Source organism: Nocardia sp. CNY236 (genome assembly GCF_000482385.1).
In the GTDB taxonomy this organism is placed as follows: Bacteria; Actinomycetota; Actinomycetes; order Mycobacteriales; family Mycobacteriaceae; genus Nocardia.
In genome coordinates this window covers 1-115,343 of sequence record NZ_AXVD01000002.1, presented here as the reverse complement: position 1 = coordinate 115,343, position 115,343 = coordinate 1, and the positions used below count along the sequence as shown (strand labels likewise).

The window sequence follows — 115,343 nt, the reverse complement described above, 5'->3', positions numbered from 1 at the left end:
GAAGGCATTCCTCTCCTCGGCGATCACCAATGGTCAGCAGGGTCTGGAAGAGGCCGGCTACATCCCGCTTCCGGAGGAGTTCAAGACCAAGCTGAGCACTGCTGTCGACGCCATATCCTGATAGCGATTCCATGACCGTGCACGACGATGTTGCCGCCGCCGGCGGGCCGGATTCGACTGGCCGGCCGGCGGGTGGAGATACTGCGCTCATGCTGAGTAAGCCGAGCACCGAACCGCCGGTCCCCCGCGGTCGGCGTCACAGTCCCCGCGTGGAGGTCGTCTTCCGCTCGCTGGCCACGGCGGCCGGCGCAATCGTCGTTGCCTCTATCGCGCTGATTGCGCTGTTTCTGCTGATCCGGGCCGTGCCGTCGGTGCTGGCGAACGACGCGAACTTCTTCACCAGCGCCGAGTTCGAGACCACGGATGCGGACAATCTTCGGTTCGGTGTCCGGGATCTGTTCATGGTGACGGTGCTGAGCTCGGTATTCGCCTTGGCGCTGGCCGTTCCGGTCGGCATCGGCATCGCGCTGTTCTTGGCGCACTATGCCCCCAGAGCGCTGGCTCGGCCGTTCTCGGTGCTCGTCGATCTCCTCGCGGCCGTGCCGTCGATCGTGTTCGGCTTGTGGGGAGCGTTGGTTCTCGCGCCGCGCCTGGATCCCGTCCAGACCTTCGTCAATGACAATCTGGGGTGGCTGTTCCTGTTTGCGGACGGCAACATTCCGCTGGCCAGTGGCGGAACCATTTTTACCGCGGGGGTCGTGCTCGCGGTCATGATTCTGCCGATCATCACCTCGGTGAGCCGTGAAGTGTTCAATCTCACTCCCCGTGCGCATATCGAAGCCGCGCAAGCGCTCGGTGCGACGAAATGGGAGGTTGTCCGCATGACGGTATTGCCCTACGGCCGTAGCGGCATGATCGCCGGAGCCATGCTCGGGCTCGGACGAGCGCTCGGCGAGACCATCGCGGTGCTGATCGTGCTGAAGACGGCCGCTCAGCCAGGAAGCTGGTCGGTGTTCGACGGGGGCTACACTTTCGCGTCCAAGATTGCCTCGGCAGCAGCCGAGTTCAGTGACCCGCTGCCGACAGGTGCATATATCGCCGCAGGTTTCGTGCTGTTCGCACTGACCTTCGCGGTGAATGCGCTGGCGCGGCTCGCTGCTGGCGGAAGGGTGAACGGGTGATGGCCACCTCGACGTTGGATCGTCCGATCAAAGCTCCGGTCTTCCGGCACGTGAGCTGGGCGCGCCGGGTGCGCAACCACCTTGCGACGGGATTGGTGTGGCTGGCTTTCGGTATCGCGCTGATTCCGCTGGCCTGGGTGCTGATCATGGTCGTCGCCAAGGGACTCGGCGCAGTGGTCCGGGCGGACTGGTGGCAGAAGTCCCTGAAGGGTGTGCTGCCCGAAGAGCTTGCGGGCGGCGTCTACCATGCGATCTACGGAACAATCGTGCAGTCGTTGGTCGCTACGATCATCGCGGTTCCGCTCGGGATCATGGCTGCGGTCTATCTGGTCGAGTATGGGCGTGGACTGTTGGCCAAGACCACGACGTTCATGGTGGATATCCTGGCAGGCGTGCCGTCGATCGTGGCGGCCCTTTTCGTTTTTGCACTGTGGATCGCGACCTTCGGCTTCCCCCAGAGTGCGCTGGCAGTGTCGCTGGCTCTGGTCTTGTTGATGTTGCCGGTAGTCATTCGTAGCACCGAGGAAATGCTCAAACTGGTCCCGGATGAATTGCGGGAAGCGTCCTATGCGCTGGGAATTCCGAAGTGGAAGACGATCGTTCGAATCGTGGTGCCGACCGCGCTGCCCGGAATGATCAGTGGAATTCTGCTCTCCATCGCCAGGGTGATGGGTGAGACCGCTCCGGTACTGGTACTCGTGGGGTACAGCAAGTCGATCAACCTGGATATTTCCGACGGAAATATGGCGTCGTTGCCACTGTTGATCTACCAAGAGCTGGCCAACCCGGAGGCAGCTGGCCGCGAGCGGGTCTGGGGTGCGGCTTTGACCCTCATTTTCATCATCGCGATGCTGTACCTGGCGGCGGCAGTTCTCAACCGGCTGCTCACGCGGAATCGATAGAAGCGGAACGGACTAGCGACAATGGCCAAGCGGATCGACGTCAAAGACCTGAACATCTACTACGGCAAATTCCATGCCGTGTCGGATGTCTCGCTGACGGTGCTGCCACGCAGCGTCACCGCCTTCATCGGGCCCTCCGGGTGCGGCAAGTCCACGGTTTTGCGCTCGCTCAACCGTATGCACGAGGTGGCGCCGAATGCTCGGGTCGAGGGAGCGGTGTTGCTCGACGGTGAGGACATCTACGGCGCCCAGGTCGATCCGGTCGGCGTTCGCCGCACCATCGGCATGGTTTTCCAGCGGCCGAACCCATTCCCTACCAAGTCGATCAAAGACAATGTGGTGGCCGGACTCAAGCTGCAGGGCCTACGCAACAAAAAGCAGCTCGACGAGGTCGCCGAGCGATCGTTGCGTGGTGCCAACCTGTGGAACGAGGTCAAGGACCGTCTCGACAAGCCAGGTGGCGGTCTTTCCGGGGGACAGCAGCAGCGGTTGTGCATCGCGCGAGCCATCGCTGTGTCGCCGGATGTATTGCTGATGGACGAGCCGTGCTCGGCGCTGGACCCGATCTCGACTCTCGCGATCGAAGACCTGATCACCGAGTTGAAGAAGGACTTCACCATCGTCATCGTCACCCACAACATGCAGCAGGCCGCGCGGGTGAGCGACCAGACCGGATTCTTCAATCTGGAGGCCCAGGGCAAGCCGGGCAAGTTGGTCGAGATCGACGACACCGAGAAGATCTTCTCCAACCCGACGCAGAAGGCAACGGAGGACTACATTTCGGGTCGGTTCGGTTGATTCCGGGCCAGGTCGGTTGTGGCTTGGTCGGTTGTGGCCGGGTCTGTCGTGGCTGTGTTTGTCGCGGCTGTGTTTGTCGTGGAGAGGCCTCGGCCTCACCACGTACCTCGACTACTGCACCGCATCCGCATCCGGCGGAAGGGCGCCCGTAACCAGGAAGATGACTCGGCGGCCGATCTCCACCGCGTGGTCGGCGAAACGCTCGTAGTAGCGACCGAGCAGGGTGACATCCACGGCGGCAGCGACCCCATGCTGCCAATTCCGGTCCATCAACAGTGTGAACAGATGGCGGTGCAGGTCGTCCATCGCTTCGTCGTCGACGTTCAGTTGCGCAGCCCGTTCGGGGTCACGAGTTTCGAGCACCTCGCGTGCGGTCGCACCCATACTCACTGCGATCCGGCCCATTTCGGCGAAGTATCCGTTGACCGCTTCGGGGAGCGCATGATTCGGGTGACGCCGACGCGCCACCTTCGCCACGTGCAGGGCGAGTGCACCCATTCGGTTCACATCGCCGACGATCTGGATCGTGCTCACCACTTGCCGTAGATCGCCCGCTACCGGCGATTGCAGAGCCAGTAGAGCAAAGGCTTTCTCCTCGCCGTCGTGAATGAGTTCGGCAATCCGGTCGTACTCACTGATCACCTGCTCGGCGAGCGTGAGGTCCGCTTGCAGGAGTGACTGGGTCGCCCGGTCCATGGCCGAACCGGCGAGGCCGGCCATTTCGCCCAGTTGGTGAGCAAGATCTGCCATTTGCTCGTTGTAGATGACACGCATGACGCTCGACATTAGTTCGCCGCGCTGACCAAGTCACGAACATCGAGTGAATGACCGGTACGAGCGTTGGATCGCACCGATCGACAAACCCGTCGGGTTGGCGTCATCAGTTGCAGACATTGTCAGTTGCAGATGTCTTCTGCGGCGTTCATGTGTTCCAAGTCGGATGGCAGCGTGACCGGTGCGATGCTGACGGACACGTCGGTGATCCGATCGCCCGCTGGGATCGGACTGGTCACGCTACCGCTGAAGTCGGTCCCCAAGACGACTTCGATGATGCCGCCGAGATCGTCGGCCGACTCCAGGTGCGCTCCAGGAATTGCCGTGGCCGCTGTGGCCGCCTCGGCTTCGTATCCGGGTGCGTACCGAATCTTGGTTTCGGTCACCTGCCCTTCGGAGAAATTCCCTGTGCTGTAGATGGTGAAGCCCGCATTGCTCAGGTCGGTCGCGGTCGCGCCCGCCATCCCGTTGACCCCCGATCCATTCGAGACCAGTACGGACACCGTGCTCGGATCGACTGCGACGAATTCTGGCGGATCGGCCGGGTGCGATTCTGTCGGTGTGGCCTTCTTCTCGCCCGGTAGTGGTTGGTCGTCGATGATGGCGCGGAAGATCGCCTTGATATCCGACTCGCGGGGGATTTCGTTTCCATAGGACGTGGTTCCAGCGGTCGGGATGGTCAGAAATGTGACCGCGCCGGCATCCATCTTTTGTAGAGACCGTCCGAGCATCAGCAGGTCGTTGGTGTCGACTTGGTCCACCCACGTGTGTCTGGTGAATTCCTCGATGAATCCGCGGAGTTTGCCGGGGTCGAGTAGCACCTTGCTCGACATCGTGCCGCGAAGCAGCGAGGCGAGGAATCGCTGTTGCCGGTTGATGCGGTCGTAGTCGCTGCGTTCTTCGCCATAGACGTGCCGCGCGCGGACGTAATTCAGTGCAGTTTCGCCGCTGATGTGCTGGCGGCCGGAGTTTTCCAGAATGGTGCCGAGAACGCCGTCCACGATCGGCTTGGCGGAGCAGACGTCGACACCGCCGACCTGGTCGACCATGGCCTCGAATCCGGCGAAGTCGATACTGATGAAGTGGTTGATGCTCAGCCCCGTCATCTTCGATATGACGTTGAACAGGCATTTCGGGCCGCCGAGGGCGTAGACGGCATTGAGCTTGTCGCCAAAGGCCGAGGGAAAGACCTCATCGGTGTATTCGACCTTCTCATTGTCCCAGCCGTTACAGCGCGGCCTGGTGACGTCCAAATCGCGGGGAAACGAAACGACAACCACACGTGACCGGTTCTTGGGGATGTTCACCAACATCACCGTGTCCGCGCGAGAACCTTCGGCATCGATGGTCGACCCCGCGCCGAGTTGCCCGTTGGCCCCCGCCCGGGTATCGGTGCCGACCAGCAGGAAGTTTTCGTCTCCGAGCTGGGCGCTGGAGTCGATCACGTCCTCGGAGTTGTCATCGAGCGCGGAAACCTGGGTGAAACCGCTCGTGGTCGAGTGCAGATAGCTCCAGCCCGTGCCGGTGGCCACCAGAACGAGAACCGAGAGTACGGTCAAGGCTGCCCTGCCGATCACTCGGAGGCGTCGTGAGCTGCGGCTGTGCCTGGTATCAGGACGGGATCGGGATGGCGCCTCGACCGTTTTCGGCTTGCGCGCCCGATCTTCGGTGGTCGGCCAGCTGTGGCGGGTGGAGCGCGGTGATTGTTCGAGCGGAGGGAGAACGTCGGTGACTTCTTCGGCCGCTTGCGGTTCGGCCCGCTGATCGGTGGGTCTGTGGCGTGTCGAGCCCCTGGCCGCCGTGGCTTGCCCACTCGCGTGCGGTGAAGATCCGGCGGGGCGGGCGACCGATCGGTTGGGTGCACGGCCGGAGCGAGTATCTTCGCCGCTGCTGCCGGCTGCTGTCACCGGTGGGTGAGCCGGCTCGTCGGAGCGGGGAGCACGCTGCGGTCGTCGAACAGGGTCCGAGCGGCGTCGTTGGTTCCGAGATGTTCGATCCGAGGGTGGAGGCTGGGCGCGCCGGCCTCGTCCAGGTGCGGCTTCGGGTGCCTGAGATGCGGCGCCACGTGCGCCCCGACGCCCACGTTCGTGGTTGACTTTCTCGACGAGGTCTTGGACTGTGAGTGCTGGAGAATCCTGGTCCGGGCCGGTCTCGGAATACCTGGAGCGTCGAGGCGCCTGTTCGGCGTCTCGTTCGGGGTAATCCGCCGCGGGATAACGCTCCCACGGGGCGCGACCTCCGGGCTGTGGCGCACGCCCGTAGCGATCGTCACCCACCAACGAACCTCGCTTTTCGTCTTGCTTTCCGCCTGATTAGTACTTCACCGGCAGCACTGATTCCGCCATGATAACGATTCCGCCACGGTGAGCCACTCGGGCGCGAAATGGCCAAGGTCATATCGGCGTTTGGCGAGCCGATTTTCTGCGGAATTACTCGATTATCCTCCGCTGTGCATCACATCGGCACCCATCGGCACGGCCGGGTCCTCGGGGTCGTCGAGCCAGCCATGGGGCAGCGCGACCTTGCCCGGTGAGCCCTGGCGGCCGCGTGGCCCCTCGGCGTCCTCGGGGAACGGCGCGGTCGGGTCGAGTTGGGCGACGAGGTCCTCCAACTGTTGGAGGCTGACGACCGTGGCGAATGCGCGGCGTAAATCGGCGCCCACCGGAAATCCCATCAGGTACCACGCCATGTGTTTACGCAGGTCGCGCATGGCTTTGGTTTCGCCGAGATGTCGAGACAACAGTTCGCCGTGCCGATACAGGACTGCGCCGACCCGGCCCAGATCGGGCGCCGCGGGAAGTGGTTCGCCGCGCAGCGCGGCGTGCAGTTCGGCGAACAGCCACGGTCTGCCGAGACAGCCGCGGCCGACGACCACGCCGTCGCAGCCGGTCTCGTCCATCATGCGCAGCGCGTCCGCGGCGCAGAAGATGTCACCGTTACCCAATACCGGAATGGTGGTGACCGTCTGCTTGAGTCGAGCGATCGCACTCCAGTCCGCCCGGCCGGAGTAGCGTTGCGCGGCGGTGCGCGCGTGTAATGCGACTGCCTGTGCACCCTCGGCTTCGGCGATACGTCCGGCATCCAGATAGGTGAGATGATCTTGGTCGATGCCGGTGCGGAACTTCACAGTCACCGGCACGCCCGCTGGTTCGGCAGCACTCACCATTGCGCGCACGATACGGCGAAACAGCGCCCGCTTGTAGGGCAGCGCCGCCCCACCACCCAGCCGCGTGACCTTGGGCACAGGGCACCCGAGGTTCAGGTCGATATGGTCGGCCCAACCCTCGCCCACGATGATTCGCACGGCCTCGCCGAGAGTAGCGGGATCCACTCCGTAGAGTTGCATCGAACGCGGGTGCTCATCGGCGCCGAAGGACATCATGCGCAGCGTCTTCTCGTTGCGTTCCACCACGGCGCGGGCGGTGATCATCTCGCACACGTAGATCGAGGTCGGGCTGCCGAACTCCCGGCACAATGTTCGGAATGCCTGATTTGTGATGCCTGCCATCGGCGCGAGTACCACTGGCGGATCGACCGGATACGGTCCGATCCGCAATATGGTCTTCGCCTCGGTAGTCATCGTCACGGCGAACAGTGTCTCACTTCCGCACGAAACCGCGGGGTGCGGGTTCTTCGCTATGCGAGCCTCGGCGGATCCGAGTCATGGTGCGCCCGCACCAGCGTTGGATCAGCCCACGGTGGTGGCAGCCAGCTCGCGCTTCGCGGCCTCGCGGGCGAGCATCCGGTCACGCTGTTCTTCGAATTTGATCACGTCCTTGGCCAACTTCTCCAGGAAGAGACCGAGCCGATCTCGAACTGCTTCACCTCGCGCGGTGAAGTCGCTTCGGTCGAAGAGGTTCCATTTCTTCAGGACCGGCTGGATCACTTCTTCCAGATGTTGGCGCAGGTCGTAGATGCCGTGCTTGGCCATCAGCACGCCGTTGCGGCGGAAGTTGGGCATGCCGGCCCCGGGCATCTGGAAGTTTTCCAGGATCAGTGTGATTGCCTCGAGTGTTTGGTCGGGAGCCAGATCGAGGGCTGCGCCGCACATGGTGCGGTAGAAGATCATGTGCAGGTTTTCGTCGGCAGCGATGCGCTGCAGCATGCGGTCGGCGACCGGGTCGTCGCACACTTTGCCGGTGTTGCGGTGGCTCACCCGGGTGGCCAGTTCTTGGAAGGTGACATACGCAACGGAATGCAGGAATCCCGCGTCGGCTTCGGCTGGAGAGGCGAAGCCGTTGGTCATATGGGTCATTCTGGCTTGCTCGAGCGCGACCGGGTCGACACCGCGGGTGACGACGAGATAGTCGCGCATAACGGTGCCGTGGCGGTTCTCTTCGGCAGTCCACCGGCCCACCCAGGTGCCCCAGGCGCCGTCTTGCGAGAAGTTCTCGGCGATCTCCCGGTGGTAGGAAGGCAAATTGTCCTCGGTGAGCAGGTTGGTGATCATGGCCGCTTTCGCAACCTCGCTGAGCTGGGATTGCCCTGTTTCCCAATCGACGCCACCGAGAGCCGCGAAGTTACGCCCGTTGTCCCAGGGGACGTAGTCGTGTGGATTCCAGTCCTTTGCCATCGACAGGTGTCGGTTGACGCTTTCTTCGGCAACCGGCTCCAACTCCGTCAGTAGCTCGAGTTGAGTCAGATCCCTTGCCATGTATGAACCCTTCAGTGTTGTGGCGTGCTGGTCGTCCGAACGTGGACCGATACCAATGCGGCAACCTTACGGCACCGTAGGTGTGACGCGAGACGCATCTTCGGACAGCGGCTGCCCTCGCCGGTTGCGTGATCTCACGCGTGCGCTTGCCTGGGCATCCTCACGAGTGTATGGGTTCTCCGCGCGGTGAGAGGGCGATCCGAGAGGATCGAGAGGATTGCCGTTATCGGGTGCGGCACGTGCTGAGGGGCGGCCGGCATACGACGGGCCGTCATCCATCGCTCTACGACCCTGTCGACCAGATCGGTCGGGAGTTGTGCTGCGTGGTGACGGCACTTCTTCCAGCGTGGTGGCTGTGGTTGGGTGCCGGTGGCAACAGCGCCGAGTCGGTCGAGATCTCAGCTCACGACGCGGAGGCTTTCCCTCGCACGAGTAGGCGTGCTGTCGCAGCCTGACCTCCAGAGCATCGGTTCGTGCCTTGTGGCCACTGTCGGCTATGCTTTTCAGCCGAGCCCCTTTAGCTCAGTTGGTAGAGCTGGTGACTTTTAATCACTAGGTCGTAGGTTCGAGTCCTACAGGGGGCACCGTCCGCGGGGGATCGTCGAACAGCCCTGGCCGGGTTGGATACTTCTGGCAAGGATCGGCCCGGTCGCCGCGGCGGGATCGATCGAGAGTGCCGGTGAGGTCGGGCGCATGGGGGCGGTTCGTCGAAGCGGTTCCGACAGGTGGTGGCGCCGTCGACGGTGTGTCGCGTCGTGTTCTGCTGAACGGAGGGTGGCGACTGCTGTGTCGCCTGATTCCCAATGAGTTGTAGTCCCCGATAACGATGTGGGGCATCTTCTCCATCGCCACTGGCTCGTCGCAGGCAGGTAGTGGCTACCAGTCGGAGCGGTCATCGAGCTGCGAGTCCGAGTAACCGCGCACTACCGTGCTGCCGAGTAACACGGCGCTCGAGTAACACGGCGCTGGCTGCAATTGATGCAATCGATACGACCGGTAGCCCTGCATCGCTCGGCTTTGTTCCGTTCGCGTATCCATATATTATCGAAACATGTTGCCTAGCAATGATTTTGGACTGGCCTGGGATGGAGTGCCGAGTCGAGCGAGGCTCGTGGGGCGGTTCGGCATGCGCTACGAGGCGTCGAGCGATGGTTCGGCACGGCTGAGCAAATGATGAGTTGCTGATCGATTCGGTTGGTCGGCGAGTGTGCGTCGAGATCGCAAGTTGTGCGGATGGGTCGTGTTCGTGCACTGATATCGATCCGACTCATCGGTTCGTCGCATGTCGGACCGTGTTTGCAGGTACCGTGACGCCTTGGCTGATCCCGACCGAATCGCGGACTCGGTCGGTGGCGTGGAACGCGGTTTGTCATTGCTGTATCCGGAGGTGCTGTGGCTGTGCGGTCGACCGCGTTCGTCGGTGAAAATCGATGCCGCGGAAGGAGGCACGTTCGAGACCAGAGAGTTGTCCAGTTGCACCAGCGGCACCCAACCGGTTTGTGTGCTAGGCATTTGCTGAAATTCGTCGCGGAGCTCGGGAAGCTACCGGGAATCGGCGAAAAGTACTGATAAATCTATGAATTCGTGCCACGCTCCCGACGGGTGTCGGGCTGTTTGGCGGCGAGTAGGTTTCGGAGGCGTTTCGAGCATGGCACGGCAGCAAGAGCGGGCCCGCCGAACACGGGCGGCAATTATCAGGTCCGCCGCCGTAGAGTTCGGGAAGAGCGGCTATGCCGCTGCATCCCTCAACCGTATATTGGAGGGTTCGCGCGCCACCAAGGGCGCCATGTACTTCCATTTCGACTCGAAGGAAGATCTCGCGCGCGCGGTGCTGGGAACCGCGGTGGAGCGCTACCGCGTGTCGGCCGAGAGGTGGCTGGCCCGAGTGGATCTCAGTCCCCTCGACGTCCTGCACGGGATGGTCGACGAGATAGCGCTTCGACTCGAGCACGACATCATTGCGCAGGCCGAATACCGTTTGATCATCGAGCCGGATTTCTATTGCGATGTACAGATGGGTGGGGGGCGCATCGTCGGTCGCACCACCAAGGTGCTCGCGGACCGTGCGATCGAGTATGGACAGCTGCGGGCCGATGCCGATCCCAACCGGTTCACCCGCACGCTTGCCGCGGCCTTGGCCGGTCAACGGTATATGGCGGACCTGCTCGGCGGCCGGGTCGATCTGCGGTCCCGGTTCGAGGAGTCGCTCGAGGTAGTGATCGAAGCGATGGCCACACTCGAGTGGCTGGAGAAATTCCAGGTTGACGGCTGGTGCGCTCAGGCGCGCGTGGAGGATCTGAGTTTAGGGCTCTGACCAGCCGGTTTGGGATTACTGTCCGGTCTGTCATAAGCTAATACGGCTCCCAACGGACAGCCGTTGAAAGCCAGTCCGGAGAAATCCGGGATGGGCCCCCTTCGTCTAGCGGCCTAGGACGCCGCCCTTTCAAGGCGGTAGCGCGGGTTCGAATCCCGTAGGGGGTACGATCTACGGATCGTTGGTAGCAGAGCATGGCCCTGTGGCGCAGTTGGTTAGCGCGCCGCCCTGTCACGGCGGAGGTCGCGGGTTCGAGTCCCGTCAGGGTCGCAGACAAACGCCGGATATTTCCGGCGTTTCGCATATGACATTCACTTCGGATGTCTGCGGCCAGGTAGCTCAGTTGGTACGAGCGTCCGCCTGAAAAGCGGAAGGTCGCCGGTTCGATCCCGGCCCTGGCCACGAAAAATAGGGCTCTGACTAGGAATTCCTCGTCAGAGCCCTATTTCAACTTCTGACACTGTAGCCAAACATGCTGCCTATCGCAGTCTTTGCGGTCGCACCGCGGCCTCTTGGCTGTGACGCGTGCGCGCGCCCCTGCGAGACGCGACTATCCCCGGACGCCGATGCGGTCGGCGAGGTCGCGCAGCCGGGTTTAGCGGTCGCGGTCGAGCAGCTCTCCGACGACTTGCCGCAGTAATCCCTGATCCCGGGAGCCGGCCAATCCTGGTGGTCGACCCCAAAGTGATGGCATATAGGCGGTGCCATATTGTGCCTAGCGTCACAGTCGACTGATAGGGGGTAGATATCAATGGCTCACCGATTGCTCGCTGCTCTCAAGCTGTAGCGAGTGATCAGTCGGTGAGGCCGGCGGAGTTTGCGAGACTGCGTAGGCTGTCGCTGGCCCGGCGCTGCTGTTGCGCGGCGGTTGTGATTGCGCCTTTGACCACTGGGGCGGAGCGGAAATGTTCGGGCGCGGCGATCCGCGACTCGTACAGGGCGCTGATCGCAGCGTCGGGGTCGCCGTTGAGCAGATGCGCCCGTGCCGCATCGACCCAGAAATACGCTTGCCTCTCGGCGGGCATGTCTTTCGGCAATCGGGTCGAACGTGCTATCTCGATCGCTCGGCCTGCGTCACCCAGATCGACCTCGGCGCACACCTGGTAGAGGCGCACGTTGGTTGGACCGACAGGGCTGCCGTAGACGATCGTGTCGCCGAATCCGCGGGCCAACTGCTCGGCCTCGGCCAGATGCGAGCGTGCCGTGTCCGCATCACCGGTCGCCGCGGCGATGGTGCCGGCACGCATGTGCAGGATCGAATACACCGCCGCGGCAGTAGCGTCGTCATCGATGATCGCCTCGATGTCGCTCATCGCCCGCGACAGCAGGCGCAGCGCCTGATGGGTTGCGCCGACCCGCGCCAGGGTCGCCGCCTTCACATAGTAGGTGGTCGCTAGCAGCAGCGGGTCACCCGAACGAGATGCGGCCCACTCCATTCGCTCGGTAGCAGTCAGCGAAAGGTCCGCGTATCCCAGTTTGTGCGCTACCGTGTTCGCCGCCCGATACGCGTCGGTGAGCAGGGCGTACGCGGGTCGGCCAGACTCGTGGCCGGAAATCAGCAGCCGATCGACCAAGTCCGGCAGAACGCCTGCGATTTTCCGGTACTGCGCGTCGCGTCGCCAACGTGCGACCCGCACCGACAGCACGCGCAGCTGCTCCAGCGGTTCGGGTTCCAGACTCGGGTCCATCAAGTCGGTGGCGGCAAGAGCGCGGCGCAGGATCGGCAGGACATCGAGTAGCTTCTCGGGTTCGTCGTCGCTATACAGTCGAGAAGCGTCCACGCCCAAGGCGTTCGCGACCGCGCCGACCCACACCGTGGACGCTGAGCTGTGGCCCTTCTCGACTTGGGCGAGCATCGACCGCGATACGTTGGCCGCGGCAGCGAGCTGGTGCTGAGTCATGCCGCGCAGCTTGCGGATTCGCGCGATCCGCGCCCCAACGGAATCCTCTTCGCGCATCGCCCCACGCTACCACCAAATTTCGAACAATCATCGAACAATCAGCGCGTTGGCAGAACTTAACGTCGGAATCAGCCCCCGGCGTCGGGTGTGAGCGTCCTCCCCGACGCCGGGTGGTACCCACTAGTCCAACGTCGCAGGGGATTTGGATGACGGATCACGTATCGGTGCTCGTCGTAACAGGCGCGGTCGCCGTACTGCTCATCATCGTGTACGCGCTACCGGCAGTCATCGCCAAGGCAGATCCACCGCAAGAGCCGGTCACCGACCGGATGACGGTCGACATCGCCCATCACGTTATGCGATTCCACGCCCCGTGCAGCGTCAGCGATTGCCCGGACAAGCGTGACGCTTACGGGACGCTCGTCGCTGCCGGTGTGATCGTGCCCGACCAGCGCGTCGAACGGTACGTCCGTTGATCGCCCCGGACGACGAGCCGCAGGGATGGGTGCAGTGGCGTGATGGGTCCTGGTCGCCGGTGTTCGCAGACGGCTGGACCGGTGAGCCAAAAGAACGCGCCGACATAGCAATCGACGAAGGACAAGAATGAACATCACTCATCTCGCCGCCGCGGGCGTCGCTGCCATCGCTATAGCCGCACCCACCGCGCAGGCGCAGCCCGTGATCCCGGTGGCCCACCATGTGACCTGCTTCATTGAAGCGGGAGGGCCATACAAGGCGGCCAACGCGGCCAGCGCGCCGATCGGTTTCGGGTACTCCGTGCACTGCACACCGACCGGGCCGTCACGGCGGCACATCGAGGTGATCTTGTGGCGCCACGACCTGGAACGCGACCAGTACTACCTGCAAGCCATAGCGGGCGACAAAGACCCCACCCAGGCCGAGAAGTCCGAGAATTTCTTCTCGGAGTGCTCCACCGCCGGCCGGCTGTACGGGTATCACACGCAGGCGATCCTGTGGGCCGAGCACGGCAACGACATGGACGTGGAAGACAACAGCGACCAGGTGATCCTAGCGTGCTAGGTTGCACAGACCCGACGAGGAGAAGGTGACGACCGTGGACGCTGGTCTGGCACATCCTGCTGTCGAGATCGCGCGGCAGCGGGTCATCGACTTCGACCCTAGCCTTACCCCAGTAGCCGTTGCCACACGACCGGATGTGGTCGCGGTCCTCCTACAAAGCGACGACAAGCGCTTCACGGTATTCGTGGTCGACCGCGCCGGCGAGTGGATTCCGCCGGACTACATCTGCGGTACCCCACGCCGGGTCCGGCAGCGGGAAGCCGACACCGGACACCGCCCGCTGTACAACGTGTCGCGTTCATGGTTCGGCTGGCCTTCGAGTGACGGTGACCAGGAGGAGGGCTGGTTCTCGGTGACGGGCATGGCGGCATTGGACGCGACCGAGCTCGCGATCACCTCGACACTGGAGTCGACGGTGGCGCCGATCGACGAGGCTGGGCTCGCGTTCGGGATCGTGCGCGCTCGGCGAGACGACCAGCCGGCGGTGGAGATACGTACGCGGGATGGGCGTGCGGTGGCCGTGCGGCCATGATCCCAACTTCGGGAGCCACATGCGGACTGCATATATAGCTGTCAGGCAACTCGTTCTACGAGACCGGCTGACCAACGAGAAGCCTTTTCGGGCAGAAGCGCTCGCAGCGATGTGGGCGGTGTTGAACCGGATCGAAGCGCAACAGTGGCGCCGTGACAACGACTGAGCCGTGCGGGTCGCGGTCTTGCGGCCGTCACGGTCATGGCCGTGCTGTTCTTCGCATCGCCAGTGCACGAGACTACCCTCGCCCTACCGATTTCGACCACCAGGATGCGAGGGCCGGCATCGTGAATGTCTTCTCGGGAGTCTATCTCGCCGCATATACCTTCGGGCTGTTGCGCTTGATGATGCCGTGCATTCAGTGGATGCCGCGCGTGCACGGTCAAATCTGGTTGCGGCGGGGTTGAACCTGCTGGCGGTGGGGTCTGCGGTAGGAACCGGATACAGCATCGGCAAGGCCCTCGTCATACCGATTCTGCTTCCGCAGTGAGGTTCGCTGGCTTGTTGCGGTCGCCATCGCATACCGGAGGTTCCGCTCATACCTGCCCTACTCGGTGACGAGGCCGCCGCCAGCATCTGCTAGCGGCGGCGCATGCCTGCCTTCTCCAGGCGCCTTCGAGCTTGTTGGTCGCTGTTGCCTCGGTCTTGGAGTGGACGGGCTCTGTTGCTTCCCGGCTCTGACAGGGCAGTACGGTGTCGGAGCAGTATGTCGTGACCAAGATCGAGGCCGACGCCCTATGTGCAGGTGGCGGAGCTGAGCACCTTACATCACGGAAGAGGGATCCGTGCGATGCATTACGAGTTGACCGATGAGATCCGTGTCGTCGACGGGCGCACCCTGCGCCGTACACGCGCGGTCATGGACTTGCCCCACCAGCAGGTGCGTGCCGGGGACCTGGGCGGCTGGGTGGAGCACGAGCGCAATCTGACCGGGCACGCGTGGTTGGCCGGAGACGCATGTGTGTACGAGACCGCATGTGTGGACGGGGACGCACGAGTGTACGAGAACGCCCAGGTGTACGGGAACGCATGGGTGAGCGGGCGTGCGTGGGTATCCGGTTCCGCTCGGGTGTTCGGGAACGCCGAGCTGGGTATGCACGCCGAAGTTTCCGAGGACGCGCGGGTGTTCGGACGGGCGTGGGTGAGCGGGGACGCGGGGGTGGGCGAGAGCGCCTGGGTGTACGGGCGCGCAGGGGTGAGCGAGGACGCACTGGTGTCCGGTAATGCACGGGTGTTCGGGCGCGCGGGGGTGGGCCAAGCCGCCGAGGTGTTCGGAGACGCGCTGGTGTTCGGGGACGCGCTGGTGTTCGGGGACGCGCTGGTGTTCGGGGACGCGCTGGTGTTCGGGGACGCGCGGGTGTCCGAGGGCGCGGAGCTGAGGACCCCTGGGGACGTGTTCACGCTCGACCGGATCGGCAACTCATCGGTCACCGCTACGCTCTATCGCACTGCCGATGGCCACCGCCTGCACATGGACGGTTGGACCGGCACCCTGGATGAGCTGGCCGATGAGGCCGACAGGATGCGGCAATGTCCCGCTGAGGACCATGAGATCCAGAGGCGCTGGGCTGAGTACGCGACGCTGGAAACGTTGGGTCGTGCCCGAGTCGCTGGGTGGACGTAGGCGCGTGACAATGTGATCGCACGTGCCGATGCCGCGGACATGTCGACCGGAAATCACATGTGGCGAAACGGATATCGTGGTCCGCCGGTCGATCCATGTTCGATTAGGGCCTGGCAAGGCGGACGAGTCTCGGTTACTTGGAATACCACGGTTGGTGCGCCGCGCCCATTGTTTCGATGTCACCCTCGATTTTCGGTGGGATGCTGGAGCTATGGCTGAGCGCTGGTATTACTGCTTGAGACACAGTCGGGCCGAGCGTGGGCGACAGTGCTGGTTCCGTGACCGCATGGGACCGTATCCGGACCGGGCGACCGCGGAGCGCGCTTTGGAAATTGCTCGGATCCGCACAGAACGTGAGGACGCTCGAGATCGGGCCTGGCGAGACGGAGACTGAGTGCGAAATCACGGCTTCGCCGAAATGCGGCACTCAACGTATCGGGCTGCGTAGCCGGTCGCCTTGCACCGGCTGACGATGGGGTGCGGCCGCTCGGCCCGAGGTCGGGGGCATCGAGTACCGTCTTCCAGAACTCGATGAAAGCTCGGTGGTCCTGGTGTGTGGGCTGCGAGCGATACCAGGATCTGCAGGGAGGGCGACCCTTGAGGGTTACCGTTGTTGTGCCGACCTACAACGAGCGGGAGAATCTACCGGTTGTGGTGGACCGGCTCACCGCGTTGCCGGTGTCCGACCTGCACGTGCTCGTCGTCGACGACAGTTCGCCGGATGGGACGGGCGAGGTCGCCGACAAGTTGGCGGCCGAATCGCCGAACGTGCTCGGCGTGCTGCACCGCACCGAGAAAGACGGGCTCGGCCGCGCCTACGTCGCTGGCATCACACGCGCATTGGACGAGGGCGCGGACGTGATCATCCAGATGGACGCCGACCTGTCGCATCCCGCCGAAGTCATCCCCATCATGCTGGAGACATTGTCGACCACCGACGCCGGCGCGGTTCTCGGCTCGCGCTACGTTCCCGGCGGCTCGACCGCGGCGGACTGGAAGTGGTATCGCAAGGCGTTGTCGGCCTGGGCGAACTTCTACGTCAACCTCGTTCTCCGCTTGGGCGTCAAGGACGCCACCGCGGGCTTCAAGGCATGGCACGCCGATACCCTGCGCGCCATCGACGTGGCGTCCATCCGGAGCAACGGCTACTCCTTTCAGGTCGAGATGAACTACCGGGCGATCAGGAAAGGCTTCGCCATCGCCGAGGTCCCGATTCGCTTCGAGGAACGCACCGAGGGCGCATCCAAGATGAGCTTCACCGTGCAGCTCGAGTCGGCACTGATGCCGTGGAAGTTGCTGTTCGGCCGCTCGGCGTGAACGGCCTGCACACGCTTTTCACCGTGGCCAATCCAGCAGTGTGTCCAGGAACAGTTGTCGCACCTTTGCGACGCGGTCGTCCATGTCGGCTGGGTCCCATCCACTGACGTCGATGGGGTCGAGGATCGCCACGTCCACTGTCCCGCGCCGGGCGACCATGGCGTTACGCCAGCAGATCTCGCCCGCGTTGCGAATCACGACCGGGATCACCGGTACCTCGGCTTGGATCGCGATATGGAATGCGCCCTTCTTGAAGGGTCCGACCTCGGGGGTATAGGACCGTGTTCCTTCTGGGGACACCACGATCGACAGCCCGGCACGCAGGGTGTCGACCACGGGCTGTAATGCCGCCTTGGCGTGCGCGGTGTTCGCGCGATCGATGAACGTCAGCCCGACGAAACGCAACAGCGGCCCGAAGACCGGATTCTTGGTCAGTTCCCGTTTACCGATACCGGTCATGCCCCCGCCGAGTGCTGCGGGAAGGACCACGATGTCGAACTGACTCTGGTGATTGAACAGAAATACCGCGGGTCGAGGTGACATCGCATGCTCGGCTCCGGTGACCCGCACGCGCACCCCTGTCGCGCGTAGTGCATAGCCGGCCGCGTGCACCATCAGTGCGTCGGCCATGTGCTGTCTGTTTCCGGTGAGCGCCTTCGACGCCACGCCGACGAACGCACCGCCGAACAGTCCGACGAACCCCGCCGCGGTGCGGGCGTAGTCACGTGCCCGTGGCGGCCGACGCGGATGAAACGCCAATCGCTTCCACTGCCGCCGATCGGCGACCTCGGCCAGGGCGTCGTCCGGGTTCACCACCACGGGGCGCCCGACAACCGACAGCATGGGTTCGTCGGCGACGGTCCCAGCGTAGGCGTAGCTGTGTTCGAGCTCGATGGCGTGCGCGGCGGCGAAGGATGTCACCGCGTCGCGCTTCCCGTGGCCCCACAGTGTCGTCGCGCTGGGGGATCCGGTGAGTATCCCGTCGTGGGTCGCCATCGGCGTGCAACACACGTGCTCGATGCCCAGGTGCGCAGCTGCGGGCGAGATATGGAACCGGGTGAGCGAGCTGATCAACACCACCGTATGCCCAGCGGCTCGGTGGGACCGGATCAGCCGCCACGCTTCGGGATACAGGTATCCGTATACAGTGCGCTGGAAGATGCGGCGGCTCAGCTCGTCCACCTCGTGCTCGGTGCGCCCGGCCAGTGTGGCCGACAGGAGTTGGAGGATACGGCGATATTCGGCCTCGGTCCTGCTGTTGTGCATGCTTTCGACCAGCACGTCGGCCGGTGTGTGCCGGCGGTGTGGCCGATGCCGTGGGCGTGGTCGGTCGATCAGTGCCCCGCCGAAGTCGAAGATTGCGGCGACGGTGGCGCCTTGTCGACCGGAACGAATGGCCGCGACCATCGTCTGCAGGTCGGTGTATGCGCTGGTCATCGAAGCTCTCGACGTGCGTGCTCGTCGGTACCGCCCGCTCACCATGGCTCCCTGTTGGACGGGTCGAGTGCGGCGGCGCGACCGATATGCATTCCGACCCGACGCAGGCGCTCGGCGAATTTCCTTCTGCGCTGGATCAATTCCGTGCGCAGTTCCGCTGCGTCCTGTGGCACCCTTTCCAGCAGGCGGTAGTTGTCGGCGAGCTCCAGGGCGCCGGTGAACAGCTCGGTCGAAACCGATTCCGGACTGTGCAGCCGCTGCTGCAACATCATCTGTTTGCCGACCGAGACACATTCGGTGATGAAGGCCGCACGGTCGATGGCGTCGACGGGGTCGTGAGCCGCGAGTCGTTCGGCGACCACCAGCTGTGCGTCGATGAACGACCGCAATACCCTATGGGCCATCATGAATCCTGTGGCACTGAGCTTCGCCAGGATATCCGAGCCGAGAGTGTCCCGGCGCGTGCGGCTGTACCAGTCCGGATCCACCAGCAGCATCTCTGCGCCCATCTGGTCGGCGAACTCCCCACGCTCGGGGAAGAAGAACTCGAACTTGAGCAGGTCGCGCAACCTGTATGCCTCGTCCCACCCGGTTCGCAATGCGTCGGCGGCTCCGCTGTCGACCGCTGCGAGGACGGCGAGCTCGAGGATGGCGCGGTTGACGAACCAGTGCACGGCGCTGTTGCGGTAGAACGCGGCTTCGAGGTGCGCGCCGGGAACGATCGAATACACCGGCTCGACCCCACCGCGGTACACAGTGACCACTTTGGCCAGGGCGAGTTGTTCCAGCACGACGGCCAGTCCTTGCTCGTCACGCAGAGCGTCGAGTTTACCGCCCGGCAAATCCCGCTGGTCGATGTAGCCGAGCACCGGCGCGAGTGTGGTGCGCACTTCTCCGAGAGTGAGGGCCCGGCCCTGGATACCCAGCAGAGCCAGCGTGACCAACGCGTTGACCGTGATCGGTGTCACCGCGTTGATGCCGACGGCGACTTCGAAAGCCAGCCGTTGCACCGCCCTGCGCTCCACATCGGAGGTGTTCGGTGTCGCACTGCCGACGGTGTCGGCTTCGCCGGGACCCGGTGGTGTCGGCTCTACCTGGTGTAATGGGATGGTCACTGGCGGGGTGACGAGTGGATCGCCGTGTGCAGACAGCCGGTCACGCACCGACAAAGGATTGCCGAAACGCACATACACCTGCCCGGCCGAGTGCTGTTGACTGCGGACATAGCGGGCAAGCCACGTCAGGCCCTCGGGCTTCTTTTCACCACCCACCTGTTCGGTGGCGATGGCACCGAGTTCGTTGAGTCGTTCGTAGGTGATCGAGACCGGGACCAACATGATGTCGTCGACCCGATTCGACCGGATCGCCGCGGCCAAGTAGTTCAACAACCCGTATCGAGGTGGGCGTAGTTTGCCGGTGCGGGTGCGACCGCCCTCGAAATACCACTCTAGATTGAACCGTTTGGTCAGCAGGTAGACGATGTACTCTTCGACCACTGCTTTGTACACCTCGTCGTCACCGAAGCTGCGCCGGATGAACACCGTCCCGGTCCGCCGCGCGATCGGACCCATGGGCCAGAAGCTCAGGTTGGCCCCGCCGATCACATGGTTGGGTGGAAAGTCGTCGTGGGCCAGCACATCCCCGAGAACGAACGGATCGACATACGAGCGGTGTGACGGCAGGAACACCAGCGGGAACCGGCGGTTGAGGTCGCGTAGGGCGATCAGGCCGGACTCATCCGAGTCCACGTTCCAGGCCGAGGCGTGCACCGGGCGCATCGCTCGGGTGAACAGGTCGGAAACCAGCCTGCTCTGGGCTGCGACGACTTCGTTGAGCGATTTCTCCGCGCGCCGAAACACCTCGTGCGGACTCGCCTCGATCCGGTCGGCTACCAACTCGAGTCTGCGCTGGACATCGGTCGAGTCCAGAATTTCTTCGGTCACCAGGCGTGGCACCTTGTACCGGTCGCCGATAACCGTGCGCTCGGCCCGCTCGAGTGCTACGACGGCGGCGCGCACAACGGCACGGGCGAAGGGTTCTGCGGAACCTTTGCCGAACAGCGCCGATGCTTCGGGATTGTTGGCGCGTAGTTCGCTGAGGCGGGCGGGTGCACCGGTCAGCACTCGATGGCGATCCGGGTACTTGGCGACGACCCTGCGTTGCGCCACTCGGTGGGGCCTGCGTGGGTTGGTCAGCAGCGCCAGGTCGGTGAAGGTGACTCGGCGTACGCCGTCGCGTTCGCGCGGCAGCCACAGCACGCGCACGGGCACCACCAGTGGATCGTCACGTCTGCCGACGAGGCGGGCGGCGACAGCCTCCTGTGTCAAGTCCACTTGAGTGACCGGTGCGTCGACGCCGACTTCGTGGCCGATACCACCGCCGGCCAGCCAGCTGCCGACGAGTTCGCGCTCCACGCGGGTGGCGGCATCGATCAACGCCACCACCGAGTGTGGTTCGGGCTCGGAGCGGGTGGTTGTGGGTGAGTTTCCGCGGTGACCGATCATCGATGTTCTTCCCTCCGCAGACAGGTGCCGTGCACCGCTATTCAATCCCGTCGGGTGGATTCTGCGCAGGTACTCGGCGCGTCGAGTTCTGTTTCGCCCTGCGGGCGCGGCCGTGATTCGCGGCGTAGGCAGAGCCTGGAGGTGATTCAGGTAATGCTAACCTTACTTGGTTGGTTAGGTCAGGGTAACCTTTGGAGGATCGTTGTCGACTACGGAACGCCTACGAGTTGAGTATGTGACCGATCCGGCGGCAGCGATGTCGGTGCTGGCGGGTGCGGATCGATACGGCGAATACGTCATCTACGAGCGCCCGGGGGAATGGGTTTTCGCCGCCGATCCCCTTGGGGGTATCGAACTGGACGCACGGGAACTGCGGGTGACCTGGGATGGCCGTACCACGGCCAGCAGCTGGGCGGGCAATCCGGCGGCGGTGATCGATCGCGCGCTCGGCATGCTTCCTCTCGACGGGCGAAGTGCCTACGGTTGGATCGGATTCGAGTTCTGCGCTTGGGCTTTCGAGGCAACAGGGCATGTGCCGGCACGAACGGCGTTGGCACATCTGATGGTTCCGCGCATCGAGGTGCGAGTCGGTGAATTCGGTGTCCGGGTCTCCGGCGCGACTCCAGAAGAGACCGCCGATCTCCATGATCTGGTCGCGCGGTCGCAGACCGCGCAACTGCCGCAGGCGCATCCGATCGACGTCCGTGCCGACCCGACCGGGTATCGCAGCCGGGTGGCCGAGGCGATCGGCGAAATTCGGGCCGGGCGGTACCAGAAGGTCATCTTGTCCAGAAAGGTCGAACTGCCGTTCGCGGTCGACGTTCCGGCCACCTATCGGCTCGGTCGGGCGCACAACACTCCGGCGCGGTCTTTTCTGCTGCGGCTCGGCGGCCTCGAGGCGGCGGGTTTCAGTCCCGAACTGGTGGCATCCGTGGACGACGAACGCATGGTGACCACCGAGCCATTGGCCGGTACCCGCGCCTTCGGCCGTGGTACGGCAGCCGACCGAGCGGCAAGAGCCGATCTGGTCGCCGACCCGAAAGAGATTGTGGAACACGCGATCTCGGTGCAGACCGCCTTCGCGGAGATTACGTCGGTCGCGGACCCCGGCACGCCCGCGGTGTCCGATTTCATGGCCGTGCGCGAGCGCGGCAGTGTGCAGCACTTGGCGTCCACGGTACGTGGGCGGCTGGCTGCCGATCGATCCAGCTGGGACGTGCTGGAGGCGCTGTTCCCATCGGTCACGGCCTCGGGAATTCCCAAGCGCGCGGGCATCGACTCGGTGTTCCGGCTCGACCACGATTCCCGCGGTCTGTACTCCGGCGCGGTGCTCGTCGCTTCCCCGAGCGGCGCACTGGAGGCGACTCTCGTGCTGCGCGCGGTGTATCAGGACACCACGGGAGCGTGGCTTCGCGCCGGCGCCGGCATCGTTGGTCAGTCCCATCCGGAACGGGAGTTCGAAGAAACCTGCGAGAAGTTGGGCAGCGTCGCGCCGTATGTGGTGAAGGCCTGATACGGCCGACGCGTGCTCCTCGGGTCAGCGCATGGCGCGCAGCGCTTTCTTGTCTATCTTGCCCACGGCGGTTACCGGCAGTTCGTCGCTGCGGCGCAGAATGTCGGGCAGCTTGTATGTGGCCAGGCCGCGGTCGGCGAGGAAGGTTTTGATCTCGGGTAGCGACGGCATCTCGTCGTCCACGACGAGGACGGCACAGACCTTCTCCCCGAGCGCGGGGTCCGGCAATCCCACCACGGCGGCGTGTCGGACCGCGGGGTGAGTGAGCAGATGCTCTTCGAGTTCGTCGCAGGAGATGTTTTCGCCACCCCGGTTGATCACGTCCTTGATCCGACCGGATACCACGAGGTGACCACTGGGTAGGCGGCGGACGAGATCACCGGTGCGGTAGAAGCCGTCCGGAGTGAATGCTCGCGCATTGTGTTCGGGCGCGTCGTAGTAGCCGCGAATCGTGTACGGGCCCCTGGTCAGCAGTTCGCCTTCGGCGCCGGGCACGACGTCGACACCGGAGGAGTCCACCACGCGGATCTCGTCGGCCGGTGACAGTGGCGTGCCCTGACTGCCATGGATCAGCTCGACCGGGTCGTCGAGTCGGGTGTAGTTGAGTAGTCCCTCGGCCATTCCGAACACTTGCTGCAGGGTCGCGCCCAAGGACGGCGTCACTTCTCGTGCGTTGATTTCGGCCAATCGCGCGCCGCCCACCTGCACCAGGCGCAGTGAGCTCGTGTCGGCCTCCTCCCATTCGGTCGCCGCGCACCACAGCTGGGCCAGCGGCGGTACCACTGCGGTACAGGTGACTCGATACCGCTCGATCGCCGCGAATGCGGTTTCCGGACTCGGGTCGCCGAGGAGTACGACCGCGCCGCCGACGGCGATCGTGCCGAGGATGCCCGGGCAGGCCAGCGGAAAATTGTGCGCAGCCGGCAGAGTTGCCAGGTAGACGTCGTTTTCGGTCATCGCACACACTTCGGCACTCGCGGTTGCGTTGTAGGCGTAGTCGTCGTGCGTGCGGGCGATCAGCTTGGGTAGGCCGGTGGTGCCACCGGAGACCAGCATCAGGGCAATGGTGTTCGGATCGACCTCGGGGAGCTCGCCCGCCTCGCGCGGGATCGAGGTCAGGTCGACGAAGGGGCCTGGGTCACCATGTACCAGCACATGTCGCAGGCTGGGCACCGTGGCCTGCACGCTCCTGGCCAGCTCGCGATAGTCGAAATCGTTCACCCGGTCCGCCACGATGTAGCCGACCGCTCGCGAGAGCTGCGCCAGATGCTCGACTTCGGCCCGACGGTGTGCGGGCAGACTCAGCACGGGGACGATCCCGGCGCGCAGCAATCCGAACAGGACGGTGACGAACTCGGGAACGTTCGGTAGCTGGACCACGACTCGGTCACCGGGTGCGATACCGAGCGCGAGGAGTCCACGAGCCGTCCGATCCACTGCGGCATCGAGTTCGGCATAGGTGTGCACCGCGGCGGTATCCGCGGTGTCCAGCAGTGCTGGACGCAGCGGATACCGCCGGGCGCTGCTGCGCAGCAGATCTCCGAGTGGTCGTCCCGTCCAGTACCCCGCGGCGCGATACTTCGCGGCCATGTCCGCGGGAACTGGGACATAACCTGCGGGAAATGGGGCCTGGCCGTCGTTCGGCGTAGTCGATGGGGTAGATGCGGAAGTCACGGTTGCCTCCCAGTAGCTCGAACCGAAGGTCCTTGGATAGGTTAGGCAACCCTATATCTCGATGCCATCTCGATGTCGAACGGCCGCCTGGATGCGGGAATCGCCGGTGCGTCGTCGGTTCGTCGGGTCGTCGGGTCGTCGGGTCGTCGGGTCGTCGCAGCCCACCCGGCGTCGCACCTCGGGCGGGTGTTGAGCTGGGATTTCCAGTTCTGCCATGAGCTGTGCCGGCTGGGTACGGGGACTAGACTCGAGCGCATGAGCAGGTGGGGTAGGTCGGAGATCGGTGACCAAACCGGTCGGACATTCATTGTGACCGGGGGCAATGGCGGGCTGGGAGCGGAAACGGTCCGCGCGCTGGCCACGGCCGGAGCGGATGTGGTGCTCGCGTGTCGCAGTGTGGCCAAGGGTGAGCAGGTGGCCGCGGAACTCGGCGGGCGCGCACGCGTGCGGGAGCTCGACTTGGCGGACCTGGCCTCGGTCCGGGAGTTTGCCGAGGGGGCCGACCGGGCAGATGTGCTGATCAACAACGCGGGTGTGATGGCACTGCCCGAGAGGCGCACCGTCAATGGGTTCGAAATGCAGATCGGCACGAACCATCTCGGCCATTTCGCGCTCACCGGATGGCTGTTGGACAAGATCTCCGAGCGGATCGTCACCGTCTCGAGCTACGCCCACCAGATGGGCGAGATCGACATGGACGACCTCAACTGGGAGCGGCGCAAGTATCAGAGATGGTCGGCCTATGCGCAGGCCAAGTTGGCCAATCTGCTGTTCGCTCGCGAACTGCAACGCAGATTGACCGCAGCGGGTGTGCCGAAGATCTCGGTGGCCGTGCACCCCGGCTACGCGGCCACCGAGTTGCAGTCGCATACGGAGACGATCCAGGACAAGATCCTGGCGGTGAGTAACCGGCTGATGGCCCAAAGTGCAGCCATGGGAGCGCTGCCGACACTGTATGCTGCGACCGCCGACGTCGAGCCGGGCGGCTACTACGGGCCAACCGGGTTCGGCGGCATGCGGGGGGCGCCAGGGCCAGCGAACTCGTCGAAGGCATCCAAGGACGAGCAGCTCGCCGGCGAGCTGTGGGAGCTGTCGGAGAAACTGACCGGCGTCGTCTATTCGTTCAACTCCTAGCTGTTCGTTCGGCCTAGCTGTTCGTTCGGCCTAGGTGTTTTTCGGCCTAGGTGGGCGTAGGTGTTCGTTCCGCACTGTGTGCACTGAGCGGTGCGTGGATCCGATCGCTCTCGTCGACCGTGCTGTCACAGATCTGTGCGCTGTCTCGTCTTGTCGATGAACCCGATCGAGACAGCAAAGGACGGACATCATGGAACGCCGGATGGACCTGCACGCCAACGCCGTCGCAGGGAGCTTCCTCAAGCGACTCAATATGGCAACCAGGGTGATCAAGGACTCCGCATTGCCCGCCGCCACATGGGAACTGGTGAAGATTCGTGCCAGTCAGATCAATGTTTGTGGGTGTTGCTCTTTTATGCCTCTGGTTGACGCCGCGCACGCCGGCGAGACATCCGTGCGGCTCAATATGGTCGCGGCCTGGCACGAGGCGACGGTTTTCACGCCGGCCGAGCGGGCGGCGCTGGCGCTCACCGAGGAAGCCACCCGTATCGGTGACGGCCGGTTCGTCAGCGACGAGGCCTGGCAGCAGGTGCGTGAGCACTACGACGACGACCAGGTCGCGGCGTTGATCGCGGCCATTGCCACGATCAACGCCTGGAACCGGATGTACCTTGTCGCGCGTGAGCCGGCTGGCGCGTACGTGCCTGGTCAGTGGGGTTAGCGGTCACCACCCCACTGGTGACGACCCGATCGAGACAGCAAAGGACGGACATCATGGAACGCCGGATCGACCTGCACGCCAACGCCGTCGCAGCCAGCTTCGTCAAGCGACTCAATATGGCAACCAGGGTGATAGACAACTCCACTCTCCCTGGCGCCACCTTCGAGTTGGTGAAGATTCGTGCCAGTCAGATCAATGGTTGCGGCTATTGCACCGATATGCATACCAAGGACGCCGCGCACGCCGGCGAGACATCCGTGCGGCTCAATATGGTCGCGGCCTGGCACGAGGCGACGGTTTTCACGCCGGCCGAGCGGGCGGCGCTGGCGCTCACCGAGGAAGCCACCCGTATCGGTGACGGCCGGTTCGTCAGCGACGAGGCCTGGCAGCAGGTGCGTGAGCACTACGACGACGACCAGGTCGCGGCGTTGATCGCGGCCATTGCCACGATCAACGCCTGGAACCGGATGAACGTCATCGCGCGTGAGCCGGCTGGCGCGTACGTGCCTGGTCAGTGGGGTTAGCGGTCACCCTCTCAGTGAGGCCTGCGCTGCGCGAGGCATCGGTGATCGGTGCGCCCCGGCGTCTGGTGTGCATCGAATGGTCTCGGGCTGGTACTGTGCCCGACGTGCAGCGCGTGTATTTCTGGTTTAGCAAGCCGGCCCTGGGTGGGCTGGTCTGCGGCCACATGAGCTGACGACTTCCGCCCGAGCCGGATCATGGACCGGCTCGACGGTATCGCTTCCGTGGGTCGGCCCCCAGACAAAGGAAACCCACGAGATGACAACCGCAGCCGAGATCGACGCGCGGCATTCCGATTTGGATGATCGACGCACTCGCACCATCAGCCCGCTCCGCTCGCCGGCCGAGGTGCGCCACGCACATCCGATCACCGATACGCTCGCCGAGACGGTCCGCACCGGACGCCAAGCCACCATCGACGTGTTGAACGGCGCCGACGATCGCCTCATGGTGATCGTCGGCCCGTGCTCCGTGCACGACCCCGCGGCGGCAGGAGAGTACGCGCGCCTGCTGGCGGCCACGGCCACGCAGCTCCACGATCGGTTGCACGTGGTGATGCGGGTCTACTTCGAGAAGCCGCGCACCAGCCTGGGCTGGAAAGGCCTGATCAACGACCCGCATCTGGACGGTTCATTCGATGTCAACACTGGTCTGGGTATTGCCCGGGAATTGCTGGTCGATATCACCGGGCTCGGGCTCCCGGTGGCTTGTGAATTCCTGGATCCGATCACCCCGCAATACATCGCGGATCTGGTGTCCTACGGCGCGATCGGAGCTCGCACCGCGGCAAGTCAGGTGCACCGGCAACTCAGCAGTGCGCTGTCGATGCCGGTCGGCATCAAGAACGGTACCGACGGCGATGTCCAGGTAGCGGTGGACGGCGTGCGGGCCGCGGCGGCGAGTCATGTCTTCCCGGGCATAGACCTGGATGGTCGTTCGGCACTGATCCGCACCACCGGCAACCCGGATTGTCACGTGATTCTGCGGGGCGGCAGTAAAGGCCCGAACTACGATGAGGCCTCGGTGGCCGAGGCGTGTCTACGGCTGGAGAAAGCCTCGTTGCCGCAGCGGATCGTGGTGGACGCCAGCCACGGCAACAGCAACAAGGACCACGCCAAACAGGTCGAGGTGGTCGCCGATATCGGGCGCCGATTGGCCGCGGGCGAGGCCGGTGTGGTGGGCGTGATGTTGGAGAGCTTCCTGGTCGCGGGTCGCCAGGACCTCACTCTCGGCCGCGCGAACGAGTCCACCTACGGGATGTCCATCACCGACGCGTGCCTGGATTGGCAGACCACCGAGCGGCAACTGCATCTCCTGGCCGATGCCGTGCGCGCCCGCCGCGATCGCTGAGTCCCGATAGCTCGGGCGACTCGCATCCGACCCCTCGACCGGATGCGAGTCGCGTGGGCGTTCACTCCTCGGCGGCAGGCCGAGTGAGGCGGTAGCGCAGCTCGGCGAACTGGCCGGACTGCGTGACACCGGCCAAGTGCATGCGGGCAGCCGAGATGCGTCGTGGTAACAACGGAGCGCCGGCGCCGAGGGTCACCGGAGCCACGCTCACATCGACCTCGTCGAGCAACCCCGCGTCGGCGAACTGCCCTGCCAGTTCGCCGCCTCCAACGATCCAGATATTGCGATCACCCGCCGCAGTGGCCATTTCGGCGTGTACCGGCTCGACTGTTCCCGAGACGAAGCGTAGGTTCGCACCAAGCATGGTGGGCAGATCTCGGTGGGTGAACACCCAGCACGGAAGATCGCCGTACATCGTGTGCCATGTCTCGGGTGGTTGGTTGGCCATGACCCACTCATAGGTGGTCGCCCCCATGCACATGGCACCGACCTGCCCGAAGAACTCGGTGAACCCGGCATCCGCTTCTGCGGCGCCCTCCACGTCGAACAGCCAACCGAGCGAATTGTTCGTATCGGCGATGTATCCGTCCAGGGTAGTTGCTGTGTGGTATTGCGTAACCATGCGGGATACCCTGCCAGCAAACCTTGACAGCTTACGACAGTGTTTGCTGGGTCACCTCACCAGCTCGCAAGCGGCGGACGCCCTCGTCGAGGGTGGAGGCGCGCTTACAGAATGCGAAACGAACCAGGTGATCCCACGCGGCGGTATCGTCGGTGAGCACACTGACCGGCACTGCCGCGACACCGAGTCGTTTCGGCAGCTCGCGGCAGAATGCCAGACCGTCGCCGTCGCCGAGTGGGGTGATGTCGGCGCAGACGTAATACCCGCCCGCACTGCGCAGTACCCGAAGCCCAGCTTCGGCCAGTGCCGCCGACAGCCGTATTCGTTTCGCGGACAACGTATCCCGCTGGTCAGCGACCCACTCTGCTTCATGGTCGAGCGCGTGCGCTACCGCAGGTTGGAACGGGCCGCCACCCACGAAGGTCAGAAACTGCTTGGCCGCGAGCACGCCATCGATCAATTCGGCGGGCCCGCACGCCCATCCGATCTTCCACCCAGTGGCACTGAAGGTCTTTCCGGCACTGGACACCACGATCGTGCGCCCACTCATTCCCGGTAGCGTAGCCAGGCTGACGTGCTCGGCCTCGTCGTAGACCAGGCGTTCGTAGACTTCGTCGGTGAGTACCAGGATGTCGCGCTCACAGGCGATGTCGGCGATCGCTTGCAGATCGACCTTTCCCAATACCGCGCCGGTCGGGTTGTGTGGCGAGTTCACGACCAGCATCCGGGTGTTCGGGGTGATCGCCGACCGCAGGCTGTCCACATCGAGTACGAAACCGTCGCCATCAGTGACCATTCTGGCCGTACGCCGTCGCGCGCCGGCCATCGCCACGGCAGCGGCATACGAGTCGTAGTAGGGCTCGATCAGCGCGACCTCCTGGCCGGGCTCGACCAATCCGAGCACGGCGGCCGCGATCGCCTCGGTAGCGCCCACTGTGACCAGCACCTGCGTGTTGGGATCGTAGTGAGTTCCATAGCGGCGGGCGCGATCGGCCGCCACGGCCTCGCGCAGGACCGGCATGCCGCGACCGGGTGGATACTGGTTGAGGCCCTGGGCAATAGCGCGTTGCGCGACGTCGAGCATGCCCGACGGGCCATCGGCGTCCGGAACTCCCTGGCCCAGGTTGATCGCATGATGCCGTACGGCGAGTTCGGTCATCTCACCGAAAATCGTCGAGGCGAACGGGCGCAGGCGGGCGGCGATCTGCGAGTGGGCGGGCATATCCGAAGACTAGCTGTGCGCTACTTCCCAGCGCGCAGTATTGCTATCTAATAGCGAATGCAAACGTTTCACATTCGTTCAGTGCGCTTACCCGCATGGTTGCCCGTTTTCTGGATGTCAGCTAGTCTCGCCGTGTTTTACCTCACACCATCCGCCGTTCGCGGATATCTCGAAAGGGGCGTAAATGGCCTCCTATCTCGACCTCATTGCGAATCCGGCCGCGTCGGAGGTCGCCGGGCATGCATTGGGATTTTTCCGGCACGTAGCCAACGAGATGATCGAAAGTTGGGGGTTGGGCTCCTCGACACCGGACTGGGGCCTCGGCTCCTCGACCGGTAACCCAGGTCTGGGATCGTCCACCGGTAACTGGTAACCCAACCGGTGGTCGCACCCCGCCGGTGGTGGCCGGCGGGGTGCGACGAGGTTTCCAGCTGGTCGCTATTGGTTGCGATGAGCCGAAACCGTGGATTGACCGATCTGCTCATCAGTCGAAATATATTCGGATGACTGGGCGCACCAGTCCATGCCACCATGGCGCCATGGACCGTAAGGTGTTGTCGAACGGGGCGATTTGGCTGTCACCGCCGACAATGAGCGACGTGGACACCATCACCGCGTGCTGCCAGGATGCGTCCATCGGGGAATGGACCACCATCCCTGTTCCGTATATGCGAGACAGTGCCGTCACCTTCATCGAGGGCAAGGTCGACCCCGGGTGGTCGGCACGTACGCCGATCTGGGCGGTGCGGCTGCAGCCCGACGGACCTGTCGTCGGCACGATCGGTTTGGTCGAACTCGACGAGAGTGCAGCCGAGATCGGGTTCTGGTTGGTTCCCGCCGAGCGTTCACAAGGCTTGATGGCCCAAGCGGTGAATCTGGCCTGCGACTTCGGTTTCGATGCCCAGGGGTTGGCTCTGGAGCGTATCGATTGGCGCGCTTTCGTGGGAAATTATGCGTCTGCAGCGGTCGCGCGCCGCACTGGATTTCACTACGAGGGTATCTCCCGCCTCGGCATACTTCAGCGCGGTCGCCGCCGTGACTGTTGGCGGGCCGCTCGATTGCGCACCGACCCACCCGGACCGGCCAGCGGTTGGCCCGCCGAGTTCGAGCGTTCCACCCCCGTCGCGGTGCCGCCCGGCGTCGCCGACCGCATGTCCGGCTTGTAGGGCGGCGGTGGGTGGGTTCTGTGAATGGCGTATCGGCTCAGACCGATCGGGACTCGAGACGGCTGGAGTCGGTGGCCAGCAGGGCGGCGGTGGCACCGAGAAGGGTGCCGGTCACGTAGCGCTGCGTACGCAGCCACAGCGGCCGCTCGGCAAGGAAGCTCGCCAGGCTACCCGCGCCTGCGATGATGAGGACGTTCACGGTGAGGTCCACCGCGATCTGCAACACACCCAGGTACAGACTCTGTAGCCACACCATGCCATGCTCCGGGGTCACGAACTGCGGGATCAGCGCCATGTACATGATCGCGATCTTCGGGTTCAGCAGGTTGGTGACCAGTCCCATCGTGAACAGGCGTCGTCGTGGGTCGGTGGACACGGTGGCAGGCGTGAACACCGAGACACCTCCGGGTCGCACGGCCTGCCAGGCAAGCCATCCCAGGTAGGCCGCACCGGCGAGCTTCACCGCGAGATACAATCCGGGCACCATCGTGAACACTGCGGTGATGCCTACGATTGCCGCCACCAGGTACACCGCGAACCCGGCGGCCACCCCCGCCAGCGACACCAAGCCCGCTCGTCGGCCTTGCGACACGGTGCGTGACACCAGGTACATCATGTTCGGCCCCGGGGTCAGCACCAACCCCATCGCCGCCACAACTACGCCCACCACTGCCGTCATCTCGATCACGCCGACGATCGTGACCCATTGGTCGATGTTTGTCGCGAGCCGCTTTGTCCCAGCTGGACTGGGCGAGTAGTAGCCAGCTTCACGACTGGCATTTTGCTATCGAGTGATCGTGATATGCGGGGGCACGGGAGAAACCGCCGAGATCGTTGCGTCGAAACGACCCGAGCCGCGGTCGATGAAGCCATGGCGAGGGTACAGGTCGGCGACCACGGTGTTCTTTGCGGTGGGGATGTAGCGTGCGGTGATCCGGTGTGCGCCCGCGGCCCCGGCATCGGCAGCGATCCGAGCGATGAAGGCGGTCTCGAGTCCTCGGCCGAGTACTCGGCACGACAGCAGAAGGGTATCGATATCCCAGGTGCTGCTGTCCACCCGCCGCAGCACCACGACGCCCACGAGCCCGTAGTCTCCGAATCTGTCGGACACTCGGATCCCGCGGACCAGGTGGTTGCCAGAGGCGATCAGCGCGCGAAGGTCGGATTCCGTTCTCCGGATAGTGGTGAGGTTGAACTGATTGGTTTTGTTGATCAGCTGTGTCACGCGCCCCACATGTTGGTCTTCGACCGCGAAGTAGGAGACCGTGAGCTCGAGCGAGGCGAGGAACTGTTCGTGGGTCATGCCGGCGGTGGCGCCCTTACGCGCTCGCTCCGAGCGCAGCATCGTCGCGCGTTGCCGGTCCTCGGTGGACACGCGAAGGTTTCGGAACAGTCCGCTGGTCGGCAGCAGAAGCGGGAGCTCGGCGATTTCCTCGGGAACGTGCAGACATCGAACGCGGGGAAGGCACGCGCGCACTTCGCCCAATTCGGACTCCGAATCGTCGATCAGGACCAGTGCGTCTTCGCCGACATTGAGCTCGCCGGCAATCTCGCGGATGTTCTGCGACTTCGGCGACCAATTGACGCGCCAGGCGGCAATGTCGTCTGGCGAGAGCACCATCTCGTCGTGGTGGCGGAAAACATCGAGTACGTCGTCGATGGTGTTCTTGCTCGCCACGGCCAGCAGCACCCCACGATTGTGCAGCCGCTTGAGCACCCACTGGAACTCTTGAAAGGCGATTCCGGGAAAGGTGGAGCTCAGTTCGATTCCCGCGAGGCCGACTTCGCCGACGACTCCTCCCCACAGCGTATTGTCGGCATCGAGCACCAGGCACTTGGGTGGCGGCGATTTCTCCCTGACGATGGCATCGGTGAGATGGGATCCCACCACGGCCCAGAACCGAGTCGTGTACGGCTGGCGATAGGTGATCCACTTGACCGGGTCGTGCACATGCGCCAATCCCAGCGATCGCTCCCAGGCGGCGAGATCGACGATCCGCGCAGGCGAATCGGCCAATGCATCCAGAAAGGCTGCGCACGCGGCCGCTCGCACACGGTCGAGGTCCACCGTGACGGAGCTGTCCACGAGGTCGAGGCCCAGCGGCGCGATGGTCGGCGGAGTTCCAACCAGGACCGGATGGTGGAATGTGCGTGCGAACGCACCCACCACGTGGCCCAGGTGTGCGGAGTCGGCCACGATCGAATCGGCCGCCGCGTTGTCCGCTTCAGCGAGCAATCGATGAAGCGCGGCGGTGAACATGTCCTCGATACGCCACAACAACACGGCCAGATCGACCGATCCGAGCGTGTTGTCGGGATCGAAACAGACCTGGTGTATTCGATTGTGGTCCGCGAAGGCGAATGCCGGCTCTTCGCCTGCGTCCAACAGGCCGGCGCCCAGAAAGGTCTCGAGCGGCTGTGCTGTGAAGCTTGCCGAAACTCCTACCCGCAGCGTCGGCTCCATGGGCAGAGCCCGGCGCCGTGCGAGCCAACGGCGCTGGCTGACGAGCACGTCGGCAGGGTCGACGGACATGTTCAGATTCCCCCGACACCTTTGGCTCGCAAGATCTCGCGGGCGGCTCCGATACTATGCATGCGCATGATGTCCTGTGTCGACAACGTGACCTCGAAGCTGTCTTCGAGCAGCATGACCAGGGTCATCGTCGCGAGGCTGTCCCACTGCGCGGTGTTCTCCGGCGACGTGCCCTCACTCAGCTGTACAGCGTCAACCTTCAAGCCTGCAGCGAACATTTCGATCAGCTTGTCGGACATACTCCCGACCTCGCGCGCTGTCGACCGATAGTTCATTTCAAGATAGAAGCTCGCGGGCATTCCTGCAATTGGTCGACCTGCGCGATTGCTGCGGATGCCGGACCGGATCTCGGAGTGCCGCCTTCGATCTCGTGTATTATGAGATTTCGCTATTGTGTGCGTGTCGGCCCGGGAACGGGCTGCCTCTTTTCGGATCGTCCGTCCTCTTCTTGGATTGTCCGTCGCCGCTCTCCTGCTACGGGGGCACCGATGCCGATCGAATCGCTGCATCACGTCGGATATGTGGTAGCACGCATGGGTCCCGCATTGACGCGGTGGCTGGCCGAGGGCGCTCGAATACTGGTCGAGCCGGTCGAGGACCTCACACTACGGGTGACCGTGGCGCTGCTGGAGACCGACGGCGTACTTCCGGTGGAGCTGGTCGCGCCGATCTCGGCCGATGGATCCCCGGTCGCGGCTCGGCTGCGGCGTGGCGGCGGACTCGACCATCTCTGTTTCTGCGTCCCCGACCTGCACGCGCGACTCGAGTGCGAACTGGCTCGTGGTGCGATACTTCTGCGCGCTCCTGTCCTCGCGGTGGCCTTTCGTCGGGAGGTCGGGTTCGTGCAGCGACGATCCGGCCTCGTTGTCGAATTCATCGCTACGCAGGAGGTACATCCGTGACCGTTCGCCCTGCGTGTCGCGACGAGATACTCGATGTGTGCTCCCGAGTGGGTCGGGCCTACCCCCTGATCAGTGGTGGCCTGATCGATCGCCATCTTCCCCGCGATGACGCGGCTTGGTCGCATGCGCAATGGGCGCTGGGCTACCTCGACGCGAAGCATCCCGAGGGATTGGACGGGGTGTTCGAGGCATTCGCCACGGTCTCGATGGACTTCCTCCGCCTTCAGACACGATTCATGCGGACCCGGCGCTACGCGAGAGCGCGTAGTTCGGAACTCGTGAGCGACCTCTACGCGAACGACGAGAGAATGTTGGGCTACTACCTCGACGGACTCGCGATGACCTATGTGTTGTGGCCCAATCACGTCCGAGTTCTCGCGTTCTTCGCCGAGCACTTCCTGCCCCGGATCGCACCGGGTTCTCGGGTACTCGAGGTGGGTGTCGGGCACGGGCTCATGGCCGCGATGGTGCTCGATTCGCGCGTGGACGTGACCTATGTCGGCGTGGATATCAGCCCGGCGTCGCTGGCGTACACCGAGTCGGCTCTCGCCATCGTGGGGGTGGCGCCGAACCGATTCCGCATGGTCGTTGCCGATGCGGTCGCCGGCGACCTGGCGACATTGTCGGGCGGTCCGACGTTCGACGGTGTGATCTGCTGCGAAGTACTGGAACATGTCGACGAACCCCAGGTGCTGATGTCGAACATGGCAGCGTCGGTACGGCCGGGCGGCGCGGGCTTCATGTCGACTGTCGCGAACATCGACGCCGAGGATCATGTCTATCTGTTCACCGATGTGACAGCGATTCGTACAGCGTTCACCACCCACGGCTGGTCGATCGAACAGGATCGACCCACTCCACTGCCCGGAGCCGAGTCGTGGGATCCGCTACCGGTCAACTACAGCGGTTCCTTCACCCGACAGCCGCCCTAGATCCGACCGTTTCCCCGCGCAGAGTGCCTGGGGTGGGTCGGGAGGTCGATCCGGTCCGGCGACCTGACGCCACCGTCGATATCGTGGGGTGATGTCTCACGATGGTGACAAGGTAGCTGGGCCTTTGATCGTTCAGAGTGACAAGACGTTGCTGCTGGAGGTCGACCACCCATCGGCCGACGCGGCCCGGCAGGCGATCGCGCCCTTCGCGGAGCTGGAGCGAGCGCCGGAGCATGTACACACCTATCGCGTAACACCACTTGCCCTGTGGAACGCGCGAGCAGCCGGACATGATGCCGAGCAGGTGGTGGACGCGCTGGTCCGGTTTTCTCGGTACGCTGTTCCACAACCGCTGCTCGTCGATGTGGTCGACACCATGGCCCGCTACGGCAGACTCCAGCTGGTCGAACATCCCACACACGGGTTGACGCTGGTGGGTGTGGATCGTGCGGTACTCGAGGAAGTACTGCGACACAAGAAGATCGTACCGATGCTCGGTGACCGTATCGATGACGACATCGTGGTGGTGCATCCGTCGGAGCGTGGCCGAATCAAGCAGACGCTGCTGAAGATCGGCTGGCCGGCCGAAGACCTCGCAGGCTACGTCGACGGTCGGGCACACCCCATCGAGCTCGACTTCGTGACCCAGGAATGGCAGCTGCGCGACTACCAGCAGATGGCCGTCGACTCGTTCTGGGCAGGCGGTTCCGGAGTGGTGGTCTTGCCCTGCGGTGCGGGCAAGACGCTGGTCGGTGCCGCGGCGATGGCCACGGCGAATGCGACGACGTTGATTCTGGTCACCAATACCGTAGCGGGACGACAATGGCGGCGCGAACTGCTCGCGCGCACCTCACTCACCGACAACGAGATCGGCGAATATTCTGGCGAACGCAAGGAGGTTCGCCCGGTCACCATTGCCACCTATCAGGTGATCACTCGCCGCAGCAAAGGCGAGTACAAGCATCTGGAGCTGTTCGACAGCCACGACTGGGGCCTGATCATCTATGACGAAGTGCACCTGCTGCCTGCCCCCGTCTTTCGGATGACTGCGGATCTGCAATCGCGTCGTCGCCTCGGACTGACCGCGACCTTGGTTCGCGAGGATGGTCGCGAGGGTGATGTCTTCTCGCTGATCGGTCCGAAGCGCTATGACGCGCCATGGAAAGATATCGAAGCTCAGGGCTGGATTGCGCCTGCCGATTGCATCGAGGTTCGGGTCACGTTGACCGATGCCGAGCGGATGGTCTATGCGACCGCCGAGCCGGAGGAACGCTACAAGGTGTGTTCGACTGCACACACCAAAATCGCTGTGGTCGAGTCGATCCTGGCCCGGCATCGGGAAGCGTCGAGTCTGGTCATCGGTGCCTATCTCGAACAGTTGGACGAACTCGGCGTCGCACTCGACGCCCCGGTGATCCAAGGCTCGACGAAAACCAGAGAACGCGAAGAGCTGTTCGATGCCTTCCGTAGAGGGGAGATCCCGGTGCTGGTGGTGAGCAGAGTCGCGAATTTCTCCATCGATCTGCCGGAGGCGTCTGTGGCTGTACAGGTTTCGGGTACCTTCGGTTCGCGTCAAGAGGAGGCGCAGCGCCTGGGGCGGTTGCTACGTCCGAAGCACGATGGCGGCCAGGCTCATTTCTACTCGGTGGTCGCGCGCGACACCCTCGATGCCGAATATGCCGCGCATCGACAGCGCTTCCTTGCCGAGCAAGGGTACGCCTACCGAATCACCGACGCCGATGACTTGCTGGGGCCGACCATCGGATAAGTGGAGGAGCGCTCTCCAGAAGCTGTGCTAGGAAGGAGGGTGTGCGTCGCTTCGAATTCGTAGTGGACCGCAGGCACGCCCGCGCGGTCAACGAAGTCTTCGCCGACCTTCGTCGACTGCGCCGGATGGCTGTCCTCACGACGATCGCCGCCTCGGTTGCAACGGCACTGCTGATTCGCTCGCACCACCCGTGGGCCTACTTGCTTGCGGTCGCTTTCGCGCTGGGTGCGGGGACCGCTCTGTGGGTGGCGTTGCGGACTCTGCGTCGCCCCGGCATCGACGAACTCTATGCCGATGGTGAATTGGTCCCCGCGGTGGTCTCGGAAACCAATTCCTCCACGGTGGTGTTGCTCGCGTTGGTCGATGTCGCGCCGGACAGGGCCGATCCGCGATATGCCCTGGTGGCCACAAAGGTACGCGCGCTACCGGGGCACCAGCGGAGGACAGGTGAGCGGGTGCCTTCGGTCGCAGTGCGCGGCGATCGGGCACCTCGGCCGGTGGGTGAACACTGGCAGTCGGTGAGTGCGATGCCGATCGCCTGGGGCACCACGGACGGTTGCGTGATCGAACGCGCCCGTGCCGCTATCGGGGAGGCCGAATGGCGACTGCTCTCCGATAATCTTGCTCTTGCGCAGAAGGTGCTCCGGACCACGGGCAAACAGTTGTTGCTCGACCCTCACCGGTTGCCCGAAGAATTCGGTGGTTGAATTGGGCTGCGCGCTGCCGGTTCCGGCGTCGTGCACATACGAGAGTCGGCGGTCTCGGTGAGCCCCGAACGCTGGCCGGTAGCGTGAAAGGCTGGCCGATACCGTCCAGCGAGGTCGGTGCCGCGACACTGCGGCGTGAAAAGGGGTGGTCGTCGATATGAGGTTGTTCGCCGGGGCATGTGCCGCGGTCGTCTGTGCGTTCGTCGCTGGGGCGACTGCACCCGCCCACGCCGATCCGCTGGTCGGTGCGCCCGGTCTGGGTGACCCGTACTACCCGCTGGACGGTAACGGCGGATACGACGTCCAGCATTATGACGTCGACATCGACTACGACCCGCCGAGCCGCCTACTCACCGCAACCACCACGATCAACGCGACCGCTACACAGGTCCTACACATGTTCAACCTGGACTTCGCCGGGCCGCCGGTTCAAGGGGTGTCGGTGAACGGATTGCCCGCTGGGTTCGTACGCAACGGAGACCATGAACTGACCGTCTCGCCGTCGTTGCCGCTGCTGCCCGGCTTGCCGTTCACCGTCGTCGTGGATTATGCCGGCCCCATGCGCGACACCGAAGGCAAGGGCTGGACCTTCGCGCCCAGCGGGGGCGCATTCGCTGCCGGCGAACCGCATTCGGCGACCAGTTGGTATCCGCTCAACGACACTCCACTGGACAAGGCTACTTTCGAGCTGCACGCTACTGTTCCGGCGGAATGGGAGGTGGTGTCCAATGGTGTGCGAACCGAAGACACGGTGCACGGTGATCAGCGAACGGTCAGCTGGGTGGCCGCTCAGCCGATCGCCGGCTATTTGACCACTGTCGCGATCGACCGGTTCGACTACCTCGTGCAGCGGCGTGCAGACGGCACCGCGCTGGTCAGCGCATTCGCGCCCAACGCGGGCCACCAGCGCGAGCTCGAGCAGCGACTTCCGGAAATCCTCGACTTCGCCGAGAATCTGTACGGCCCTTACCCGTTCGAGACCGCTGGTGGCATCTACCTGGACGCCGATATCGGTTTCGCACTGGAGACGCAGACGCGTCCGATCTATGGACTGTGGAGCGATCTCCAGACCGTCGTGCACGAGGTCGCTCATCAGTGGTGGGGAAACTCGGTGTCGGTGCGGCGTTGGTCGGACATCTGCCTCAACGAATGCTTCGCCAGCTATACAGCCGACTACTTGTGGCCCGAGCGGACGGCGGGCGCCGACGTCGACCAGCACTACCTGCAGACCATCCGGGAGTACCGCGACGACGCCGAGTTCTGGCGGATTCCACTGGAAAATCCCGGGGCCGGATATGAATTCACCTCGGTGTACTACCGCGGGCCGCTGTTCTTGCATGCGCTGCGTCGGCAGATCGGTGACGAGGCGTTCTTCGCGGTAGTTCGCGACTTTCCCGCGGCACACGCATACGGAAACGCCTCGATATCCGAGTTCCGCATGTTCGTGCAGTCGAGGGTTGCGACGGACCTGACAGGTTTCTTCGATGCGTGGCTGAACAGAACGACGCCTCCTGCGCCGGAGTATCTGTTCCCTGGGTTGCTGCGTAGCTGAACGTCCCCGAATCCGCACAGCCCGCTGAGAGTCGAGCGCTGGTCGGGGCCTGTTGGGGCATATGACTGTAACGAGGAGCGCGCGCGCAGCGAAAATACTGCGATACCAGAGCACGGTGCCCCAACAGGAATTGAAAGGCGTTGCAGTGAACTACTTTGGGTTGCAGTTGCTCGGACGGTTCGTCCCCTCCATTGTGGCTTTCTCGATCATCGGGATGTATGGCTTGCAGATGTAGGTTGCCACCGATACCCGAGCGCTGGTCGAACCGCTGCGGCCAGCGTCGTGGTGCGGGTATCCTCAGCGCGTTCACGAGCCAGTGGATGCGTTCAGCGCGAGAGGAGTTCAGGTGAAGTTTCCAGGAGCGAGACTGCCGGCATGGGTTGTGCTCGCTGCCGCCGGGGTGATGGCGGTGGTGGTCACGATGTCCGGCTGTTCATCGACCGGAGACGACGGCGCGGCGGGTACGGACAAGATCGAGGTCGGCAACTGCCTCGATTTCGTCGAGGGCACGACGGTCGATCCCCGGACCGAGGTGGTCGATTGTTCATCCGCCATGGCGGTGTACCAGGTCACCCGGTCTTCTGACACGAAGGTCGAGTGCGCTGCTGGACTCACTCCACGCGAGGAGACTCTGACGGGTGGCGCTACCGCGTTCTTGTGCCTGGCGCCGAACTTCATGGAAGGCAGTTGCTACAACGAGAGCGGCATGACCGGGTACCAGCACGTCGATTGTGGTTCGCCGGAGGCAACGTTCCGTGTGGTGACGCGGATCGACGGTCGAGCCAACGAACTGTTGTGCGGACCTGAAGCCGACAGCTTCCGGCTCGTGGAGTCGGACCCCAAGACGACGTTCTGCACAGCTCAGCCCGCTGGCTGAGCAGGTTCTGCACAGCTCAGCCCGCCGGCTGAGCAGATTGCCGGCGTGGAGCCCGGCTTCGTAGTGCGGCCGGTTCACTCCAGCAGTGCGACCGACGCAATCCGGTGCAGCGTGAAGCGCCGGACTGCGCCGGTCACCGGGTCCAATGCCTCCAGTTGTCCACTGTCCACCCGCAATGGCTCGACTACCCGTTGAGTAGCGATTCCTTGGGCATCGACGTAGCCGATGTTCACCGATCGCCGCACCCGTGCCGCCAACTGGAGCAGGGCAAGGGTGGCGGCGACATTGGTTCGGCTGCCATCTGTACGGACCGCCTGGGTGGATCGGACACGCGCGGCACGTTCGCCTGCACGCAGTTCTGCGACAAGTGATTCCAGTTGCTCAGCACTGGGCGGCGCCGGACGATACGACCGCTGCGCGGCAGGCCGCACCGAGACCCGCGCGCCGCGCGGGCGTAGATCGACGATCGAGCCTGCCGCATCCTCACCGGCAGGTGCGAAGCCGGCCACCCGCAATTGTTCCAACAATTCTCCCAGTGGAGCTTGGGCGATGGCGACGCTCGGAGCGATGGACCGTAACGCCAACGTGTTCGCCACCGGTGCGGACAGCACATGGGCGAGCAGAGCGGGGTCGTCGCTACGAATGAACGACTGTGCCACGCCGGCCCGTAGCCGGCCGTGGCGGCGAGCCACGTCGTCGATCAGATAGGTCAACGCCTGCGGAATCGGAGTTCGCGAGTGCTCGGCGAACAGTCGGTGTAGTTCGGCCGCGGTCGATCCGGCGTCGAAGGCACGACGCACCGAGGGCTCGCTGATGCGGTACACCGTCGCTGCGCCGGCGGATTCCACATCGGCAACGAGGGCCATGCGATGTTGGAGGTCCATCGTGAGCGGGCCCGGCGCGATCACTGTCAGGTCCGCTTGAACCAATACATGATCGACCGGCTCGGGCAGAGCTGCCATCATCTCCGCTTCTGCGTCGGTTGCGCTGGTCGCTGTCGCGTGCAACAGCGCTCGAGCCGCCGAGCCGAGCGCGCCATGGCCGGCGATGCCGAGTGTCGTCGCTTCGGCGAGAGTTCGCTCGATTGCCTCCGACCGAAAGTTGCGGCGCCTGCGAGGCTGGCGCCAAGCCAACACCCGACCGATGTCGGTCGGGTCGAGTGCGGTGCCGGACGGATATTCCGCAAGCAGACCGAGGATTGCCCGCCGGTCACTTGCCGCGTGCGGTGCGCGCAGTTCCAGCGAGAGCGCGGCCAGCGGTTTGTCGGTGGCATCACGCATCCCGATCATCCATGGCATCCGATCCAAATCGAGCCAGGTGAGCGCCAGCACGGACCAGCGCCGGGCGGGTGGCGATTCCAACCACGTGTCGGCCGCTGGTGTCGGCGCCCAGAAGCCGTCTGTCGAGTCGAATTCGGGCGGCGGGTCCGGCATACCTTTGTCCACGAGCTTCGCGGCCGCGAGCAGTTCGACGAACAGCGCGACCGTCGGTTCGTCCATACCGGTGTGTTTGGCGATCCGACGCAACTCGCGTACTCCCAGGCCACCGGCGCGTAGGGCAACGGCCGGGGTTCGCCCCATAACCTCCAGCACGGTTGCGCAGCGTCGCACCAACTCACCGACTTCGCCCGCGGCGACCGCGTTCACCGCAGCCGGTGTGTGTTTGGTGGGACTCGGTCGAGGGGGTGTCAGCTGGTATGGATGGACCACGGGCTCTCGCCGCAGCACTCGAGCGACGGTGACCGGCAGTTCGACGGTTTCGTCGTCGATTCGGTGCACGAGTCTGCGCGCCAGCAGTCGCTGGATCGGGCGATCGGCGGGTGTATTCGGAGCGGCGTCTCTGGTGCGCCCACGCGGCCCCGTTGTGGCCAGCTTGTCGAGCAGGCCGCGCTCGGTGGGTGCCAGTTCGGTGAGGGCGGCGACCACCTCGGATTCGGTGAGCGCGTCGGGGATTTCGGTTGCACTGCCGAGCGGCCAGGGCAGCGCCTCGCCGGCCGCTGGAACCAGGTGGAGCCGGTGCTGGTCGTCGATCCAGACCAGTGCGCGAGCGGTCAAGCGATTCAGGGCATCGTCGATCGCGGTGGCCGGCGCCCGCTCGCCGAGTTGTGCGCGCAACTCGGCGCAGTGGATTCCACCATCGTCTGCGGTGTGTGTCATGCGTTGTATCGCAAGGGTTTCCACTACCGCGAACTCGAGCGTGTTCAGATCTTCTGCCGCGCGCAGTACCGAAGCACGTTGCTCGGCACGCGCGGCGAGGACACCCATCGAGGAGGGCAGCGGAACAGCCAGGTCGGGCCGAAGCAGCAACAGTGTGACGAGCTGGGCATCGCTGCGGGCGCCGAGCCATCCGGCGAGGGAGTCGGTCGCGGTCATCCGGTCCAGCCTACGACCCCGGGCCGATCGACCGTCCGGGTCAGGCGGCGAGGACTTCGTGTGGCACGGATGGGTCGCAGGCTGCCTCGGTGACCATGCCAGAATGGGGCGGTGGTGAACAAATCGAAGAAATCCTACGTCGACAACGGTTGGCCCGAGGTCCCCGACGGTGACCATGCGGTCACCGAACTCTCCTCGGCTCGTTCCGGCAGCCTCTCACCCTACGGCGAGGACACGGTGTTCCCCGTCCCTGCGGAGCAACTGCCCTACATGCACCCACAAACGGTGATCAACCGCTGAACACACAGCAGGAACCGTTCGCGACGACGAAAAAGGGGCCCCTCGTCGACCTAGCGCGGGGGCCCCTTTTGCTGGCGATCAAGAAGGAAGCAGGTCTTTGTTCGCCTCGTAGAAGTTCACGATCGCGGGATCGAGTTCGATTCCGCTCGCTTTGGCGGCCTTGAAGAAATCGAGAGCTTCTTTCGGCACGTACACGCCCTGGCTCTGCACGACCTCGATGGCGCGGTCGACCGCGTCGAGAACCTTCTCGGTGCCGTTCGCGGGAGCGGCCGGGGTGGCCGCTTGCGGCGCGAAGTTCTGTTGCGGTGCCTCGGTGGTGGGCGCACTACGCAACGTGGGGGCGCTGCTCAGACCCAGTTGTGCGGAGCACGAGGGCCACGCGCCCCAGCCCTGCGAGGCGAGTACCTTCTCGGCGACGACGATCTGCTGTTCGCGGGTGGCCTGGTTGGCGGCGGCGGCGAACTCTTGACCTCCATGGGCATTCCATGTGCTGGGTGAGAACTGCAGTCCACCCTGGTAGCCATTGCCGGTGTTGATGGCCCAGTTGCCGCCGGCCTCGCATTGTGCGAGTCGATCCCAGTCGGAGTCGGGTGCCGCGCTGGCATTGCCTGCGAATGCCGCACTACCGGTGCCGATGATGGCGCCGGTGACAGCGACCTTGGCTACCGTGCGTCCGGTCGAGCTTGGCTTGCGATGGCGTCCACTCATATCGGGTTCGTCTTCCTCTCGACGCACCTACGACATCTTCGGCTTGGTTCGGACTGAGAGGTCGTCCGTTCCGCCCTCGCCCCTGTGTATCTGTCGGGTGTCCGGTACCCGCGGGGCGAGGTTCGGTGCGGCGGGCCGGTGCTTGCCGGTGTCCCGGCTGGGTACGACCGTACGACGATCCTCCGAAAAAATCACTTTTTGATAACCGGAGTGTACCGGTGGGTTTCGGTCCGATAACGGCTGATGATCCCGCTTATCTGCAGCTAGCGGCGTTGCAGCCGGGCGTGCGTGGCGCTGCGGACACACAACATCGACAAAAAATGTGACAGAGATCACAGTTTTGCCGTCGCCAATTGAGCTGGATGACCGGTGTACGTGTCATCGGACACGTTTGCGTCACATCGATGATGTGGTGCGGTGTGGTTTCAGCGTGATCTCCGGCCGGACCGCAGGGCGAACACCACGGCGAGGGCGAGTCCCAGTGGCGCGAGCAGGGCCGGGAAATACAACCACAGTCCCGGCGTGTCGTCGGTGAACACCGGGGTGGCGAAGATGGCGACGATGGCCAGCAGTCCTAGTGTGAACAGGCACAACGCGAGTTGTAGCAACCTGTCGCGATGACGCCGCGGCGGGTTGCCGGACGAGGATGGAGTCGAGGGGGTCGTCACGACTCGACGGTAAAACTGGCGTACTTGCGTGATTCGCGCCGGGGTAGACTCTCTGGCAATCGCGTCCTGCAATCCTGCTGGGCGCGTTCTTTTCGCACGAAGACGAGGACCGAACGCGGTGCCACTGCGGGGTCGGTCCGGCAGAAGATGTACTCGGGCCGTCGGGGTCCGAGTGTCGATGACGAACGGGTGAGCGCAGTGCCGACCGGCAGGGTGAAGTGGTACGACGTCGAAAAGGGCTTCGGCTTCCTTTCCCAGGACGAGGGTGAGGACGTCTACGTGCGCTCGTCCGCGCTGCCGCAAGGCGTCGAGGGTCTCAAGCCGGGACAACGGGTCGAGTTCGGTATGGCTGCTGGCCGCCGTGGTCCCCAGGCATTGAGTCTCAAATTGCTCGAGCCCCCGCCGTCGGTGCGGCAGAGTCAGGACCGCGGCGCGCGTAAGGAGCCCGCCGCCCGCCGGCATTCGCCGGACGAATTGCACGGCATGGTCGAGGACATGATCACGCTGCTCGAGGCGAAAGTGCAGCCCGACCTGCGCAAGGGGAAGTACCCGGATCGTAAGACCGCGCAACGCATATCGGAGGTCGTCCGGGCGGTGGCTCGCGAACTCGACAGGTGATGTGTGCTGCTCGAGCGCTGGCACTGAGCCGATTGGTCGCTGAGAGTCGGTTGGTCGCTGAGCCGGTTGGTCGCCGCCACACTCAGCTGGTGCTGATCGACCAGATGGCGTGCGGAACGGAGAACTCTGCGCCGGTTTCGTCCCGGGCAAGAATCGGAAGTTGGACTTCGACGCCGACCAGGCGCAGTCCGGGGGCCGGTTCCGATTCGACGGTGACGGCGCGGACGCGGTCGGGATAGGTGTTGCGCCCGATGACACGGTCGACCTGCTCCCCGGTGGGTGCGGCATAGATCAGCTGGGCGAGCCAGGGCGCGTCCGCGATCGCTGTCGGCAACGACAGTTGCAAGGGGTACCCAGCGGGCACTTCGAGTTCGACGGTTCGGCCACGGTGGCAATCCGACGCATCGGCGGTGCAGCGAAGAGTCGAGGCGATCGTGCCTTCCAGCGTGCGCTCGGGCAGGATGCTGCACTCCTGCATGGTGACCGCGCAATAGGTGTACGGACGCACGGTGACCGTCTTGCCGTGTGCGTAGGCAGTGATGGTGACATCTGGTTCATCGGCGTTTCGGATCAACACGACGAGCGCGCCACCGACGGCAATGGTGAGCACGAGCGTGGCGGCCGCCACCATCGCGATGATCGGGCGTATGTTGAGCGTGCTCACCAGGTCGGGTCTCCTTGGCCTCGGCGGATGCGTGTGGACCCGCGGCGGATGCGTGTGGGCCCCGGCTGGATGCGGGTGTCGTCGTCGGTGGGGTGCTGTCGGGAATCGTGGGTGCCGGACGCCGCATCGTGCCTACCGGATGCGGTACCTGCAGGCTCGTCGGGCGTGGGCGTCGGAACCTCTTGTCCCGCGTGCTGCGGCCGGTTGCCACCCAGGCCCGGCAGCAGCGAGGATCCGCGGAAGCTGACGACTGTCTGCAGCAAGCCGATGACCACTACTGCGGTGACCACTCCGAAGCCTTTCCAGTACTCGGTCGGCAACAGTACACCCGCCGCGCCGCCGACGACCCAGCTCAGCTGCAGTACGGTCTCCGACCGCCCGAATCCGGAGGCGATGGATTCCGGCGGGAGATCGTCTTGGATCGCGGCATCCAGCGAGACCTTGCCCAGCGCGCTCATTGCCGCTGCGACCAGGGCGGCTATCGTCGCGCCGAGAAGATTGTTCGCGAAGGTAGCGAACAATGCAGCCAGCGCACATGCTGCGGTGCAGCCGAGCACGATCAGCGCAGGTCTACCGAGTGCAAGCCGGGCGCCTGTCGCGTTGCCGGCGAAGTTGCCGACGGCCGCGGCCGCGCCGACCGCAACGAGCATGGCCGCCTGCTGTACCGGCCGCTGTTCGGTTGCCTTGGCGACGAACGCGACATAGAAAGTGAGAAATCCGGTCAATATCCGGATCGTGCCATTGCCCCAGAGCCCGACCACCACGGCCCGGCCGAACGGTTGCCGGCGCTTGCGTGGCGGCACTGTGGACGTTGCGCCCGATCTCAGCACCTCGGTGTGCGCATCGGCCCCGTGATAGCTCAAGGTCGCGGGCACCTCGCCCTCGGTGACTTCGACCCATGAGGGTATGCGCAAACTCAGATACGTTCCTGCGCAGGCGATCAGCGCTGCGAGAACCAGTGCGCCGGCAGAGCCCGCGATCGCCGCGGTCATCGTGGCCAGCGCACCAGCCCCGATGGTGCCGCCGACCAAACCGAACACCGTGAGCCGGGAGTTGGTACGGACCAGGTCGATATCCGGCGGCAGGACTCGGGGCGTCACTGCACTCTTGAGCACGGCGAACGATTTGCTGCCGATCATCATGCACAGGGCGAGCGGATACAGCGCCCACGTGTCGAATTCGATGATCAGCGCGACCGTGATCATCGCGCGCAGCGCGAACGACGCTGCGAGCGCCAACCGTCGACCACGCTGTAGCCGATCGAGCAGCGGGCCGATCAGCGGGGCGATCACCGCGAACGGCGCGATCGTGATCAACAGGTACAGCGCGACGTTCGTCTTGCTCTCGGCGGTGGCGCTGGCGAAGAACAATGTGTTCGCCAGCGCCACCGCAATGGCCGCGTCGAGGGCGAAATTCGCCATGGTCGCATAGGTCAGTGCGGTCAGCCCGGATTTATCCGCGCCGTCGGCCTTTGCCGCGCGCTGAAAGGTTGCGATGCCTCGCTCGGTGAGCTCTCTACCTCGCATGGCCGCGACCCGGGTCACGGTGAGTTTGCGCGGGATGCGTTGTCCGCCAGCAGGAGCCTCGGCTGGAGGTCCAGAACTCGTGGGTGGCGCCGCGGCGGTGGGCTCGTCCGGACTTCCAGGCAGCTGTCGTCCTGTGCCCAGTGGTGTCGTTCGCGGCAGCGCGCGCCCGTGAGCGCTGCCCGTTTCGGCACCCGGCGGCGGCCGGTGGCGCCGCGGCGCGTTGGGTGGCGGGTACCGGTCGAAACCGGGGTGCCGTTCCCCAGGTGGCGACTGCTCACCTGCCCACCGACCGCGGTCGGGACCGGTAGGTTCGCGGGAGCTCGTCACATCTCAATTCTGGCGCACTCCCGCCGTTGGTGTTCACTCGCACTCCGGGGTGGCGCGGGCGCGGACAGCCGATCCAGTCCTCGGTGTCGTTCCGTGGAGACTCTTGGTGTCGTTCCATCGAGACCCTCTGAGTCATTCGATCGATACGTGAGATGAAACGAAACGGACTTCGAAGATGGTCGGCCAGTTCTTGCCGGTGATCAGGAAACGGTCGGTGCCGGGAACTTGTGCGATGCCATTGAGCACACCGGCGCCGGCACGGCTGGTCGGGGGCAGCAAGCCGCTGGCGTCGATGGAGGCCAGAACTCGGCCGGAGTCCGGGTCGAGGCGCAGGATGGTGTCGGTGGGCCAGACATTCGCATAGACCGATCCATCGGTCGCGCACTCGAGTTCGTTGAGGCGTGCGTCGTTTCTGCTGGACAGTCGAACCGAGCCGGTGGGCGCGAAGGTGAGCGGATCGCGGAAGACGAGCCGATCGCTACCGTCGCTCATCACCAGTCGGCCGGCTCTGGTACACAAACCCCACCCTTCACCGTCGTAGTGCACTCTGTGTTGTTCGGCCAAGGTGGCCGGGTCTCTGGCGATCGCCACCTCGTCGCGCCAGGTGAGTTGCCACAGTGTGGTGTCGGCACGGGTGATTCCTTCGCCGAAGTACGGTGCGGGTAAGTCGGCTCTGGCCACCTGCTCACCCGTCGTGAGCCGCGACGCGCGAATGCTCGATGCTCCCGACAGGCCGGTGCTTTCGTAGAGTATGTCGCCATGGGCTTCCAGTCCTTGAGTGAACGCCGTCGGGTCGTGTGGCCTCGTTCCGACCAGCTCGATGGTCATTCTGGGTGTCGCGTCCGCGGTGGCGCTGCATCCGGCCGCCAAGAGCAGACCCACCGATATGCCGATGGCCAACGAACGCTGCATACGTTCCATACGGCAAAATGTAGGCCGTGAGCGCAGTTTCTGTTTCGGAGTCCGACGTGCGGCCGATTCTGGCAGATGCCGTGGATGTGGCCCGCCGTGCGCTCTTGGAGTTGGAACCCTCGGCGGTCGGGGCGCATCTCGGTGTGATCGCCGAGGACGAGAGCGCCGCAACTCACCGATTCGAGGCGACGTTGCCCGGCTACCGCGGGTGGCAGTGGGCAGTCGTAGTGGCCGCCGCGCCCGACGCCGAGCACGCGACGGTGAGTGAGTCCGCTCTACTGCCCGGGCCGGACGCCCTGGTCGCGCCCGACTTCGTTCCCTGGGAGCAGCGGATTCGCCCCGGTGACCTCGCACCTGGGGACCTGTTGGCGCCGGCTGTCGACGATCCGCGCTTGGTGCCCGGGTACATCGCGACCGGCGATCCGGTGGTCGACGAGGTCGCTTTCGAGGTCGGTTTGGGTCGTGCCAAGGTGATGAGCAGGCAAGGTCGCGAGGAGGCCGCTCGGCGCTGGTACACCGAATGGGGCCCCGAATCCGATATGGCCAGAGCCGCGCCGTCCACGTGCGGTAGCTGCGGCTTCTACCTGCCGTTGGCCGGTTCGATGCGTACTGCGTTCGGTGTGTGCGGCAACGCTATGGGCGCCGACGGACGCGTCGTCCACACCTCCTACGGCTGCGGCGCGCATTCGGACACGGTGCTTCCCGGTGGCGGCGGTTCCCCGCTCTACGAGGCATACGACGACGCGGCTGTCGAAGTGGTCACCATGGAGCCGAGCTCGATCGAGCCGAGTTCCGGCGCCGACGAGCACGATGCCGCCGCTCCCGCGGGGGCGGCGGTGAGCGTCGATGAGGGCCGCTCTGATCCGGACGAGAGCCAGACGCCCTCATCGCCGCCGAGGTGACCGAGGTTGCCGACCCTTTCGGCACCGCGGACCTGCGCGCGGCGGTGCTCGCCGCGTGGCGTGATTCGCCGACACGGCTGCGAGAGGACGTCGCCACCGAGAACGACCTGGTAGGTGCCGGCTATCGGGATCGGACGCTGACCGAATTGGCGCAGAACGCCGCCGATGCAGCAGGCAGAGCAGGTATCCCCGGTCGTCTCGTCGTCGAACTCGAGGGCCGTAGCCTGGCCATCGGCAACACTGGTGCGCCACTGGACACCTCCGGCGTGCACGCGCTCACGGCGCTCCGCGCGTCGGACAAGCCGCATGTCGGTGCCGTGGGGCGCTTCGGTGTCGGGTTCACTGCGGTTCTCGCGGTCAGCGATGACATCGAACTGCGGTCGACGACCGGGTCGCTGTGGTTTTCTCGTGCTCGGACGCGGGAAATCCTGCTCGGAAGCCAGATCCGGATTCCTCGGGGCGAGGGCAGCGACTTCGTCCCGCCAGCGCTGCGGTTGGCCTGGCCGTCCGCCGCGCGCCCCGCGGACGGCCTCGACACCCAGGTTGTGTTGCACTTGCGCACGGACGTGGATGCCGAGGCGTTGCTGGCCGCGATGCGTGCCGAAGCCGTCGACCTGTTGTTGGAGCTTCCAGCACTGCACAGCATTCGGATCGATGTCGACGAGTTCGTCCGCTGCGTGCGCGACGTCGGCAACGGCATGTCCGAGGTGCACATCGATGGCCCCGGCGACGCAGGGGGCGCGTGGTTGCAGTATCAGGCGCCGCACGCTCGTTGGCTCCTGCCGGTACACGAGGGCAGGCCCGTGTCAGTCACGGCGGATGTACTCCGCGCGCCGACACGGTCGGACGAGCAGCTGTCCCTGCCGGCGGTGCTCGTCGCCGACATCCACATGCAGCCCGATCGCCGGCGGCTGCTGCCCGGTGCCCGCCTGGCCGGGGTGGCCGAGGGGTATGTGGATTTCGTTCGTGCTCTGCCGCCGCGTGATCGCCTCGTACTGGTCCCGACGCCCGGCTTCGCGCGCAGCGAGGTCGATGGCTTGTTGCGCGAGGCGTTGCTGCGTGAGCTGCAGACCCATTCGTGGCTTCCTGTGGTGGCTTCCCTTTCGGACGATGGTGCGGATGTCGAATGGAATTCCGGCCTCCGCGGACGTGCCGCGGCGGCTGCTGCCGTTCCGCCGAGTGCCTCCGTCTTCACCGGCTTGACCATGGAATTGGCCGACCTGCTCGCCGAGGCGTCCGGGCCGTTGGTGATTCCGGATCTCTCCGGCCACCGCTACGCGGAGGTCATGGGGGTATTGGACGTCCATCGGGTGGGATTGGCGCGCCTTGCGGAACTCTCCGGCGATCTGTTTCGCCCGCCAGCCTGGTGGCGGGCGTTCTACACAGCGCTGGAGCCCTTCGTGTCGGATCCGCTTTCGGCGGAAGAACTCGGTGCGCTGGCGGTGCCGCTGGCCGACGGCCGACTGGTCACCGGGCCTCGCACGGTGGTGTTGGACGATCGGTTGGCCGAGGCGATCCCGGTGCACTGGGCGCGATTGGTGCACCCGGAGGCCACCCACCCGTTGCTTGCGCGGCTCGGCGCCCGGTCGGCCACAGCCGAGGACCTGCTGGGTGATCCCGGACTACGTGCCGAATTGGATGAGCATCCGGGAGATCCCGATACCACCGACGCAGTGCTTCGTCTCGCGGCACACGCGGACCCGACAGCATTGCCGTCGTGGCTCGGTCTGCTCGAGCTGTCCGACAGCGAGGGCGCCGTACTGCCCGCCGATGAACTTCTGCTTCCCGGAGCTCCGCTGGGTGATCTGCTGGTGTCCGACGCACCGTTTCGGACGGTCGACCCCGATCTGGTCGATCGTTACGGTATGGACGCTTTGCGTGCTGTCGGAGTCGGCTGGGATTTCGCCGTGCTCGTGGAGGTCGATCCGACCGGCCCGGATCACGATCTGGACGACGAGGACGCCTGGTGGACGACGCTGACGGACGATCCACCACGGCTCGCCGCGGTCCGAGACCTGGATTTGGTGGACGAGCTCGCCTGGCCCGACGCACTGCGCCGGTTGGTCGCGACTTCACGCACGCGCGACCTCTTGGCCGACGCCGACGGCTATACCGCATGGTGGCTGCGTCGACACGCACGAATCGATGGCACTCCACTCGGTGTGTTCCGACATCCGGCATGTACGGAATTCGCTGGATTGCTCTCGCCGTTCGGCATCGACGGTATCGATCCGGATGCTGTGCACTCCGTTCTGGCGAAGCCCGACTCGATGACCTACGAGCTGGCCGCCGGATTGCTGGACGCGCTGGCGGATTCATCGAAAACTCCTGATCTGGAGGTCGTTTCGCGTACCCACGCCCGTTTGGGCGCCGCCGTGTCCGCGGGGCTTATCGATATCCACGAACTGGACCCGCCCGATCGAGTGCGGGCGCTGTCCGGGGCTGTGGTGGCCCCGGACGATGCCTTCGTTCTCGATCGGCCTTGGTTCGGCTTGGCTGTGCCACCGGATCGTCTGGTGGTCGGGGACACCGATTCGGCAGCAGATCTTGCGACACTGCTCGATCTTCCGCTGGTCTCGGAGTCCATCACCGCCGAAGTGATCGGTGCCGGTCGACGGACCACGTGGGCGGATCCGCTGGGCATCGTATTGCGTCGGATCTACACCCCACATCCGCCGGGCGACGAACTCGTTCTGCACAACGATCTGGTGGTGCGGTTGCGTGGTGCGATCGAGGCGACGGTCGCGGTGCCGTGGTGGCAGGTCGGCACAACGGTCCACGTGCGCATCCCGCAATTGTGAAGCCAGGGGTGTGTCGTGCAATCGAGCGGGACGCCGCGCTATTGCTCTGCGTATCCGGCGAGAATGTCGCTCAACAGATCCAGTTGTCCGCCTACGCTGTCACCATCGTTGTCCACCAGCCACCGTAGTACCACTCCGTCGACGACGTTGAGGGTGAACCGGCTCAATACGTGTAGGGGGATCGACCACCGGGTGTCCGTCGCGCTTCGCGCGCGCTCCAGCATGTCCGCGACGGTGGAATCGTTGAAGGTGTACTGCTCGTGTGCGATGGCGTGTCTGGCCGGGGTCTGGTCTGCCCGACGCAGTGCATACGTCGTCGTTTCGTAGGTGAGCAGCTGGCGTTCCGGCGTTGCCGAGATATTGAGCCACAAGGCTTCCAGACCGGTTCGGATCAATCCGCGAAGAGCGTCCTTTCCCCGCTCGATGTCACGCCATATGGCTTCGTTGGTATCGACCGAGTCGCGTAGTTCTCGCGATAGCGCCTTGACCAATTCGGTCATCAGCGCGTCCTTGTTTTCGAAACAGTAATGGACCACACCGAGCGAGACTCCAGCTGCCCGCGCGACATCGCGTGTGGTCACGCTGGCGACGCCCTTTTTCTCGGCGAGACCAATCGCTGCCCTGATAAGGTGAGCGCGTCGTTCTTCGACACTCAATCGGGAGGACACGCAAGGGAGTTAAGCGCCCCGCGCGCTCGCAGTCAATCGTCCGACCGGAGAAATCACCACTGGACGCGTGACCAGTTCTATGGTGCGCTACATCGGACGGAAGGGAGGCGCGGATGCCGTTGTCGCGCAGATCCGTGCTGGCTCGGACCGCGATCGGTACGTTTGCGGCTGCCACCGCGCCCGGTGTGAGTACTGTTTTCGGCGCTGCGGCTCCTGCCGCGGCCGATTCTGGTCCCTACCAGATCGGTGTCGGGCTTTCCGACATCACCGGACCTGCCGCCGAATGCGGAATGATGGGCTATGCCCAGATCGAGCAACAGACTGCGGGAATCCACCTGCGTCCCCGGGCACGAGCGTATGTCGTCGGTCGCGGCGGGCGCCGGGTCGTCTTCCTGGTCGCCGACAATTGCATGATCTTCCCGTCGGTACACCGTGGTGTGCTGGCCGAACTGGCTCGCCGTTACGGCGATATGTACACCGAGCAGAATGTTCTGCTCACGTCGACGCATTCGCACGCGACGTGTGGTGGCTCCAGCAACGACTATGCCTACAACTCGTCCATCCTCGGTTTCCAACAGCAGGTGTACGACGCCGAGGTGAATGGGATCGTCGAGGCGATCAGCGCTGCCCACACCGATCTCGGTCCCGGCTCGCTCGCCGTCGGGCGCAGCGAGTTGCACGATGCCAGCGTGAATCGCTCACGGGTCGCCTGGGAGCTCAATCCTGCCGCGGACAAGCAGCACTTCCCGGACGCCATCGATCCCGCGGTCACCACGCTGACCATGCGCAAAGGCGGTCGAATCGTGGGAGTCGTCACCTGGTTCGCCACCCACTGCACCTCACTGACCAATACGAATCGACTGATCAGCTCGGACAACAAGGGCTACGCCTCGTTCTGCTACGAGCATACTGAGCACGGGGTGCGCTACCTGGACGGCGAGCCCGCATTCGTCGCGGCTTTTCCGCAGACCAACGCGGGAGACATGTCCCCGAACCTGAATCTGGAGCCCGGTTCCGGACCCACCGAGGACGAGTTCGAGAACACTCGCATCATCGGTGAGCGTCAGTATCGGGCCTCGAAGGATGCGGTGGCGCGTGCGCAACCGATGGATGGACCCGTCGATGCCATGCTGTGCTACATCGATCTGGCCGACATCGCCGTGGACGGGCGATTCACCCCAGACGGCCAGCCGCGACGCACCGCCTCTGCGGCCGCGGGTGTTTCACTTGCCGCGGGCAGCCTCGAAGACGGTCCCAGCTTGCCTACCAAACCGGTACCGGAAGGCGTGCGCAACCCATTCCTCGAATCGTTCGGTGATCCGGCCCAACCCGCGCCAGCGTGGTTGGCGGATGCGCAGGCGCCCAAAGCGATTCTGTTGCCGTTCGGCCTGATGCCCCCGGTGCCATGGGTGCCGAACGTGCTGCCGATCCAAATCGTGCGCATCGGTGGCCTCTATCTGGCAGCCGCGGGTGGCGAGTTCACCATCACCGCTGGACTACGCGTGCGTCGAGCCGTTGCCGCGGCGTTGAACGTTCCGCTGGAGCAGGTGCTCATGCAAGGCTACGCAAATGCCTACCACGAATATGTCACTACCCCAGAGGAATACGACTCGCAGCAATACGAGGGCGCCTCGACCCTGTTCGGCCGTTATACGCTGTGCGCATACCAACAGGAATTCACTCGTTTGGCAACAGCATTCGCTGCCCGGCAACAGGTACCGCGGGGTCCGGCTCCGCGCGATGTCTCCCAGCTACAGCCGAATTTTCAACCGGGCGCCGGCCCCGACATCCCTGTGCCCGGACACGATTTCGGTGAGGTATTGGTCCAGCCGGCCCGATTCTACGAGCGCGGAGGGCGGGTCGCTGCGGAATTCGTCTCGGCGCACCCGAAGCACGACATCCGGCGAAACGGCACGTTCATGGAAGTCCAACGCCAGAATTCCGCGGGTGTTTGGGTGCGGATGGCCAACGAGGGTGAGTGGGCAGTGAAGTACTACTGGAGTAAACGTGGCCTCGCCGAGTCGATCGCACGATTCACCTGGGATATCCCAATGGAGGCGCCACCGGGGCGCTATCGGTTCCAGCATTATGCGACCCGACTGGATGCCGGCGGTGCGCTCTACCCGTTCACCGGCATCTCCGACGAATTCGAGGTGGGTTGAGCGTCACCGTGATCGGCTACAGCCCGGTCTGTGCGCCTTTGTCGCCGCGTCGTGCCCCGCGGCGCTGGACCAAGTAGATCACCAGTCCGATCACGCCGACCCCGAGGCCCATCAGACAGACGGGCCGGCCGGTTGCCCAACGGTCACCGCTTGCCCAGACCACCACTGTGGCGATCAACCACAGCATGCTGCCGATGGCGAGAACCGGTCGTGGATCGCTCCAGCGTGCAGGCAGTTGCGGGACTTTCTGCGTCACAGGCCCAGCCTAACTGTGCGATTGTTGAGCTGGCTGCGTCGCGCCAGCTGTGAGCTTCGTTCGAGCGAGCTGACGCCTGGTCTGGGCTCCCCACCACAGCAATCTACTAGTGACTGCTAGATAGAGGATGGCCGCCAGATAGACCAGCGCGCCGTAGTCGCTGGCCCATCTCGGGACATGACCGATTTGGGTGGCGGCGACGACGACCATCAGTGCGCCGATCAGCAGCGCTATCGGCGCGAGCGGTGCAGTGTGCGGATCAGGGCGAAAGGTCGCGCGGCTGGTCATAGCAAACCCCTTCTGGTGCGATCTGCTCGGCGCCGGTTTGCGGCACGCCGGAAGTGGGAACTCAGCTACTCTCTAGCTAACAATCGCACAGGAGGTTCTCGTCGTTAACGTGGAATCACGAATGCAAATGTGATGTGCATCACTTATCTGGGAGCTGCGTATCTGGAGCCAGTGCTACCTGCTCACCGGTATGACGCGAAGGCCTGATCGCTGTCGACGATCTCACGCCCCAGCGGCAACAGGGACAGCGGAATCAGCTTCAGATTGGCCCATCCGAACGGAATACCGATGATCGAGACGAACAGCGGGATACTGGTCAACAGGTGGCCCAGCGCCAGCCACCATCCGGCCACGATGAGCCAGATTACATTGCCGATCAGTGATCCTGCGCCTGCATCGGGCTTCGCCACGGTGGTGCGGCCGAACGGCCATAGTACGTAGGTCGCGATCCGGAAGGACGCGATACCGAAAGGGATCGTCACGATCAACAGAAAGCAAATGATTCCCGCGGCGATGTAGCCCAGCGCCAGCCAGAAGCCGGCGAAGACGAGCCATAGAACGTTGAGCACCAGTTGGATCGGCTTCATGACCTTCAGCATGCCAGCCCGAGCACTGGTCTCGGACCGGTTCACCCGAGCGCGCACACCGTCGGGACGGGGCCGGGCATACGCAATGGCACTCAGGTCGGAAGCGGATGGTGCCGTTGGGCCGGACACAGCTGCCCGGCAGGATAGAGTTGTGGCCGAAACAATCGATGTCGACGACCCTGCAGACCCACGGGTCGACGACTTCCGTGACTTGAAATCCGCAGACCGGAGACTCGACCTGCCTACGCGCAAGGGACTGGTCTATGCGGAAGGGGTCGTGGTGGTTCGGCGGATGCTCGATTCACGATTCGCACCGACTGCGCTGCTCGGCGTGGAGCGCAGGCGTGCCGAACTCGTCGACGATCTGGTCGCTGTCGAGGTCCCCTACTACCGCGCCACGGCGGAGGTGATGGCCGAGGTGGTCGGGTTCCATCTCAATCGAGGTGTGCTCGCGGTCGCAGGCCGCCCCCCTGAACTCGGTATGGATGACGTGATCACACACGCCAGGACCATCGCCGTGCTGGAAGGCGTCAACGACCACGAGAACATCGGCGCCATGTTTCGCAATGCGGCTGGACTCGGGGCGGAGGCGATCCTGTTCGGCGACCGGTGTGCCGACCCGCTCTACCGCCGTGCCGTACGCGTGTCGATGGGACATGCGCTGCGGATTCCATTCGCGTCCGTCCCGGACTGGCCACACGGTCTGGATATGCTGCGCAGTAGGGGTTTTCAGATTGTCGCTCTGACGCCGAATCCGGCGGCGCCCCCGCTCGCGACAGCGATGACCGGGAATCGGGTCGCATTGCTGCTCGGGGCCGAAGGACCGGGACTGACCGAAAACGCCATGCAGGCGGCCGATATTCGGGCGCGAATTCCCATGACACCGGGCACCGATTCACTCAATGTCGCGACTGCGGCGGCGATGGCGTTCTATGAGCGGGCGCGGATCGTATGACCGGGTATCGACCGGACGCGGACCATCGCCGTGCCGAACCCCATCGCGACCCCACGCCATGGGGCGCCGGTCTCGCCGCGGCGACCATGGTGGCGCTGTTGTCGGCGGTGGCGGTGTACTGTTTCGGCACCGCATTGGCCGAGGTGCACCCGGTGCTCGCCATTGTCGTGAATCTGGTCGCGGTGAGCGGTGCGACGCCGTCGGTGTGGCGGTGGCGTCGGACACCGGTTACGAGGTGGGTGCTCGCCGGCGCTGTGGCCGGAGTCGGGTTCGGATGGGTCGCTGCGCTGCTCGGCGCGCTGATCTCCTGATCAGGAGAATTCCGCTGGGTGCTCGCGACGAATCGCCCAACGGACCAGCGAGCTGCCGCGCAGCCAGCCGAGTAGTCGGCCTGGACGGGGCGTGTGGGGCTGCGCCATGGCGGCAGCCCGACGCGCCCGGCCTTTCGGGCGAAGCGAAAATCCGCATACGGGGATATCGATCGGCCCGAATGTGCCATCGGTGGTCGGCGAGCGATAGTGGAAACCCAGCCACGCGTTCATGGCAGCATCCGCGAATTCTGGCGGGTCGAACGGCAATATCTGTCCATGGGGTAGATCACCCACCGGCCAGTGCACGGGATGCTCACCGGCCCAATAGGGTCGCTCCCACACCGATGGAAGCCCTTCGTCCTCCAGGATGTTCACTCGGGTCGAACTGAACGATCTGCGAAACTGCCCCCGTTCCCAGTGCGCAAATGCGCCCCAGCCGTGTGTGGTGTCGAACGAGACCAGGTAGGTATGTTCGGATGCCCATGGATGCAGCAGCACCTCTCGGAGCTCGGTGGGGTGCACACGCGCGGCTCGGGGCGAGCACACCACGGTCACGCCGGGGTAGCAGCCGATGTAGACCTCGTCGGCATCCGGACCCGCGCAGTCGGCCAGCGTGCCCGGCATGATCGGGACCACTTCGCGGTCGCCGTGTAGTTGCTCGGCAAGTGCCAGAGCAGCTTCGGGGTTCGGGTCGTGACATTTGTTCAGTACCGACGACGGATCGGACACGTCGACGTACCAGAGTGACGACGCCTTGGTCAGCATATCCGACACCTCCGGGTGGCTACCGGAATCCACAGCCGCGGCTTCCGAGCACCATACAGCCGTTCGGAATCCTCCGCTTCGGTCGCAGCCCAGCGCAGCGGGAGGCGAACTCGATGGGCTCGAACGTCGACAGCTCACAACGGCTCGAACTTTCGGTGGCTCGAACTTTCAGTGGTCAGAACCTTCAGTGGCCCGAACTACGCACCCCGAGCAGCACGTCCTCCCACGATGGCATGGGAGCCTTACCCCGTTTGCTGCGACTCGGCTTCGCGGTGGGAGCCTTGGCCGCAGGTTTGGTGGACTCCTCCGAGGCAGGAGGTGTCGTGGTGTCGGATTCGGTCGAAGGACCATCCACGGCAGGGTCAGCCGAGGTTTCCGCTGCCGTCGTGCTGGCCGAGGTCTTTCCCACAGCCGACGGTGCGGCGCCGGTTGCACCTGTGTTGGACGAGCGCACCGCGGCATTGCCGCCGGCTGCAACAGCGCGCTGCTCGTAGTATTCGTCCAGGGTGGACTGTCCCGGCCGAGCAGCGGCGGTACGCGCAGGCGGTGCGGTTGGCGTGGGGCGAGATTCGCCAGCTGGTTCCGCTTTCGTAGCTGCCGGTTCGGTTTCGGCAGCCACGATTGTCGCCAGCCCGCGCAGGGCTCGACCGAAATCCGGATCGATCAAATCGGCGGACGGATCGTCGAGTGGGGAGACCGAGCCGCCATGGGCATCAGGTTGGAAACGCCAATGCGCGGAAATTTCCGAACGCCCGTTCCGCCACTGCAACTGAGCTACCCAGAAGCCCTTCTCGTCCTTCCAGGCGTCCCAACTCGCGCCGTCGATATTGTGTCCGCGCGCGGTGAAAGCGGCTGTCACCACATCGATCAGAGATTCTGTGGCAGGACCGTCCGGGCGGACCGGGTGCGCTTTTTGAGCGAGTTCGGCGGCCCTGGCCCGTTCCAGCAGAACCGGATAGGCGAACCGCTCGACGCGACCGGGGGGCATGCCGGATTCTTCGGTTACCTGCTCCACGGAGGCTCCGGCGCGAATACGGGCCTGGATATCGCGGGGACGCATAGTCGCTTCCATTTCGATCTCGATCTGGCCGAATCGGGCAAGGTCTCCGCGCGCAGCGGCTCGTAGTTTGTCGTCGGCGGGAAGCCGGAACTTCTGACCGGACTCGGTGTCGATACATACGATGTGCGTGGAGTCGGGCGTCACCCCGATCACTCGAAGTTCACGCACCGTTACCTCCTTATCGCGTCGACTCGCGACACCGCCCACTTTCCGAAACAGTAATGCACATCCGAGATTCGTGCGTCAGGACACGCGGCATGGAAATCGCCGAAGACACTTCCATGCCTCGCTAGTCTGCTCTATTCGACGAGCGGAGTCACATTCCGCGAGGGGCGATTCCGGGCGTGTTGTGGCGACGCACCCGGAATACGCTTCGGTCAGTGAAGATTCTGCACCACCCAGTCGATCGCACGAGTCAGTTGGGTGACGTCGTCGGGATCGATCGCGGGGAACATGCCGATACGTAGTTGGTTGCGACCCAACTTACGGTAGGGCTCGGTGTCCACGATGCCGTTCGCGCGCAGTATTTTCGCCACCGCTGCCGCGTCGACCGTATCGGAGAAGTCGATGGTGCCGACGACCTGAGAACGATGTTCGGGCTCGGCGACGTACGGTGTGGCATAGTCGCTCGATTCCGCCCACGAATACAGCCGCGACGAGGAGTCCAGTGTGCGCTTGACTGCCCAGTCCAGGCCACCGTGGCCATTGAGCCACTCGATCTGCTCGGCGAACAACAGGAGCGTCCCCACTGCCGGGGTGTTGTAGGTCTGGTCTTTGGCGCTGTTGTCGATCGCAATCGGCAACGACAGGAAATCGGGTGTCCAGCGACCCGAAGTTCGGATTTCCTCGACCCGCGCCAGCGCGGCCGGGCTCATCAGAGCAACCCAGAGACCGCCGTCGGATGCGAAGCACTTCTGCGGCGCGAAGTAGTAGACATCGGCATCGGTGATGTTCACCGGGAGGCCGCCCGCGCCGGAGGTCGCGTCGATGGCGACGAGGGCATGCTCCGATCCCGCCGGCCGCTGGACCGGGATCGCGACGCCCGTCGAGGTTTCGTTGTGCGCCCAGCCGATCAAGTCCGCCGAGGGGTCCGACACGGGCGCCGGGGCGCTGCCCGGCTGGGCCGTGATCACGATCGGGTCTTCGATGAAGGGGTTCCCCTTGGTCACGGCAGCGAATTTCGAGCTGAACTCACCGTTGGTCAAGTGCAGCGACCGCTCGCGGACCAACCCGAATGCCGCGGCGTCCCAGAACGCGGTCGTACCGCCATTGCCGAGTACCACCTCGTAGCCATCTGGCAGTCCGAACAGCTCCCGCAAGCCCGAACGCACACGTGCCACTACGTCTTTGACCGGTTTCTGTCGGTGCGAGGTTCCGAACACCGAGGCGCCGATGGTCACCAGGGACTGCAATTGCTCCGGGCGTACCTTGGAGGGGCCGCAGCCGAACCGTCCGTCGGCGGGTTTGAGATCGGCGGGAATGCTCGGGAACGCAGTGGTCATGGCGAACAGGGTAGTCGGTGGCACTACTGTGGGTTCGCTCACACTCCAGCTACCGTAGGCACCCGTGACCATACCTTCAGCAAACTTGGCGTGGCGACTGCGGGCGCGTGCACGAGCGTTCCGTATTCGTAGCGTGACGGTGTCGGAGGCAACGCGGCGGGAGTTGTTGATTCATGGGGAAGCTGGATCGGCGACGATTCTCGATACCCGCCCGCGGCGGACCGAACCATGTCATGTGTTCGACGTCCGAGTGCAGTTGAGCGGGCAGTTCCCTTACGAAACCACGGTGCATCAGCATGTACCGGACAGTGACCTGCAATGGATGCGACCGGGCGATGTGGTGTGCTGCTGCGTCGACCCGCGCGCTCGCGCCCGCATCGTGCTGTACGTGCCCGAGATGACGCAATGCGGTCGGTCTTCGGTCGCGAAGATCCTGGCCGACGGCAGACGCGCGGAGGCGACGGTGCTGGCGGCCGCGCCGGTCGCCGCCGACTATTCCGGTCGCGACGACCCCTTTCTGCGCCTCGATCTCGAAGTGCACGCATGGGACGAGCCCGTGCCCTGGCGCGTTCGTATCGTTCAGTCGGTACCGTTGAGCGCCATCGGGCTGGTGGACCTGGGCCGCCGGCTGGAGGTCGCCTTCTTCACCGTCGACCGGGGTGAAACCGTCGCCATCGACTGGGCGTCGTCCCGCTGGGGGTAGTCCGCCTCAGGCGTGGGTGATCGTGTCCCAGCCCGCAACGTCGGTGGGTTTGCGCGCACCCGGTCCGGTGTAGACGGCCGCAGGTCGGACCAGCTTGCCCAACTGCTTCTGTTCGAGGATGTGTGCACACCAGCCCGCGGTGCGGCCACAGGTGAACATGGCGGGCATCATGTGCGCCGGTACTTCGGCGAAGTCGAGGATGACGGCGGCCCAGAACTCGACATTGGTTTCGATCGCGCGGTCGGGCCGGCGTTCGCGAAGTTCGGCCAGCGCGGCCTGTTCCAGGGCGGCGGCAACTTCGTAGCGTGGAACGCCCAGACGTTGTGCAGTCGCGCGCAGCACTCGAGCGCGTGGGTCCTCGGCTCGGTAGACCCGATGGCCGAAGCCCATCAGCTTCTCTTTGCGGTCCAGGATCCGCTTCACCAGAGACTGGGCATCGCCGGTGCGCTCCACCTCTTCGATCGTCGGGAGCACGCGTGCCGGTGCGCCGCCGTGCAGCGGACCCGACATGGCGCCGATCGCACCGGACAGCGCCGCCGCCACATCGGCGCCGGTCGAGGCGATCACTCGCGCCGTGAAGGTGGAGGCGTTCATACCGTGCTCGGCGGCGCTGACCCAGTAGGCGTCGATGGCCTCGGTGTGGCGCGGATCCGGGTCACCTTTCCACCGGGTCATGAAGCGCTCGGTGACAGTTGTGCACTCGTCGACCTTCTTTTGCGGCACCGCGGGTTGGTAGATTCCGCGCGCGGACTGAGCGACATACGACAATGCCATCACCGAGGCGCGGGCCAGGTTCTCCCGTGCAGTGGTGTCGTCGATGTCCAGCAAGGGCTGGTAACCCCAGATAGGCGCGAGCATGGCCAGAGCGGCCTGGACATCGACGCGCACATCCCCGGTGTGCACCGGCAAGGGGAACGGCTCGGCCGGGGGCAAACCACGCCCGAAAGATCCATCGACCAGCAGCGCCCAGACATCACCGAAGGTCACTCGGCTCGCTACCAGGTCTTCGATGTCGATGCCCCGGTAGCGCAGCGCGCCGCCATCCTTGTCGGGTTCGGCGATATCGGTGGTGAACGCCACCACACCTTCCAGACCGCTGGCGAAATCGCTGGGTACCGCAGCCCGCTCGCCCGAAACCACGGGGCCGGAAGTAGTCATGTCGCGACTCTCCTTGCGTTCGAGTCCCAAGTTGTCGCCATTGGGAGGAATGTCGGATTTGACAAGCGCATGCCAATTCTCACGACCTTAACCCCCCAGGGTCGCGGAGTAGCATCTGCCCCATGGCCGACCCGGACAATTCGCCGCGCAGTGTCGACGAGGACGAACAACTGGATGTGACCTGGCTGGCCGGTGGGTGGGAGCCGCTGTTGCGTCACTGGATCGAACAGGCCACCGCCCGCGGTGTCGCCGAACCCGGTGCCATGGTGCTGGCCACGGTTTCGCTGGCCGACGGCACACCGCGACCGGTCGCGCGCACCGTGCTGTGCCGAGGGCTTTCGCCCGAGGGGGTGGTCTTCTACACGAACTTCGACTCGGCCAAAGGGGCACAGTTGGCTGCGGTTCCCTACGCCGCCGTCACCTTCCTCTGGACCCCGCTGGGACGTCAGGTGCACGTGCGTGGTGCGGTGCAACGCGTATCGGCCGAGACCACTGCGGCCTACTGGCATGCCCGGCCGAGGGACTCACAGTTGGGTGCCTGGGCCTCGCATCAGTCCCAGCCGATCGCCTCGCGCGCAGAGCTGGAGCGAGAGTTGGCGCAGGTCATCGCACGGTTCGACGACGTCGACGAGATCCCGGTGCCCCCCAATTGGGGTGGATTTCTTCTCCGGCCCGACGAGGTGGAGTTCTGGCAGGAGCGGCACGCCCGTCTGCACAATCGCATCCGAGTGCGCATCACGGGAGATTCGTCCACGATCGAGCGTCTACAGCCGTGAGATATTCCCGGCCATCGGGGTGAGAATTCTCGCATCCGCTCGCCGCGGGTGACGGGATACGCTGCGGCCAGTGAAGTTGCTCGCCGACACCACCCCATTGCGCAATCCGGACTACCGTCGCCTCTGGGTCTCGGGCATCGTCACGGTGATCGGTGCGCAGATGTCCGTTGTGGCTGTACCGGCGCAAATCTTCCAGATCACCAATAGCTCCGGCTACGTCGGCCTGGCCGGATTGTTCGGGTTGGTGCCACTGGTGGTTTTCGGCCTGTGGGGCGGGGCACTTGCCGATGTGGTGGACCGTCGTAGGCTGCTGCTGATCACCAATGCCGGTACCGGGCTGACCGCCGTTGCCTTCTGGCTGCAAGCGGCGGTCGGAGTGAACAATGTGTGGGTGGTTCTCGGCCTGTTCGCGCTGCAGCAGGCCTTCTTTGCGGTGAACCAGCCCACTCGTAGCGCCACCATCCCGCGATTGTTGCCGAAGGAGCAACTCGCCGCGGCGAACTCGTTGAGTATGACGGTGATGCAATTCGGCGCCATCGCTGGGCCGGTGTCGGCGGGGATGCTCATTCCGCACGTGGGACTTTCCACGCTGTATCTGATCGATGCCATCGCTCTGCTCGCCACACTGTGGGCGGTATGGCGATTGCCTGCGCTGCCACCGACCGGATCGGTGCGTCGGGCCGGGTTCCGCACGGTGCTCGACGGTTTCGTCTATATCGCGACCCAGCGGGTGCTGCTCGCGTCGTTCGTGGTGGATGTGATCGCCATGGTATTCGGGATGTCGCGCGCACTGTTCCCGCAGATCGCGCAGGAGATGTTCGGTGATACCGACAGTGGCCGGATGGCGCTCGGGCTGTTGTTCGCATCGATGTCGGCGGGCGCCGTGCTCGGCGGTGTGTTCTCCGGCTGGATTCCGCGGGTGCGCCGCCAGGGTTACGCCGTGCTCGTCTGTATCACGCTGTGGGGCCTGGCCATGATCGGTTTCGGCGCGGCTGTCGGATGGAGCGGGAACGGACTCGATGTGCGGGTTGGGCTGTCGATCGCTGTGGCGTGCTTGGCGTTCGGCGGTGCGGTGGACATGGTCTCGGCCGCGTTGCGGATCACGATGTTGCAGACCGTGGCGACGGATGAGCTACGCGGACGGCTTCAAGGAGTGTTCATTGTGGTGGTTGCGGGCGGCCCGCGCCTCGGTGACGTTTCCCACGGTTTCGCGGCGGCGAGTGTGGGTACCGCGGCGGCTGCCGCCGGCGGGGGAGGGCTCGTCGTGGTGGGCACGCTGATCGCGGCTGTCGCTTTCCCAGCCTTCAGACGTTATCGTGTCCGTCGCGTTCATGCTGAAATACCGGTGTGACTTGTGCCACAAGCGTCGCTCAGCCGTGCTCGCCGCAACTGTGGAACCTCACCGCGCCAGGACAGGTTTGTGAGCCGTTGCAGGACTACCCTCCGTATTTGTCTGCGCCGGTGAACGGCTAGCGTTGAGGAAAGCGTGTCGTGCGCCGACCGCGCCGGTGCCTACGGTTCTAGCCTGAGAGGGATCCTTCAGTGCCCGCTGAGAACATTATCAACGTCGACGACGATGCCAAGCCGGTCTTGTCCTATCCCGGTGGAGAGTTCCCGATGACGGTCACCAGAGCCGTCGAGGGCAACGACGGAATCGAACTGGGAAAGCTGCTGGCCAGCACCGGGTACGTGACATACGACCCGGGCTTCATGAACACTGCCCCGACCAAATCGGCCATCACCTATATCGATGGTGAGGCCGGAATCCTACGCTATCGCGGCTACCCGATCGACCAACTCGCCGCCGCCTCGACGTTCATCGAGGTCAGCTATTTGCTGATCTTCGGGGAATTGCCGACACAGCCCCAGCTCGAGGACTTCACCGACCGCATACGCCGTCATACTCTGCTGCACGAGGACCTCAAGCGATTCTTCGATGGTTTCCCACGCAATGCGCACCCGATGCCGGTGCTGTCGTCGGCTGTGAACGCGCTGTCGGCCTATTACCAGGATTCGCTCGACCCGCGCGATCCAGACCAGGTCGAATTGTCCACTATCCGGCTGCTCGCCAAGCTTCCCACCATCGCGGCCTATTCGTACAAGAAGTCGGTTGGTCAGCCCTTCCTCTACCCGGACAATTCGCTGAGTCTGGTGGAGAACTTCCTGCGGATGACCTTCGGTTTCCCCGCCGAGCCCTACGAGGTCGACCCCGAGGTGGCCGCTGCGCTGGACATGCTGCTGATCCTGCATGCCGATCACGAGCAGAATTGCTCCACGTCCACCGTGCGATTGGTCGGCTCCTCCGATGCCAACCTGTTCACTTCGGTGTCCGGCGGGATCAACGCATTGTGGGGACCGCTGCACGGCGGCGCGAACCAGGCCGTGCTCGAGATGCTCGATGGAATCAAGGCCGACGGCGGTGACGTCAAAGACTTCATCCGCAGGGTCAAGAAGAAGGAAGACGGCGTGAAGCTGATGGGCTTCGGGCATCGCGTCTATCGCAACTACGACCCGCGTGCGTCGATCGCCAAGAAACACGCCGACGCCATTCTGAGCAAGCTGGGGGGCGCGGACGAGCTGTTCGAGATCGCCCAGGCGCTGGAAGACGCCGCACTCACCGACGACTACTTCATCGAACGGCGCCTCTACCCGAACGTCGACTTCTACACCGGTGTGATCTACCGGGCGATGGGCTTCCCCACCCGTATGTTCACCGTGCTGTTCGCGATGGGTCGGCTTCCCGGTTGGATCGCACACTGGCGGGAAATGCACAGCGAACCGTTGAAGATCGGCCGTCCGCGGCAGGTCTACACCGGCTACAGCGCCCGTGACTATCGCGAGATCGCCAACCGTTGACCGTTTTCATCCACTACCCAGCGAAGGGAACAGCCGAATGACCAAACCGGAGATCGAGTTTCAAGTAGGACCCGCGCCCACCGATCTTGTGATCAAGGACATCATCGAAGGAGAGGGCAAAGAAGCCGTGCCGGGCGGCGTGGTCGAAGTGCACTATGTCGGGGTCGAATTCGAATCCGGGGAAGAGTTCGACTCGTCGTGGAGTCGCGGCGAGTCCATCACGTTCCCGCTGCGCAGCCTGATCCAGGGTTGGCAGGATGGTATTCCTGGAATGAAGGTCGGAGGCCGTCGCCAGCTGACCGTCCCGCCTCAGCTGGCCTACGGTCCCGCCGGCGCCGGTCACCAGCTGTCGGGCAAGACCCTGGTGTTTGTCATCGATCTGCTGAGTGTGAACTGATCGTCCATTCTGCGGGCTACTCCAGGATGATCTCGACCGGGTCGGTGAGCGCCAGTGCCAGCTTCGACTGCTGGGCGCCGGTCCGCTGAGGGAGGGCGGCGACCGCCTTGTCGGTTTGGGTCGTCAGGTTGGCCACGACTTTCTGCAGCTGGCCGACTCCGTCGGTGAGCTGACCGATGGCGTCGACCAGTTGGGCGCCCCCCTGTTCGGCGAGCTGGGGTAGATCCTCGGCAAGCTTTGCCCCCTCGGACAACTGTGCGCTGGCACTGGTCAGGCGGTCGACGACCGTGCGCAACACAGTGCCCAGATCGGTGTCGGGGTCCACCGCGCCGCCGACCAGCGAACCGAGTTCGGTCAGCTGGGAGCCCGCCTGGTCGGACACGGCGCGCAGCGCCTCCAGCTTTGCAATGACGTCGACCAGAATCGGATCGTCGGCAAACGGCGTCGCATGCAGCAGCGGCAGAATCTCGTCGAGTCCACCGGACACCGTATCGGCCGTCTGTTCCACCTGTGCGATCGTGATATCGGTCGAATCCAGTGCATCGGCCAGTTGATGGGCTTGCGCGGCAGCGCCGTCCACGGTGGAGTTCAGCATCGCAATCGCCGAGGACAGTTGCGCCGAACCTTCCTTGGCGAAGTCCAGAAAGTCGAGCAACTGCGCCGCGCCGGAACTGAACTGTTCGGCACCTGCGGCCGCTGCGTCGACACCCATGCCGAGCAATTGTGCGGTGAACTGTATTTGCGACATCTGAGACCGAGCGTGCGTGGCGGCGGCGAGCGCTGCGTCGACACCGACGGCGCCGATATGACGCCGCACTTCGGTGACCGCGCCCGCGACGTGGTCCGCGTCGACCTCGTCGTGCGTGCGAACGATCACCTCGGCCCGTTTCGGCTGTGTGCTGGCCAAAGTACCCAAAGACTCGGTGAGATCCGTGGGTAGGACGATCACTGCGGCGTAGTCTTCGACATTCGCCGCGTTCGGTGCGGTGACGGTCCACTCGTATCCGCCGGCTGCTTGCAGGGAAGCGACGACCTGTGAACCGGTCGGCCCGGAATCGGTGTCGACCAACGCGATTTCCGTCGGTACTGGCCCGGGCTCGGTGCGGAGCGCGATTGCGCCCCCCACAGTTGTCGTGGTGACGAGCACGATGGCGAGAAGGGTCCAGCGCGTACGTTTTCCGATCACGTCCGCAGACCCTAGACACTTGTCTTGGCTCGGTCTCTGGCAGTTGTCTGAGAGTTGATTGAGAGTTCAGGTACCGGCGCGGTAGGGAAGTTCCAGAACCAGGCGAATGCCGCCCAACATGCCCTCATCGAAGTAGGCCCGGCCGCCGTGGAGTTGAGCTTGCTGGGCGACCAGTGCGAGACCGAGGCCGGAACCTCCTTTGCTGGCCCGACTGCCACGAAAGAAGCGGTCGAAGACAGCGTCGCGCTCCTCGGGCGGTATGCCGCGGCCGTTGTCGTCGATGGTGATGACGATATGGCCGCCGGGTACCCGGTGCGCGGAAACCAGGGCTTCGGTGGCTGCGCCGTGTTTGACCGAATTGGTCAGGGCGTTGTCCACAGCCAGTCGCAGCCCCGCGGGCAGACCCCGGGTCACCAACTCGGCATCGGATTCGATACGGACGGTGAGTTCCGGGAAGTGTCGCATGGCGTCGTGCGCAGCCTGGTCACACAGGTCACCGACGTCGGTGGCGACGTGGTCGCGCTCGTCGGTCAGGTCGCCGGTGGCCAGTCGTTCCAGAGCCGTCAGTGTCGTCTCCACTCTTCCCTGACTACGCTGCAGGTCATCGAGGATTTCCGCCCGCTGTTGCTCATCGAGGTCAAGGGTCCGTAGTACTTCGAGATCGGTGCGCATGGCGGTGAGCGGGGTGCGCAGTTCGTGTGCGGATACGGCAGCGAAGTCGCGCGCTGTCTCCAACGCGGCGGCCGTCGCGGCCTGAGCCTGATCGACCCGTCGCAGCATGGTGTTCACCGCGTCGGCCAGTTTTTCCGCTTCGCGCACGCCCGCGCCTTCCACCGGTGCTTGCGGATTGCGCAGGTCTGGGAATGCGCTGCGCGCACCGACCTGCCGAGTGAGTCGGACGATCGGACGTACCGCAGCGCCCGCGAGCAACCAGCCGAGACCTGCGGCAGCAGCAATGGACAGCAGGGCGCCACCGAGCACCCACCGCTGTTGTTCCGCAGTCGCTTTCGCTGCAGCAGCGGCGGGAATACCGAGTGAGACGACTTGTCCCGTTGGCTGGCTCTCGGTGGTGGTCAGCACGCGATACGGAGTACCGGACACGGAGACGGTGCGCGAACCACTGGGAAGTGCGGGTAGTTCTATGGCCGTAGTCGCGACAACGCCGCCGTTGTCACGGACGGTGAGCGCCATGTCGTTGTTCAGTCCGGTCAGACTGATGAACTGGACGGCTACCCGCGGCTCGATCACGACGATGCGCGCCGCGATGGCGAGTTGTTGATCGGACTGCTGCAGATTGTTGCGTTCGATCGCTCGAACACTGATCAGGCTGATCAGTGTCACGAGGATGACAGCCCCGGCGGCCGCCGCGGTTGCGACCCGCGTTCGCAGCGAAAAAGACTGTCGCCGTGATGCTTTCACCGGCCCGGCTGCGTCGGCTGACTCGGTCATTTCGGCGCTCGTAACACGAAACCGACACCGCGGATCGTATGCAGGAGCCGGGGCGTCTCGGCTGTCTCGAGCTTGCGCCGCAGATACCCGACGAACACATCCACCACATTGGTATCGGCGGCGAAGTCGTAGCCCCACACCAACTCGAGGAGACGTTCGCGGCTCAGCACCACGCCGGCGTTCCTGGCCAATGTCGACAACAGTTCGAATTCTCTTTTGGTGAGCTCGATCTCGTGACCACCCACCAGCGCGCGATAGCCGGCGAGATCCACGTCGAGCGGGCCGACCGTGATCACGGTGCGCGTGGTCTGGGCAGGCGTGTCGGTACGTCTGCGCAACAACGCACGGATTCGGGCAACCAGTTCCGCCAGCACGAACGGTTTGACCAGATAGTCGTCGGCGCCGGACTCCAATCCGGAGATGCGATCGTCCACCGACGCGCGGGCGCTGAGCACACAGATGGGTACCTCGTTTCCCATCGCGCGTAGTGCGGTGACCACCCCTGCGCCGTCGAGCACTGGCATGTTCATGTCCAGAACGACGGCGTCGGGAGCATGGTCGTTCACGCTGCGCAGTGCTTGCGCGCCATCCCTGGCCACCAATACATGGAAACCGGACAATCGCAGCCCGCGTTCGACCGAAACGAGTACGTCCTCGTCATCGTCGACGACAAGGACGGTCGGGGTTGCGCTTCGTTCGGTCACGGTGCACATTCTGCCGCCCCGGACCACTGTATCCGGCTCGGACCGTGGGTGTGGCGTCCCGGACGACGGCACGACTCGGTCACGACCGGAGGATATCGACCCTCGTGCGCGGGAATGGGCTGGTACCTGCGAAGATCACGATGGTGCGACGGGATCCCCATCGGTAGCCGCCTCGTCGGAGTTCGGCAGGTCATCGGCAGCCGGTTCGAGCCAGTGTGGACGGGCCGCACGGATCTCTTGCTCGAGCGTCGCGAGCACGGTGGGATCATCGATGGTGGAGGGGATTTCGAAGGCCACGCCAGTGGTGATCTCGCGGATGGTCTTGCGCAAGATCTTGCCGGATCTGGTCTTGGGGAGTGCCGAGACGACGATGGCGTCGTGCAGCGTCGCGATCGCGCCGACCTGGCTGCGCACCCGCTCGGCGAGTTCGTCGCGCAACTGTTCCGGATCGACCTCGACGCCGGACTTCAGCACCGCATAGGCCAGCGGCCGGTGTCCTTTGAGTTCGTCCGGCAGCCCGATGACCGCGCATTCGGCGACCATGTCGTGCGCGGCGATCGCAGCTTCGATGCTGCCCGCCGACAGTCGATGCCCGGCCATGTTGATCACGTCGTCGCTGCGCCCGAGGACGAACAGGTAGCCGTCCTCGTCGAGATAGCCGTAGTCGCCGGTCAGATAGTGGCCCGGATAGGCCGACAAGTACGAGCGTTGATATCGGGCGTCGTCGCGCCACAGTCCGGTGAATGCGCCGGGCGGCAGGGGCAGTCCGACGACGATATTGCCTTCGGTGTTCGACGCCACCGGGTTGCCGGAGGAGTCCAGTACGCGAACGCGATAGCCCGGCACCGGTACCGATGCCGAGCCGGCTTTGATCGGCAGTTGCTGTAGACCCAGTGGGTTCGCGCAGATGGGCCAGCCGGTTTCGGTTTGCCACCAGTGATCGACGACCGGGCAGTCGGGGTGTTGCGCGAGCAGAGTATCCACCGCCCACGCGAAGGTGGCCGGGTCGAGTCGTTCGCCCGCGCAGAACAACGCCCGCAGAGTGGAGAGGTCGTAGCTGTGCGCCAGTTGCGCGCTCGGGTCGGCCTTGCGGATGGCGCGCAACGCGGTCGGTGCGGTGAACAGCACATCGACCTTGTACTGTGCGACTACTCGCCAGAAGGCGCCCGCGTCCGGCGTGCCGACCGGCTTGCCCTCGTACAGCACCGTGGTGGCACCCACCAGCAGAGGCGCATAGACGATATAGGAGTGCCCGACGACCCAGCCGACGTCGGACGCTGCCCACATCACCTGGCCCGGCTCGACGTTGTAGACGTTGCGCATCGACCATGCGAGCGCCACCGCGTGACCACCATTGTCCCGGACCACTCCCTTGGGCTTGCCCGTGGTGCCGGAGGTGTAGAGGATGTACAGCGGATCGGTCGCGGCAACCGACACCGGATCGGCCGGCGTAGCGGTGCGCACTACGTCGTCCCAGTCGAGCCACTGGACGCCCATGCTTTGTTCCGGACTCGACAGGTGTTCGGTCGCCGCCGGGGCCGACACGAACGGAACGGGGTCGAACTGTGCTCGTTGCTTGACGATCACGGTGTGGGGTGCGGCGGTGTCGGCAAGTTCCAGTGCGCGTTGCACGATGGGTGGGTAGTCGATCTTCTTGCCCGGTTCCAATCCACCGGACGCCGTGACGATCAGGACAGGTTCCGCGTCGGTGATCCGTGCGGCCAACTCCGGCGCAGCGAAGCCGCCGAATACCACCGAATGCACCGCGCCGATCCGGGCGCAGGCCAACATGGCGATTACTGCTTCGGGGATCATCGGCAGGTAGATGACTACGCGGTCGCCGCTCGAGACGCCCAGTCGGGTCAGTGCCCCGGCGAAGCGGGACACCTCCGCGAGGAGCTCTGCATAGGTATGGACCGAACCGGCGCCGGCGACAGGCGAGTCGTATATCAACGCCGGCTGATCTGCCCGACTGCGGTGCTGCGCGGAACGCGGGTATACGTGGCGGTCGAGTGCGTTGAAGGATGTGTTGAGTCGCGCGTCGGGGAACCAGGTGACAGTGGGGCGTGAGGTTGCGTCGAGGACCTGCGTCGGTGGCACGTCCCAGTCGATGGCTGTGGCCGCGCGCGCCCAGAACTCGGCGGAATCCACCAAGCTGGTTTGATAGGCCGGTCGGTACTCCTGCCGCACGTTCAACCCGTGACTCCCTAGCTTCGTTTCGGTGCCCGCCTCGATAGATCTGGTTGATTGTGGCAGACTTCACGCGACGCCCGGGCGGGTGCCGCGACCATAGGTTTTGTATGGAACCAGCAGGTCAGTGGTTGCGATCTCGCGCGGAGTCACTGGAGAAGTTATTGATCCGTTAGAATCTGATGTCACCTATTTGGGCCGTCGTAGACGCTATTTCTCGGCCAGCCGCAGTTCTCGGCCAGCTCCACCTGTCGAGCCATGCACGCGATTGTGGAGGCTCGGCTGATGGCGCGTGGTAGAGGCCAGTTTGGAAAGTGAGTGGGAGATGCGTGACGCCGCTAGGTCCAGCAGTAAACGCTGGGCACTCGGCAACTGGGACTTGCGCTGGAAGGTGACGGCGGTGCTCGCCGTTCCGCTCGCAGTCGCGGTCGGACTGGGCGTGTCCAGGGTTTCGACGGAGTTCGCGGAATCGAATCGGCTTGCTGGTGTCGCCGAGAATGTTGCGGCCATCCCGCTGGTCACCGCACTCAGTGCGGCGACCGCGACGACTGCGGGCTCACAGATGATCCCGCAGTCGCCCAGCGTGTCCATGGTGACAGATCAGAATCTGGCCGATTTGGATACGGCGATCGCCGATGTCGAGCAGGCGGCCGATCTTCTCGACAGCTCCCCCCGCGCCCGGACGTTGCTCGACAGTATGCTCGCCGAGGCGAAATCCGTGCTCGCCCAAGGTAAAGCGGTGACCAGCGCGCCGAGTGTGGAAGCACTTGCAGTGATCGACCGGGTGCGCAACAACGGTGTGCGGATCGTGGAGATCACCATGCAGCGGGTCAGCGACTCGACGGTGGATGCGGCCAAGTCCCGGTTGGTCGATTCACTCAACACCCGCGCCACGTTGGTCGGTGAACTCGCCGCTGTCCCCGAAGTGCTGCGCAGTCCCCAGGACGGTGTGCAGTCCTTTCTGATCGCGGCCAACACCGAGCGTGCGATGCTCAATGTGCTCGCTCACCGCCTCCCCGACGGTGACAGTGCGGTCGAGGATCTGCGTGCTGGCATCGACACCAGGACCAAATTGCTGAAGAGTCCGCAGGCTCAGGCAGGTCAGATCCCGGTCGGTGATCTGAAGAAGTCGCTGTCGGACAGCCTCGCGGTGTACGAGAGCGTCGTCGATCAGGCGACCGACGACATCGACTCCGGAATGCAGTCGTTGGCCTCCGCTGCCCAGCGTGGCGCCTGGACCTACACCATGGTCGTGCTTCTGACCATTCTCGCGGCGCTCCTGCTCGCCGTGTTCGTCGCCCGCTCGATGATCGTTCCGCTGCATCGGTTGCGTTTGGCGGCATTGCGCGTGGCGGAGAGCGACCTGCCGCACGAGGTTGCACAACTGCGTAATGGTGCCGCGCCGGAAGAGGTTCCGTTGGAACCGATGCCGGTACGCAGTTCCGAGGAAATCGGCCAGTTGGCCCGCGCGGTGGACGACATCCACGGTCAGGCATTGCGCTTGGCGAGTGATCAAGCGAAGATGCGTTCGCAGGTCAATGACATGTTCGAGACTCTCGCCCGGCGATCCAAGTCGCTGGTGGATCATCAGCTCAGCCTGATCGAGGCGATGGAGTACGACGAGAAGGACCCGCGACTGCTGGAAAACCTCTTCCGCTTGGACCATCTTGCCGCGCGTATGCGCCGTAATGGCGACAATCTCCTCATTCTCGCCGGGACCAGGCAGCGCCGAGCCAAGTCCGCTCCTGTCGAGATCGCCGACGTGCTGCGCGCAGCGATCTCCGAGGTCGAGGACTATGAGCGGGTGAAACTCGGCGCCACTCCGCGAGGTTCGCTCAGGGAGCCTGCCGCCTCCGACCTGGCACATCTGTTCGCCGAGTTGTTGGACAATGCGTTGCGGGCCTCGCCGCCGGAGACAGATGTCAAATTCACCTTCGCGCAGGCACACGATCAGGGGTTGCTCATCGAGGTCGCCGACCGAGGAATCGGTGTGCCGCCGGCCGAGATGGCCGACATCAACCGGCGCCTCGCGGAAACCGCCGAGCCTGGGCCCGACACTGCCCGCCACATGGGTCTGTTCGTGGTTGGCCGCCTCGCCGACCGGCACGGCCTCACGGTGCGGTTGCGCCCCACGTTCGATACTGCCCGCGATCCGGGCGTGACGGTCACCGTTCATGTTCCAGCTGCTCTGATTGCCGCAGGTACGCCGATCGTGGGACAGCCCGTCGACCCGCAACCCGCCGCGCCGCAATCTTCTCCGCAAGCCGCGGTGCCGCAGCAATCGCCGGCGCCGTCAACCATGCAGACGCGGGCAATAACCCGGACCCCTGGGGGCAATGTCATGGTCACTGTCGATCCTGGAGTGAGCGGCCCGATTCCGGTCGGCGATTCCACGTCGGCAGGTCCATCCGATCGATCCGAGGCGGCCAACCGGCCGGTATCCACCGGCCCCAGCGGGCTTCCGCAGCGCCAGCCGGGTGCGTCGGCGTCGAACGGGGCGCCTTCCGACTCGCAGCAGTCCGATACGAGTCTGCGTCCAGCACCGGGCCAGCCGACCACGAATGGTCCGCAGCGTGGCAAGTTGGCCGCCGCCAACTTGCCGCGACGCAACGCTGGCGCAACCGGCACCCCGCCACGCCAATCCACCGGTTCATCCGACCTGGGTGATACCAGCCTGCTTCCACGAGACGCCATCTCGAGTGAATCGCCCCATCGTCAGCCGAACGCGGGTTCGCCTCAGCGCGAGTCCGCTGTGGGTTTGCCTCAGCGTGAGCCGGGCGCTACTGGTCTTCCGCAGCGGCAGCCGGGCGCTACTGGTTTGCCTCAGCGGCAGCCGGGCGCTACTGGTCTTCCGCAGCGGCAGCCGGGCGCTACCGGTCTTCCGCAGCGGCAGCCGGACCCGGTGGATTCGCCTCAGCGTGAGTCCGGAGCTACTGGTTTGCCTCAGCGTGAGCCAGGCGCTAATGGTTTGCCTCAGCGTGAGCCCGGTGCTAGTGGTTTGCCGCAGCGGCAGCCGGGCGCTACTGGTTTGCCTCAGCGGCAGCCGGGCGCAAGTGGTTTGCCGCAGCGGCAGCCGGGCGCTACCGGTCTACCTCAGCGGCGCCCCGGAGTGAACGACGTGCCGCAGCGTCCGGCGCCACTGGGGGAAGCATCACCGCGGGAGCCGAGCGCTGCCGGCCTGCCGTCGCGACACCTTGGGCCGAGCCTGTCACACCGCGATGCCCCGCCCGGCATTTCGGCACGGCACGGGTCTGCTGCCACGGGTGTGTCCGAATTCGGATCCGCCTCCGGCGCCTCGTCTGCCGGCAATGGGCTGCCCGATCGTGACTCGTCGGGGATCGATGGGGGATCGCACGGCATGCCCGGCTCGGCCAGTGCGCCGCACCGCGATAGCGACGTGACCGATCTGCCGCAACGGCAGCCGGGAGCTCGAACACCGCAGCACCAACCACCTCCTCCGGGAGTTGCGCTGCCGAGGCGGGCCGGAGGCCAACACGAGGCGAACAATGAGCAGTCCGCTCCCGCCTCGGGGCGCGATCCTGGCAGGCACAGCTTCCGGTCCAACCCGGAGAAGACGGCCTCGTTCTTCCAGACCCGGTTGCAGCCGGCGGCTGAACCGGGGCCGGCAGTGGGGACACCGATCTTCGCTGAGATGATGTCGGCCTGGCTTTCGGATCCCAGCACACCTCGATCCGAGACCGGAACCTCCTTCGAGTCGCCGGGTGATGAAGGATGGCAAGCTGCGCGTCACGCCAGTGAGGTGCAGGCCGAGGCGAAGACAGCGGCGGGTTTGCCGCAGCGAAATCCGGGCAGGAGGCTTGTGCCGGGTGGCGTCAGCGGCGCGGCGGATCGGGCTCCGCAGCGTGATCCAGAAACGATCAGGTCCAGCTTGAGTCGTCACCAGCAGGGCGTTCGTGACGGCCGCGCAAAGAGAGCAATGAATCTTACTGGAGACAAAGGAGACCGATGAACCCCGATCTAGGTGGTACGAACCGTCAGCTGGATTGGCTGGTTTCGAACTTCGCCAACGAGGTTCCTGGAGTTGCCCATGCCGTCCTGGTCTCGGCTGACGGCCTGCTCATGGCTGCCAGCGCACAACTACCGGTCGACCGCGCCGAGCAACTCTCGGCTGTCACAGCCGGTCTGGCCAGCCTATCGGTCGGCGTCTCGAATCTGTTCGAAGGCGGTACCGTGCTGCAGTCGGTTGTCGAGATGGAACACGGCTATCTGCTACTCATGGCAGTCGGTGATGGCTCGTATCTCGCGGTGCTGACCAATACCTCCTGTGATATAGGTCAAGTCGGCTACGAGATGGCTCTGCTGGTCGAGCGGGTTGGTCAGACGGTTCAGGCCACACCACGCGTCACAACAGGTTCCTGATGGTGGGATGGACATAGAAGATCACCGCGTGGGGAGTGGCGAGCCGAGTCTCGTCCGTCCGTATTCGTTGACCGCGGGTCGCACCAGGCCCGCGGTCGAGTTGGCGTTGGAGGCCCTGGTCGCATCGCATCCGGTTGCCTTGGAGCAGCAGTTCGAACTGACCGACATCGAGACATCGATCGTGGAGTTGTGCAGAGAATCGCCCTCCGTTGCCGAGATCGCCGCCCGACTGAGTGTCCCCATCGGAGTAGCGCGCGTGCTGGTGGCCGACCTGATCGCAGCAGGGCACGTACGTGTGTCGGCGACTTTGAAAGACGATTCCAGCGACGATGAACGTCGCGAGCTGATCGAAAGGGTTCTCAGTGGACTCCGGCGTATTTGATTCGACGACGCAGGTCGACACTCGCTCCACCAAGCCGACATCGGCGAAGATTGTGGTGGCGGGTGGCTTCGGTGTCGGGAAGACCACATTGGTCGGTGCTGTTTCGGAGATCGTTCCGCTACGCACCGAGGCGTTGGTGACCAATGCCAGTACTGGAATCGACAATCTGACCGGTATTCCGATGAAGTCGACCACCACGGTGGCGATGGACTTCGGTCGGATCAGCCTCGCGAGCGACCTGGTGCTGTACCTGTTCGGCACGCCGGGCCAGTATCGATTCTGGTTCATGTGGGACGATCTGATCCGCGGTGCCATCGGCGCCGTGGTGTTGGTCGATACTCGCAGACTCGAAGACAGCTTTGCCGCGGTCGACTACTTCGAAGCGCGGAACCTGCCGTTCCTGGTCGCACTCAACGAATTCGACGATGCGCCCCGTTATCCGGTCGAGGACATCCGGCAGGCGCTGGCCGTCCCCGCAGATGTGCCGATCTTGTCCATCGATGCGCGGCGGCGAGAGCCGGCCAAACACGCGTTGGTGGCGCTCACCGAGTATGCGTTGAGCAAGGTCATGCAGGGATACTGAGTGCGCATGTGGCCCGCGCAAACACCAGGTCCAAGCGGATAGGCTGGCCCGGTGCGGACTTCGGCCCGAGAGTTGCTGGACCAACTACTCGACAAGGACTCGTTCGTCAGCTGGGACCGGCCGCCGGTTCCAGTGGCCGCGGCCAGTCGTTACCGTGAGGTATTGCGGCTGGCGGCCGAGACGGCGGGTACCGACGAATCGGTACTCACCGGAGAAGGATCGTTGTGCGGGCGTCGCGTCGCCGTGATCGCATGCGAGTTTCGATTCTTGGCTGGTTCCATCGGAGTCGGGGCGGCCGAGCGGATCGTCGCTGCGGTGGAGCATGCCACCGAACTCGGTTTGCCTCTGATCGCTTCGCCTACCTCGGGTGGTACCCGGATGCAGGAGGGCACGATCGCCTTCGTGCAGATGGTGAAGATCGCCGGAGCGATCACGGTGCACAAGTCGGCCGGCCATCCATATCTGGTCTACTTGCGAGACCCTACGATGGGCGGCGTGTTCGCTTCGTGGGGTTCGCTGGGGCATATCACCTTTGCCGAACCCGGTGCACTCATCGGGTTCCTCGGCCCCCGGGTCTACCAATCTCTGTACGGCACATCGTTTCCGGAAGGCGTGCAGACCGCCGAGAATCTATACCATCGTGGCGTTATCGACGGTGTGCTGTCGATTCCTGTCTTTCGACGTATCGCACATCGCGCGCTGAGCGTGTTCAGCGGCATACCGCTACCCGATCCTGCTGTAGCACACCAGGATATCGCGCGACCCGTGGATCCTCGTGCCGAATCGAATCGGTCCGACGGTGACACCGCGTGGCAGTCGGTGCTGAAATCGCGTCGTCCCCAGCGGCCTGGAATTCGTGATCTTCTGCGTCATATGACGCAACGAGTTGCGCTCAGCGGCACCGGGCAAGGGGAGACGGATCGCGCGACCGTGCTTGCCCTGGGTCGCTTCCGTGGTCAGCCGTGCGTGGTGTTCGGCCACGACCGTAGCGGTCGACGAGGCGAGAACACCATGGGCCCGGCCGCCCTGCGTGAGGCACGACGCAGCATGGCGCTTGCCCAACAATTGCATCTGCCGCTGGTATCGGTCATCGACACGGTGGGCGCAGCACTGTCGAAAGAGGCGGAAGAACGAGGGCTCGCACCTGAAATCGCCCGTTGTATAGCGGAACTGGTTACGCTGGCGACTCCGACGGTGTCGGTGCTGATCGGTCAGGGCACCGGCGGCGGCGCATTGGCATTGCTGCCCGCCGACCGAGTTCTTGCGGCTACGCACGCATGGTTGGCGCCGCTGCCGCCCGAGGGCGCCAGTGTGATCGTCTTCCGTGACACCGACCATGCTCCCGAACTCGCCGCGGCTCAACGGATCAACGCTGCCGATTTGCTTGCCGACGGCATCGTTGACCGTATTGTGCCCGAATGTCCGGATGCGGCGGATGAACCGGATGATTTCGCTCGCCGGATGGTCGCCGCGCTCGCCGGCGAACTCCATATGCTGCGCGCTCGCCCCGAGTCGGAGATGCTGCGGCAGCGGCAGCTGCGATACCGCAGGCTCGGGCTGCCCGGCCAGGGGTGATAGTGCTCGGCGCGACATATCGGTCGATGTTCCGATTGTGGGCCTACCGCATTCCGACGCGTCCGAACTCGGGTTTGACGGCCCGTCGCTGCGCTCTTACCGTCGAAATATGACTTTCCGTAGCGTCACCAGCCGTGTTCCGACCACGGCGCTGAACGACGGGACGGCTATTCCGCAGCTCGGTCTCGGTGTCTACAAAATTTCCCGCGACGAGATCGTCGATGTCGTCACCACTGCGCTCGCTGCGGGCTACCGCAGTATCGACACCGCCGTGGACTACGGGAACGAAGCGGGCGTAGGTCGCGCGATCCGGGAATCCGATTTGCCTCGAGAAGAGGTCCATGTCACGACCAAGCTGTTCAATGCCGACCAAGGCTACGACAACACGATGCGTGCTTTCGATGCCAGCCTCGCCCGACTCGGATTGGACTATGTCGACCTGTTCCTGATCCACTGGCCCGTGGCGGCCGCCGACCTCTACGTCGAAACCTTCCGCGCCTTTCAGGCACTGAAATCGCAAGGGCGGGTCATATCGATCGGCGTCTCGAACTTCACGGTCGCCTATTTGCAGCGCCTCGTTGCCGAAACCGGAGAGACACCGGTGGTGAACCAAATCGAGTTGCACCCCAGGTTGGCGCAGCGGCAGTTGCGTGAGTTCCACAGCGCCCATGGAATCGCAACCGAAGCATGGAGTCCGCTGGCCAAGGGGTCCTTCCTCGACAACGAGGTCATCGCCACAGTGGCCGGCGCAGTTGGTCGCACCCCGGCACAAGTCATCCTTCGCTGGCACATTCAACTGGGCAATGTCGCCATCCCGAAGTCGGCCACACCGGAGCGGATCGCGGCGAACCTGGATGTATTCGATTTCGAACTCACGCCGGAGCAGATGGATGCGATCGGCACCCTGGACAGTGGTGTGCGTGTAGGTCCGGACCCGGAGACGTTCACGGCGGGACTGATCGATTGAGCCCAGCGGCCCCGGTGCGCGTCAGCGTAGCCCGAGATGCTCCATGAGTTCGACGGCCGCGACACGCCCCGCGCGGTTGGCGCCGATGGTGCTCGATGAGGGACCGTAGCCGACCAGGTGGATGCGGGGGTCGGCGGCCACTCGGGTGGCCAGACGCCCGGTCATGGTGATCCCTCCGCCGGGTTCACGCAGCCGCAACGGTGCGAGGTGATCGAGTGCACTGCGGAAGCCGGTGGCCCAAACGATCACATCCGCGCGTCGAAAGGAGCCGTCGCCCCAGCGCACGCCATCGGGCTCGATACGCTCGAACATGGGCAGCCGTGCGAGTGCGCCCCGCGCGCGGGCCGATCGCAACCGGGCGTCGAGTGGGAGACCGGTGACCGATACGACCGATCCCGGCGGCAGGCCACGCCGTACCCGGTCTTCCACGATCGCCACCGCCGCCCGCCCGTCATCGGCGGTGAACGGGCCTTCGCGGAATCGCGGTGGCTTTCTCGTCACCCACGTTGTCGTGGTGACTCGAGAAATCTCGTCGAGCAGCTGCACAGCCGATAGACCGCCGCCGACCACGACGACATGTTTTCCGGTGAACTGCTCGGCACGGTGATAGTCCCGGGTGTGCAGTTGGCGCCCAGTGAAGGTCTCCGCGCCGGGATAGGACGGGACGAACGGGCGTTCCCAGGTCCCGGTGCAGTTGATCAGGCCGCGTACTCGAATCGTGTCTGCGCCGCCGTCGACTTCTGCGTTCAGGCGCGCGTCGTGTTGGGCTGGGGCTCCGTTCTCGGTGCGGTCACAGACCACCGTGACCGATACCGGTCGTCGTACCCGGAGGCCGAACCGTTCTTCGTATACCCGGTAGTACTGCGGAACGGCGGCTGCTGCGGCGGCAGAGCGTGCACCGGACGGCAGTGTTTCCGTAAACGACATACCGGGCAGGTCGTGCACCGCGTTGACGGTCTCCAGGGTCAGCGAGGGCCAGCGGAACTGCCATGCGCCGCCGGGCTGCGGGTAACGATCGACGAGGAGAAAGTCCCGCTCGGCGCGCAGCCCCAGCCGCTGTAGGTGATAACCAGCCGACAGCCCTGCCTGACCAGCGCCGATCACCATAATGTGGAAATCGGTCGACACAGTCGATGATGGTATCGCCCACCGCGGGCGAGCGGTCGTCTGTGGCAGAGTGAAGACAACGAGACGGACGTTCATTTGGGGAGGTCGCATGCTCGGTGTCAGCCGCGACGGTGACGTGGTCACCATCGAACTTCAACGAGAGGAGCGCCGCAACGCACTCGACCGGGAACTCGTGACGTTGTTGCGGGAAGCCGTCCTCGCCGCTGTCGCCGATCGGGCGCGGGTCATCGTGTTGACCGGACGTGGTCCGGTCTTCAGCGCAGGCGCCGATCTGTCCGGGGTACATTCGGACGACTTCTTGTCGAGCTGGATGGAGACGCTGCGAACCATCGAATCGGTGCCGTGCCCCGTGCTCTCGGCGGTCAACGGCCCCGCGATCGGTGCCGGAGTTCAATTGGCACTCGCCTCCGATCTGCGGGTGGTTGCGCCGGAGGCATACATCGCGATACCGGCGGCGAGATTGGGGATCACCGTGGACAGATGGACGGTGCGTAGACTGGTCGCACTCATCGGTGGCGGGCCGGCTCGGGCTGTGTTGTTGGGGGTGGAATCGGTCTCGGCTCAGGATGCCCATGCTTTCGGATTCGCGAGTCGAATCGGCGGGCTCGCCGAGGCACAGGCCTGGGCGCAGCAGATCGCGGCCCTGGCTCCGCTATCACTGCGCCATTTGAAGTTGGTGTTGAACGACGAGGGTGCACGCGATGCCGAGACAGCCCAGCAGCGCGCCGCCTTGGAGGCGGCGTGGTTGAGCGAGGACGCTCGAGAAGGCCGTTTGGCCAGGCAGGAAAGACGAGTCGCGAAATTTGTGGGGCGGTGATGGCGATTCGGAGTGTCGTTGCGGCGTTGACGAGCGTACTCGGCATCGGTTGGATGGTCCGCGCAGCGCGCGGCGTCCCATCGGCTCTGGGCGCTCCCATCTCGGCGATTGCGCCGTACGCAGCAGGCGCGACGACCTATCGGGATCGCCGATTCCACAATAGCGAGCCCAGCAGTCAGATCGTCGCTGGCTCGGCTGGGTCGCTGGCGCTCTCGCTGCTGACCCGCCGCACCGTCGGCCGGCCACGCGGAACCATTCCTGTGCGGACTCCTCGAGTGCCCAGATCAGCCGCCGATCTCGCGCTGACCTGGTATGGCCACGCCACAACGCTGATCGAGGTCGATGGCTACCGAATTCTCACCGATCCGGTGTGGAGCGAACGAGTTTCGCCCTCGCCGCTGATCGGGCCGGCTCGAATGCATCGGGTGCCACAGCCATTGTCCGACCTGCCGGTACTCGATGCGGTGATCATCTCCCACGACCACTACGACCATTTGGACCGAGACACCGTGTGCGAACTCGTCGCCCGACAGCGTGCCCCATTGCTCGTTCCGATCGGTATCGGCGCGCACTTGCGACGGTGGGGTGTTCCGCAGGACAGGATCATCGAACTGGATTGGGGTGGTTCGGTATCGCTCAGCGACCTCGGTCTCACCTCGAGCAATAGGGATCTGGCGATCACCTGCACCGAGGCGCGGCATTTCTCCGGGCGGGGCCTTCAGCGAAATACCACCCTGTGGGCTTCGTGGTCGATCGTCGGTCCGACGCACCGGGTCTACTTCGGCGGCGACACCGGCTACACCAAGGCCTTCGCCGACGTGGGTGCGGCGCTCGGTCCGTTCGATCTGACCCTGCTGCCGATCGGTGCCTACGACGAGCGGTGGCCGGATGTGCACATGAATCCCGAGGAGGCCGTGCGCGCGCACGCCGATCTGTGCGTCGGTGATTCCGGGCACGGGTTGCTGGCGCCTATTCACTGGGCGACGTTCAACCTTGCCTTCCATCGTTGGTCCGAGCCGGTCGAGCGGATGACGACCGCGGCGCGGGCGGTCGGCACCACGGTCGCAGTGCCGATGCCGGGACAGCGTGTGGACGTCATGGCCGCGCCTGCCGACCAGGCATGGTGGGAGTCTGTCGATTGAACCGCTGCGGCTGATCGGCTATCGGAAGGACCGACGGCGATGGGCATCGAGGTCGAGCTGAGCAATCTCGACAAGGTGTTGTATCCGGTCGCAGGTGTCACCAAGGGTGATATCGTCGCCTACTATTCGGCGATCGCCCCGGCGATGCTCCCGCATGTCGCCGGCCGACCGGTCACTCGAAAACGGTGGCCCGACGGGGTCGCGTCTACACCGTTCTTCGAGAAGAATCTACCGCGGTACGCGCCGTCGTGGATCGCACGCCGGAGCGTGATGCATTCCAGCCGCGAGGTCGTCTATCCCTTGATCGAGTCCGAGGCTGCATTGGTATGGCTCGCGCAGCAAGCTGCACTGGAACTGCATGTACCGCAATGGCGTTTCGAGGGCGATCGCCGAGGGGCGGCTACCCGGTTGGTCTTCGATCTCGACCCGGGAGACGGCGCCGGACTTGTCGAATGCGCCGAGGTGGCGGTCGCGGTGCGGGACATGGTCGAGGGTATCGGCCTACGCGTGTTCCCGGTCACCAGCGGCAGCAAGGGGATTCATCTCTATGTTCCGCTGGATCGCGATCTCGGCCCGGGCGGCTGCACCGCCGTGGCCAAGAAGGTGGCCACGAATCTGGCCCGGCTGCATCCCGATCTGGTGACCGCGGTGATGGCGAAGTCGGCCCGTCGTGGAAAGGTCTTCCTCGACTGGAGCCAGAACAACGCATCCAAGACCACCGTAGCGCCCTATTCGCTCCGCGGCCGGCAAGAGCCCTATGTCGCTGCGCCGCGCACGTGGAATGAGGTAGAAGCTCGAAAGACCCTGCGACAAATCCGTTTCGACGAAGTAGTGGCCAGATTCCGATCCACGGGTGATCCACTCGCCGAGTTGGATCCCGTCCGGGCGTCCGGTACTTCGGTTGTGGCGCAGGTGGGTGTCGACGCGTTGGCGCGGTACCGGTCGATGCGCGATTCGGCGCGAACGCCCGAGCCGGTCCCCGCCGAATCTCCTCGTCCAGGGACGAACGATCGTTTCGTCGTTCAGCGACACGAGGCGCGGCGGCTGCATTGGGACGTGCGACTCGAGCGTGACGGGGTGCTGGTGTCCTGGGCCGTGCCGAAGGGACCGCCGACGTCGCCGACACAGAACCGACTCGCGGTGCGTACCGAGGACCACCCCATGGAGTACCTCGATTTTCACGGCGTCATCCCCAGGGGTGAATACGGGGCGGGTGAGGTGACCACATGGGATTCCGGCACCTATTCCACCGAGAAGTGGCACGCCGGTGAAGTCGTCGTGCGTTTCCACGGTACCCGGCTCATTGGGCGGTACGCGTTGATCCGGACCGACGGTGATCACTGGTTGATGCACCGAATGCGGTCATCGAGCACCGTTGCTTCCATGGGTGAACTCGGCGCCGAGCCACAGGAGTCCGGCGGTCGCACCATCGAGCCGCGAACCGGGACGCCACCACCGCGAGGGCTCGCGCCAATGCTGGCCACTGCCGGCGATATCGGCGAGTTCGACTCCGACGACTGGTGCTTCGAGACCAAATGGGATGGATTTCGGGTGCTCGCGGAGGTCGATTCCGGCGCGCTCACGGTGCGCAGTCGGGCCGGACATGTGGTGACCGAACGCTACCCGGCGATGGCCGCGTTGGCCCGAGAATTGTCCGGGCATCGGCTGGTCTTCGATGGTGAGGCCGTGGTCTTCGATGATCGGGGCGTTGCCAACCTCGGTTTGTTGCAGGCCGACTCGCGCCGGGCGGTATTCGTCGCCTTCGATGTCCTGTATGCGGATGGGATCTCGTTGTTGGGCAAACGGTATATCGACCGTCGTCACGTCTTGGAGGTGCTTGCTGCCCATGCTCCGTCGCTGGTGGTGCCGCCATGTCTGGCCGGCTCCGGTGCTCAGGCGCTGCGCTACAGCCGAGAGCACCATCTGGAGGGAGTGGTCGCCAAACGCAAGGATTCGGTGTATCTACCCGGCACGCGAGGGCATTCGTGGGTGAAGCAACGCAACTGGCGCACACAGGCGGTGGTGATCGGTGGGTGGCGACGGAGCGCGGCGCGAAACGTCAAGTCTGTGCTGGTCGGTGTTCTGCACGATGGACGATTGTTCTATCTGGGAAGAGTCGGTGCCGGATTCACTGCGGCGGATATTGCGGACCTGTCCTCGCGGCTGCCTGCGATCGAGTGCGAGAGTTCTCCCTTCCACAACGATCTCACTGCATCCGAACGTCGGGAAGTAACCTGGGTGACGCCGAAACTCGGTGGCGCCGTGCGATTCATGGATTGGACTCGTACGGGCCGGTTGTGGCATCCGGTGTGGCTCGGTACGGCATCCTCGGTGCTCGACGGTGGGTAGGGTGAATACACCGATATACCCAGTGTGAAACAAGGACTGCGCGATGGACTTCAAGAACGTGGCGGGCAAGGCGATGCGCCTGGCTCGTAAGAACGCCGACAAGCTGGACGTCGTGATCGACAAGGCGGGCGACGCAGTCGACAAGAAGACCGGCGGCAAGTATGGCGGCCAGGTCGACGCCGCGCAGAAGGCGGCCAAGAAAGCGATTCGCAGCCGCCGTCGGTGGTGAGCGGGGCATGGCCCTCGCGCAGGCGAGAGACCATGCCCCATGACCGGTTTGCCGGCGCGGGGTCAGTCCTTGTTGTGCCACCTGGTGGTCCCCGGCGCGGCGAGCAGCGTGTTGATCACGTTGAAACCGGCGATGACCAGAGTGGGGCCGCCGACGATGATGGTGCCGATGACCGTGCCGATACCCGCGCCGGCGGCGAGACCGGCGATGCCGCCGGTCAGACCGATGAGTGCGCCGACGACGGTGCCGAGGAATCCACCGATCGCGACGGCGAGACTCAGCTGGGTCTCGAATTCGTCCATCGCTTTGTGATTTTCCAACGGCGAGGCGACCTGCCGTGCTCGCAATGCGTCCCGCACGGCAGTCAACTCGAGGACTCGATCCTCGCCACGCACCGCGTGCGGCAGGGGAAACTCGAGCCCGTTGTCTCGGAAGGTGAGTGGCATCGTCAGTGCCACGTTGCCCGCCTCGTCCCTGATGTCGACCACGTCGCCGCGCACGTCGAATGTGCCATGGCTGAGAGTCGTCACGATCCGATCGCCGATCAGTTCGGCCCGGTATTCGATGTTCGGGGGCGCCGTTTCGGGCGCATCCGCATGGCTCACGCCAGCTCCCACCGTCAGTGTGGCGACGAGTGGTAGTACAGCGGCGGCGACGTGCCGGAGAATCATTCTCGGTTTCCAATCCTCATCAAAAGTCGAGCAAGACAAGCAGCAGCGCTGGCTTCTCTTCCCTCTCACTGGCGTGGACGTCCGTGGCATGATCTTGACGGACGACTACATCCGAGTGGTAAAGGTAGCGTGAATTCGGAGAATTGGGGCCGAAATGAGCTAGTTTCACAGTGACTCGGCGGAAATCTCCCGTTGAGGGTGGACGGGAGCTGCAGCGCCGGACTCGGCGAGGCCTGAGTTCGACGGCCGTCGCCACACTCGGGTGAGCGGCGGCTGGGCTCGGGCGCCGGGTTCGGTCAGAGCAGCAGGTGAAGTCCGACGCTGCCCAAGCAGATGGTGCAGACCGCAGCGAGTGCCAAAGCGTCACGGCGCCCGGGAGAGCTGGGGTGGGCAGTGAGCTGCCCGGTGCCCCCGCGAGCACTGATCGCTTCGCCGAGTTCTGCCGCGCGGCGGGTGGCCACCGCAAGGACCGCGGTGAGAATGTCCATGACCGCGGTCGAGATATCCATGACCATGGCGCGACGCGATGCCCCGTTTCGGCCACGCAGACGCCGGGCCGCGCGCAGGATCCGGATTTCCTCGAGGAGTAGTGGCAGCCCCCGCAGCGTCAAGGCGACTACAACGGCCCATTCGTCGACTGGAACCCGGAATGTGCGCAATGGCCTACCCAAGGTGGCCAGAGCAGGGGCGATCTCGCCCATCGGCGTGGTCCATGCAATGAGAAACGAAGCAGCCACCAGGATCAGGCCGAACACCGTAACCTGCGCATATCGCAGCATCGCGTCGGCGCCGACCGGCGCCGTGGTCAGACCTCCGACCACGAACAACGCCCAGAACCACCAGGGCAGGCGGGGCAGCGTGCCGAGCGGCAGTCGGGCCAGGGCGCCGACGACGACCAGGAAGGCGACCATCACACCGAGTACCGGCCAGGACGGTACGAAGATCAACACTACGCTGATCAGGAATGCGCCGATCAGCTTGGTGCCCGCCCACAGACGATGCACCGGACTGGCAACGGGAACTCGACGTAGGAGCACGGCACTCATCGGCGCCCTCTCGGTATTCGGTGCAGGTGGCGTGACATCAATGGCCTCCGTGCTCGATGTGCCGCGCATCGTGTTCGGGCACGCGCGATACGCGACGGCCCGTCGGAACGGGTGTCGTCCCGGGTCCGGACTCGGGGGCCACGATGCGTCCGGACTGCAGGCGCACCGTTCGATCGCATACTGCCGCCAGATCCGCTATATCGTGTGAGATCACGATCAAGGTGAGGCCAGAGTCCCGCAGCCGGGCCAGCAGGTCCACGATGTCCGCACGGCCCCTCGGGTCCAGTCCGGCAAGTGGCTCATCGAGCACGACCACCTGCGGACGGCTGGCGACGAGCGCAGCCAGTACCACGCGTTTGGCCTGCCCGCCGCTGAGTTCTTCGATGGAGCGCGCAGCCAGTGACCGATCCAAGCCCACGTCGTCCAGCGCGCGCCCGGTCGTGCCCGACCCGGTCGCGTAACCACCCCAGTCCGCGATCTCCGCGGCGACCGTCGGTTTTTGCAGCTGCAGGCGCGAGTGCTGAAACGCCAGCGCGACGCGTCCGATCTGCTCGGCGACCGGTGTTGCGCGTAGCTCGCAGCGGCCCGAACTCGGTCGGAGCAGACCTGCCATGACCCAGGCGAGCGTGGACTTGCCCGAGCCGTTCCCGCCGACGACGAGCAGCGCTTCGCCGCACCGGACGGACAGATCGATGCCGTGGAGTGCGGGCGCTTCCCACGGGGTCCTGGGGTTGTAGGTGTGTTTCACGCCGTGTAGTTCGAGGATCGGTTCGCCCATCGGCCGCCGCCGTGGATCACGGGTCGGGCGAGGCCACGCGGGTAGCCGCCCGACGGCGCGGCCGCCGGCCACGTGGACCACGCGGTCGGCGGCCTGGGCGTCGGCTTCGTGATGGGTCACCAGAACCACGGCCATCGGGCGCCGTTTCGGCAGTGTTGCGAGTAGTGCCACGAGTTCGCGGCGTCCGTCCGGATCGATCATCGAGGTCGCCTCGTCCGCGATCAGCAGCGCTGGGCGCCGGGCCAGCGCCGCGGCAATCGCCAGCCGCTGTTGTTGGCCACCGGACAGGGTCGCGGTTTCCACGGCGCCCATTCCGGTGAGTCCGACCTCGTGGAGCAGGTGGTCGACGTCGACCTCGGCGGCAGCCGTCGGCGGGAGTCCCCACACCACGTCGTCGGCGACGAGCACACCCAAGGTTTGGCTTTCCGGTCGCTGCGACACCACAGCCGTACCGCCGACGCGCCCCAACCCGGCCGAACCGGGGCGCTGGATCGTTCCCGTGGTGGGCGGCATTCCGGCGAGCAACCGGGTGAGAGTCGATTTGCCCGAACCGTTGTGTCCGACGACCGCGACGAATTCACCGACATCGACGGTCAGGTCGATGTCGTGCAAGGCTGCGCGCGCCGCGCCGGGATAGCGGAAACCGACCCCACGCAGCGTGACCGGCAATGGCCCGGCGGGTCGATCGTCGCGAGATGCGTCGAGTGGGTCTCGGCCGGGCAGCCACGCGAGCCGGTCGAGCACCGAGCCGAGCACATACCAGGAAAACACACCGGTGGTGACGACGCCGAGCGCCACGCTGCCGCCGATCCACGCCCACCACCAGCGCAACACGGAGTCGGTGAGGTCTGCTGCCATCCGTCCGAGCGGCTCCAGCTGTGCTTGCCGGGCGGCCAGTTCCTGCACGCCGCGCGAGAGGTTGCGGATATTGTCGAAGACGAGGTTGCGCGTGGTCGACAGTGCCGCGAGCGCGCCAATGGCGACGGCAGCCCACGCCAGCCCGGCGACCAGGGTGAGCGCGAAGACCGTGACGATACCGCCACCGCGCCGTTTCACGCTGCCGACGATCCCGCCCATCGTCGCGGTGGCGACCAACGCCAGCGCCGGCATCACGCCGGCCGCGACGAACGTGACCAAGGTCGCGGCCAGGGATGCGGTGGCCAGCGCTCGGAAGCGACAGCGGTGTGCGATGAGTGCGATCGGGACGGCGGCGATCATCTGCAGTCCGGCGGCGAGGGGAACCACCGACCCCACGGTCACCAACCCGACGGTCGTCCCGCCGAGCACCGCCCCGGTGGCCAGCTCGATCGGCCGGAGCGACCCTCGCTCTCCCGGTTCGCCCGCCTGGGCCAGTGCACTCACAGCACAAGTCTGCCAGCCCGGCGAACCACGCATGGCAGGGCAATCCACGCCAGCTGTCGGTGGGGTAGGTCATTCCCGTTCGCTGCGGCTGCCGGGGTAGGCGAATTCTCGGAGCCTCTCGACGACTGCTGGGACCAGTGTCACCTCGGGCGGGTGATTGTGCACCGGGTCGAAGTCGTCGGTCCCGGATTCGGTTGGTCGGACAGGCCGCAAGACGAGCTCGCCGAGGAGGCGGGGTGGCTTGCCGATTCGACTGGCGGTGAGCGTGAAGCCCACCAGGTCTTCGCGCATACGGGCATTCATCGCTGCCAACGATGCCGATGTGGGTTGGTCGAGGTCGGGGTCGGCGAACAACCAGGTCGGGGCAACCTGGTCGATTCGATAGGGCACGATGCAGCCGTAATGCGCGCGTGCCCATCCGCGGGCCGGGGTGATCACCAGCCGGCCCAGCGGTCCCCGACCTGTGGTGGTCAGCACGAAGTCCCAGGGACGGTCCGCACGGTCGAGCACCCGGAAGGCCAACCCGAGGACGTCGGGCAGGCTGCCCGGCGTGCCGACGCCCTTGGACAGCCGCGCGACGACCGGGCGGTCACCACTGCCCAACAGTGGCTCGAATTCGGCCGCCGCGCGCAGGCAGCCGGCCAGGTGCAGGCCGTTCGGATAGAACACTCGCGCATGCCGGATGCGTGCCCCGGCCGCGAACGCGGCTTTCATCAGTGCGGCGGGTAGGTCGGCCATGCGAGTCCTCGCGCTCGACGTGCGGTCTGTCACCCGGTTTACCCGGCTCGGGTCCGCTGAACCATCCCGATCGAGTCGGGAAGCGTCCTGGCCGACCAGCGATCAGACCGCCTTGATCTGGCCCGCGTCGACGAGGACCGCCGAGCCCGTCGTGCTCGCCGAGCGGGGCGAGCACAAGAGCACGATGGCATCGGCGACTTCCTGTGGTTCGATGAGCCGGCCGGTGGTCAGTTGCATCATCTCGGCCGCTTTGCCGTCCAAGATCGTGTCGCGGTCGGTGCCGGCCGCGGCAGCGAACACATCGGCGGCCCCGCCGTCCTCGGTCCACCAGGGTGTGCGGGCCGGCCCCGGGATCACCGAGTTGACCCGGATGCCTTGCGGACCGAACTCTTCCGACAGTGCCTGGGTCAGGTTCCCGACCGCCGCTTTCGCGGCACCGTAGTCGACGTTGACCCCGCTGGCGGCGATTGCGAGGGTCGAGCTGACGTTGACGATTGCGCCGCCGCCGCGCCCGAGCAGCAATGGGATGGCAGCCCGGGTCGCCCGCACGGTGGACATCAGGTTGAAGTCCAGCATGGCAAACCAGTCCGCATCGGTGAGTCCAGTGAACGAGAAGCGTGGCAACACGGCGCCGGGTGGGGGACCGCCGGCATTGTTGACCAGTACGTCGAGTCCGCCGAACACGCGCTGTGCCTCTGCGATCGCGTGGTCCGGGCCGTGTGGGGTGGCCAGGTCGACCGCGACGTGTACGAGCCGTTCTCCGGCCAGCGCGTCCAGTTCCGGGGAGGAGCGACGTGACGCGGCAACCACCAGTGCGCCCTCGTCGTGCAGAGTACGAGTCGTGGCCAGTCCGATACCTTTCGACGCGCCGGTGACCACCGCAACCTTGTTCTGTAAACCGAGATCCATGGCTAAGAGCGTGCAACTCGAACGCTGCCGAAGCTGGCGGATTTCGGCCCCGGGTATCGTTCGGTGGCTCAGCCGGTCCCGACGGTGGTGTGGCCCAGGATGCGGGAAAGGTCTCCTGGCTTGTAGGCCGTGATCTCGATGGCCTCGATGTGGCTGTCGCGGATGTCGAAACGGATGGTGGCCACCGGGTGCCCGCCAGGAGCGATGATCGCGCCCGGAGATCCCGCCACAACTGCGGGGTCGGTGACGCGAATACGGTCGAGGAAGCTGCGCGTTTCTTCGGCGACCGCCCGGGCGCCCCGAACTCGCTGGGGCGCCCCGTCCGGCAGGAGACGTGAATCTGTGGTACGGACCGCATCCGGCGCCATCAGGGCGACGAGGCGATCGATGTCTCCGCCGCGCGCCGCCGTGAGGAACGCCTCGACGACCTCGAGATGCTGCGCGAACTGGTCGTGGTCGCGGTGCTCGGCGCCGCGCAGCCGAGTTCGGGCGCGACTGGCCAGCTTCTTGGCCGAAACCGGGGTGGTGTCGAGCACGCTCGCGATCTGCTCGAAGGGAACCGCGAACAGATCGTGCAGCACATAGGCCACTCGCTGCTTGGGCGACAGCTCGCTCAGCACCACCAGCAACGCTCTCGAGACATCCTCGCGTCGAATGAACTCTTCGTCGGCAGTGAGTCGCTCATCGGGCAGTTCATCGGACGGTAGTTCGACTTCGCCGCGACGCTGGCGGGATCGCAGGTGGTCCAGACATAGCCGCGCGGTCACGGTGGTGAACCACCCGTCGGGGTTCTCCAACTGTGCCGGAGCCGCGGTCTGGGCGCGCACCCACGCGGCCTGCACCGCGTCCTCGGCGTCGTGCGACGAGCCGACGATACGAAAGGCCAGCGAGAGCAGGTGCGGTCGGGCTGCCTCGAATTTCTCGATCAGATCCACTGCGGGGTCACCTTTCGTGTGCAGCGAACGTCAGGACAGGTGAGACAGATCCAGATCCGATAGGTCCGCACACGAAGGAGCAAGTAATGAGCATACAGATGACCCGGCACACCACCGAGGTCGAACACAGACCGTTGCACAACACACGCCGAGCGCGCGCGGACGCTGCTGTCGCACCGCGGTCGTGCACCGTGTCGGGTGGGTACGTGAAATGACGATCGTCGAAGGCAGTCTGCTCGCGGCCACCATGGTGTGCATTGTCGCCAATACCTTCGAGGTCGGCGCCAAATCGGTCAAGGCCGAGTTCATGATGAAGAACTCCGCCGAGGTCGGGCTCGCTCCGAAGTGGATTCCCTACCTCGCCGTCCTGGAGGGCGCCGGTGTGGTCGGGCTCGTGCTGGGACTGTTCGGCATGCGCTCACTCGGCCTCGCGGCGGCAGTCGGGCTCGTAGGGTTTTTCGTCGTCGCGGTCGGCGTTCATATCCGAACCCGGGTCGTGCACAATGTCGCATTCCCAGTGACATTTCTGGTACTGGCCGGGGCTGCGGTCGGATACTTCGCATCGGTTGGCTGAAACCACGAGCGCACCGTGCGACTACTCGTTGCGGCCTTGCCCGGTACCGGTTCGGGACTCGTCACGACGAGTGGACTCGTGGGGCGCGCACAGGGTCTCGGTCGCGCGATGCAGGGTCGGTTCGTCGGCGGATCGGTCCACTGGCCCCCAGAATTCGCCATCGGGCTCGGCTGCCAGACCCAGGTAGGGTGGTGTGCGCCACGAGGCTTTCAGGCCGAGCCGCCACGAGTGCAAGTAGGTTCGCTCGTGGGTGCCGGACCGATCGAACAGCGGGTCTCCGACGATCGGATGCCCGATCCACGCCAAGTGGACGCGAATCTGGTGCCGCCGCCCGGTGATCGGGCGCAGAGCGAGCACAGTACGTCCGCGGCCACGCAGCACCGTCGTGAAGTGTGTCAGCGCCGGGTAGTGCTTACCGGGACGTAGATCGGCGTCATCGATGAACCAACGGCTCGCGTCGTGTTGGATCCGCTCCCGCGGGGCCGCGATCCGCACTCGGTTCTTGCGCCCGACGCCGAGTGGCAGATCGATCACCCCGGTGTCCGGTAGTCCGGTGGTCTCGACAATGGCCAGGTAGACCTTCTCGGCGGTCTGTTTGTTGAATTGCCTGGTCAGCTCGCCGTGGGCGCCGAGCTCCTTGGCGAAAAGGATCAGGCCGGAGGTTACTTTGTCGATCCGGTGCACCGGGTAGAGCGTCTCGTCCGCGGCGGCCGCGAGTTCGACGAGGTCGGTGTCGTGGCGTTCGCCGGTGACCGAGATCCCCGCCGGCTTGTGCAGCGCCAGCACCGCCGCGTCTTCCTCGACGAGGCAGCGCACGCGCAGCCGTGACCAGTTCATGTCCACCGGACGAGCCTAGGGCGACCGGATACGGTGCCGACCTCGGGGGATCCGGCGTCCGGCGGAGGTCTATCGTTCGACCGTGTCGGGACGGCGCAGCAGATGCGGTCGTAGCCGGTTGAATCCGCGCACCCGGACACTGCGCAGGTGTTTGATGTCGAACTCCGTGTCGCTTTCCAATGCATCGGCCGCACCGTCATCGATGAGGATGGTGCCCGGGCGTGCCACGCCGGTGAGCCGGGAGGCGGTGTTCACCACCGAGCCGTACAAATCGCCGAAGCGGTGTAATACGGGGCCGAAGGCGAGGGCGACCCGCAGCTCCGGGGTACCGGCGACCATCATGGTCGATTCTTGGATCGCCAAGGCGATGCGGGCGGCGTCCGCGGCGCTCTCCGCGGCGAACATGACCTCGTCGCCGACATGTTTGATCACCCAGCCGCCGTCTTCGGTGATGGCCGTGGTGGTCGTGGACTCGAATGCCTCCAGCAGAGTGGACAACTCGTCGGGGTGCAGGTGTCTGGTCAGTCGGGTGTATCCGACCATGTCGGCGAAACCTACGGCCAGTTCGCGCACCGGGTCGCCCGCAGTCGCCCCGGTATCCATCGAGCGCGACAATGCCTCGGCCAGGTGCCTGCGCCACGCGTAGACGTTCAACTGTTCCAGTGTGGCGATGGCGCCTTCGGTAGCGGTGCGCACCGTCTCGCGGGGGTCGGCGGCAGGGTCGGCGTCCGCGACCTGGTCGGCAATTTCCGACAGCACCAGATCGACCTGCCACTCCGCCAAGCGGGCCATGCCCTGGCCGAGCGTGCGCGCGGTAGCCGCCTGGTTGCGTTGGCCGGCCGACGACAGCACGGCCAATTGCTCGAATGTGCGGACCGCGGTGATGTCGGCTTCGGTGTAGTCGACCGCGTGTTCACTGGAACTGGACGGAAAGCCGAGTGCCCGCCACAACCGCCCGGTCAGCGTTGTGTTGGTTCCGGACCGCTCGGCGACCTCGACCCGCGTATATTTTCGCGCTCCATCGAGCAGAGCGGACTCGATGACCGATTGCACCGTCTCGGACATCTCGCTAGGCACCATGCTGGGTACCTTACGTGCCGGCCGGGCGAGACGGTTGCCGATGGATCGAGGCCACCGCGGGCCGATCGTCACGGCAACCGCGGGTTCATCCCATCTGGGCCATCCCGGCAGCGACCACACGAGCGACATTCAGGATCTCTTCCGTGGTGGGCAGGGGCAGGCCGTCCAGTGCGTGCAGCCGGTCCGTGCTGGAAATGGTGAGCATCGCCGAGACCCACGCCGCGGCACACGCGCGCAGTGTGCCGGGCCGGACCGGGGCGGGTGCACTCGCCTGCAACACTCTGATGGTCACGTCCAGCAGTTGATCGCGCAGTCGACGCACTTGACGGCGCACATCGGGGTGGGTGTCGGCCTCTCGCCAGAGGATCACCCGCAATACCGACGAGTGATGGTCGCGCAGGTTCACCGCGGCATCGAGATTGACCAGGCTCGTCGCGGGGTCGCCCCGCGCGACCAGGGTATCGATGTCCTCGATCGGCGCGACGGGAACACGCTCGGACATCAGTGTCGACAGGATCGATTCCTTGGTCGGGAAGTAGTAGAAGACGAGCCCCTTGGGAACGCTGGCCGCGGCGGCGATGGCTGCTGTCGCGGTAGCGTCGAATCCCTGTGCCGCGAAGAGCTTCTCCGCGGCATCGAGAATCAGTTGCCGGGCGTCGCCATCGATTTTCGCGCTGCGCCGGCGCCCGGAGCGCCGGGGTTTGGGCTTGTGCATCAGCGATGGCGGATCTGTGCGGTAGGGATCACTGATGCGCAGCCGTGCCGTGCAGGCGTCCCGACACCATGGGTAGTGCCGCAATTGCCACCACCGCTGTTACGACCCCGACCACCCATGCGGTCCAGGACGCGCCCCGGTAATCGGTGAAGTCCATGACCCAGGGTGAAATGAACAGCAGCACACCGGACAAGCCCATCACGTAGTCCGCCGATGCCATGCTGGGACGGACCATTTGCGCGAGACCGGTGAGAGCGATGACGACGCCGAGCACGATCAGCGACCACCGTGCGTTCGCGGTGGTCTCCACCCAGATGGGTGACAGTGCGGCGAAGATCCCGAGCACGACAGCCAGGAAATCTTGCGCGCGGCTCTCGGTGAACATAGATGCCTCCTCGGGCTGGATATATCTCCTGACTTGGGTATATACCCTGATTGGCCGACCGATCAATACCAGAAAGGCTACGATTGAGCACCACAGAGTCGGCACAATCGCAATGATATTCCTCACACGAAGGTCGACGAGGGTAACGGTTAGGGTGACTGCGAGGAGCGCTGCCGGCTGCTCGTCGTCGGCGGCCAGGTTCATGCGAAGGGATGGCTGCATGACTGCGCCGATCGTGATCGTCGGGGCCGGGCTCGCCGGCTTGCGCACCGCTGAGGAGCTACGGCGCGCAGGCTACGACGGCGGCCTCGTGCTCGTCGGCGACGAGGACCGGTTGCCATATGATCGCCCGCCGTTGTCCAAGCAGTTCATGCGTGGTGAAGTCGATGACACGACGCTGCGTCCGAGCGCGTTCTTCCCGGACAAGCGCATCGATATTCGGTTGGGAACCGCGGCGGTGGGAATCGACCCGACCGCACGGCGGGTCCAACTGGCCTCCGGCGCCGCGCTGGACTACGAGCACCTGATCATTGCCACCGGATTACGACCGCGACACCTGCCCGATCTGCCCGAGCTCACCGGGCTCCACGTATTGCGTAGCCACGCCGATGCGGTCGCACTGCGCAGCGAGGTGACCGCCTCCGCAACAGCGCTCCTGGTCGGCGCAGGGTTCATCGGCTGCGAACTGGCCGCGAGCTTCCGCGCGATCGGAGCCGAGGCCGTGATGGTCGAGCCGCAGGCGACCCCATTGGCTTCGGTGCTCGGTACCCACGTGGGCGCATTGATCGCGCGGATGCATCGTGAGGAAGGCGTCGACCTGCGGTGTGGCACCGGTTTGATCACACTACACGGCGACGACACCGGGCGGGTGCGAGCTGCGCAGTTGTCCGATGGAACGGAAGTCGCCGTGGACCTGGTGGTAGTCGGGGTCGGCTCACGCCCGGAGACCGATTGGCTGGCCGGCTCCGGTATCGAACTCACCACGACCTCGGTCGGTGGCGGCGTGCCGACCGATGAAGTCGGGCGCACGTCCGCCGAAGGCGTGTGGGCAGTCGGTGACGTGGCAGCCTGGCGAGACGAGACCGGCGTGTGTCGCCGAGTCGAGCACTGGACCAGTGCCGGCGAGCAGGCCAAACGTCTCGCTTGTGCATTGCTCGGGGTCGAGCGGCCCGCAACCGCCCGGGTTCCGTACTTCTGGAGCGACCAGTACGACGTCAAGATTCAGTCCCTCGGCACCCCGAGCGTCGGCGACGACGTCCACGTCGTTGCCGACGACGGGCGAAAATTCCTTGCATACTACGCCCGAGAGGGTGTTTTGAGTGGTGTGGTCGGCGCGGGCATGACCGCTCAGGTCATGCGCGCGCGGCCCATGCTCGCCACGCCTACCCCGGTCACCGAGCTGCTCGCGCTGAGCTGAGTCCGCGATGGGCTGTACTACGGTGGTTCGGTGATCGTCGCGCTCATCGATTCGGGTCTGGGGTTGCTGCCCACCTCCGCCTGGTTGCGCACGTTGCGGCCGGATGTGGATCTGCTGCTGCAGCTGGACCCGGATGGTGCGCCGTGGGGTCCGAAATCGGAGAATTGGGTGATCGAGCGGGTGGTGGACGCCGCTCGGACGTCGTTGCACGCCGGCGCCGAGGTGCTCGTGTTGCCGTGCAACACCGCCAGCGTGACGGCGTTGGACCATGTTCGTGCCGAGGTGGGTCCCGACGTTCCGGTGATCGGTACGGTGCCTGCGATCAAGCCGGCCGCAGCGCGATGCCGGTCGGTGGCGGTGTGGGCCACCGCGGCGACCACGGCGAGTCGCTATCAGGCGGATCTCATCGCGAAGTTCGGCGGGGATGCCGATGTCGTCGGTGTGGCGTGCCATGGGTTGGCCGACGCAATCGACCGCGGTGACTTGGCCGCTGCCCGAGAGGCGATCGCGAGCGCAGCCGCCCGGACGCCATCGGGAGTCTCGGGTATCGTCCTCGGCTGTACCCACTATCCGCTGGTGTCCGACGCGATCATGGCTGCGCTTCCGGCGGGAGTGCGCCTGTTCGACAGCGCGCACGCCGTGGCCAGCCAGACCATTCGTCGAATCGAAGCGCTCGGTCGTCCGAGCGCCGGGCAGGGGACGGTCCGTGTGCTCACCAGCGGCAGGCCGGGTGCGCTACCGGCGGGCGCAGCGGCATTCGAGTCGGGCCGCATCCTGGGGGCACGACACTGACGGCTGTTCGGATCTCGGTGTCCGGTGTCGGTCCGCTGGGCGCCGGTCGAGGTCAGAACTGGATTTTCAGGTGGTCGGTCACCGGATGCGCCTGGCAGCCGAGGATGTAGCCGTCCTCGATGTCCTGCGGGTCCAGGATCTCGGCATTGTCCATGTCGACCGCGCCCTCCACGACTGTGCAGGCACACGACCCGCACTCGCCTTCTTGGCAGGAATACGGTACGTCCAATCCTTTGGCCAGCATGATCTCCACCAGGGTCTGCCGGCGCGGCCAGGTCAGTTCGTGCACTTCGCCGTCGAGTTCGACTTCGACGGTCGCTGCGTCGGCCAGGTCGTCGTCGACCGTCTCGATCGGCGCCTTGTCGGTGAACGGGTCTCCGGCAAGGGAATTGAACACTTCGGCGTGTGTCCGCGCACGTGGCACGCCGAGTTGTCCGAGTGCGTCGCGTACGCGATCCATGAAGGGCTTCGGGCCGCACATGAATGCTTCGTGGTCGCGATAGGGCGAAACCAGAGTGGCCAGTGCATCGGCCGTGGGCAGTCCTTGGAGGCGTTCCAGCCAGTGGATCACGGTGAGGCGCTGCGGATGCTTGTCTGCCAGGTCGTGGAGCTCACCGGCGAAGATCACCGATTCGTCGTCGCGGTTGGCGTACACGAGAACGATGCGGCCGGTTCCGCGCGCCAGCGCCGATTTCAGAATGGACATCACCGGGGTGATGCCGCTGCCCGCCCCGAACAACAGCAGGTCCTCGTCCAGGTCCTTGGGAGTGAAGATGCCCGAGGGCGGCAATACTTCGATCTGGTCGCCCACTTCGACGTTGTCGCACAGCCAGTTCGACCCATAACCGCCTTCGGTCCGCTTCACGGTCACCTTCGGATGATCGTCGGTGTAGGGCGAGCTGGCCAACGAATAGCATCGAGCGACCGATCCGGTCCTGTCGCTGGGGATGCGCAACGTGAGGAACTGACCGGGCGAGTACCGAAACTTCTCGGTCAGTTCGCGAGGAACGGCGAAGACCAATGAACGGGTATCGGCGGTCTCGGCGATGACTGCGGATACCTGCAGTACCGCCGAGCGCGAACCGTGCGGAACCTCGACAGTGGTCATGTGGTCCTCTCGAGCGTGGCGGAGCCGCCATGCCGCTCCAAAACTAGAACGTGTTTCAGTTTCATCGTACGTCGGAGGTCGTACGCCGGACAAGCCGAGCCTCCAGGCCAGCGATCAGCACGTCCATGCCGAAGTCGTAGGAGTATCGTCCGCGCAGGTCGACTGCATAGCGGGTGGCGCGCTCGACGATGGGAGGCAGTGCCACGCCCGCGGGTGTGGCACGGTCGCGCGGATTCACTCGGCTGCGTCCGAACAAGTAGGTGTGGATCGTTGCGTAGGCGGCGAGAACATCGCGGTCCGAGAAGCCCGCTTCGGCGAGGACGTCCATGATCGCGGCGATGAGATCCAGTTGTTTGCCCGGCATCTGCTCGATCAGGATGTCTCCGAGGCCGGGATGTTTGCGCAACCGTTCGTCGATCTGGTCGACGAGGTCGCGCAGCCGAAATTGCCACGACCGAGATTCCGGCGGCGGCGTGCGGACACCGCTCAGTGCCGCACTGGCCACCAAGTCGAGTAACTCCCGTTTGTCGGCGACGTAGTAATAGGGCGCCATGGGGGAGACGCCGAGTTCGCGAGACAGTCGCCTCATGGAGAGTTTTTCCACACCGTCCTCGCGGACCACCCGTAGCGCGGCCTCGACGATCTCGGACTCCGACAGTGTGCCGCCGCCCCCGTTCGTTTGCATTCGTCCGACTCCCATGCCACCTCTACCACGGCGTGTGCGCATCCGCTCGTCGCCTGCTCAGCTGCTGTCCACCGCAGTCTAGAGTGCCGGACCCGACTCGATCGGCGCATGTTCGACGCGGCGCGCATCGTGGTCGTATCGCGCGGGCGGCTTCTGCTTCGGTGTGTGAAACGTGTTTCATTTTGTCAGCTGATGACGTTATCGTGTCATCGCGGGCTGCAGTGGGTAGCCGGCCACACGGAGAGTCCTCTCGGGAGGTATGCATGCCGGAATTCGAATCCATTGGACGCGCCGATGCCGACGTCGCCGACGCAGCGACGGCCGTCGCAGCGCGGTCGGCCGAGGAGTCGTTGATCGAGGAGACTCTCGTCGAAGAGGTATCGATCGACGGCATGTGCGGCGTCTACTGACGGCGGTCGACGATGCTCGATCTCGATTCTCGTTGGCAGCTGCATCCGAAGGTGGCGCTGCGCAGCGAGCCGTTCGGTGCGCTGCTCTATCACTTCGACACCCGCAAACTCTCGTTTCTCAAGAATCCACGGATCGTCGAAATCGTCCGATCGCTGTCGACGCACGACTCGGTGCGTGCCGCGTTGGCTGCCGCTGGCGTGGCGACCGACCGTGCCGAACCGTACGTCGACGCATTGACCCGATTGGCCGATTCGAACATGATCGTCGGTGCGCCGGCCCGGACACCGGCCGCGCCCGGCACTGCGCGCTCGAATTCGGCGTCCGCGTATTCGACGTCCGCGAATTCGACGTCCGCGAATTCGATATTGCCGGCGCCAGCAGCAGGAGTCGGGCCGTCGGACCGGGCGGTGAGCCTGGTCGATCGCTTCGAATCCGGTCTCACCGCGCCGATCTGCCTGACCTGGGAGCTCACCTACGCTTGCAATCTTTCGTGCGTACACTGCCTGTCCTCTTCGGGACGCAGGGATCCACGTGAGCTGACCACCCAACAGTGCAAGGCATTGATCGACGAGTTCGAGCGTATGCAGGTGTTCTATGTGAACATCGGTGGTGGCGAGCCCACTGTGCGCCCCGATTTCTGGGAGTTGGTCGACTACGCGACCGCGCACCGAGTGGGGGTGAAATTCTCCACCAACGGGGTGCGGATCACTCCACAGATCGCGACCCGCCTGGCCGCCAGTGACTACGTCGATGTACAGGTATCGCTGGATGGCGCGGACGCTGCGGTCAACGACGCGGTGCGCGGCGCCGGCTCCTACGACATGGCAGTGCGCGCGCTGGAAAATCTTGCTTCGGCCGGATTTTCGGACCCCAAGCTGTCGGTGGTGGCCACCAGGCACAATATCGGCCAGCTCGACACCTTTCGGGAGATCGCCGAAAGGTATGGCGCCACCTTGCGTTTGACCAGGCTACGGCCCTCGGGACGAGGAGCGGATGTCTGGGACGACTTGCATCCCACTCCGGACCTGCAACGTGTGCTATACGACTGGTTGGTGCGCAACGGCGACGGCGTGCTCACCGGCGACTCGTTCTTCCATCTGTCCGCTTACGGCCAGGCGCTGCCCGGTTTGAACATGTGCGGAGCCGGGCGAGTGGTCTGTTTGGTCGATCCGGTCGGTGACGTCTACGCCTGTCCGTTCGCCATCCACGATCGTTTTCTCGCCGGAAACGTCGTGTCCGACGGGGGGTTCGATGCGGTGTGGCGTACCGCCGAGCTGTTTGCCGAGTTGCGCGAACCCAGCGGTGGTGGGGCATGTGCATCGTGCGGCTTCTACGATGCGTGCCGGGGCGGTTGTATGGCGGCGAAGTTCTTCACCGGGATACCCGTCGATGGTCCCGACCCAGAATGCGTGCGTGGCTATGGCGAGGCGGCGCTGGCCGATACCGCTCGGGTGGTCCCCCGCCCGTCGGTCGACCATTCGCGCCGCGTCGCGCCACGTGTGCGCAGTACGGGGCCGATTCCGCTCACGCTCGATACGACGCGCCCGGCCGGATGGTCACCTGAACGCCTGCCCGCCCGTGCCTGCGACGAGAGTCCGGTGCCCTGCCACCATGAAGTTTGCTGAAAGTATGCCAGAGTGTGAGATTTTGTCATTGTCCATTGCGCGACCGGGTGATAGCCGTTTGATTGCCGGATGCTGGATGGGTCATCGCGGTAGTAGCCCGGAGCGGATGGCGGCACGGCGCACTTCCCGTGGGTCGACAATTCCGCCCCACAGTGCGCCGGAATTTCTGGTCCGTTGATGTTCGCGCGCGAATCTCCGCCTACCATACGAGGAATGCGCCATGATCGCCTGCCCGATGGATTCGGGGTGCGGCTCGATCCTCAGGTCCGCGCATACTCGGGTGGGCGGGTACTGATCGGTGGCTCGCCAACTCGGTTGCTGCGGCTTGCCCCGGAGGCTGCGGAGATGATCGGCGACGGATATCTCGAGGTCGACGGCCCGAAGTCCGCCGTCGTTGCCAGGCGGCTGCTCGATTCCGGAGTGGCTAATCCCCGCCCTCGGCTGCTGCCCTCGCCGCAGGAGGTCACCATCGTTGTTCCGCTGTGCAACAACGCCGAGGGCTTGGCCCGACTACTGGCAGTGTTGCGCGGGCACCACGTGATCGTGGTCGACGATGGTTCCGACGTGCCGGTCCGGATCCCGCGCAGTCGCGGCACCCGTTGCCGAGTGACCGTGGTGCGCAACGATCGTCGCGGTGGTCCCGCTGCTGCTCGCAATGCCGGTCTGCGCGCGGCGACAACCGACTTCGTTGCGTTCCTCGACTCCGACGTCGTGCCGCGCAGCGGATGGCTCGAGGTGATGCTCGGCCACTTCAGTGATCCAGGTGTGGCGCTGGTCGCTCCGCGAATCGTCGCGTTGGATCCGAAGTCCACCGCGCTTGCGCGCTACGAGCACACTCGTTCCTCGCTCGATCTCGGCCGGCGCGAATCGGCCGTGCGTTCGCGCGGACTGGTGTCCTACGTGCCGAGCGCCGCGCTGCTGGTGCGTCGCAGGGCGCTGCTGGCCGAGGGCGGCTTCGACGAGTCGATGCACGTTGCCGAAGATGTCGACCTGTGCTGGCGATTGGAACGAGCGGGTTGGCGGCTGCGCTACGAACCCGCTGCCCATGTGGCCCACGACCACCGGGTCCGCTTCCGTGCCTGGTTCGGGCGAAAACTGTTCTACGGTACCGGCGCCGCGCCGCTGAGCGAGCGGCACTCGGGACTGGTCTCACCGCTGTCGGTGCCGTCGTGGACGGTGCTGGCCGCCTTCGGGTTCGCTACCCGAACCGTGTGGGGGCGCTTGGGTGCGATCATGACATTGATCATGGTCTGGGGGCGGTTGCGTCGTGTCTTCACCGAGCTGGACAATCCCACCCGGATCGCGGCGATCTATCTGACGCGCGGCTTCGTCGGCGGTCTGTGGCGTCTCGCTTCTGCCCTGTGCCGGCACTACTGGCCGGTCACGCTCCTGGCGATGATCCTGTCTCGGCGGATTCGGCAGATAGCGATCACCATGGCCATTGCAGATGGCGTGGCCGACTGGTTCACCCACCGGGACGCGGGCGGACTCGACCCGGTGCGATACGTGATCTACAAGCGACTCGACGACATCGGCTACGGGGCTGGACTGTGGCTCGGCGCCTTGCGCGCGCGTAGCCCGGAGGCATTGAAACCCACTGTGCCGCCGTACTGATCGCCCAGCCGGCCAGTGACGGTCGTGGACCGTGCCGTGCCGGTCGTCGGGTCGGGGTACGCCAGGCGCCTGGCACGACAACACCGGCGCCGAACGAATCGGAGGGCAATTCATGGTCGACACGCTCATCGTTGGTGGTGGAACGGCTGGGAGTGTTCTGGCCGCACGGCTGAGCGCCGATTCCCGGCGTACCATACGAGTGCTCGAGGCGGGGCCGCTGTGGACCACCCCGGATGGCATTCCCGCCGAGTTGCTGGACATCGCTGCGCTGCCGATCGGCCCACAGGCGCAGTGGTTGTGGCGCTATGCGGTGTCGTTGGCCGACGATCCGCCGGTGCACGCGGGCATCGTGCGCGGCAAGGTGATCGGCGGCTCCGCGACGGTCAACGGGGGCTATTTCGTGCGGGCGACCCGTATGGATTTCGCTGCGTGGTCACGGCTGCTCGGTGGCTCCGAGATATGGTCGTTCGATTCTGTGCTGCCCATGTACTGCCGCATCGAGCGCGATCTCGACTTCGGCGACGCGCCGTGGCATGGAGCGCGGGGGCCGATTCCGGTGCGTCGCACCGTGGACCCGTCCCCGGTCGGCGCGGCGTTCACCGCGGCGTGCCGGGCCGCGGGATATGCCGATGTGCCCGATCTCAATGAGCCAGAGGCCGGCGACGGTGTCGGCGCCGTACCGTGCGCCAGTGAGGATGGCCGGCGGATGGGTCCCGCGCTGGGCTATCTGCTTCCCGCCCTTGACCGCCCGAATCTGACCGTCGTCGGCGAAACATACGTCACCCGTATCCGATTCGACGGGTTACGAGCGATCGGAGTGGACTGCCTGCGCGAGGGCCGCACGCACACCGAGTGGGCGGATCGAGTCGTGCTCAGCGCGGGTGCGATCGAGTCGGCTGCATTGTTGCTGCGTTCCGGTATCGGTGATCCGGGGCACCTGCGAGCTCTGGGTATCCCGGTGGTGCAGGCTGCCGGGGTCGGCGTCGGATTCAGTGATCATCCCGAAATCGGGATCGACTATCGGGCCGATCTGCCCGCACGACCGGCCATTGCACTGGAACGCGTCCTCGAGGTCGGCGCTGTCGAAATCCGTCCGTACACGATGTCTTTCACGCCCGGCTGTCACACTCTCGGCGCCGCGCTGATGCGTCCGCGATCGACTGGCTCACTTCGTCTGCGCTCGGCCGATCCGGTCGTTGCACCGCTGATCGACTACCGCTATCTGGTCGAAGACCAGGATCGCACCCGGTTGAGCGATGCGGTGTCGATCGCCGGCGAACTGCTGGGGCGAATGGGTGCCGAACCAGTGGACCCTATTCCGGAGCGAGGTGATCGCGGCAGGTGGCTGCACACGCATTTGGCTACGTCCCAGCATCTGTCCGGTACGTGTCGCATGGGCCATGACAACGACCCGGCCGCTGTGGTGGACGAGCGCTGCCGGGTACGTGGCGTGACGGGCTTGTCGATCGTGGACCTGTCCGTCGTACCGATACCGCTGAGTCGCGGCCCGCAGGCCACGGCCATGATGATCGCGGAAATGGCTGCCGATCGCTTCCTCGCCAGATGAAGTGAAAGACGTGCAAGTCACAATTTGCCCGGTCCCGCGTCGGATGTGACCTGTCGGACAAACGCCAGCATCCGCCGTTGCCGCCGTATACCCACCGGTAGAGTTTGGGGGGGGGAAAGAAAGGCAAATGGTCGGCAACTTTGCAGGCGGACGCCCTCCACGGCGCGGCGTCGAGCCCGGTGCTCAACTCGGTGCGCTCGAGGTCTATGCCGCCCAGGCGCACGGTTATCTCAGCGCAGGTGGTAATCAACTCGCGCAGCTCGCGGGACTGCTGCGTCCCGCGGTGCTGGAATCATGGATGCGCAGCATCCATGGCGGGGTGGACCCGATGGACGTACTCGATGGCCGTGGCCTGCGCGGCGCCGATCTACAGCGCTATCGCGACGCGCATCCAGTGGCCACGTTGATGCCACTGATCGACAAGCTTCTCGTGCAGGACACGACCAGAACGGGCCTCATCGTCGCGGTCGCCGACCAGTTCGGTCGCGTGCTCTCGGTACACGGCAACGCCGAGCAGGTCACGGCTGCAGCGGAGATCGGCCTGCGAGCCGGTGACGACCTGAGCGAGCGCCGAATCGGAACGAATGCCGTCGGCATGGTCGTGCGCACCGGCCAGGCGGCATGGATTCACGGTCCGGAGCATTTTCTCCATCGGATGCATCTGATCACCGGCGCAGCGGCGCCGGTCCACGACCCGGACGGCAGATTGGTCGGGGTGTTGATGATCGCCGGTGGGGTCCGAGTGGCCAAACCGGAGATCCTCGCGTTGGTCAAAGCCACCGCCACCGCCGCGGAGATGGACTTGCTGTTGGCGGCGATGCGGTCGGGCGAGCGCAGCGCGTTGGCTGGGCATACACGCCGCGACGATGCGCAGTCCTACCCGGTGGGTCGGCTCGGACTCGACGTACTCGGCCTCGGGCAGCCGCAGTTGAGCGTTGCGGGTGATCGAGTCCCCTTGTCGCAAAGGCACGCCGAGATTTTGCTGCTGCTGGTCGAACACCCGGAAGGTCTGGGCGCCGACCATCTCGCGCTGCTGCTCGACGATACCGACCTCGACAACGGCACTATCCGGGCGGCGGTATCGCGTCTGCGTGCTGTCGTTGGCCCCTCCGTGGTCAGCTCGCGCCCATACCGCCTGTGCGTGCCGGTCGCAACCGATGTGGAGGCATTGCGGGCGGCTCTCGACTCCGGTGATGTGCATTCTGCATTACGTCTATACGCCGGTCCGGTGCTTCCGCGCTCAACCGCGCCAGGAGTTATAGACATTCGCGATGAATTGCGGGTGCGTTTGCGTACTGCGGCGCTGAGCTCTGGGGATTCTGGGGTGTTGCGCCGGTGGACCGCGGGACCGGAAGGGCGTGACGATGCTGCGGCGTGGGCAGCCTATCGGGCGACCGTCGACCGCACATCGCCGATGTATGCGCAGATCGAAGCCAAGATTCGGGTGCTCGATCGCCGCTTGGGGATCGATGCAACGCAGATGCAACGTTTTGATATCTAGTCTGCTGAGCCAATAGCTCTTCAGCGCGTACGTTCAGCACGAATGTGGTCGCGCTCATAGCGGTGTCCAGGTTCTCCGGCCGAGTAGCCGACGTGGACGTCCGCCCGGAACTTTTTAGAGGAATTCGTTCCGTTTTATTTGCAAAGGGCCTAATGTTCGCATCACACGGATCCATCCGTGTGATGTAACTGACATAGCCGTGATGCTCACATCACAGCCATGACGTTGGAGGAACGATCAAGCGCTAGCCGAGACCGGCGACGGGCATCGAGTTCGTCACGGCGGTGACCTCATGGGCACCGATCTCTTTCACACGAATCTGTCGAATACGCGCGAGCGTGGTGTCACCGCTCGCGCCTCTCGCTGAAACGCACATGGTGGCGGATGCCATGCACCCAGGTTGTGCATCGGGTGCAGCGGCCAATTCGTGCTGCCCGAAAACGTTCGAACAGCTGTTTTGCCGAATAGGAGGCTCTGGTGCACGAGACCGAGTTGGGTGGGTTCAGCACGCTTCCGGAGCGAACCGCGCAGCCGGAGTCGTCGACCCTCGCACCCGAACCCTTCGCGCTCGCACCCGCCCAGCTCGGCGTTTGGTACGCACAATTGCTCGACCCCGACGTGCCGATCAACGTCGCGCAATACGTCGACGTGCACGGCGAGCTGGACATCGACCTGCTGCAGCAGGTCTCGGTCGAGGCAGCCCGAGAATACGAGTCGGTGCTGGTACGACTCGGGGAATCCGGTGGCGTTCCGCGGCAGTACGTCGATCCGAGCCTCTCGGTCGACATCCCTCTGGTCGACATGCGTGAGCACGCCGACCCGGTGGCGGCAGCGCACGAATGGATGCGCGCCGACGCGAGCGCACCAGTCGATCTGCTGACCGACCGGTTGTTCGCGGGCGCCGCGTTGCGCGTCGGTGAGCGTCGATACTTCTGGTACCTGCGAGCCCACCACATCGTGCTCGACGGCTACGGCGCGTTGACCAACACCATGCGAGTGGCCGAGCGCTACACCGCACGCGTGCTGGGCATCGAACCCGAGACCGTACGGCCGGGAACGCTTGCTGCGCTGGCGGACAGCGAACACGCCTACCGTGACACCACTCGGTATCTGACCGACCGTGCGCATTGGGCCGAACGGGTGGCCGGTCTGGACAGTCCGACCAGCCTCGACAGCCGCAGCGCACCGCGCGGCGCAACGAACCTGGTCGCCGGGCAGGCGTTGGATTCCCAGCTGGTCGAGCGGATGAACGCCCTGGCCGCGAGCCAGGATTCGACCCCCGCGGTGGTGTTGCTCGCCGCCTTCGCCGGGTACTTGGGGCAGTTGACCGGCCGAGACGAGGTCGTGCTGAGCCTGCCCGTGACCGCACGCACCACAGCAGTGATGCGTCGTTCGGCCGGCATGTTGTCGAACATCGTGCCGCTTCGCCTGCCGATCGACTCGAGTTGGGGTGAGCTGTTACGCATCACTCGAGTGGAGGTGGCGGGCGCGCTGCGTCACCAGCGGTACCGGCACGAGGACATTCGTCGCGACGCCGAGCAAGCCGGCGGACCCGCGCGGCGCGGGTTGTTCGGACCGCTGGCCAACATCATGCTGTTCCGCAGCGATCTCACCCTGGGGACCACCGCCGGCCGGTATCACGTGTTGTCCACCGGCCCGGTCGAGGATCTCAGCCTCAACGTCTACTACGGCGACCGTGATCGCGTGCACGTCGACTTCGAGGCCAATCCGCACCTCTACACCGGCGATGACATTGCGCGGCATCATGCCCGCTTCGTTCGCTACCTCGAGCGCCTGGTCGCCGTCGAGCTGGATACCTCGCTCGTCGCGATCGATGTCGCCACCGAGTTGGAACTCGAGGTCAGCACCCGAATCTGGAACGAGACCGGATTCGACGTGGAAGCCGAGCTGCGGGTTCCGTCCGCCGGCTCGGTTCCCACGGCGACTCTGGTCTCGTTGTTCCAGGCACAGGTGGCGCGCACGCCGAGCGCGGTGGCGCTGCGGGCCGCCGATGCGCCGGACCTGACATACCAGGAGCTCGCTGCGCGCAGCAACCAGCTCGCGCGGCGTTTGATCGCCCATGGCGTGGGACCGGAAACTCTGGTGGCCGTGCATATTCGGCGATCACCAGAGCTGGTGATCGCGATCTACGCCGTGCTCGCGGCCGGCGGCGCCTATGTGCCGCTGGATCCCGACCACCCGGCAGAGCGCATTGCCCATATCCTGGCTACTGCCCACCCGACCTGCGTGTTGAGCGCTGGAAGCGACCCCGCGCCCGACGTGTCCGGTGTACCGGTGCTGCGGGTGGATACCCTCGATCGGACCGGCAATGCCGGACCGATCTGGGACCGGGAACGCCTCGCGCCCTTGCAACCGGATCATCCGGCGTATGTCATCTTCACCTCCGGCTCGACCGGGGTCCCCAAGGGAGTCGCGGTCGGTCACCGGGCGATCGTGAACCGGCTGGTGTGGATGCAGCACACCTACCAGCTGTCCACGACCGACGTGGTGCTGCAGAAGACCCCGGCCACGTTCGACGTCTCCGTGTGGGAGTTCTTCTGGCCGTTGCAGATCGGTGCGACGCTGGTACTGGCTCGGCCGGACGGGCACCAGGATCCGGACTACCTGCGCCGCGTGATCGACGAATACACCATCACGACCGTGCATTTCGTGCCGTCGATGCTGGAGGCGTTCCTCGCGGGCCAGCAGACTGCCCGGCACGGCTCGTTGCGTTCGGTGTTCGCTTCCGGTGAGGCGCTACCCGCCGCGCTCGCCCAGCGATTACGCGTGCTGACCGGGGCGCGACTGCACAATCTCTACGGCCCGACCGAGGCCGCCGTCGACGTCACCTTCCACGAGGTGACCGATTCCGACACCGACTCCGTGCCGATCGGCGCGCCGGTGTTCAACACTCGGCTCTATGTGCTCGACACGCGCCTGCGGCCGGTACCGGTCGGAGCGCCGGGGGAGCTGTATCTGTCGGGGGTACAGCTCGCTCGGGGGTATGTCGACCGGCCGGGGCTGACCGGGGTGCGATTCGTGGCCGACCCGTTCGGTGGTCCGGACGCGCACGCCCCCGCAGGGGGTCGAATGTATCGCACCGGCGATCTGGTGCGGTGGACGACTCACGGTGAGCTGGAGTATCTCGGCCGCACCGATTTCCAGGTGAAGGTGCGTGGCCTGCGCATCGAGCTCGGCGAGATCGAAGCGGTACTCGGCGCCGAGGATGCGGTGGTCCGCGCGGTGGTCGTGGTGCGCGACGATGTGGGTGTCGGGGAGCAACTGGTCGCGTATGTCATCGAGGCGCAGCCGGGCGCGGTGGATACCGACCGGCTCCGGGCTGCGGCCGCCAGGGCGCTGCCCGGATACATGGTGCCGGCCGCGTACGTGGTGCTGGACACGTTGCCGGTGAACGCTTCGGGAAAGCTGGATCGTGGCGCGCTGCCCGCTCCGGTGCGGACGTCGGTCGACTACGCAACCCCCGCCACCGCCGTCGAGCAGGCCGTCGCGCGGGTATTCGCCGAGGTACTCGGCGTCGAGCGGATCGGGCGCAACGACGACTTCTTCGCTCTCGGCGGCAACAGTCTGGTGGCGACCCAAGTCGCCGCACGGCTCGGCGCCGACCTGCGGTGCTCGCTGGGAGTTCGTGATGTGTTCGCCGCCAGCACCGTGGTCGAGTTGGCCGAACTGATCGAGCGAGCCGGAGGATCCGACGATGCGCCGATGGTCGCACAACTGCGCGTCCGGCAGCGGCCGTCGGTGATTCCGCTGTCGCCGGCGCAGCAGCGGATCTGGTTCCTCAACCGTTTCGAGCGGTCCAGCGCGAGCTACAACATGCCGTTCGTGGTGCGCTTGCGTGGCGCGGTGGACAGTTCCGCGCTGCGGCAGGCACTCGATGACCTGGTCGTTCGGCACGAGGTGCTGCGGACGATTTTCCCTGCCGTCGCGTCGAGCGATGCCGGCGGACCCGCCGCGCAGCAGGTGGTGTTGCCTGCGGCCGAGGTGAACGGCCTGGCAGCTGTACCGGAGCCGGTCGGCGCGGTCGAACTCGATGCTCGGCTCGCCGCATTCGGTGTGCGCGGTTTCGACCTCGAGCGCGAAATCCCCATTCGGGCGCGAATCTTCGTGGTGGACGACGACAGCTATGCACTGATCGTCGTCGTGCACCACATCGCCGGCGATGGTTTGTCCCTGCGGGTACTCGCCCGCGACGTGATGACCGCCTATGGGGCGCGCCACCGGGCAGCCGCGCCCGAGTGGTCCCCGCTTCCGGTGCAGTACGCCGACTACAGTGTGTGGCAGCACGAGTTGTTGGGCGCTGCAGACGATTCCGCGTCGCCGCTGGCCGGCCAGTTGTCGTTCTGGAGCGACGCGCTGGCGGGTGCACCCGACCAGTTGGACCTGCCCGCAGATCGGCCGCGTCCGGTGGTCGCGTCCGGTCGGGGAGCTGTTTTCGCATTCGAAATACCCGAGCAATTGATCGACCGGATTGCCGACATCGCTCGTGGACAGGGCGTTTCGACCTTCATGGTGATGCATGCGGCACTGGCTGCGCTGCTCTCGCGCATGTCCGGCAGCGACGACATCGTCATCGGCACCCCCGTGGCCGGACGCGGTGACCGGGCGCTGGACGATCTGGTCGGCATGTTCGTCAACACCTTGGCACTGCGCACCCGGATCGACGCTGCTGCACCGTTCACTGCGCTGCTGGCACACGTACGCGAACGCGACCTCGCCGCGTTCGAGCATGCCGAGTTGCCCTTCGAACAAGTGGTCGAGGTGCTCAACCCGCCGCGTTCGCAAGCGCGCCATCCGCTGTTCCAGGTGCTGCTGGCCTTCGACAATGCCGAGGCCATCGATTTCGAACTGCCCGAACTGTCGGTCGGCGCGACTGCTGTGGACACCGGAGTGACCAAACTGGACCTGCAGCTCACGATCACCGAGAAGTCCACTGGATTCGGACTCGGGCAAGCCGCCGCTGCGCCCGCGGGGATCCGTGCGGAATTCACCTACGCCACCGACCTCTTCGATGAACTCACCATTGCCGGCTATGCGCGTCGGCTGGTGGGCTTCCTGCAGGCGTATGCGACCGATCCCGATATCGCGGTGATCGATCTTCCCTTGCTCGACGCCGACGAGCAGATGCGCGTTCTCGCGGCGGGACACGCCGCCGAGGGTTCGGTCTACTCGGCGGCCACGATGCTCACCGCCTACGAAGCGCAGGTGCGGCGCACTCCGGACGCGGTGGCCGTGGGCGATGGCGAACGGGAGTTGACCTACGCAGAGTTCGCCGAGGCGGTCAATCGTTTGGCCCGCCGGCTGATCGCCGTTGGGGTCGGGCCGGAGCAGTTGGTTGTGCTCGGCATCCGACGTTCGGTCGATTTCGTCGTCGCCGCCTACGCGGTGCTCACCGCGGGCGGGGCGTACACCCCGGTGGACCCGGACCAGCCTGCAGCCCGGCTCGCCCAGGTGATCGCTGCGGCCGGCGCGGTTTGTGTGCTGACTCGCGCTCGCGACCGTTCGGCCTTCGAGGTCGACGAGGGGCGCCCGAGCGCAGCGCACCCGGTGCCGTGTATCGAGGTCGACGGTCTCGACACCGCGCGGTACTCGACGGCGCCGGTGACCGACGCACAGCGTCGCGCTGCGCTGCATGCGGCCGACACCGCTTATGTGATATTCACTTCCGGCTCCACCGGCCAGCCGAAAGGCGTCGCGGTGCAACACGACGCCGTGGTGAATCAAATCAGCTGGATCGCGAGCGAATATCGGATCGACGCACAGGATGTGGTGCTGTTCAAGACCCCGGCGGCGTTCGACGTCTCGGTCTGGGAGTTGTTCGCGCCACTGGCTCGCGGTGCGCGAATCGTCGTCGCCGAGCACGATGGGCATCGCGACCCACGGTATCTCGCGGAGACCATAGCCGCGTACCAGGTCACCATGACCTCCTTCGTGCCCTCCATGCTCACCGTGTTCGCCGAGGCCGCCGCGCCGAATGAACTCGCTTCGCTGCGTACGGTGTTCGTCGCGGGCGAAGCGATGACGGGCGAGGCGGCCGCTGCATTCGCCGCGGTGAGCTCCGCGGCGCTGCACAATCTCTACGGCCCGACCGAATTCACCGTGCATGCGACCCATGCCCCGGTGGATGCGACCCACCGCGGCCCGGCGCCGATCGGACTCCCGGTGCGAGGCAGCCGAACCCTGGTGCTCGACGCGCGACTACGCCCGGTACCCGACTCCGTGGCCGGCGAGCTGTATCTGTCGGGAGTCCAAGTGGCCCGGGGCTATCATGGCCGCGCCGATCTGACAGCCGACCGCTTCGTCGCAGACCCGTTCGGACCGGCCGGCAGCCGGATGTATCGCACCGGGGATCTGGTGCGCCGCCGCGGCGGAGCTCTGGAATATCTGGGGCGCACCGATTTCCAGGTGAAGCTGCGCGGTCAGCGGATCGAACTGGGTGAGATCGAAGCCGCACTGCTGGCTATGGACGACGTGCGTGCGGCCGCGGTGCGGATCGTCGACCAGCCGACCGGCTATGCATTGGCCGGCTACATCGTCGGCGACATCCCGTCCGATCTGCTCGCGACGGAAGTGGAACAGCGGCTACGGCTGGTGCTGCCGTCGTACATGGTGCCGTCGGTGTACGTATCGATACCGGAGATGCCGCTGACCCCTTCGGGCAAGCTGGATCGCAAGGCACTGCCGGACCCGGCGCCGACCACCAAGGCATTCCGCGCACCCGGTACCGCCGTCGAGCGGTCCGTTGCCGCGGTGTTCGAGCAGGTGTTACACGTCGATCGAGTCGGCCTGGACGACGACTTCTTCGCCTTGGGCGGCAACTCACTGGTGGCCACGCAGATCACCGGCCGCCTGGCTGCTGCGCTGGGGTTGGAGGTCCCGGTGCGTACGGTGTTCGAATACCCCACCGTCGCAGCGATCGCCGGGCGGTTGTCCAGCACCGACCGGACCCGTAACCGGGCGCCGTTGGTCGCCGGCGCCCGTCCCGCGGTGGTGCCGCTGTCCTACGCGCAGCAGCGTATGTGGTTCCTCAATCAGTTCGACGCGATGTCGGTGGCCAACAACCTGGTCGCAGCAATTCGACTGCGCGGCGAGGTGGACCGCACCGCCCTCGCCGCTGCGGTCACCGACCTGCTGGCCCGGCACGAATCGTTGCGCACCACGTATCCTGCCGCCGACGGCGTCCCCTGCCAATCGGTGCTGGCGCTCGACCAGGTCGGTAGCCCGATGAGCACCGAAGAGATCGTTGCCGAACGTGTGCTCGAACGAATTCGGGAACTGGTCGCGATGCCCTTTCTGGTCGATCGCGAACTACCCGTGCGGTTCACCCTGCTGCGCATCGACGACGACCAGCATGTGCTCGTCGTAGCGATGCACCACATCAGCGCCGACGGTTGGTCGCTCGCGCCGCTGACCCGAGATCTCACACGCGCATATGCGGCGCGGCGCGCCGGCGCTGCGCCGAACTGGGGGCCGCTGGCCGTGCAGTACGCCGATTACGCACTGTGGCATCGTGAGGTCCTCGGGTCGGAAGACGATCCGGAATCGGTGTTGTCGGGCCAGATTCGGTATTGGCGCGACGAGTTGGCTGGTCTGCCGGACCTGCTGCGATTGCCGACCGATCGGCCCCGCCCGATGCAAGCGTCCGGTCGGGGCGCGCGCTACGAGTTCGCCATCGACCCCGCGACGGTGCGGCAGTTGCGCATGATCGCACAGGGCGCGAACGCATCGCTGTTCATGGTGATGCACGCGGCGTTCGCCACGGCGTTGGCCACGCTGTCGGGGCAGCAGGACATCGCGATCGGCACCCCGGTGGCGGGTCGCGGTGAACACGAGGTGGACGAGCTGGTCGGCATGTTCGTCAACACCCTGGTGTTGCGTACCGACGTCCGGCCGGAGCTGACGTTCACCGACCTGGTCGCAGCGGTGCGTGAGCGCGACCTCGCCGCCTTCGCCCATGCCGAGGTGCCCTTCGAGCGTCTGGTCGAGGTGCTCGACCCACCGCGGTCGACGGCACGGCATCCGCTGTTCCAGGTGATGCTCGACTTTCAGAACACCGCACGTGTCGAATTGGCTTCGACCGGGCTGGACGCCTCGTGGCTCGATATCGACACGCACACAGCCAAATTCGACCTGCACCTTTCCGTGGCAGATGCTGTGGACGGTGCCGGGCTCTGCGCAGTTGTCGAGTACGCGACCGACCTGTTCGACGCAGCAACCATCGTGTCGTTCGTGCTGCGTCTGCGGTGCGTCCTGGACACCGTTGTGGCCGATCCGCAAGTTGCTGTCGGCGCGATCGACGTCTTGACCGCCGAGGAACGCGCATCGGTGCTCGACACCTGGAATGCCACCGCCTACCCCGTGGATCCCACGGCGACGTTGCTCTCGATGTTCGAAGCGCAGGCGGCGCGAACGCCCCGAGCGGTCGCGGTGACCTTCGAGGGACAGTCGCTGACCTACGCCGAATTCGCGAGCCGGGTGCACCGGATGGCCCGGCTGCTGATGTCGATCGGGGTCCGGCCGGACCAGCCGGTGGCCGTGGGTATCCCGCGGTCGATCGACCTGGTGGTTGCCTTGTATGCGGTGCTCGCGGCAGGAGGCGCGTATGTTCCGCTCGATCCGCAACACCCTGCCGACCGGATCGCGGATGTGCTGGATACCGCCCGTCCGGTCTGTGTGCTGACTCGGTCCACCGATGGAATCGTTCTGCCCGATCGGAGTGCGGGGCAATGGACGGCGCTGCAGGTCGATCGTTTGGATGTGTCGGGGTATTCGGATGCGCCGGTGACCGATGTCGATCGGGGTGGGGTGGTGCGTGGGGGGAATACCGCGTATGTGATCTTCACCTCCGGGTCGACGGGTCGACCCAAGGGTGTGGCGGTGTCGCATGCAGCGATTGTGAATCGTTTGGTGTGGATGCAGTCGGTGTATGGGTTGTCGGGGGCGGATGTGGTGTTGCAGAAGACACCAGCAACGTTCGATGTATCGGTGTGGGAGTTCTTCTGGCCGCTACAGGTCGGCGCCCGGCTGGTCCTCGCCGATCCGGATGCCCATCGTGATCCCGCAGCATTGGCGCGGGTGATCGAAACCGAAGCGGTGACAGTCACCCATTTCGTGCCCTCGATGCTGGCGGTGTTCGTT

Annotated in this window: 101 protein-coding genes, 4 tRNA genes and 1 pseudogene (1 of these 106 running past the window's edge); 62 read left to right on the top strand and 44 right to left on the bottom strand. The window is 65.1% G+C overall.

Annotated elements, in window-relative coordinates; all coding sequences use genetic code 11:
- The 4 genes from pstS to pstB all read left to right on the top strand — a co-directional run.
- Nucleotides 1–121: the final stretch of a phosphate ABC transporter substrate-binding protein PstS gene (gene pstS / locus K940_RS0102370; RefSeq protein WP_028476192.1), read on the top strand. It extends 992 nt beyond the left edge of the window; only the last 121 of its 1,113 coding nucleotides appear in the window; its start codon lies beyond the left edge, outside the window; it ends in the stop codon at nucleotides 119–121.
- An 88-nt stretch (nucleotides 122–209) separates the two neighbouring features.
- The gene (gene pstC, locus K940_RS0102365; RefSeq protein WP_028476191.1) at nucleotides 210–1,181 is read left to right on the top strand and encodes a phosphate ABC transporter permease subunit PstC; all 972 of its coding nucleotides are present in this window, start codon (nucleotides 210–212) and stop codon (nucleotides 1,179–1,181) included.
- Entirely contained in the window at nucleotides 1,181–2,083 is a 903-nt protein-coding gene (pstA, locus tag K940_RS0102360; protein ID WP_028476190.1) for a phosphate ABC transporter permease PstA, read from the top strand. Before pstC ends, pstA begins: the two co-directional genes overlap by 1 nt.
- Nucleotides 2,084–2,104: 21 nt before the next feature.
- Nucleotides 2,105–2,881 (top strand): phosphate ABC transporter ATP-binding protein PstB, encoded by a 777-nt coding sequence (gene pstB, locus K940_RS0102355; RefSeq protein WP_028476189.1) that lies wholly within the window; start codon nucleotides 2,105–2,107, stop codon nucleotides 2,879–2,881.
- 111 nt (nucleotides 2,882–2,992) lie between these two features.
- On the opposite strand, the gene phoU is transcribed toward pstB, so the two are convergent.
- The 4 genes from phoU to K940_RS0102335 form a co-directional block, all read right to left on the bottom strand.
- Entirely contained in the window at nucleotides 2,993–3,655 is a 663-nt protein-coding gene (gene phoU, locus K940_RS0102350; protein ID WP_028476188.1) for a phosphate signaling complex protein PhoU, read from the bottom strand.
- Between the two features lie 122 nt (nucleotides 3,656–3,777).
- Entirely contained in the window at nucleotides 3,778–5,232 is a 1,455-nt protein-coding gene (locus tag K940_RS0102345) for an LCP family protein (protein ID WP_369797453.1), read from the bottom strand.
- Between the two features lie 860 nt (nucleotides 5,233–6,092).
- The gene (dusB, locus tag K940_RS0102340; RefSeq protein ID WP_028476186.1) at nucleotides 6,093–7,235 is read right to left on the bottom strand and encodes a tRNA dihydrouridine synthase DusB; all 1,143 of its coding nucleotides are present in this window, start codon (nucleotides 7,233–7,235) and stop codon (nucleotides 6,093–6,095) included.
- Nucleotides 7,236–7,343: 108 nt separating this feature from the next.
- Nucleotides 7,344–8,309 (bottom strand): acyl-ACP desaturase, encoded by a 966-nt coding sequence (locus K940_RS0102335; RefSeq protein ID WP_028476185.1) that lies wholly within the window; start codon nucleotides 8,307–8,309, stop codon nucleotides 7,344–7,346.
- Between the two features lie 511 nt (nucleotides 8,310–8,820).
- On the opposite strand from K940_RS0102335, the gene K940_RS0102330 reads away from it, so the two are divergent.
- The 5 genes from K940_RS0102330 (at nucleotide 8,821) to K940_RS0102300 (ending at nucleotide 11,025) form a co-directional block, all read left to right on the top strand.
- Nucleotides 8,821–8,893: transfer RNA gene (locus tag K940_RS0102330), tRNA-Lys, on the top strand.
- A 1,064-nt stretch (nucleotides 8,894–9,957) separates the two neighbouring features.
- Entirely contained in the window at nucleotides 9,958–10,623 is a 666-nt protein-coding gene (locus tag K940_RS0102315) for a TetR/AcrR family transcriptional regulator (RefSeq protein WP_028476183.1), read from the top strand.
- Nucleotides 10,624–10,717: 94 nt separating this feature from the next.
- A tRNA-Glu gene (locus tag K940_RS0102310) sits at nucleotides 10,718–10,790 on the top strand.
- Nucleotides 10,791–10,819: 29 nt separating this feature from the next.
- Nucleotides 10,820–10,893 (top strand) — tRNA-Asp (locus tag K940_RS0102305).
- A gap of 58 nt (nucleotides 10,894–10,951) precedes the next feature.
- Nucleotides 10,952–11,025: transfer RNA gene (locus K940_RS0102300), tRNA-Phe, on the top strand.
- Between the two features lie 392 nt (nucleotides 11,026–11,417).
- Here the strand turns inward: K940_RS0102300 and K940_RS0102290 are convergent.
- Nucleotides 11,418–12,581 carry a helix-turn-helix domain-containing protein gene (locus K940_RS0102290; protein ID WP_028476182.1) on the bottom strand — a complete coding sequence of 388 codons (1,164 nt, stop codon included), beginning with the start codon at nucleotides 12,579–12,581 and terminating at the stop codon, nucleotides 11,418–11,420.
- A 149-nt stretch (nucleotides 12,582–12,730) separates the two neighbouring features.
- Here K940_RS0102290 and K940_RS0102285 point away from each other — a divergent pair, with 149 nt between their 5' ends.
- The 7 genes from K940_RS0102285 to K940_RS0102250 all read left to right on the top strand — a co-directional run bounded on the left by K940_RS0102285 (nucleotide 12,731) and on the right by K940_RS0102250 (nucleotide 17,038).
- Complete coding sequence (locus tag K940_RS0102285; RefSeq protein WP_028476181.1) at nucleotides 12,731–13,000, top strand: hypothetical protein; 270 nt, start codon at nucleotides 12,731–12,733, stop codon at nucleotides 12,998–13,000.
- Nucleotides 12,997–13,131 (top strand): hypothetical protein, encoded by a 135-nt coding sequence (locus K940_RS33890; RefSeq protein ID WP_255342571.1) that lies wholly within the window; start codon nucleotides 12,997–12,999, stop codon nucleotides 13,129–13,131. Before K940_RS0102285 ends, K940_RS33890 begins: the two co-directional genes overlap by 4 nt.
- Nucleotides 13,128–13,565, top strand: a complete 438-nt coding sequence (locus tag K940_RS0102275) for a hypothetical protein (RefSeq protein WP_028476180.1) — start codon at nucleotides 13,128–13,130, stop codon at nucleotides 13,563–13,565. The genes K940_RS33890 and K940_RS0102275 overlap by 4 nt, the downstream gene beginning before the upstream one ends.
- A 1-nt stretch (nucleotide 13,566) precedes the next feature.
- Nucleotides 13,567–14,097 carry a hypothetical protein gene (locus K940_RS0102270; protein WP_036527278.1) on the top strand — a complete coding sequence of 177 codons (531 nt, stop codon included), beginning with the start codon at nucleotides 13,567–13,569 and terminating at the stop codon, nucleotides 14,095–14,097.
- Between the two features lie 19 nt (nucleotides 14,098–14,116).
- A complete protein-coding gene (locus K940_RS32180; RefSeq protein ID WP_155980721.1) occupies nucleotides 14,117–14,263 on the top strand; it encodes a hypothetical protein in 147 nt (48 codons plus the stop codon).
- A 624-nt stretch (nucleotides 14,264–14,887) separates the two neighbouring features.
- Nucleotides 14,888–15,721 carry a hypothetical protein gene (locus tag K940_RS26685; RefSeq protein ID WP_036527350.1) on the top strand — a complete coding sequence of 278 codons (834 nt, stop codon included), beginning with the start codon at nucleotides 14,888–14,890 and terminating at the stop codon, nucleotides 15,719–15,721.
- Between the two features lie 615 nt (nucleotides 15,722–16,336).
- Nucleotides 16,337–17,038, top strand: coding sequence for a polyprenol monophosphomannose synthase (locus K940_RS0102250; protein ID WP_036527276.1), 702 nt, complete (start codon nucleotides 16,337–16,339; stop codon nucleotides 17,036–17,038).
- Between the two features lie 18 nt (nucleotides 17,039–17,056).
- Here the strand turns inward: K940_RS0102250 and K940_RS0102245 are convergent, their stop codons facing one another.
- Together K940_RS0102245 and K940_RS0102240 are read right to left on the bottom strand one after the other, a co-directional pair.
- Nucleotides 17,057–18,475: an HAD-IB family hydrolase gene (locus tag K940_RS0102245; RefSeq protein ID WP_028476177.1), complete on the bottom strand. Its 1,419-nt coding sequence runs from the start codon at nucleotides 18,473–18,475 to the stop codon at nucleotides 17,057–17,059.
- A gap of 38 nt (nucleotides 18,476–18,513) precedes the next feature.
- Nucleotides 18,514–20,979, bottom strand: a complete 2,466-nt coding sequence (locus tag K940_RS0102240; RefSeq protein WP_028476176.1) for a glycerol-3-phosphate 1-O-acyltransferase — start codon at nucleotides 20,977–20,979, stop codon at nucleotides 18,514–18,516.
- A 202-nt stretch (nucleotides 20,980–21,181) separates the two neighbouring features.
- Here K940_RS0102240 and K940_RS0102235 point away from each other — a divergent pair, with 202 nt between their 5' ends.
- Nucleotides 21,182–22,492, top strand: a complete 1,311-nt coding sequence (locus K940_RS0102235; protein ID WP_028476175.1) for a salicylate synthase — start codon at nucleotides 21,182–21,184, stop codon at nucleotides 22,490–22,492.
- 24 nt (nucleotides 22,493–22,516) lie between these two features.
- Here the strand turns inward: K940_RS0102235 and K940_RS0102230 are convergent, their stop codons facing one another.
- Complete coding sequence (locus tag K940_RS0102230) at nucleotides 22,517–24,082, bottom strand: (2,3-dihydroxybenzoyl)adenylate synthase (protein ID WP_051406806.1); 1,566 nt, start codon at nucleotides 24,080–24,082, stop codon at nucleotides 22,517–22,519.
- A gap of 339 nt (nucleotides 24,083–24,421) precedes the next feature.
- Here K940_RS0102230 and K940_RS0102225 point away from each other — a divergent pair, with 339 nt between their 5' ends.
- The 4 genes from K940_RS0102225 to K940_RS0102210 all read left to right on the top strand — a co-directional run bounded on the left by K940_RS0102225 (nucleotide 24,422) and on the right by K940_RS0102210 (nucleotide 27,833).
- Nucleotides 24,422–25,300, top strand: a complete 879-nt coding sequence (locus K940_RS0102225; RefSeq protein ID WP_028476173.1) for an oxidoreductase — start codon at nucleotides 24,422–24,424, stop codon at nucleotides 25,298–25,300.
- A 190-nt stretch (nucleotides 25,301–25,490) separates the two neighbouring features.
- Nucleotides 25,491–25,961, top strand: coding sequence for a carboxymuconolactone decarboxylase family protein (locus K940_RS0102220; RefSeq protein ID WP_028476172.1), 471 nt, complete (start codon nucleotides 25,491–25,493; stop codon nucleotides 25,959–25,961).
- A 53-nt stretch (nucleotides 25,962–26,014) separates the two neighbouring features.
- Complete coding sequence (locus K940_RS0102215; RefSeq protein ID WP_028476171.1) at nucleotides 26,015–26,485, top strand: carboxymuconolactone decarboxylase family protein; 471 nt, start codon at nucleotides 26,015–26,017, stop codon at nucleotides 26,483–26,485.
- Between the two features lie 256 nt (nucleotides 26,486–26,741).
- Nucleotides 26,742–27,833 carry a 3-deoxy-7-phosphoheptulonate synthase gene (locus K940_RS0102210; RefSeq protein WP_028476170.1) on the top strand — a complete coding sequence of 364 codons (1,092 nt, stop codon included), beginning with the start codon at nucleotides 26,742–26,744 and terminating at the stop codon, nucleotides 27,831–27,833.
- A 61-nt stretch (nucleotides 27,834–27,894) separates the two neighbouring features.
- On the opposite strand, the gene K940_RS0102205 is transcribed toward K940_RS0102210, so the two are convergent.
- The gene (locus K940_RS0102205) at nucleotides 27,895–28,455 is read right to left on the bottom strand and encodes a dihydrofolate reductase family protein (protein ID WP_028476169.1); all 561 of its coding nucleotides are present in this window, start codon (nucleotides 28,453–28,455) and stop codon (nucleotides 27,895–27,897) included.
- Between the two features lie 31 nt (nucleotides 28,456–28,486).
- Entirely contained in the window at nucleotides 28,487–29,677 is a 1,191-nt protein-coding gene (locus K940_RS0102200) for a pyridoxal phosphate-dependent aminotransferase (protein ID WP_028476168.1), read from the bottom strand.
- Between the two features lie 184 nt (nucleotides 29,678–29,861).
- On the opposite strand from K940_RS0102200, the gene K940_RS0102195 reads away from it, so the two are divergent.
- On the top strand, nucleotides 29,862–30,050 hold the full coding sequence (locus K940_RS0102195) for a hypothetical protein (protein ID WP_028476167.1): 189 nt from the start codon (nucleotides 29,862–29,864) through the stop codon (nucleotides 30,048–30,050).
- Nucleotides 30,051–30,216: 166 nt separating this feature from the next.
- A complete protein-coding gene (locus K940_RS26680) occupies nucleotides 30,217–30,843 on the top strand; it encodes a GNAT family N-acetyltransferase (protein WP_051406827.1) in 627 nt (208 codons plus the stop codon).
- A 37-nt stretch (nucleotides 30,844–30,880) separates the two neighbouring features.
- On the opposite strand, the gene K940_RS0102185 is transcribed toward K940_RS26680, so the two are convergent.
- The 3 genes from K940_RS0102185 to K940_RS32825 form a co-directional block, all read right to left on the bottom strand.
- Nucleotides 30,881–31,531, bottom strand: a complete 651-nt coding sequence (locus K940_RS0102185; RefSeq protein ID WP_028476166.1) for a LysE family translocator — start codon at nucleotides 31,529–31,531, stop codon at nucleotides 30,881–30,883.
- Nucleotides 31,532–31,627: 96 nt separating this feature from the next.
- On the bottom strand, nucleotides 31,628–33,376 hold the full coding sequence (locus K940_RS30640; protein ID WP_051406805.1) for an HAD family hydrolase: 1,749 nt from the start codon (nucleotides 33,374–33,376) through the stop codon (nucleotides 31,628–31,630).
- Between the two features lie 2 nt (nucleotides 33,377–33,378).
- Nucleotides 33,379–33,615 carry an acyl carrier protein gene (locus K940_RS32825; protein WP_028476165.1) on the bottom strand — a complete coding sequence of 79 codons (237 nt, stop codon included), beginning with the start codon at nucleotides 33,613–33,615 and terminating at the stop codon, nucleotides 33,379–33,381.
- Nucleotides 33,616–33,864: 249 nt separating this feature from the next.
- Between K940_RS32825 and K940_RS32820 the strand changes: the two genes are divergently transcribed.
- The 6 genes from K940_RS32820 (at nucleotide 33,865) to K940_RS0102140 (ending at nucleotide 40,114) form a co-directional block, all read left to right on the top strand.
- Nucleotides 33,865–34,278 carry a VOC family protein gene (locus tag K940_RS32820; protein ID WP_051406803.1) on the top strand — a complete coding sequence of 138 codons (414 nt, stop codon included), beginning with the start codon at nucleotides 33,865–33,867 and terminating at the stop codon, nucleotides 34,276–34,278.
- The gene (locus tag K940_RS0102165; RefSeq protein ID WP_028476164.1) at nucleotides 34,275–35,210 is read left to right on the top strand and encodes a bifunctional 2-polyprenyl-6-hydroxyphenol methylase/3-demethylubiquinol 3-O-methyltransferase UbiG; all 936 of its coding nucleotides are present in this window, start codon (nucleotides 34,275–34,277) and stop codon (nucleotides 35,208–35,210) included. Before K940_RS32820 ends, K940_RS0102165 begins: the two co-directional genes overlap by 4 nt.
- 91 nt (nucleotides 35,211–35,301) lie before the next feature.
- Nucleotides 35,302–36,978, top strand: coding sequence for a DNA repair helicase XPB (locus K940_RS0102160; RefSeq protein WP_028476163.1), 1,677 nt, complete (start codon nucleotides 35,302–35,304; stop codon nucleotides 36,976–36,978).
- 41 nt (nucleotides 36,979–37,019) lie between these two features.
- Nucleotides 37,020–37,685 carry a DUF3239 domain-containing protein gene (locus K940_RS0102155; RefSeq protein WP_028476162.1) on the top strand — a complete coding sequence of 222 codons (666 nt, stop codon included), beginning with the start codon at nucleotides 37,020–37,022 and terminating at the stop codon, nucleotides 37,683–37,685.
- Between the two features lie 157 nt (nucleotides 37,686–37,842).
- Nucleotides 37,843–39,237 (top strand): M1 family metallopeptidase, encoded by a 1,395-nt coding sequence (locus K940_RS0102150; RefSeq protein WP_028476161.1) that lies wholly within the window; start codon nucleotides 37,843–37,845, stop codon nucleotides 39,235–39,237.
- 346 nt (nucleotides 39,238–39,583) lie between these two features.
- The gene (locus K940_RS0102140) at nucleotides 39,584–40,114 is read left to right on the top strand and encodes a hypothetical protein (protein ID WP_036527342.1); all 531 of its coding nucleotides are present in this window, start codon (nucleotides 39,584–39,586) and stop codon (nucleotides 40,112–40,114) included.
- Between the two features lie 74 nt (nucleotides 40,115–40,188).
- Here K940_RS0102140 and K940_RS0102135 read toward each other — a convergent pair whose 3' ends face one another.
- Nucleotides 40,189–42,486, bottom strand: a complete 2,298-nt coding sequence (locus K940_RS0102135; RefSeq protein WP_028476159.1) for a helicase-associated domain-containing protein — start codon at nucleotides 42,484–42,486, stop codon at nucleotides 40,189–40,191.
- Nucleotides 42,487–42,597: 111 nt separating this feature from the next.
- Here K940_RS0102135 and K940_RS0102130 point away from each other — a divergent pair, with 111 nt between their 5' ends.
- Complete coding sequence (locus tag K940_RS0102130) at nucleotides 42,598–42,786, top strand: hypothetical protein (RefSeq protein WP_028476158.1); 189 nt, start codon at nucleotides 42,598–42,600, stop codon at nucleotides 42,784–42,786.
- A gap of 78 nt (nucleotides 42,787–42,864) precedes the next feature.
- Here K940_RS0102130 and K940_RS0102125 read toward each other — a convergent pair whose 3' ends face one another.
- Nucleotides 42,865–43,494, bottom strand: a complete 630-nt coding sequence (locus K940_RS0102125; protein ID WP_028476157.1) for a resuscitation-promoting factor Rpf1 domain-containing protein — start codon at nucleotides 43,492–43,494, stop codon at nucleotides 42,865–42,867.
- A 425-nt stretch (nucleotides 43,495–43,919) separates the two neighbouring features.
- Nucleotides 43,920–44,162 (bottom strand): hypothetical protein, encoded by a 243-nt coding sequence (locus K940_RS0102115; protein WP_028476156.1) that lies wholly within the window; start codon nucleotides 44,160–44,162, stop codon nucleotides 43,920–43,922.
- A 198-nt stretch (nucleotides 44,163–44,360) separates the two neighbouring features.
- On the opposite strand from K940_RS0102115, the gene K940_RS0102110 reads away from it, so the two are divergent.
- Nucleotides 44,361–44,780: a cold-shock protein gene (locus K940_RS0102110; protein ID WP_028476155.1), complete on the top strand. Its 420-nt coding sequence runs from the start codon at nucleotides 44,361–44,363 to the stop codon at nucleotides 44,778–44,780.
- Nucleotides 44,781–44,862: 82 nt separating this feature from the next.
- Here K940_RS0102110 and K940_RS0102105 read toward each other — a convergent pair whose 3' ends face one another.
- The 3 genes from K940_RS0102105 to K940_RS0102095 all read right to left on the bottom strand — a co-directional run bounded on the left by K940_RS0102105 (nucleotide 44,863) and on the right by K940_RS0102095 (nucleotide 48,218).
- A complete protein-coding gene (locus K940_RS0102105) occupies nucleotides 44,863–45,444 on the bottom strand; it encodes a DUF2771 domain-containing protein (RefSeq protein ID WP_028476154.1) in 582 nt (193 codons plus the stop codon).
- Complete coding sequence (locus tag K940_RS26665; protein WP_081706102.1) at nucleotides 45,441–47,297, bottom strand: MFS transporter; 1,857 nt, start codon at nucleotides 47,295–47,297, stop codon at nucleotides 45,441–45,443. Before K940_RS26665 ends, K940_RS0102105 begins: the two co-directional genes overlap by 4 nt.
- A 132-nt stretch (nucleotides 47,298–47,429) precedes the next feature.
- Nucleotides 47,430–48,218: a glutaminyl-peptide cyclotransferase gene (locus tag K940_RS0102095; RefSeq protein ID WP_028476153.1), complete on the bottom strand. Its 789-nt coding sequence runs from the start codon at nucleotides 48,216–48,218 to the stop codon at nucleotides 47,430–47,432.
- Between the two features lie 17 nt (nucleotides 48,219–48,235).
- Here K940_RS0102095 and K940_RS0102090 point away from each other — a divergent pair, with 17 nt between their 5' ends.
- Both K940_RS0102090 and K940_RS0102085 read left to right on the top strand, forming a co-directional pair.
- Nucleotides 48,236–49,111, top strand: coding sequence for a DUF3027 domain-containing protein (locus tag K940_RS0102090; RefSeq protein ID WP_028476152.1), 876 nt, complete (start codon nucleotides 48,236–48,238; stop codon nucleotides 49,109–49,111).
- The gene (locus K940_RS0102085) at nucleotides 49,108–51,912 is read left to right on the top strand and encodes a sacsin N-terminal ATP-binding-like domain-containing protein (protein ID WP_036527270.1); all 2,805 of its coding nucleotides are present in this window, start codon (nucleotides 49,108–49,110) and stop codon (nucleotides 51,910–51,912) included. The genes K940_RS0102090 and K940_RS0102085 overlap by 4 nt, the downstream gene beginning before the upstream one ends.
- Before the next feature lie 38 nt (nucleotides 51,913–51,950).
- Here the strand turns inward: K940_RS0102085 and K940_RS0102080 are convergent, their stop codons facing one another.
- Complete coding sequence (locus K940_RS0102080) at nucleotides 51,951–52,580, bottom strand: TetR/AcrR family transcriptional regulator (RefSeq protein WP_028476150.1); 630 nt, start codon at nucleotides 52,578–52,580, stop codon at nucleotides 51,951–51,953.
- Nucleotides 52,581–52,693: 113 nt separating this feature from the next.
- Here K940_RS0102080 and K940_RS0102075 point away from each other — a divergent pair, with 113 nt between their 5' ends.
- Nucleotides 52,694–54,742 (top strand): neutral/alkaline ceramidase, encoded by a 2,049-nt coding sequence (locus tag K940_RS0102075; RefSeq protein ID WP_028476149.1) that lies wholly within the window; start codon nucleotides 52,694–52,696, stop codon nucleotides 54,740–54,742.
- Between the two features lie 16 nt (nucleotides 54,743–54,758).
- Here K940_RS0102075 and K940_RS0102070 read toward each other — a convergent pair whose 3' ends face one another.
- The 3 genes from K940_RS0102070 to K940_RS0102060 form a co-directional block, all read right to left on the bottom strand.
- Nucleotides 54,759–54,998, bottom strand: coding sequence for a DUF2530 domain-containing protein (locus K940_RS0102070; protein WP_028476148.1), 240 nt, complete (start codon nucleotides 54,996–54,998; stop codon nucleotides 54,759–54,761).
- A gap of 9 nt (nucleotides 54,999–55,007) precedes the next feature.
- Nucleotides 55,008–55,286: a hypothetical protein gene (locus K940_RS26660; RefSeq protein ID WP_051406801.1), complete on the bottom strand. Its 279-nt coding sequence runs from the start codon at nucleotides 55,284–55,286 to the stop codon at nucleotides 55,008–55,010.
- Between the two features lie 182 nt (nucleotides 55,287–55,468).
- Nucleotides 55,469–55,873: a YccF domain-containing protein gene (locus K940_RS0102060; RefSeq protein WP_028476147.1), complete on the bottom strand. Its 405-nt coding sequence runs from the start codon at nucleotides 55,871–55,873 to the stop codon at nucleotides 55,469–55,471.
- Between the two features lie 151 nt (nucleotides 55,874–56,024).
- Here K940_RS0102060 and K940_RS0102055 point away from each other — a divergent pair, with 151 nt between their 5' ends.
- Together K940_RS0102055 and K940_RS26655 are read left to right on the top strand one after the other, a co-directional pair.
- Nucleotides 56,025–56,828 (top strand): RNA methyltransferase, encoded by an 804-nt coding sequence (locus K940_RS0102055; RefSeq protein WP_028476146.1) that lies wholly within the window; start codon nucleotides 56,025–56,027, stop codon nucleotides 56,826–56,828.
- The gene (locus tag K940_RS26655; protein WP_036527267.1) at nucleotides 56,825–57,139 is read left to right on the top strand and encodes a DUF2537 domain-containing protein; all 315 of its coding nucleotides are present in this window, start codon (nucleotides 56,825–56,827) and stop codon (nucleotides 57,137–57,139) included. The genes K940_RS0102055 and K940_RS26655 overlap by 4 nt, the downstream gene beginning before the upstream one ends.
- On the opposite strand, the gene K940_RS26650 is transcribed toward K940_RS26655, so the two are convergent.
- From K940_RS26650 to serC, 3 genes are all read right to left on the bottom strand, one after another.
- On the bottom strand, nucleotides 57,140–57,904 hold the full coding sequence (locus K940_RS26650; RefSeq protein WP_051406826.1) for a hypothetical protein: 765 nt from the start codon (nucleotides 57,902–57,904) through the stop codon (nucleotides 57,140–57,142).
- A gap of 184 nt (nucleotides 57,905–58,088) precedes the next feature.
- Entirely contained in the window at nucleotides 58,089–59,132 is a 1,044-nt protein-coding gene (gene sepH, locus K940_RS0102040) for a septation protein SepH (RefSeq protein ID WP_028476145.1), read from the bottom strand.
- 209 nt (nucleotides 59,133–59,341) lie between these two features.
- Nucleotides 59,342–60,466 (bottom strand): phosphoserine transaminase, encoded by a 1,125-nt coding sequence (gene serC / locus K940_RS0102035; protein WP_028476144.1) that lies wholly within the window; start codon nucleotides 60,464–60,466, stop codon nucleotides 59,342–59,344.
- A 64-nt stretch (nucleotides 60,467–60,530) separates the two neighbouring features.
- Between serC and K940_RS0102030 the strand changes: the two genes are divergently transcribed.
- Nucleotides 60,531–61,169: a hypothetical protein gene (locus K940_RS0102030; protein ID WP_028476143.1), complete on the top strand. Its 639-nt coding sequence runs from the start codon at nucleotides 60,531–60,533 to the stop codon at nucleotides 61,167–61,169.
- 6 nt (nucleotides 61,170–61,175) lie between these two features.
- Here K940_RS0102030 and K940_RS0102025 read toward each other — a convergent pair whose 3' ends face one another.
- Complete coding sequence (locus tag K940_RS0102025) at nucleotides 61,176–62,327, bottom strand: citrate synthase 2 (RefSeq protein WP_051406800.1); 1,152 nt, start codon at nucleotides 62,325–62,327, stop codon at nucleotides 61,176–61,178.
- 122 nt (nucleotides 62,328–62,449) lie between these two features.
- On the opposite strand from K940_RS0102025, the gene pdxH reads away from it, so the two are divergent.
- From pdxH to K940_RS0102005, 4 genes are all read left to right on the top strand, one after another.
- On the top strand, nucleotides 62,450–63,103 hold the full coding sequence (pdxH, locus tag K940_RS0102020) for a pyridoxamine 5'-phosphate oxidase (protein WP_028476141.1): 654 nt from the start codon (nucleotides 62,450–62,452) through the stop codon (nucleotides 63,101–63,103).
- A 70-nt stretch (nucleotides 63,104–63,173) separates the two neighbouring features.
- The gene (locus K940_RS0102015) at nucleotides 63,174–64,454 is read left to right on the top strand and encodes an MFS transporter (protein WP_028476140.1); all 1,281 of its coding nucleotides are present in this window, start codon (nucleotides 63,174–63,176) and stop codon (nucleotides 64,452–64,454) included.
- Between the two features lie 191 nt (nucleotides 64,455–64,645).
- Complete coding sequence (locus tag K940_RS0102010; protein ID WP_081706101.1) at nucleotides 64,646–65,959, top strand: citrate synthase; 1,314 nt, start codon at nucleotides 64,646–64,648, stop codon at nucleotides 65,957–65,959.
- Nucleotides 65,960–65,996: 37 nt separating this feature from the next.
- The gene (locus tag K940_RS0102005; protein ID WP_028476138.1) at nucleotides 65,997–66,356 is read left to right on the top strand and encodes an FKBP-type peptidyl-prolyl cis-trans isomerase; all 360 of its coding nucleotides are present in this window, start codon (nucleotides 65,997–65,999) and stop codon (nucleotides 66,354–66,356) included.
- 16 nt (nucleotides 66,357–66,372) lie between these two features.
- Here the strand turns inward: K940_RS0102005 and K940_RS0102000 are convergent, their stop codons facing one another.
- The 4 genes from K940_RS0102000 to K940_RS0101985 all read right to left on the bottom strand — a co-directional run bounded on the left by K940_RS0102000 (nucleotide 66,373) and on the right by K940_RS0101985 (nucleotide 71,891).
- A complete protein-coding gene (locus K940_RS0102000; protein WP_028476137.1) occupies nucleotides 66,373–67,542 on the bottom strand; it encodes a membrane protein in 1,170 nt (389 codons plus the stop codon).
- Nucleotides 67,543–67,608: 66 nt separating this feature from the next.
- Nucleotides 67,609–68,991 (bottom strand): sensor histidine kinase KdpD, encoded by a 1,383-nt coding sequence (locus tag K940_RS0101995; RefSeq protein ID WP_081706100.1) that lies wholly within the window; start codon nucleotides 68,989–68,991, stop codon nucleotides 67,609–67,611.
- Entirely contained in the window at nucleotides 68,988–69,704 is a 717-nt protein-coding gene (locus K940_RS0101990; RefSeq protein ID WP_036527265.1) for a response regulator transcription factor, read from the bottom strand. The genes K940_RS0101995 and K940_RS0101990 overlap by 4 nt, the downstream gene beginning before the upstream one ends.
- Before the next feature lie 126 nt (nucleotides 69,705–69,830).
- Nucleotides 69,831–71,891: an AMP-binding protein gene (locus K940_RS0101985; RefSeq protein ID WP_028476134.1), complete on the bottom strand. Its 2,061-nt coding sequence runs from the start codon at nucleotides 71,889–71,891 to the stop codon at nucleotides 69,831–69,833.
- Between the two features lie 286 nt (nucleotides 71,892–72,177).
- Between K940_RS0101985 and K940_RS0101980 the strand changes: the two genes are divergently transcribed.
- The 6 genes from K940_RS0101980 to K940_RS0101955 all read left to right on the top strand — a co-directional run bounded on the left by K940_RS0101980 (nucleotide 72,178) and on the right by K940_RS0101955 (nucleotide 79,772).
- Nucleotides 72,178–75,855 carry an ATP-binding protein gene (locus K940_RS0101980; protein WP_231390217.1) on the top strand — a complete coding sequence of 1,226 codons (3,678 nt, stop codon included), beginning with the start codon at nucleotides 72,178–72,180 and terminating at the stop codon, nucleotides 75,853–75,855.
- Complete coding sequence (locus tag K940_RS0101975; RefSeq protein WP_028476132.1) at nucleotides 75,852–76,265, top strand: roadblock/LC7 domain-containing protein; 414 nt, start codon at nucleotides 75,852–75,854, stop codon at nucleotides 76,263–76,265. Before K940_RS0101980 ends, K940_RS0101975 begins: the two co-directional genes overlap by 4 nt.
- 7 nt (nucleotides 76,266–76,272) lie before the next feature.
- A complete protein-coding gene (locus K940_RS0101970) occupies nucleotides 76,273–76,647 on the top strand; it encodes a DUF742 domain-containing protein (protein ID WP_028476131.1) in 375 nt (124 codons plus the stop codon).
- Nucleotides 76,628–77,230, top strand: a complete 603-nt coding sequence (locus K940_RS0101965; RefSeq protein ID WP_196812076.1) for an ATP/GTP-binding protein — start codon at nucleotides 76,628–76,630, stop codon at nucleotides 77,228–77,230. Before K940_RS0101970 ends, K940_RS0101965 begins: the two co-directional genes overlap by 20 nt.
- Before the next feature lie 51 nt (nucleotides 77,231–77,281).
- Nucleotides 77,282–78,805 carry a carboxyl transferase domain-containing protein gene (locus K940_RS0101960; RefSeq protein ID WP_028476129.1) on the top strand — a complete coding sequence of 508 codons (1,524 nt, stop codon included), beginning with the start codon at nucleotides 77,282–77,284 and terminating at the stop codon, nucleotides 78,803–78,805.
- 109 nt (nucleotides 78,806–78,914) lie between these two features.
- On the top strand, nucleotides 78,915–79,772 hold the full coding sequence (locus tag K940_RS0101955; protein WP_028476128.1) for an aldo/keto reductase: 858 nt from the start codon (nucleotides 78,915–78,917) through the stop codon (nucleotides 79,770–79,772).
- A gap of 21 nt (nucleotides 79,773–79,793) precedes the next feature.
- Here K940_RS0101955 and K940_RS0101950 read toward each other — a convergent pair whose 3' ends face one another.
- Nucleotides 79,794–80,900, bottom strand: coding sequence for an NAD(P)-binding domain-containing protein (locus K940_RS0101950; RefSeq protein WP_028476127.1), 1,107 nt, complete (start codon nucleotides 80,898–80,900; stop codon nucleotides 79,794–79,796).
- An 88-nt stretch (nucleotides 80,901–80,988) separates the two neighbouring features.
- Here K940_RS0101950 and K940_RS0101945 point away from each other — a divergent pair, with 88 nt between their 5' ends.
- Genes K940_RS0101945 through K940_RS26645 form a run of 4 tightly spaced genes read left to right on the top strand, consistent with a single transcriptional unit; the run spans nucleotide 80,989 to nucleotide 85,437 of the window.
- Nucleotides 80,989–81,717 carry an enoyl-CoA hydratase gene (locus K940_RS0101945; protein WP_028476126.1) on the top strand — a complete coding sequence of 243 codons (729 nt, stop codon included), beginning with the start codon at nucleotides 80,989–80,991 and terminating at the stop codon, nucleotides 81,715–81,717.
- Nucleotides 81,717–82,859 (top strand): MBL fold metallo-hydrolase, encoded by a 1,143-nt coding sequence (locus K940_RS0101940; protein WP_036527260.1) that lies wholly within the window; start codon nucleotides 81,717–81,719, stop codon nucleotides 82,857–82,859. The genes K940_RS0101945 and K940_RS0101940 overlap by 1 nt, the downstream gene beginning before the upstream one ends.
- Nucleotides 82,860–82,898: 39 nt before the next feature.
- On the top strand, nucleotides 82,899–85,208 hold the full coding sequence (locus K940_RS0101935; protein WP_028476124.1) for an ATP-dependent DNA ligase: 2,310 nt from the start codon (nucleotides 82,899–82,901) through the stop codon (nucleotides 85,206–85,208).
- Nucleotides 85,209–85,251: 43 nt separating this feature from the next.
- Nucleotides 85,252–85,437, top strand: a complete 186-nt coding sequence (locus tag K940_RS26645; protein ID WP_036527258.1) for an antitoxin — start codon at nucleotides 85,252–85,254, stop codon at nucleotides 85,435–85,437.
- 62 nt (nucleotides 85,438–85,499) lie between these two features.
- On the opposite strand, the gene K940_RS0101925 is transcribed toward K940_RS26645, so the two are convergent.
- From K940_RS0101925 to K940_RS26635, 6 genes are all read right to left on the bottom strand, one after another.
- Nucleotides 85,500–86,042 (bottom strand): ammonium transporter, encoded by a 543-nt coding sequence (locus tag K940_RS0101925; protein ID WP_231390216.1) that lies wholly within the window; start codon nucleotides 86,040–86,042, stop codon nucleotides 85,500–85,502.
- A gap of 362 nt (nucleotides 86,043–86,404) precedes the next feature.
- The gene (locus K940_RS0101920) at nucleotides 86,405–87,154 is read right to left on the bottom strand and encodes an energy-coupling factor transporter transmembrane protein EcfT (RefSeq protein ID WP_028476122.1); all 750 of its coding nucleotides are present in this window, start codon (nucleotides 87,152–87,154) and stop codon (nucleotides 86,405–86,407) included.
- A gap of 37 nt (nucleotides 87,155–87,191) precedes the next feature.
- Nucleotides 87,192–89,327 (bottom strand): ABC transporter ATP-binding protein, encoded by a 2,136-nt coding sequence (locus tag K940_RS26640; protein ID WP_081706099.1) that lies wholly within the window; start codon nucleotides 89,325–89,327, stop codon nucleotides 87,192–87,194.
- A gap of 36 nt (nucleotides 89,328–89,363) precedes the next feature.
- Nucleotides 89,364–90,032 carry a hypothetical protein gene (locus K940_RS0101910; RefSeq protein WP_028476121.1) on the bottom strand — a complete coding sequence of 223 codons (669 nt, stop codon included), beginning with the start codon at nucleotides 90,030–90,032 and terminating at the stop codon, nucleotides 89,364–89,366.
- 102 nt (nucleotides 90,033–90,134) lie between these two features.
- Complete coding sequence (locus tag K940_RS0101905) at nucleotides 90,135–90,941, bottom strand: SDR family NAD(P)-dependent oxidoreductase (protein WP_028476120.1); 807 nt, start codon at nucleotides 90,939–90,941, stop codon at nucleotides 90,135–90,137.
- A 68-nt stretch (nucleotides 90,942–91,009) separates the two neighbouring features.
- The gene (locus K940_RS26635; protein WP_036527254.1) at nucleotides 91,010–91,876 is read right to left on the bottom strand and encodes a sigma-70 family RNA polymerase sigma factor; all 867 of its coding nucleotides are present in this window, start codon (nucleotides 91,874–91,876) and stop codon (nucleotides 91,010–91,012) included.
- An 86-nt stretch (nucleotides 91,877–91,962) separates the two neighbouring features.
- Between K940_RS26635 and K940_RS33885 the strand changes: the two genes are divergently transcribed.
- The gene (locus K940_RS33885; protein ID WP_255342570.1) at nucleotides 91,963–92,091 is read left to right on the top strand and encodes a hypothetical protein; all 129 of its coding nucleotides are present in this window, start codon (nucleotides 91,963–91,965) and stop codon (nucleotides 92,089–92,091) included.
- Nucleotides 92,088–92,450 (top strand): DoxX family protein, encoded by a 363-nt coding sequence (locus K940_RS0101890; RefSeq protein WP_028476119.1) that lies wholly within the window; start codon nucleotides 92,088–92,090, stop codon nucleotides 92,448–92,450. Before K940_RS33885 ends, K940_RS0101890 begins: the two co-directional genes overlap by 4 nt.
- A gap of 21 nt (nucleotides 92,451–92,471) precedes the next feature.
- On the opposite strand, the gene K940_RS26630 is transcribed toward K940_RS0101890, so the two are convergent.
- The 4 genes from K940_RS26630 to K940_RS0101870 form a co-directional block, all read right to left on the bottom strand.
- Nucleotides 92,472–93,287, bottom strand: coding sequence for an RluA family pseudouridine synthase (locus tag K940_RS26630; RefSeq protein ID WP_081706117.1), 816 nt, complete (start codon nucleotides 93,285–93,287; stop codon nucleotides 92,472–92,474).
- Between the two features lie 69 nt (nucleotides 93,288–93,356).
- Nucleotides 93,357–94,367 (bottom strand): adenylate/guanylate cyclase domain-containing protein, encoded by a 1,011-nt coding sequence (locus tag K940_RS0101880; protein ID WP_081706116.1) that lies wholly within the window; start codon nucleotides 94,365–94,367, stop codon nucleotides 93,357–93,359.
- An 85-nt stretch (nucleotides 94,368–94,452) separates the two neighbouring features.
- Nucleotides 94,453–95,082 carry a TetR/AcrR family transcriptional regulator gene (locus tag K940_RS0101875; protein WP_028476117.1) on the bottom strand — a complete coding sequence of 210 codons (630 nt, stop codon included), beginning with the start codon at nucleotides 95,080–95,082 and terminating at the stop codon, nucleotides 94,453–94,455.
- 28 nt (nucleotides 95,083–95,110) lie between these two features.
- On the bottom strand, nucleotides 95,111–95,467 hold the full coding sequence (locus tag K940_RS0101870; protein WP_028476116.1) for an SPW repeat protein: 357 nt from the start codon (nucleotides 95,465–95,467) through the stop codon (nucleotides 95,111–95,113).
- Between the two features lie 220 nt (nucleotides 95,468–95,687).
- Here K940_RS0101870 and K940_RS0101865 point away from each other — a divergent pair, with 220 nt between their 5' ends.
- Together K940_RS0101865 and K940_RS0101860 are read left to right on the top strand one after the other, a co-directional pair.
- The gene (locus K940_RS0101865; protein WP_028476115.1) at nucleotides 95,688–96,884 is read left to right on the top strand and encodes an NAD(P)/FAD-dependent oxidoreductase; all 1,197 of its coding nucleotides are present in this window, start codon (nucleotides 95,688–95,690) and stop codon (nucleotides 96,882–96,884) included.
- Nucleotides 96,885–96,914: 30 nt separating this feature from the next.
- A complete protein-coding gene (locus tag K940_RS0101860) occupies nucleotides 96,915–97,676 on the top strand; it encodes a glutamate racemase (protein ID WP_028476114.1) in 762 nt (253 codons plus the stop codon).
- 52 nt (nucleotides 97,677–97,728) lie between these two features.
- Here the strand turns inward: K940_RS0101860 and K940_RS0101855 are convergent, their stop codons facing one another.
- Both K940_RS0101855 and mftR2 read right to left on the bottom strand, forming a co-directional pair.
- Nucleotides 97,729–98,784 carry a ferredoxin--NADP reductase gene (locus tag K940_RS0101855; protein WP_028476113.1) on the bottom strand — a complete coding sequence of 352 codons (1,056 nt, stop codon included), beginning with the start codon at nucleotides 98,782–98,784 and terminating at the stop codon, nucleotides 97,729–97,731.
- 61 nt (nucleotides 98,785–98,845) lie between these two features.
- On the bottom strand, nucleotides 98,846–99,469 hold the full coding sequence (mftR2, locus tag K940_RS0101850) for a mycofactocin system transcriptional regulator MftR2 (RefSeq protein WP_028476112.1): 624 nt from the start codon (nucleotides 99,467–99,469) through the stop codon (nucleotides 98,846–98,848).
- A gap of 281 nt (nucleotides 99,470–99,750) precedes the next feature.
- On the opposite strand from mftR2, the gene mftA reads away from it, so the two are divergent.
- The 7 genes and pseudogenes from mftA to K940_RS0101815 form a co-directional block, all read left to right on the top strand.
- Complete coding sequence (gene mftA, locus K940_RS33420; protein ID WP_231390222.1) at nucleotides 99,751–99,879, top strand: mycofactocin precursor MftA; 129 nt, start codon at nucleotides 99,751–99,753, stop codon at nucleotides 99,877–99,879.
- A 12-nt stretch (nucleotides 99,880–99,891) separates the two neighbouring features.
- Nucleotides 99,892–100,134: pseudogene (mftB, locus tag K940_RS33415) on the top strand (mycofactocin biosynthesis chaperone MftB); the annotation flags it as partial.
- 108 nt (nucleotides 100,135–100,242) lie between these two features.
- Nucleotides 100,243–101,505 (top strand): mycofactocin radical SAM maturase, encoded by a 1,263-nt coding sequence (mftC, locus tag K940_RS0101840; protein WP_051406822.1) that lies wholly within the window; start codon nucleotides 100,243–100,245, stop codon nucleotides 101,503–101,505.
- A 213-nt stretch (nucleotides 101,506–101,718) separates the two neighbouring features.
- On the top strand, nucleotides 101,719–103,119 hold the full coding sequence (mftF, locus tag K940_RS0101835) for a mycofactocin biosynthesis glycosyltransferase MftF (protein WP_028476110.1): 1,401 nt from the start codon (nucleotides 101,719–101,721) through the stop codon (nucleotides 103,117–103,119).
- Between the two features lie 112 nt (nucleotides 103,120–103,231).
- On the top strand, nucleotides 103,232–104,686 hold the full coding sequence (gene mftG / locus K940_RS0101830; RefSeq protein ID WP_028476109.1) for a mycofactocin system GMC family oxidoreductase MftG: 1,455 nt from the start codon (nucleotides 103,232–103,234) through the stop codon (nucleotides 104,684–104,686).
- Nucleotides 104,687–104,813: 127 nt separating this feature from the next.
- Complete coding sequence (locus tag K940_RS0101825) at nucleotides 104,814–106,187, top strand: GAF domain-containing protein (RefSeq protein WP_028476108.1); 1,374 nt, start codon at nucleotides 104,814–104,816, stop codon at nucleotides 106,185–106,187.
- Nucleotides 106,188–106,664: 477 nt separating this feature from the next.
- Nucleotides 106,665–115,343 (top strand): non-ribosomal peptide synthetase (locus K940_RS0101815; RefSeq protein ID WP_231390214.1); only part of this gene is annotated, 8,679 nt, incomplete at its 3' end.

Excerpts from the sequence above, each read along its gene's own strand:
- pstC (WP_028476191.1), top strand. The coding sequence starts at position 210 with ATGCTGAGTAAGCCGAGCACCGAACCGCCGGTCCCCCGCGGTCGGCGT.
- pstA (WP_028476190.1), top strand. The coding sequence starts at position 1,181 with ATGGCCACCTCGACGTTGGATCGTCCGATCAAAGCTCCGGTCTTCCGG.
- pstB (WP_028476189.1), top strand. The coding sequence starts at position 2,105 with ATGGCCAAGCGGATCGACGTCAAAGACCTGAACATCTACTACGGCAAA.
- phoU (WP_028476188.1), bottom strand. The coding sequence starts at position 3,655 with ATGCGTGTCATCTACAACGAGCAAATGGCAGATCTTGCTCACCAACTG.
- dusB (WP_028476186.1), bottom strand. The coding sequence starts at position 7,235 with ATGACTACCGAGGCGAAGACCATATTGCGGATCGGACCGTATCCGGTC.
- K940_RS0102335 (WP_028476185.1), bottom strand. The coding sequence starts at position 8,309 with ATGGCAAGGGATCTGACTCAACTCGAGCTACTGACGGAGTTGGAGCCG.
- K940_RS0102315 (WP_028476183.1), top strand. The coding sequence starts at position 9,958 with ATGGCACGGCAGCAAGAGCGGGCCCGCCGAACACGGGCGGCAATTATC.
- K940_RS0102290 (WP_028476182.1), bottom strand. The coding sequence starts at position 12,581 with ATGCGCGAAGAGGATTCCGTTGGGGCGCGGATCGCGCGAATCCGCAAG.
- K940_RS0102285 (WP_028476181.1), top strand. The coding sequence starts at position 12,731 with ATGACGGATCACGTATCGGTGCTCGTCGTAACAGGCGCGGTCGCCGTA.
- K940_RS0102275 (WP_028476180.1), top strand. The coding sequence starts at position 13,128 with ATGAACATCACTCATCTCGCCGCCGCGGGCGTCGCTGCCATCGCTATA.
- K940_RS32180 (WP_155980721.1), top strand. The coding sequence starts at position 14,117 with ATGCGGACTGCATATATAGCTGTCAGGCAACTCGTTCTACGAGACCGG.
- K940_RS26685 (WP_036527350.1), top strand. The coding sequence starts at position 14,888 with ATGCATTACGAGTTGACCGATGAGATCCGTGTCGTCGACGGGCGCACC.
- K940_RS0102245 (WP_028476177.1), bottom strand. The coding sequence starts at position 18,475 with ATGACCAGCGCATACACCGACCTGCAGACGATGGTCGCGGCCATTCGT.
- K940_RS0102240 (WP_028476176.1), bottom strand. The coding sequence starts at position 20,979 with ATGATCGGTCACCGCGGAAACTCACCCACAACCACCCGCTCCGAGCCC.
- K940_RS0102230 (WP_051406806.1), bottom strand. The coding sequence starts at position 24,082 with ATGGCCGCGAAGTATCGCGCCGCGGGGTACTGGACGGGACGACCACTC.
- K940_RS0102225 (WP_028476173.1), top strand. The coding sequence starts at position 24,422 with ATGAGCAGGTGGGGTAGGTCGGAGATCGGTGACCAAACCGGTCGGACA.
- K940_RS0102220 (WP_028476172.1), top strand. The coding sequence starts at position 25,491 with ATGGAACGCCGGATGGACCTGCACGCCAACGCCGTCGCAGGGAGCTTC.
- K940_RS0102215 (WP_028476171.1), top strand. The coding sequence starts at position 26,015 with ATGGAACGCCGGATCGACCTGCACGCCAACGCCGTCGCAGCCAGCTTC.
- K940_RS0102210 (WP_028476170.1), top strand. The coding sequence starts at position 26,742 with ATGACAACCGCAGCCGAGATCGACGCGCGGCATTCCGATTTGGATGAT.
- K940_RS0102205 (WP_028476169.1), bottom strand. The coding sequence starts at position 28,455 with ATGGTTACGCAATACCACACAGCAACTACCCTGGACGGATACATCGCC.
- K940_RS0102200 (WP_028476168.1), bottom strand. The coding sequence starts at position 29,677 with ATGCCCGCCCACTCGCAGATCGCCGCCCGCCTGCGCCCGTTCGCCTCG.
- K940_RS0102195 (WP_028476167.1), top strand. The coding sequence starts at position 29,862 with ATGGCCTCCTATCTCGACCTCATTGCGAATCCGGCCGCGTCGGAGGTC.
- K940_RS26680 (WP_051406827.1), top strand. The coding sequence starts at position 30,217 with ATGGACCGTAAGGTGTTGTCGAACGGGGCGATTTGGCTGTCACCGCCG.
- K940_RS30640 (WP_051406805.1), bottom strand. The coding sequence starts at position 33,376 with ATGTCCGTCGACCCTGCCGACGTGCTCGTCAGCCAGCGCCGTTGGCTC.
- K940_RS32825 (WP_028476165.1), bottom strand. The coding sequence starts at position 33,615 with ATGTCCGACAAGCTGATCGAAATGTTCGCTGCAGGCTTGAAGGTTGAC.
- K940_RS32820 (WP_051406803.1), top strand. The coding sequence starts at position 33,865 with ATGCCGATCGAATCGCTGCATCACGTCGGATATGTGGTAGCACGCATG.
- K940_RS0102160 (WP_028476163.1), top strand. The coding sequence starts at position 35,302 with ATGTCTCACGATGGTGACAAGGTAGCTGGGCCTTTGATCGTTCAGAGT.
- K940_RS0102150 (WP_028476161.1), top strand. The coding sequence starts at position 37,843 with ATGAGGTTGTTCGCCGGGGCATGTGCCGCGGTCGTCTGTGCGTTCGTC.
- K940_RS0102135 (WP_028476159.1), bottom strand. The coding sequence starts at position 42,486 with ATGACCGCGACCGACTCCCTCGCCGGATGGCTCGGCGCCCGCAGCGAT.
- K940_RS0102125 (WP_028476157.1), bottom strand. The coding sequence starts at position 43,494 with ATGAGTGGACGCCATCGCAAGCCAAGCTCGACCGGACGCACGGTAGCC.
- K940_RS0102095 (WP_028476153.1), bottom strand. The coding sequence starts at position 48,218 with ATGGAACGTATGCAGCGTTCGTTGGCCATCGGCATATCGGTGGGTCTG.
- K940_RS0102075 (WP_028476149.1), top strand. The coding sequence starts at position 52,694 with ATGCCGTTGTCGCGCAGATCCGTGCTGGCTCGGACCGCGATCGGTACG.
- K940_RS26660 (WP_051406801.1), bottom strand. The coding sequence starts at position 55,286 with ATGACCAGCCGCGCGACCTTTCGCCCTGATCCGCACACTGCACCGCTC.
- K940_RS0102060 (WP_028476147.1), bottom strand. The coding sequence starts at position 55,873 with ATGAAGCCGATCCAACTGGTGCTCAACGTTCTATGGCTCGTCTTCGCC.
- K940_RS26655 (WP_036527267.1), top strand. The coding sequence starts at position 56,825 with ATGACCGGGTATCGACCGGACGCGGACCATCGCCGTGCCGAACCCCAT.
- K940_RS26650 (WP_051406826.1), bottom strand. The coding sequence starts at position 57,904 with ATGCTGACCAAGGCGTCGTCACTCTGGTACGTCGACGTGTCCGATCCG.
- serC (WP_028476144.1), bottom strand. The coding sequence starts at position 60,466 with ATGACCACTGCGTTCCCGAGCATTCCCGCCGATCTCAAACCCGCCGAC.
- K940_RS0102025 (WP_051406800.1), bottom strand. The coding sequence starts at position 62,327 with ATGACTACTTCCGGCCCCGTGGTTTCGGGCGAGCGGGCTGCGGTACCC.
- pdxH (WP_028476141.1), top strand. The coding sequence starts at position 62,450 with ATGGCCGACCCGGACAATTCGCCGCGCAGTGTCGACGAGGACGAACAA.
- K940_RS0102005 (WP_028476138.1), top strand. The coding sequence starts at position 65,997 with ATGACCAAACCGGAGATCGAGTTTCAAGTAGGACCCGCGCCCACCGAT.
- K940_RS0101995 (WP_081706100.1), bottom strand. The coding sequence starts at position 68,991 with ATGACCGAGTCAGCCGACGCAGCCGGGCCGGTGAAAGCATCACGGCGA.
- K940_RS0101990 (WP_036527265.1), bottom strand. The coding sequence starts at position 69,704 with ATGTGCACCGTGACCGAACGAAGCGCAACCCCGACCGTCCTTGTCGTC.
- K940_RS0101975 (WP_028476132.1), top strand. The coding sequence starts at position 75,852 with ATGAACCCCGATCTAGGTGGTACGAACCGTCAGCTGGATTGGCTGGTT.
- K940_RS0101970 (WP_028476131.1), top strand. The coding sequence starts at position 76,273 with ATGGACATAGAAGATCACCGCGTGGGGAGTGGCGAGCCGAGTCTCGTC.
- K940_RS0101955 (WP_028476128.1), top strand. The coding sequence starts at position 78,915 with ATGACTTTCCGTAGCGTCACCAGCCGTGTTCCGACCACGGCGCTGAAC.
- K940_RS0101945 (WP_028476126.1), top strand. The coding sequence starts at position 80,989 with ATGCTCGGTGTCAGCCGCGACGGTGACGTGGTCACCATCGAACTTCAA.
- K940_RS0101940 (WP_036527260.1), top strand. The coding sequence starts at position 81,717 with ATGGCGATTCGGAGTGTCGTTGCGGCGTTGACGAGCGTACTCGGCATC.
- K940_RS0101935 (WP_028476124.1), top strand. The coding sequence starts at position 82,899 with ATGGGCATCGAGGTCGAGCTGAGCAATCTCGACAAGGTGTTGTATCCG.
- K940_RS26645 (WP_036527258.1), top strand. The coding sequence starts at position 85,252 with ATGGACTTCAAGAACGTGGCGGGCAAGGCGATGCGCCTGGCTCGTAAG.
- K940_RS0101920 (WP_028476122.1), bottom strand. The coding sequence starts at position 87,154 with ATGAGTGCCGTGCTCCTACGTCGAGTTCCCGTTGCCAGTCCGGTGCAT.
- K940_RS26640 (WP_081706099.1), bottom strand. The coding sequence starts at position 89,327 with ATGCGTGGTTCGCCGGGCTGGCAGACTTGTGCTGTGAGTGCACTGGCC.
- K940_RS0101910 (WP_028476121.1), bottom strand. The coding sequence starts at position 90,032 with ATGGCCGACCTACCCGCCGCACTGATGAAAGCCGCGTTCGCGGCCGGG.
- K940_RS0101905 (WP_028476120.1), bottom strand. The coding sequence starts at position 90,941 with ATGGATCTCGGTTTACAGAACAAGGTTGCGGTGGTCACCGGCGCGTCG.
- K940_RS33885 (WP_255342570.1), top strand. The coding sequence starts at position 91,963 with ATGAGCATACAGATGACCCGGCACACCACCGAGGTCGAACACAGACCG.
- K940_RS0101890 (WP_028476119.1), top strand. The coding sequence starts at position 92,088 with ATGACGATCGTCGAAGGCAGTCTGCTCGCGGCCACCATGGTGTGCATT.
- K940_RS26630 (WP_081706117.1), bottom strand. The coding sequence starts at position 93,287 with ATGAACTGGTCACGGCTGCGCGTGCGCTGCCTCGTCGAGGAAGACGCG.
- K940_RS0101880 (WP_081706116.1), bottom strand. The coding sequence starts at position 94,367 with ATGGTGCCTAGCGAGATGTCCGAGACGGTGCAATCGGTCATCGAGTCC.
- K940_RS0101875 (WP_028476117.1), bottom strand. The coding sequence starts at position 95,082 with ATGCACAAGCCCAAACCCCGGCGCTCCGGGCGCCGGCGCAGCGCGAAA.
- K940_RS0101870 (WP_028476116.1), bottom strand. The coding sequence starts at position 95,467 with ATGTTCACCGAGAGCCGCGCGCAAGATTTCCTGGCTGTCGTGCTCGGG.
- K940_RS0101865 (WP_028476115.1), top strand. The coding sequence starts at position 95,688 with ATGACTGCGCCGATCGTGATCGTCGGGGCCGGGCTCGCCGGCTTGCGC.
- K940_RS0101855 (WP_028476113.1), bottom strand. The coding sequence starts at position 98,784 with ATGACCACTGTCGAGGTTCCGCACGGTTCGCGCTCGGCGGTACTGCAG.
- mftR2 (WP_028476112.1), bottom strand. The coding sequence starts at position 99,469 with ATGCAAACGAACGGGGGCGGCGGCACACTGTCGGAGTCCGAGATCGTC.
- mftF (WP_028476110.1), top strand. The coding sequence starts at position 101,719 with ATGCGCCATGATCGCCTGCCCGATGGATTCGGGGTGCGGCTCGATCCT.
- mftG (WP_028476109.1), top strand. The coding sequence starts at position 103,232 with ATGGTCGACACGCTCATCGTTGGTGGTGGAACGGCTGGGAGTGTTCTG.
- K940_RS0101825 (WP_028476108.1), top strand. The coding sequence starts at position 104,814 with ATGGTCGGCAACTTTGCAGGCGGACGCCCTCCACGGCGCGGCGTCGAG.